The 115343-nt window shown below is 49.7% G+C and carries 96 protein-coding genes, 11 tRNA genes, 3 rRNA genes, 2 other RNA genes and 4 pseudogenes (2 of these 116 cut by a window edge); 100 read left to right on the forward strand and 16 right to left on the reverse strand.

What is annotated here, in order from left to right; all coding sequences use genetic code 11:
• The 3 genes from H70357_RS00555 to argS all read left to right on the forward strand — a co-directional run.
• On the forward strand, nt 1–306 hold the 3' end of the coding sequence (locus H70357_RS00555; protein ID WP_038584540.1) for a hypothetical protein. It extends 366 nt beyond the left edge of the window; the window shows 306 of its 672 coding nt (coding positions 367–672); its start codon lies beyond the left edge, outside the window; its stop codon occupies nt 304–306.
• Between the two features lie 116 nt (nt 307–422).
• Nucleotides 423–866: a YwiB family protein gene (locus H70357_RS00560; protein ID WP_038584542.1), complete on the forward strand. Its 444-nt coding sequence runs from the start codon at nt 423–425 to the stop codon at nt 864–866.
• Entirely contained in the window at nt 863–2548 is a 1686-nt protein-coding gene (gene argS, locus H70357_RS00565; protein ID WP_038584544.1) for an arginine--tRNA ligase, read from the forward strand. Before H70357_RS00560 ends, argS begins: the two co-directional genes overlap by 4 nt.
• A 232-nt stretch (nt 2549–2780) precedes the next feature.
• Here the strand turns inward: argS and H70357_RS00570 are convergent, their stop codons facing one another.
• Entirely contained in the window at nt 2781–3956 is a 1176-nt protein-coding gene (locus H70357_RS00570; protein WP_038584547.1) for a S8 family peptidase, read from the reverse strand.
• Between the two features lie 607 nt (nt 3957–4563).
• On the opposite strand from H70357_RS00570, the gene rpoE reads away from it, so the two are divergent.
• Together rpoE and H70357_RS00585 are read left to right on the forward strand one after the other, a co-directional pair.
• Nucleotides 4564–5124, forward strand: a complete 561-nt coding sequence (gene rpoE, locus H70357_RS00580) for a DNA-directed RNA polymerase subunit delta (protein WP_038584553.1) — start codon at nt 4564–4566, stop codon at nt 5122–5124.
• A 296-nt stretch (nt 5125–5420) separates the two neighbouring features.
• Entirely contained in the window at nt 5421–7028 is a 1608-nt protein-coding gene (locus tag H70357_RS00585) for a CTP synthase (protein WP_038584556.1), read from the forward strand.
• A 377-nt stretch (nt 7029–7405) separates the two neighbouring features.
• Here the strand turns inward: H70357_RS00585 and H70357_RS00590 are convergent, their stop codons facing one another.
• Nucleotides 7406–8779, reverse strand: coding sequence for an IS110 family RNA-guided transposase (locus H70357_RS00590; RefSeq protein ID WP_038584560.1), 1374 nt, complete (start codon nt 8777–8779; stop codon nt 7406–7408).
• Between the two features lie 447 nt (nt 8780–9226).
• Here H70357_RS00590 and H70357_RS00595 point away from each other — a divergent pair, with 447 nt between their 5' ends.
• The 33 genes from H70357_RS00595 (at nt 9227) to H70357_RS00750 (ending at nt 34054) form a co-directional block, all read left to right on the forward strand.
• Nucleotides 9227–9613 (forward strand): response regulator, encoded by a 387-nt coding sequence (locus H70357_RS00595; protein ID WP_038584563.1) that lies wholly within the window; start codon nt 9227–9229, stop codon nt 9611–9613.
• Between the two features lie 207 nt (nt 9614–9820).
• Complete coding sequence (gene fba, locus H70357_RS00600; protein WP_038584566.1) at nt 9821–10675, forward strand: class II fructose-1,6-bisphosphate aldolase; 855 nt, start codon at nt 9821–9823, stop codon at nt 10673–10675.
• Nucleotides 10676–10911: 236 nt separating this feature from the next.
• Nucleotides 10912–12165, forward strand: coding sequence for a UDP-N-acetylglucosamine 1-carboxyvinyltransferase (locus H70357_RS00605; RefSeq protein ID WP_038584569.1), 1254 nt, complete (start codon nt 10912–10914; stop codon nt 12163–12165).
• A gap of 150 nt (nt 12166–12315) precedes the next feature.
• Nucleotides 12316–13674 (forward strand): transcription termination factor Rho, encoded by a 1359-nt coding sequence (rho, locus tag H70357_RS00610; protein WP_038584572.1) that lies wholly within the window; start codon nt 12316–12318, stop codon nt 13672–13674.
• A 24-nt stretch (nt 13675–13698) separates the two neighbouring features.
• Nucleotides 13699–14976, forward strand: coding sequence for a radical SAM family protein (locus H70357_RS00615; RefSeq protein ID WP_038584575.1), 1278 nt, complete (start codon nt 13699–13701; stop codon nt 14974–14976).
• Nucleotides 14977–15093: 117 nt separating this feature from the next.
• Nucleotides 15094–15291 (forward strand): 50S ribosomal protein L31, encoded by a 198-nt coding sequence (rpmE, locus tag H70357_RS00620; protein WP_038598301.1) that lies wholly within the window; start codon nt 15094–15096, stop codon nt 15289–15291.
• Nucleotides 15292–15431: 140 nt separating this feature from the next.
• Nucleotides 15432–15700, forward strand: an RNA gene (gene ffs, locus H70357_RS34735) — signal recognition particle sRNA large type.
• A gap of 145 nt (nt 15701–15845) precedes the next feature.
• Nucleotides 15846–17621, forward strand: a complete 1776-nt coding sequence (gene dnaX, locus H70357_RS00625) for a DNA polymerase III subunit gamma/tau (protein ID WP_038584578.1) — start codon at nt 15846–15848, stop codon at nt 17619–17621.
• 49 nt (nt 17622–17670) lie between these two features.
• Nucleotides 17671–17982, forward strand: coding sequence for a YbaB/EbfC family nucleoid-associated protein (locus tag H70357_RS00630; RefSeq protein WP_038584581.1), 312 nt, complete (start codon nt 17671–17673; stop codon nt 17980–17982).
• Between the two features lie 36 nt (nt 17983–18018).
• The gene (recR, locus tag H70357_RS00635) at nt 18019–18615 is read left to right on the forward strand and encodes a recombination mediator RecR (RefSeq protein WP_038584584.1); all 597 of its coding nucleotides are present in this window, start codon (nt 18019–18021) and stop codon (nt 18613–18615) included.
• A gap of 235 nt (nt 18616–18850) precedes the next feature.
• The gene (locus H70357_RS00640) at nt 18851–19108 is read left to right on the forward strand and encodes a hypothetical protein (RefSeq protein WP_038584586.1); all 258 of its coding nucleotides are present in this window, start codon (nt 18851–18853) and stop codon (nt 19106–19108) included.
• A 31-nt stretch (nt 19109–19139) separates the two neighbouring features.
• Nucleotides 19140–19406, forward strand: coding sequence for a pro-sigmaK processing inhibitor BofA family protein (locus H70357_RS00645; protein WP_038584589.1), 267 nt, complete (start codon nt 19140–19142; stop codon nt 19404–19406).
• Nucleotides 19407–19751: 345 nt separating this feature from the next.
• A 16S ribosomal RNA gene (locus H70357_RS00650) occupies nt 19752–21307 on the forward strand.
• A gap of 105 nt (nt 21308–21412) precedes the next feature.
• A 5S ribosomal RNA gene (gene rrf, locus H70357_RS00655) occupies nt 21413–21529 on the forward strand.
• Nucleotides 21530–21569: 40 nt separating this feature from the next.
• Nucleotides 21570–21646: transfer RNA gene (locus H70357_RS00660), tRNA-Ile, on the forward strand.
• 29 nt (nt 21647–21675) lie between these two features.
• A tRNA-Ala gene (locus H70357_RS00665) sits at nt 21676–21751 on the forward strand.
• A gap of 152 nt (nt 21752–21903) precedes the next feature.
• Nucleotides 21904–24830: ribosomal RNA gene (locus tag H70357_RS00670) — 23S ribosomal RNA — on the forward strand.
• The 16S, 23S and 5S rRNA genes sit together here with 10 tRNA genes alongside, the layout of an rRNA operon.
• Nucleotides 24831–24910: 80 nt before the next feature.
• Nucleotides 24911–25002, forward strand: a tRNA-Ser gene (locus H70357_RS00675).
• A gap of 26 nt (nt 25003–25028) precedes the next feature.
• Nucleotides 25029–25105 (forward strand) — tRNA-Met (locus H70357_RS00680).
• Between the two features lie 8 nt (nt 25106–25113).
• Nucleotides 25114–25189 (forward strand) — tRNA-Val (locus tag H70357_RS00685).
• A gap of 50 nt (nt 25190–25239) precedes the next feature.
• A tRNA-Thr gene (locus tag H70357_RS00690) sits at nt 25240–25315 on the forward strand.
• A 16-nt stretch (nt 25316–25331) separates the two neighbouring features.
• Nucleotides 25332–25409: transfer RNA gene (locus H70357_RS00695), tRNA-Asp, on the forward strand.
• 28 nt (nt 25410–25437) lie between these two features.
• Nucleotides 25438–25513: transfer RNA gene (locus H70357_RS00700), tRNA-Phe, on the forward strand.
• A 5-nt stretch (nt 25514–25518) separates the two neighbouring features.
• Nucleotides 25519–25604, forward strand: a tRNA-Tyr gene (locus H70357_RS00705).
• A 7-nt stretch (nt 25605–25611) separates the two neighbouring features.
• Nucleotides 25612–25684: transfer RNA gene (locus tag H70357_RS00710), tRNA-Lys, on the forward strand.
• 41 nt (nt 25685–25725) lie between these two features.
• A complete protein-coding gene (locus H70357_RS00715; RefSeq protein WP_156130790.1) occupies nt 25726–26796 on the forward strand; it encodes an NAD(P)/FAD-dependent oxidoreductase in 1071 nt (356 codons plus the stop codon).
• A 109-nt stretch (nt 26797–26905) separates the two neighbouring features.
• Nucleotides 26906–28000, forward strand: a complete 1095-nt coding sequence (locus H70357_RS00720; RefSeq protein WP_038584592.1) for a PucR family transcriptional regulator — start codon at nt 26906–26908, stop codon at nt 27998–28000.
• A gap of 107 nt (nt 28001–28107) precedes the next feature.
• Nucleotides 28108–29229: an ABC transporter ATP-binding protein gene (locus H70357_RS00725; protein WP_038584594.1), complete on the forward strand. Its 1122-nt coding sequence runs from the start codon at nt 28108–28110 to the stop codon at nt 29227–29229.
• A 300-nt stretch (nt 29230–29529) separates the two neighbouring features.
• Entirely contained in the window at nt 29530–30468 is a 939-nt protein-coding gene (hprK, locus tag H70357_RS00730; protein ID WP_038584597.1) for an HPr(Ser) kinase/phosphatase, read from the forward strand.
• 12 nt (nt 30469–30480) lie between these two features.
• A complete protein-coding gene (gene lgt, locus H70357_RS00735) occupies nt 30481–31512 on the forward strand; it encodes a prolipoprotein diacylglyceryl transferase (protein ID WP_038584600.1) in 1032 nt (343 codons plus the stop codon).
• 7 nt (nt 31513–31519) lie between these two features.
• A complete protein-coding gene (gene ppaX, locus H70357_RS00740; RefSeq protein ID WP_038584603.1) occupies nt 31520–32173 on the forward strand; it encodes a pyrophosphatase PpaX in 654 nt (217 codons plus the stop codon).
• Nucleotides 32170–32688, forward strand: a complete 519-nt coding sequence (locus H70357_RS00745) for an acyltransferase (RefSeq protein WP_179091832.1) — start codon at nt 32170–32172, stop codon at nt 32686–32688. The genes ppaX and H70357_RS00745 overlap by 4 nt, the downstream gene beginning before the upstream one ends.
• Nucleotides 32689–32854: 166 nt before the next feature.
• A complete protein-coding gene (locus H70357_RS00750; RefSeq protein WP_038584606.1) occupies nt 32855–34054 on the forward strand; it encodes an acyltransferase in 1200 nt (399 codons plus the stop codon).
• 100 nt (nt 34055–34154) lie between these two features.
• On the opposite strand, the gene H70357_RS00755 is transcribed toward H70357_RS00750, so the two are convergent.
• From H70357_RS00755 to gntK, 3 genes are all read right to left on the reverse strand, one after another.
• Nucleotides 34155–35594 carry a stalk domain-containing protein gene (locus H70357_RS00755; protein WP_038584609.1) on the reverse strand — a complete coding sequence of 480 codons (1440 nt, stop codon included), beginning with the start codon at nt 35592–35594 and terminating at the stop codon, nt 34155–34157.
• Between the two features lie 37 nt (nt 35595–35631).
• The gene (locus tag H70357_RS00760; protein ID WP_038584612.1) at nt 35632–37020 is read right to left on the reverse strand and encodes an MBOAT family O-acyltransferase; all 1389 of its coding nucleotides are present in this window, start codon (nt 37018–37020) and stop codon (nt 35632–35634) included.
• A 275-nt stretch (nt 37021–37295) separates the two neighbouring features.
• On the reverse strand, nt 37296–38825 hold the full coding sequence (gene gntK, locus H70357_RS00765; RefSeq protein WP_442950465.1) for a gluconokinase: 1530 nt from the start codon (nt 38823–38825) through the stop codon (nt 37296–37298).
• Nucleotides 38826–39124: 299 nt separating this feature from the next.
• Here gntK and H70357_RS00770 point away from each other — a divergent pair, with 299 nt between their 5' ends.
• The 23 genes from H70357_RS00770 (at nt 39125) to H70357_RS00880 (ending at nt 60854) form a co-directional block, all read left to right on the forward strand.
• Nucleotides 39125–40342, forward strand: coding sequence for an ATP phosphoribosyltransferase regulatory subunit (locus H70357_RS00770; RefSeq protein ID WP_038598307.1), 1218 nt, complete (start codon nt 39125–39127; stop codon nt 40340–40342).
• 87 nt (nt 40343–40429) lie between these two features.
• Nucleotides 40430–41074, forward strand: coding sequence for an ATP phosphoribosyltransferase (hisG, locus tag H70357_RS00775; RefSeq protein WP_038598309.1), 645 nt, complete (start codon nt 40430–40432; stop codon nt 41072–41074).
• A gap of 33 nt (nt 41075–41107) precedes the next feature.
• The gene (gene hisD / locus H70357_RS00780; protein ID WP_038584617.1) at nt 41108–42415 is read left to right on the forward strand and encodes a histidinol dehydrogenase; all 1308 of its coding nucleotides are present in this window, start codon (nt 41108–41110) and stop codon (nt 42413–42415) included.
• Complete coding sequence (hisB, locus tag H70357_RS00785) at nt 42405–43016, forward strand: imidazoleglycerol-phosphate dehydratase HisB (protein WP_038584620.1); 612 nt, start codon at nt 42405–42407, stop codon at nt 43014–43016. The genes hisD and hisB overlap by 11 nt, the downstream gene beginning before the upstream one ends.
• Before the next feature lies 1 nt (nt 43017).
• Nucleotides 43018–43641, forward strand: a complete 624-nt coding sequence (hisH, locus tag H70357_RS00790) for an imidazole glycerol phosphate synthase subunit HisH (protein ID WP_038584623.1) — start codon at nt 43018–43020, stop codon at nt 43639–43641.
• Between the two features lie 41 nt (nt 43642–43682).
• Nucleotides 43683–44432 carry a 1-(5-phosphoribosyl)-5-[(5-phosphoribosylamino)methylideneamino]imidazole-4-carboxamide isomerase gene (hisA, locus tag H70357_RS00795; RefSeq protein WP_038584626.1) on the forward strand — a complete coding sequence of 250 codons (750 nt, stop codon included), beginning with the start codon at nt 43683–43685 and terminating at the stop codon, nt 44430–44432.
• A gap of 74 nt (nt 44433–44506) precedes the next feature.
• Nucleotides 44507–45265: an imidazole glycerol phosphate synthase subunit HisF gene (hisF, locus tag H70357_RS00800; protein ID WP_038584629.1), complete on the forward strand. Its 759-nt coding sequence runs from the start codon at nt 44507–44509 to the stop codon at nt 45263–45265.
• A complete protein-coding gene (gene hisIE, locus H70357_RS00805) occupies nt 45262–45993 on the forward strand; it encodes a bifunctional phosphoribosyl-AMP cyclohydrolase/phosphoribosyl-ATP diphosphatase HisIE (protein ID WP_038584631.1) in 732 nt (243 codons plus the stop codon). Before hisF ends, hisIE begins: the two co-directional genes overlap by 4 nt.
• Nucleotides 45994–46006: 13 nt before the next feature.
• The gene (gene hisJ / locus H70357_RS00810; protein ID WP_038584633.1) at nt 46007–46834 is read left to right on the forward strand and encodes a histidinol-phosphatase HisJ; all 828 of its coding nucleotides are present in this window, start codon (nt 46007–46009) and stop codon (nt 46832–46834) included.
• A 23-nt stretch (nt 46835–46857) separates the two neighbouring features.
• The gene (locus H70357_RS00815) at nt 46858–47808 is read left to right on the forward strand and encodes a ribose-phosphate diphosphokinase (RefSeq protein ID WP_038584636.1); all 951 of its coding nucleotides are present in this window, start codon (nt 46858–46860) and stop codon (nt 47806–47808) included.
• Between the two features lie 253 nt (nt 47809–48061).
• Nucleotides 48062–49804 (forward strand): tetratricopeptide repeat protein, encoded by a 1743-nt coding sequence (locus H70357_RS00820; RefSeq protein ID WP_038584639.1) that lies wholly within the window; start codon nt 48062–48064, stop codon nt 49802–49804.
• A 160-nt stretch (nt 49805–49964) separates the two neighbouring features.
• Nucleotides 49965–50918: a thioredoxin-disulfide reductase gene (gene trxB / locus H70357_RS00825; RefSeq protein WP_038584642.1), complete on the forward strand. Its 954-nt coding sequence runs from the start codon at nt 49965–49967 to the stop codon at nt 50916–50918.
• A gap of 204 nt (nt 50919–51122) precedes the next feature.
• A complete protein-coding gene (locus H70357_RS00830) occupies nt 51123–51350 on the forward strand; it encodes a DUF1858 domain-containing protein (RefSeq protein ID WP_038584645.1) in 228 nt (75 codons plus the stop codon).
• A 42-nt stretch (nt 51351–51392) separates the two neighbouring features.
• Nucleotides 51393–52652: a DUF438 domain-containing protein gene (locus tag H70357_RS00835; RefSeq protein WP_038584648.1), complete on the forward strand. Its 1260-nt coding sequence runs from the start codon at nt 51393–51395 to the stop codon at nt 52650–52652.
• Nucleotides 52653–52971: 319 nt separating this feature from the next.
• Complete coding sequence (locus H70357_RS00840; protein ID WP_038584650.1) at nt 52972–53922, forward strand: ROK family glucokinase; 951 nt, start codon at nt 52972–52974, stop codon at nt 53920–53922.
• Nucleotides 53923–53968: 46 nt separating this feature from the next.
• Nucleotides 53969–54868 (forward strand): RNase adapter RapZ, encoded by a 900-nt coding sequence (rapZ, locus tag H70357_RS00845; protein WP_038584653.1) that lies wholly within the window; start codon nt 53969–53971, stop codon nt 54866–54868.
• A gap of 57 nt (nt 54869–54925) precedes the next feature.
• Complete coding sequence (locus H70357_RS00850) at nt 54926–55861, forward strand: gluconeogenesis factor YvcK family protein (RefSeq protein ID WP_179091833.1); 936 nt, start codon at nt 54926–54928, stop codon at nt 55859–55861.
• Nucleotides 55862–55903: 42 nt separating this feature from the next.
• Nucleotides 55904–56833, forward strand: coding sequence for a DNA-binding protein WhiA (gene whiA, locus H70357_RS00855; protein WP_038584659.1), 930 nt, complete (start codon nt 55904–55906; stop codon nt 56831–56833).
• 97 nt (nt 56834–56930) lie between these two features.
• Nucleotides 56931–57200 (forward strand): HPr family phosphocarrier protein, encoded by a 270-nt coding sequence (locus H70357_RS00860; protein ID WP_019914358.1) that lies wholly within the window; start codon nt 56931–56933, stop codon nt 57198–57200.
• 147 nt (nt 57201–57347) lie between these two features.
• Nucleotides 57348–57872, forward strand: coding sequence for a GNAT family N-acetyltransferase (locus tag H70357_RS00865; RefSeq protein ID WP_038584663.1), 525 nt, complete (start codon nt 57348–57350; stop codon nt 57870–57872).
• A gap of 126 nt (nt 57873–57998) precedes the next feature.
• Complete coding sequence (locus H70357_RS00870) at nt 57999–58757, forward strand: SIMPL domain-containing protein (protein WP_038584665.1); 759 nt, start codon at nt 57999–58001, stop codon at nt 58755–58757.
• A 236-nt stretch (nt 58758–58993) separates the two neighbouring features.
• Nucleotides 58994–60094 (forward strand): PdaC/SigV domain-containing protein, encoded by a 1101-nt coding sequence (locus tag H70357_RS00875; protein ID WP_052091738.1) that lies wholly within the window; start codon nt 58994–58996, stop codon nt 60092–60094.
• A gap of 121 nt (nt 60095–60215) precedes the next feature.
• On the forward strand, nt 60216–60854 hold the full coding sequence (locus tag H70357_RS00880) for a GDSL-type esterase/lipase family protein (RefSeq protein WP_038584668.1): 639 nt from the start codon (nt 60216–60218) through the stop codon (nt 60852–60854).
• Between the two features lie 100 nt (nt 60855–60954).
• Here the strand turns inward: H70357_RS00880 and clpP are convergent, their stop codons facing one another.
• Together clpP and H70357_RS00890 are read right to left on the reverse strand one after the other, a co-directional pair.
• Nucleotides 60955–61551 carry an ATP-dependent Clp endopeptidase proteolytic subunit ClpP gene (clpP, locus tag H70357_RS00885; protein ID WP_038584671.1) on the reverse strand — a complete coding sequence of 199 codons (597 nt, stop codon included), beginning with the start codon at nt 61549–61551 and terminating at the stop codon, nt 60955–60957.
• A 192-nt stretch (nt 61552–61743) separates the two neighbouring features.
• Nucleotides 61744–61818: transfer RNA gene (locus tag H70357_RS00890), tRNA-Arg, on the reverse strand.
• 332 nt (nt 61819–62150) lie between these two features.
• On the opposite strand from H70357_RS00890, the gene H70357_RS00895 reads away from it, so the two are divergent.
• From H70357_RS00895 to H70357_RS36995, 15 genes and pseudogenes are all read left to right on the forward strand, one after another.
• Entirely contained in the window at nt 62151–63203 is a 1053-nt protein-coding gene (locus H70357_RS00895; protein ID WP_038584674.1) for a sugar-binding transcriptional regulator, read from the forward strand.
• A 116-nt stretch (nt 63204–63319) separates the two neighbouring features.
• A complete protein-coding gene (gene gap, locus H70357_RS00900) occupies nt 63320–64330 on the forward strand; it encodes a type I glyceraldehyde-3-phosphate dehydrogenase (RefSeq protein ID WP_038584677.1) in 1011 nt (336 codons plus the stop codon).
• A 110-nt stretch (nt 64331–64440) separates the two neighbouring features.
• Entirely contained in the window at nt 64441–65622 is a 1182-nt protein-coding gene (locus H70357_RS00905) for a phosphoglycerate kinase (RefSeq protein WP_038584680.1), read from the forward strand.
• A 33-nt stretch (nt 65623–65655) separates the two neighbouring features.
• The gene (gene tpiA / locus H70357_RS00910) at nt 65656–66411 is read left to right on the forward strand and encodes a triose-phosphate isomerase (protein WP_038584683.1); all 756 of its coding nucleotides are present in this window, start codon (nt 65656–65658) and stop codon (nt 66409–66411) included.
• Nucleotides 66412–66413: 2 nt separating this feature from the next.
• Complete coding sequence (gene gpmI, locus H70357_RS00915) at nt 66414–67958, forward strand: 2,3-bisphosphoglycerate-independent phosphoglycerate mutase (RefSeq protein ID WP_038584686.1); 1545 nt, start codon at nt 66414–66416, stop codon at nt 67956–67958.
• A 58-nt stretch (nt 67959–68016) separates the two neighbouring features.
• Nucleotides 68017–69303 carry a phosphopyruvate hydratase gene (gene eno, locus H70357_RS00920; RefSeq protein ID WP_038584689.1) on the forward strand — a complete coding sequence of 429 codons (1287 nt, stop codon included), beginning with the start codon at nt 68017–68019 and terminating at the stop codon, nt 69301–69303.
• A 125-nt stretch (nt 69304–69428) separates the two neighbouring features.
• Entirely contained in the window at nt 69429–69692 is a 264-nt protein-coding gene (locus tag H70357_RS00925; protein ID WP_038584692.1) for a YesK family protein, read from the forward strand.
• 148 nt (nt 69693–69840) lie between these two features.
• Nucleotides 69841–70074 (forward strand): preprotein translocase subunit SecG, encoded by a 234-nt coding sequence (secG, locus tag H70357_RS00930; RefSeq protein ID WP_038584695.1) that lies wholly within the window; start codon nt 69841–69843, stop codon nt 70072–70074.
• Nucleotides 70075–70318: 244 nt separating this feature from the next.
• Nucleotides 70319–73213 (forward strand): ribonuclease R, encoded by a 2895-nt coding sequence (rnr, locus tag H70357_RS00935; RefSeq protein WP_038598315.1) that lies wholly within the window; start codon nt 70319–70321, stop codon nt 73211–73213.
• Between the two features lie 397 nt (nt 73214–73610).
• A complete protein-coding gene (gene smpB, locus H70357_RS00940; protein ID WP_038584698.1) occupies nt 73611–74090 on the forward strand; it encodes an SsrA-binding protein SmpB in 480 nt (159 codons plus the stop codon).
• Between the two features lie 193 nt (nt 74091–74283).
• Nucleotides 74284–74648: a transfer-messenger RNA gene (gene ssrA / locus H70357_RS34740) on the forward strand.
• Nucleotides 74649–74902: 254 nt separating this feature from the next.
• On the forward strand, nt 74903–76456 hold the full coding sequence (locus H70357_RS00945) for a glycosyltransferase family 39 protein (protein WP_038584700.1): 1554 nt from the start codon (nt 74903–74905) through the stop codon (nt 76454–76456).
• An 887-nt stretch (nt 76457–77343) separates the two neighbouring features.
• The gene (locus tag H70357_RS00955) at nt 77344–77682 is read left to right on the forward strand and encodes a hypothetical protein (protein ID WP_038584705.1); all 339 of its coding nucleotides are present in this window, start codon (nt 77344–77346) and stop codon (nt 77680–77682) included.
• A 79-nt stretch (nt 77683–77761) separates the two neighbouring features.
• On the forward strand, nt 77762–77938 hold the full coding sequence (locus H70357_RS00960; protein ID WP_231578360.1) for a hypothetical protein: 177 nt from the start codon (nt 77762–77764) through the stop codon (nt 77936–77938).
• Nucleotides 77939–78072: 134 nt separating this feature from the next.
• A pseudogene (locus H70357_RS36995) lies at nt 78073–78485 on the forward strand (Rpn family recombination-promoting nuclease/putative transposase); the annotation flags it as partial.
• Nucleotides 78486–78575: 90 nt separating this feature from the next.
• On the opposite strand, the gene H70357_RS00970 reads toward H70357_RS36995, so the two are convergent.
• Complete coding sequence (locus H70357_RS00970; protein WP_038584711.1) at nt 78576–78800, reverse strand: helix-turn-helix domain-containing protein; 225 nt, start codon at nt 78798–78800, stop codon at nt 78576–78578.
• A 287-nt stretch (nt 78801–79087) separates the two neighbouring features.
• Between H70357_RS00970 and H70357_RS00975 the strand changes: the two genes are divergently transcribed.
• Nucleotides 79088–79357 carry a DUF6809 family protein gene (locus H70357_RS00975; protein ID WP_038584714.1) on the forward strand — a complete coding sequence of 90 codons (270 nt, stop codon included), beginning with the start codon at nt 79088–79090 and terminating at the stop codon, nt 79355–79357.
• An 80-nt stretch (nt 79358–79437) separates the two neighbouring features.
• Nucleotides 79438–79943, forward strand: a pseudogene (locus H70357_RS00980) (Rpn family recombination-promoting nuclease/putative transposase); the annotation flags it as partial.
• A 431-nt stretch (nt 79944–80374) separates the two neighbouring features.
• On the opposite strand, the gene H70357_RS00985 reads toward H70357_RS00980, so the two are convergent.
• The gene (locus H70357_RS00985; RefSeq protein WP_038584717.1) at nt 80375–82756 is read right to left on the reverse strand and encodes a glycoside hydrolase family 94 protein; all 2382 of its coding nucleotides are present in this window, start codon (nt 82754–82756) and stop codon (nt 80375–80377) included.
• Nucleotides 82757–83178: 422 nt separating this feature from the next.
• On the opposite strand from H70357_RS00985, the gene H70357_RS00990 reads away from it, so the two are divergent.
• The 15 genes and pseudogenes from H70357_RS00990 to H70357_RS01060 form a co-directional block, all read left to right on the forward strand.
• Entirely contained in the window at nt 83179–83508 is a 330-nt protein-coding gene (locus H70357_RS00990; RefSeq protein WP_038584720.1) for a hypothetical protein, read from the forward strand.
• A gap of 24 nt (nt 83509–83532) precedes the next feature.
• Nucleotides 83533–84714 (forward strand): hypothetical protein, encoded by a 1182-nt coding sequence (locus H70357_RS00995; protein ID WP_038584723.1) that lies wholly within the window; start codon nt 83533–83535, stop codon nt 84712–84714.
• 9 nt (nt 84715–84723) lie between these two features.
• Entirely contained in the window at nt 84724–85497 is a 774-nt protein-coding gene (locus tag H70357_RS01000) for a hypothetical protein (protein WP_038584726.1), read from the forward strand.
• On the forward strand, nt 85494–85943 hold the full coding sequence (locus H70357_RS01005) for a DUF5085 family protein (protein WP_038584729.1): 450 nt from the start codon (nt 85494–85496) through the stop codon (nt 85941–85943). The genes H70357_RS01000 and H70357_RS01005 overlap by 4 nt, the downstream gene beginning before the upstream one ends.
• A 1-nt stretch (nt 85944) precedes the next feature.
• Complete coding sequence (locus H70357_RS01010) at nt 85945–86409, forward strand: DUF5085 family protein (protein ID WP_038584731.1); 465 nt, start codon at nt 85945–85947, stop codon at nt 86407–86409.
• Between the two features lie 58 nt (nt 86410–86467).
• A complete protein-coding gene (locus H70357_RS36210; RefSeq protein ID WP_052091740.1) occupies nt 86468–88354 on the forward strand; it encodes a hypothetical protein in 1887 nt (628 codons plus the stop codon).
• Between the two features lie 38 nt (nt 88355–88392).
• Entirely contained in the window at nt 88393–89139 is a 747-nt protein-coding gene (locus tag H70357_RS01020) for a hypothetical protein (protein ID WP_038584732.1), read from the forward strand.
• 61 nt (nt 89140–89200) lie between these two features.
• On the forward strand, nt 89201–93826 hold the full coding sequence (essC, locus tag H70357_RS01025) for a type VII secretion protein EssC (RefSeq protein ID WP_038584735.1): 4626 nt from the start codon (nt 89201–89203) through the stop codon (nt 93824–93826).
• Nucleotides 93819–94070, forward strand: a complete 252-nt coding sequence (locus H70357_RS01030) for a hypothetical protein (RefSeq protein ID WP_038584738.1) — start codon at nt 93819–93821, stop codon at nt 94068–94070. The genes essC and H70357_RS01030 overlap by 8 nt, the downstream gene beginning before the upstream one ends.
• A gap of 36 nt (nt 94071–94106) precedes the next feature.
• Entirely contained in the window at nt 94107–94406 is a 300-nt protein-coding gene (locus H70357_RS01035; RefSeq protein WP_038584741.1) for a WXG100 family type VII secretion target, read from the forward strand.
• 17 nt (nt 94407–94423) lie between these two features.
• The gene (locus H70357_RS01040; protein WP_038584744.1) at nt 94424–94726 is read left to right on the forward strand and encodes a pore-forming ESAT-6 family protein; all 303 of its coding nucleotides are present in this window, start codon (nt 94424–94426) and stop codon (nt 94724–94726) included.
• A gap of 74 nt (nt 94727–94800) precedes the next feature.
• Nucleotides 94801–95556 (forward strand): annotated as a pseudogene (locus H70357_RS36435) (serine/threonine protein kinase); the annotation flags it as partial.
• A gap of 99 nt (nt 95557–95655) precedes the next feature.
• On the forward strand, nt 95656–96444 hold the full coding sequence (locus H70357_RS36440) for a vWA domain-containing protein (protein ID WP_052092410.1): 789 nt from the start codon (nt 95656–95658) through the stop codon (nt 96442–96444).
• A 133-nt stretch (nt 96445–96577) separates the two neighbouring features.
• The gene (locus H70357_RS01055) at nt 96578–97264 is read left to right on the forward strand and encodes a PP2C family serine/threonine-protein phosphatase (protein ID WP_038584747.1); all 687 of its coding nucleotides are present in this window, start codon (nt 96578–96580) and stop codon (nt 97262–97264) included.
• Between the two features lie 267 nt (nt 97265–97531).
• Nucleotides 97532–97822 (forward strand): annotated as a pseudogene (locus H70357_RS01060) (glycoside hydrolase family 88 protein); the annotation flags it as partial.
• Nucleotides 97823–98453: 631 nt separating this feature from the next.
• On the opposite strand, the gene H70357_RS01070 reads toward H70357_RS01060, so the two are convergent.
• Together H70357_RS01070 and H70357_RS01075 are read right to left on the reverse strand one after the other, a co-directional pair.
• Nucleotides 98454–99338: a TIGR03915 family putative DNA repair protein gene (locus H70357_RS01070; protein WP_081965640.1), complete on the reverse strand. Its 885-nt coding sequence runs from the start codon at nt 99336–99338 to the stop codon at nt 98454–98456.
• The gene (locus tag H70357_RS01075) at nt 99338–100648 is read right to left on the reverse strand and encodes a putative DNA modification/repair radical SAM protein (protein WP_063848062.1); all 1311 of its coding nucleotides are present in this window, start codon (nt 100646–100648) and stop codon (nt 99338–99340) included. Before H70357_RS01075 ends, H70357_RS01070 begins: the two co-directional genes overlap by 1 nt.
• A 231-nt stretch (nt 100649–100879) precedes the next feature.
• Between H70357_RS01075 and H70357_RS01080 the strand changes: the two genes are divergently transcribed.
• From H70357_RS01080 to H70357_RS35600, 5 genes are all read left to right on the forward strand, one after another.
• Nucleotides 100880–101329, forward strand: a complete 450-nt coding sequence (locus H70357_RS01080; protein WP_038584758.1) for a LytTR family DNA-binding domain-containing protein — start codon at nt 100880–100882, stop codon at nt 101327–101329.
• Nucleotides 101322–101732 carry a hypothetical protein gene (locus H70357_RS01085; RefSeq protein ID WP_038584761.1) on the forward strand — a complete coding sequence of 137 codons (411 nt, stop codon included), beginning with the start codon at nt 101322–101324 and terminating at the stop codon, nt 101730–101732. Before H70357_RS01080 ends, H70357_RS01085 begins: the two co-directional genes overlap by 8 nt.
• 187 nt (nt 101733–101919) lie before the next feature.
• Nucleotides 101920–102111, forward strand: coding sequence for a hypothetical protein (locus H70357_RS01090; RefSeq protein WP_038584764.1), 192 nt, complete (start codon nt 101920–101922; stop codon nt 102109–102111).
• A 205-nt stretch (nt 102112–102316) separates the two neighbouring features.
• Complete coding sequence (locus H70357_RS01095) at nt 102317–105103, forward strand: glycoside hydrolase family 3 C-terminal domain-containing protein (protein ID WP_038584767.1); 2787 nt, start codon at nt 102317–102319, stop codon at nt 105101–105103.
• The gene (locus tag H70357_RS35600) at nt 105103–105243 is read left to right on the forward strand and encodes a hypothetical protein (RefSeq protein ID WP_156130792.1); all 141 of its coding nucleotides are present in this window, start codon (nt 105103–105105) and stop codon (nt 105241–105243) included. Before H70357_RS01095 ends, H70357_RS35600 begins: the two co-directional genes overlap by 1 nt.
• A gap of 89 nt (nt 105244–105332) precedes the next feature.
• On the opposite strand, the gene H70357_RS01100 is transcribed toward H70357_RS35600, so the two are convergent.
• The 4 genes from H70357_RS01100 to H70357_RS01115 all read right to left on the reverse strand — a co-directional run bounded on the left by H70357_RS01100 (nt 105333) and on the right by H70357_RS01115 (nt 110627).
• Nucleotides 105333–108014: an ABC transporter permease gene (locus tag H70357_RS01100; protein ID WP_038584770.1), complete on the reverse strand. Its 2682-nt coding sequence runs from the start codon at nt 108012–108014 to the stop codon at nt 105333–105335.
• The gene (locus tag H70357_RS01105; protein ID WP_038584773.1) at nt 108011–108694 is read right to left on the reverse strand and encodes an ABC transporter ATP-binding protein; all 684 of its coding nucleotides are present in this window, start codon (nt 108692–108694) and stop codon (nt 108011–108013) included. The genes H70357_RS01100 and H70357_RS01105 overlap by 4 nt, the downstream gene beginning before the upstream one ends.
• A gap of 66 nt (nt 108695–108760) precedes the next feature.
• On the reverse strand, nt 108761–109951 hold the full coding sequence (locus H70357_RS01110; RefSeq protein ID WP_052091741.1) for a sensor histidine kinase: 1191 nt from the start codon (nt 109949–109951) through the stop codon (nt 108761–108763).
• The gene (locus H70357_RS01115) at nt 109944–110627 is read right to left on the reverse strand and encodes a response regulator transcription factor (protein WP_038584775.1); all 684 of its coding nucleotides are present in this window, start codon (nt 110625–110627) and stop codon (nt 109944–109946) included. Before H70357_RS01115 ends, H70357_RS01110 begins: the two co-directional genes overlap by 8 nt.
• A gap of 166 nt (nt 110628–110793) precedes the next feature.
• On the opposite strand from H70357_RS01115, the gene H70357_RS34035 reads away from it, so the two are divergent.
• Nucleotides 110794–111396: a lysozyme inhibitor LprI family protein gene (locus tag H70357_RS34035; RefSeq protein WP_081965642.1), complete on the forward strand. Its 603-nt coding sequence runs from the start codon at nt 110794–110796 to the stop codon at nt 111394–111396.
• A 130-nt stretch (nt 111397–111526) separates the two neighbouring features.
• On the opposite strand, the gene H70357_RS01125 is transcribed toward H70357_RS34035, so the two are convergent.
• Nucleotides 111527–111952 carry an LSm family protein gene (locus H70357_RS01125; RefSeq protein ID WP_038584778.1) on the reverse strand — a complete coding sequence of 142 codons (426 nt, stop codon included), beginning with the start codon at nt 111950–111952 and terminating at the stop codon, nt 111527–111529.
• 189 nt (nt 111953–112141) lie between these two features.
• Here H70357_RS01125 and H70357_RS01130 point away from each other — a divergent pair, with 189 nt between their 5' ends.
• On the forward strand, nt 112142–115343 hold the 5' portion of the coding sequence (locus H70357_RS01130; protein ID WP_038584781.1) for an alpha-L-arabinofuranosidase C-terminal domain-containing protein. It continues 539 nt past the right edge of the window; only the first 3202 of its 3741 coding nucleotides appear in the window; it begins with the start codon at nt 112142–112144; its stop codon lies off the right edge, out of view.

The raw sequence follows: 115343 nt of genomic DNA on the forward strand, positions 1-115343 counted from the left end.
CATCATGAGTTTGGAGGCGTTAAGCCGATGGATCCGTTTGTACGCCGTGAGGTGCTGTCGCACTTAGGCTATAAACGTCTTGATTTTCCTTATGTACATCCCTCGTGGATGGGCGACGGGGAGGCGGTAACCGGACTGGATCTTTGTTTCATGCCCGCAGATGAGGAGCAGGACCGGCTGGATGCATCTTTGGTTGCCGATTTCCTGACCCGCTATTATGCTGTGCTGGAGGATAAGCCTGAGGCCTGGCTGTCCATGGTGGAAGGTCTGCGTGCCCAGGATAAGCTTGAACTGCTGCCGCTTTAATTATTCCTCATGGCGAATTAGCCATTGAATTGCTCTCTTGAACTGGATATAGTGTACAATGGGAAAGCGAATATGACTTTGATTAAATATAAGAAAGAATAAGCGAGGAACACGTGATGGCTGAAGTACAGTCCGACAAATACGGTGTTTCCGTGACACTGGAAAGCCTGCAGGACGGGCAGCGAAATGTTGTAAAAGCAGCCGGAGAAGTTACTGCCAGAGGGCCGCAGCTATATATCCGTTATGAAGAATCCAGTCAGGGCCCGCAGGGCGAGGCTGTTTCCGTCCGCACTACCATAAAGATTTCAGACAGCGAGCTGAAGCTGATCCGTCACGGCGGAATCCAGTCCGAGCAGTCTTTTGCGCCGGGGCGCCGCCTGCCGGGATTCTACCGTTCCCCTTACACACAGTTCAATCTCTCTACAGAAACGCGGAAGCTGGACATGGTCCGGAACGGGCGGTCGCTGACGGTTTCATGGGAATATGACCTGTACGTTTACGAGGAGTTATCAGGACAGTTCGCGATCAGTTTGCATATACAGGAGGAACCACAATCATGACACAAAGTTCAAATCCGCTTCAGCTTGCCAATGAACGGGTGAAAGAAGCCATCGCCGATGCAGTTGTTGCCGCAGGCCTGGTGACCAGAGAAGAGCTTCCCGCTATCGTGCTGGAAGTGCCGAAGGACAAAGCGCATGGCGATCTGGCAACCAACGCCGCAATGCAGCTTACCAAGATTGCGAAGCGCAATCCGCGGCAGATCGCTGAGGCGATCATTGAGCACCTGGACACAGGTCGTGCTTCTATTGAAAAAGCAGAAATTGCCGGACCGGGATTCATCAACTTTACTTTGTCCAAGAGCTACCTTTATCCGGTAATCGCTCTTGCCCACGAGCAGGGTGACAACTACGGCCGCATAGATATTGGCCATGGGCAGAAGGTTGAAGTGGAATTCGTCAGCGCGAATCCTACCGGCAGCCTGCACCTGGGGCATGCCCGCGGTGCTGCTGTCGGCGACGCGCTCTGCAACGTGCTGGATTATGCCGGCTACAAAGTAACCCGTGAGTACTATATCAACGACGCCGGCAACCAGGTGGCCAATCTGTGCAAGTCGATTGAGACCCGCTACCTGCAGGAGCTGGGCCAGCCGGCCGAAATGCCGGAGGACGGCTACCATGGCGAAGACATCAAGGGATTTGCCAAAGAGCTTGTGGCTGAGAAGGGGGATTCCCTGCTTGCGATGACTCCGGGGGACCGTGCCGCTTTCTTCCGCACTTACGGCCTGACCAAGGAGCTGGACAAAATCAAACGCGACCTCGGCCGCTTCCGCGTCAACTTCGACATCTGGTTCAGCGAAACCTCGCTGTATGAGAATGGACAGGTGCTGCGTTCACTCGATGAGCTGCGCGACCGCGGAGAGGTATATGAGCTGGACGGGGCAACCTGGCTGCAGACGACCAAATATGGCGACGACAAGGACCGCGTATTGATCAAGAACGACGGAACCTATACCTATCTCACGCCTGATATTGCTTACCACAGCGATAAATATAGCCGCGGCTACGATAAAATGATCAATATCTGGGGCGCTGACCATCACGGCTACATTCCGCGGATGAAGGCGGCGATGTCGGCCCTTGGCAACGATTCGGAGAAGCTTGTGGTGCTGATTGCCCAAATGGTCAGTCTGTTCCAGAACGGCGAAAAGGTCAAAATGTCGAAACGTACCGGCAAAGCGGTTACGATGGAAGACTTGATGGAAGAAGTTGGACTCGACGCGATCCGTTATTTCTTCACGATGCGCAGTATGGATTCGCATCTGGACTTCGATATGGACCTGGCAATTTCCACGTCCAATGAAAATCCTGTATTCTACGTTCAATACGCGCATGCGCGGATCTGCAGCATTTTCCGCCAGGCGGAAGAGCAGGGCATCACATTGCCGGATTACGCCGATATCGATTATACGAAGCTGACGGCAGCTCATGAATATGACCTGCTCCGCAAAATCGGCGAATTACCGGCGGAGATTGCCATTGCTGCCGAAGGCTATGCGCCGCACCGCCTGATCCGCTACGTCTACGATCTGGCTGCGCTGTTCCACAGCTATTACAAAGCCGAGCGCGTGATTACCGAGGATGCCGCACAGACCGTGGCCCGTCTCGCCCTGCTGGGCGCTGCGCGCACGACGATTGCCAACGTGCTGCGCCTTGTCGGTGTCACTGCGCCTGACCGCATGTAGCTGCAGCTTGCGCCAGCAAACTTAAAAGCTCCGTCTTCCGGTGAAAGGAAGGCGGAGCTTTTTGCGTGAGGCAGTACCGGCGCCGCCGGGTCCTGCCTTGAATAACACCGGACCGGGAACCGCCCGCAATCTGGGCGGCCCCCGGTCCGGGCTGGTTGCAGGCCCCCGTGCCGGAGGGGCCTGCTGCTGCGTGCCGCCGCAGAGCGCAGCGGCGGCATTTGCCGCCCGTTGCCTACGCCTTTGCGGCGGCGGCAACGGGCTTAGCCCGTGCGCCCGCCCGCAGCAGGCGCAGGGCATCGGCCGCGCCGCCGCCCAGGGAAGCGCGGCGCTGGCCCTTGCGCAGCCGCACCGGCGAAGCCGTGCGGCGCAGCAGCAGCTTCAGCTCGCGCGGCGTAAGCGACGGCCGCAGCGCGAGCAGCAGTGCAGCGGCACCGGTGACATGCGAGGTCGCCATGGAGGTGCCGCTCATCTCTTTGTAGCCCTCCCTCAGCCAGCAGGAGGGCACGCTTTCGCCTGGTCCGTACACATCGATGTACGGACCGCGGTTGCTGAAGGCCGCTACGCGGTGCCTTCTGTCCAGGGCGCCGACGGCGATCGTCTCGGGGTAGCGGGCGGGATAGTCCCCGCCCCGTTTGCCGTCATTGCCGGAGGAGGCGATGATAGCGATCCCGGCCCGATAGGCCTTGATCACCACATCATGAAGTGCTTTGCTTCTTGTTTTCATCCCGAAGCTCATATTGATAATGTCGATCTTGTTCTGTACACACCAGTCGATTCCAAGGACAATATCCGACACATAGGCCGAGCCGCTGTGGTCAAAGGCTTTGACCGGATACACCAGTGCCCGCGGGGCTACGCCCATCATTCCGCGCGTGCCGCCCGCTGCGGCCAGTGTACCGGCAATATGAGTGCCATGCCCGTTATCATCGAGCGGCAGCATGCCGCGGTGCAGCAGATTCACACCGGAGGCCAGGGAATGCTTCAAATCGGGATGGCGGTAATCGGCCCCCGTGTCAATGACGCCTATTTTCACATGCACTCCGGTTGATTTGGACCAGGCCTGGGGAGCATGTATCGCCTTCACCCCCCATGGCATGACGGCGGTTCCGCTCTTGTCCGGGGACGCGGAGTGGACCTGTATCCGCAGGTCATCTTCAATACGCAGCAAATCGGAGAATTTATCCATCAGTCTTTCTGCACCCGCAGCAGGCAGAAAGAAGGCCCGAATCAGCGGGGAAACCTGAACCTGCCGCAGCCCGGGCCGCTTTTTCTTCAGCGCCTTCCACTGTGACAGCGCTCCGGCATACTGGCGGGCATCGTTAAAGGTAACAATACGCCGCTCAGTAGTATTTTTGGGGGCAGCCGATATCTCATCAAGCAGCATCTGCCAAAATCCGTAATAGTCCATAAGTTATACGCCGTCCCCTCCTCGGTGCCGTGCTGCCATATTGTATGAAAGAAGGCGGACGTCCGAATGGGAACTTGCCCTTTTTTAGCGAAATGGGCTGCCCATCGTGTCAAAAGGCGGCGCTTCACATAAAATAAACGGAAGAGATCTAAACCTCTCTTTGCAACATCCCGTAAGGAGCCGATCCTTGGCGTGGATACAGTCATGCGCGGAGGAATTTCCTCCGCCTTTTTTAGCAAATAAGGAGTATGAGCTTGGCGCTATACTTTCTTCATATCTTTTGTACAGAACCGGCTGTGTGTCTCTTTCAAAAAAGAAGGTTTATCACAGATTTCCTGGCGCTGGGACAGCCGGGTACATATGATCAGATCGAACTGCTTTGTTCGTGCCCGTGCAAGCAGTGGCTGCAACATCCGAAAGCGCTTCAAACCTTCCGGAACGCCAGAAACAAATCTCCATACCAGGACCGCAAAGCGAATCTTCCGGCCTCTCACCGCAATTGACTTGCAATTTGCTGGCAAATAGGTTTTACTTAGGTTTGTTAATGGATATGATAAATTAAGTATGATTTGTAAAGTGAACAATGCGTGAGAGGAAGTGTCCTTTAGTGAGTACGCCACTCAATTTAAAGCTGGACCCTGAGAAAGTTAAAGAAATACCGATGGTGGACCTGGCTTTCCTGGTGCTTAAAGCAGCCAACACACCTTTTTATTACCGTGACCTGATGGTTGAAGTAGCCAAGCTGCGCGGTATGACCGAGCAAGAAAGCCAAGATACTATTGCCCAGTTATATACCGAGATTAACATTGACGGGCGTTTTGCCTGTGTCGGAACCAACCTGTGGGGGCTGAAACGCTGGTACCCTCTGGAACGCTCCGATGATCCTGTCGGCAACACCAAACGCGTTCGTATCATCAACGATGAAGACGACGATTTGGAAGATGATGATTTTGCCGAAGAAGAAGAGAACTATGCTGCTGAGGAAGAGGACTTCGACGTTATCGACGAAGATCGCGACGACCTCTATTCAGACGACGACAGCGAAGAAGAAGTTGACGAGGATGTTGTCATTGATGAAGATGACATTGACGAAGACGAAGTGGATGAAGATGACTCCGAAGACGGCGAAGGCGAAGATGCCGACGAGGACGAGAACGACGAATTTTAGAATAGTGCGCTAGGGCAGAATTCCTCCCTTGACATGGGTAGGACCGTCAGAGTAAACTATTGCATGGGCTTATAATGAACGTTAATATTATTTTCTAAAATAAAAAGTGCCCCGGCTCTACGGGTGTCACTTTTTTGTTTTTTTAGATGGTTTTTCCGTGATTGGATGAACGCATCCCTGGTTTTTTGGGATGGCAGAAGTAACTTTTAAGTTCCCCGTTTTGATGATGGAAAAAAGGGTTACGATAAACAAATGCGTCGCCTGAATTTCTGGACTTTATTTAGGAGGGTTTTACAGTGACAAAGTATATTTTTGTAACGGGTGGCGTTGTGTCTTCCCTGGGCAAGGGCATCACCGCTGCTTCGCTGGGCAGGCTGCTCAAGAACAGAGGTCTGAAGGTGACGATCCAGAAATTTGATCCTTATATCAATGTAGACCCTGGAACTATGAGTCCTTATCAGCACGGGGAAGTATTTGTCACCGATGATGGTGCGGAGACTGACCTCGATCTTGGACACTATGAACGGTTTATTGATATCAATCTGTCAAAGAACAGCAATGTGACGACAGGTAAAATTTATTCCTCCGTAATCAGCAAAGAACGGCGCGGGGAATATTTGGGCGGCACGGTTCAGGTTATTCCTCACATCACGAATGAAATCAAGGAACGGGTATACCGCGCCGGCCGCGAGACTGGTTCTGATGTAGTTATTACCGAGATCGGTGGTACTGTGGGCGACATTGAGAGCCTTCCGTTCCTGGAAGCTATCCGTCAGATTAAGGGTGATATTGGCCGGGAAAATGTAATGTATATCCACGTAACCTTGATTCCTTATATTAAGGCTGCGGGTGAAGTAAAGACAAAGCCGACACAACATAGTGTCAAGGAGCTGCGCAGCATTGGGATTCAGCCGAATGTGATCGTATGCCGTACGGAATATCCGCTTTCTGAAGACATGAAGGCCAAAATTGCCTTGTTCTGTGACATCGACGCCAATGCAGTAGTTGAGTGCCGTGATGCTTCCACGCTGTATGAGGTTCCGCTTAACCTGCGTGATGAAGGTCTGGATGAGATTGTGGTTAATCATTTGAAGCTGACTACACCTGCGCCGGATATGCGTGAATGGGAAAGCATGCTGGAGCGGATCCAGAAGCTGGAACACACCGTGGAGATCGCTATTGTCGGCAAGTACGTTGCTTTGCATGATGCATATCTGAGTGTGGTGGAGTCGCTTTCGCATGCAGGTTTCGCAGCCAATGCGGAAGTGAAGCTCCGCTGGGTGGACGCCGAGATGGTGACCGACGAGAATGTGGACGAACTGCTTGGCGGAGTAGGCGGCATTCTGGTGCCAGGCGGCTTTGGTGACCGGGGGATTGAAGGTAAAATCTCCGCAATCCGTTATGCCCGTAAGCAATTGATCCCGTTCTTCGGGATTTGCCTGGGAATGCAGGTTTCCGTTATCGAATACGGCCGTTCCGTGTTGGGACTGGCAGGGGCGAACAGTTCGGAGATTGATCCGACTACATCGCATCCGCTGATTGATCTGCTCCCTGAGCAGAAGGATATCGAAGATATGGGCGGCACCATGCGTCTTGGATTGTATCCTTGCAAGCTTTTGCCGGATTCACTGGCTATGTCCTGCTATGATGATGAACTGGTCTATGAACGCCACCGTCATCGGTATGAGTTCAATAACGCCTACCGCGACGAAATTGAAAAAGCGGGTCTCGTGATCTCCGGGACTTCACCTGATGGACGTCTGGTGGAAATTGTGGAGCTTCCGGGTCATCCTTGGTTCCTGTCGGTACAATTCCATCCGGAATTCACTTCCCGTCCGAACCGTCCGCAGCCGCTCTTCCGTGAATTTGTCAAAGCTTCGCTGACTCATTCCGAACAACTGTAATTCATATGTCAAACCGGCCTTCACGGGCCTTTGAAAGCCTCCATCTGGAGGCTTTCTTCAAAATATAAGCGTACTATGTCAACAAGCTAAAACTGACTATAAAAGCAACTCAAACACACCTAACTCTTTGTTTTCCAAAAAATAGTTAGCAACTGACGAAGAGCGATGGACAGAACCGGAAGGTCTCGAACTTGAAAGGAAATAGCCTCGTGTTCAATCCTGTTATGCAATCTGGCTGAGTGCAGATCGAGATCTAACGTACAATTCGCATTAACAGGACGAGGTGGATAAGGCTTATTTACGAGGTCTGGGCCTCTAGAATTTAATCCGATCTTCCCTCAGTCCCAGACCCACCGGTTCAGTCATTTCAGGCTTGTTCAGGCAACATCCAGCGTAATGAAACAGCTAAAACGGAGCTTCTTATTGATCTCCTTGGCAAACGGACAAGAGGGCTTGGTGGAGAGAAAGGGCTTCTTGTCACGTAGCATCGCAAATGCAATTTTCAGCATCTTATTCCCCATAGCTACAAAAATGGAGCGAGGATGCTTCCCGCGGCTCTTTAACCGCTCGTAAAACGGTTTGAGATCCGGGTTATGCAGGCAGAGGCTTCGACCGGCTAAGTAGGCAACATAGCGCAAATGAGAGTTCCCTTGCTTGGAAATTTTTCCATAAGATCCGGCACTTCCGCCCGTTTGCTTAACGACGGGATTCGTTCCTGCTTTCTTAATCAACTGTCCGGCATGAGTGTAATGGGACACATCGCCAATCTCAGCGTAGAGCTCGGCTGCAGTGGAAACGCCAAGGCCTGGAACGGTAAGTAAAACCCGCCCGTCGGTCTGAAGCAAAAGGGCTTCGATCTCCTGCTCAAGCGTATCGATCTTAGCGTCAAAGGCGCGAAGATCCTGCAGCTTCATTCGCAGCAGAAGGAGTTCGGGACGAAGCGTTTGTTCGTCAGATGAGAGCGACTCCGCAGCCACCAGAAGGAGCTTGCGAATCGCAGCGACTCGAAGCTTCAGGTTATGCTGGATGGACAACCTCCGGAGTCCCGTTTCCCCCAGCTTACAAATCGCAGCAGGATGTGGATAGTGCTCCATGAAGAAAAGGGAGGCCTTTCCCCAAAAGTTGCTAAACACCTTGATTTTCCGAGCCCGCCCATTCTGATGGTCGGCATAGCCCTGAAATTCGCGCCAAACGATGTCCATGAGTGTTCGGATTTCCATCCGCAGAGTGGAGCGTTTGCGGATCTCCGAGCGTCTGGCCCGGGTGAGAACATGCAACTGCCGTTGAAGGCCCTCGGCCAAACGAAACTCGGTGGCTTTATTGCTCTTCAGCGCATGAGCGATAGCGACTAGATCGAGGTCATCGGTTTTACACCAGTTCAGCGCACTTGCCCGCTCTTCGAAAGTCGTATACGCGTTGAGAATCTGGACGAGGTAGCCTTGCTTGGCCATTTCTCTAACGATATCTTCATAGTAATGGCCAGTAGCTTCAATTCCTAAAAACAGGCGTACGGCCCCAGTGGAGGCCACCGCTTGTTCGATGGCATGGTATAGAGTCTGCATGCCGGATTGATTGACGGAAAAGAAAAAGGGTTTTGCAAGGATGTCGCCGAAATAATTGCAGATCAGGGCTTTTTGGTGGAGTTTGGCCGCATCGATAGCAACGATGAGGACCTGCTCCAGGTTAACACCCCGTAGTTGTTGACTGAACTTGGTTCCCTTTAAGCCTTGAATGTGTAGGGATTTCCCCATGCGACTTCAACCTCCTGTGGTAGGGTAGGTACGATTGAAGCTCTTTGTCAGGTGCTTCTTTCTTCGATAGTCGCTGGGGATTTTCCTTTTCTACAAGGATTATATATTACGCCAGAATTTATATGCTACACGCTATAAATTATCCTTCTATTTCTCGCTGAAACGGATACCGTCCTTTTGAGGACGGCAAAGCCGTTTTTTTTAGTTATAAGGGTTTGAATACCTTTTCTGCTGTTGAGAAATTTAATTTTTATAGTTTTGAATTTACCATTCCCGGGTAGTCAGTGTTTAACCATTATATGGATTGTATTTACCCATTTTATCCAATTAGCAGGATTTTGGCTGTAAAGCACGAATTATAGGTTTCGTATAGACTAAGTTGTAGTGGGCCGTTAGCTGTGCGGAGCGCGGTATAGTCAATCTGCCTTAAATCTGGGAGGGTATGATATGGAAAAGAAGAAAGTATTAATTGTCGACGATCAGAACGGAATCCGGATTCTTCTCATGGAAGTCTTTAATAGCGAAGGGTATACCACTTTTCAAGCAGCTAACGGAAAATTGGCACTGGACATTGTTCGTAGTGAATCCCCAGACTTGGTTCTGCTTGATATGAAGATTCCGGGAATGGACGGACTCGAAATCCTGAAGCATTTGAAGGAAATCAATCCGGCCATAAAGGTGATTATGATGACTGCCTACGGAGAGCTGGATATGATTAAGGAAGCGACGAAACTCGGAGCACTGATGCACTTTACCAAACCTTTTGACATTGATGAGATGCGGGTAGCCGTGAACATGCATCTTAACAGCAAGTCGATAGACCAGTGCAGCTAGTGTTGGAATAGGCCGTTTGGGATACTCCTGAAATGGACAATCTAAAAAGGATGAGTTCCGCTGGGATATGGGCTGGATGAATATCGTCCCACCGGGACATTTTTTTGTGTACCCTATTTAGTATTTAACACAGGATGTGCTATAATAAGCCTGTATGTGATGTCGGCTTATATATAAGCAACCAACATTCTTAGGAGGATTGAAACCATGCCATTAGTATCTATGACAGACATGTTAAACAAAGCACTTGAAGGAAAATATGCAGTAGGCCAGTTCAACATCAACAACCTTGAGTGGACTCAAGCGATTCTTGGTGCCGCAGAAGAAGAGAAATCACCGGTTATCCTTGGTGTATCCGAAGGCGCAGCTCGTCACATGGGCGGGTTCTACACTGTTGTAAAGATGGTTGAAGGTCTTGTTCATGACATGAAAATCACCGTTCCTGTAGCGATTCACCTGGATCACGGTTCTAGCTTTGACAAATGTAAGGAAGCCATTGATGCCGGATTTACTTCCGTAATGATCGACGGTTCCCACCACCCAATCAGCGAAAACATTGAAATGACTAAAAAAGTCGTTGACTATGCACACGCTAAAGGTGTTTCGGTAGAAGCCGAAGTAGGTACAGTTGGCGGACAAGAAGATGACGTTATCGGCGGCATTCAATATGCTGACCTGAACGAATGCGTAAGCATCGTTAAAGAAACCGGCATCGACACTTTGGCTCCGGCACTTGGTTCCGTACACGGTCCTTACCATGGCGAGCCTAACCTCGGATTCAAAGAAATGGAAGAAATCCGCAACGCGGTTAAACTTCCACTGGTTCTGCACGGTGGTACAGGTATCCCTGAGCACGATATCAAGAAATCGATCTCCCTGGGTACTTCCAAAATCAACGTAAACACTGAGAACCAAATCGCATTTGCTAAAGTAGTTCGCGAAGTTCTTGCTGCTAAACCTGATGCTTACGATCCACGTACATTTATCGCACCAGGCCGCGATGCCATCAAACAAACCGTTATTGGTAAAATCCGCGAGTTCGGATCCAGCAACAAAGCGTAATTTATTTCCGCCCTTAGCGGACGAGCTACCCTTGTTAAGAGTGCTCTTTCCTTTGTGCATCTGCACAGATTAATATCTTTATGCACCGGGACAGGTTATTTAACGCTGTCCAGTTGAATAGTTTGATATGGAAAGCACACCGCTTAGCCGGTGTCTTTCCATTTTATTCACCAAAAATGCCACAGCAGGTATTGCCGGATAAGTTGCAATACACGTAGGGGGAACCAGATAAATCTATGGAAAAATTAATGATTGGCGGTGGACGTCCGCTAGAGGGCGTTGTAACCATCAGCGGAGCGAAGAATAGCGCAATTGCGCTTATTCCTGCGGCGATTTTAGCCGAATCTGAAGTTGTTCTGGATAATTTGCCCTCCCTTAGTGATGTGGCTGTTTACTCTGAAATTCTGGAAGAGCTTGGTGCGACTGTGTCGTGGTCAGGCAACCAGATGAGAATTGATCCCTCCCGTATCGTCTCCATTCCAATGCCTAACGGCCCCGTTAAGAAATTGCGGGCTTCATATTATATGATGGGAGCGCTTCTTGGAAGATTCAAAGAAGCGACAATTGGTCTTCCCGGCGGCTGTAATTTTGAACCCCGCCCAATTGACCAGCACATTAAAGGTTTTGAGGCGCTGGGAGCGACCGTGACCAATGATCATGGTTCGATTCATCTTTATGCCAAGGAACTGCGCGGTGCGAAAATTTATCTGGATGTATCCAGCGTTGGAGCGACCATTAACATTATGCTTGCGGCTTCACGGGCCAAAGGCTCTACAATTATTGAAAATGCGGCTAAAGAGCCTGAGATTATAGATGTAGCTACCCTATTAAACTCTATGGGCGCAGTTATTAAAGGCGCCGGTACCGAAACCATCCGGATCGAAGGCGTTACGGAGATGCATGGCTGCCGTCATTCCATCATTCCCGACCGGATTCAAGCTGGGACATATATGATTGCTGCTGCAGCAACGCGCGGCAACGTGTTAATAGATAACGTTATCCCCAAGCATTTGGAGGCATTAACCGCCAAACTGCTGGAGATGGGCGTAGAAATTGAAGAACTGGACGAAAGCATTCGTGTGATCGGCAGAGCCCGATATGAGCATGTCGATGTTAAGGCTTTGGTATACCCCGGTTTTGCCACCGATCTTCAATCCCCGATGACAAGTATATTGACCCAGGCTGAGGGAGTTAGCGTCCTTAGCGATTTTGTCTACAGCAACCGGTTTAAGCATGTGCCGGAACTCGTGCGGATGGGCGCAAAGATCCGCGTAGAAGGGCGATCAGCCATTATTGAAGGCGGCAAGCTTAACGCTGCTAAAGTAAAGGCTGCCGATTTGCGCGCGGGTGCGGCGCTGGTCATTGCCGGACTGACTGTTCAGGAAGGCATTACCGAGGTCACGGGTGTGGAATATATTGACCGCGGATATGATAATCTTGTTAGCAATCTGCGCAATTTGGGTGCCGAGGTCTGGCGCGAGAACGAATAGAAATTGAGGTTGCCCGAGGAATTGGGAGGAGTAATATTTGCCTCTAAACTGCATATCTCCTTCCAATTTGGGTAATCCTATCCTAATGAGCAATTTAATAGACTCATATTTTGCCCGAACTCATACAAAAATTGAATAGGTGGTTATTACATGGATCTTCAAATTTCCGATCTGGAAGAAATGAAGCTGACCGATCTGTATAAGCTGGCTAAGAAATACCAGATTCCCTACTACGGAACGCTGAAGAAACGGGAACTGATCTTTGCGATTCTTCGTGCACAAGCGGAGCAAAGCGGGCTCATGTTCATGGAAGGCGTACTGGAGATTTTGCCTGAAGGCTATGGTTTCCTGAGGCCGATTAACTATTTGCCCAGCGCGGAAGATATTTATATCTCGGCTTCGCAAATTCGCAAATTTGATTTAAGAAGCGGCGATCTTGTTTCCGGGAAATGCCGCACACCGAAAGAAAATGAACGTTACTTTGGATTGCTTCAAGTAAATGCCGTGAATGGCGAGAATCCTGCCAGTGCAGCGGAGCGCTTGCATTTCCCGGCGCTGACACCTCTTTATCCGCAAGACAAGCTGCCGCTCGAAACATCCCCTACTCATTTATCTACCCGAATAATGGATTTACTTGCTCCTGTAGGTCTGGGGCAGCGCGGTTTGATTGTAGCACCTCCCAAAGCAGGAAAAACGCTCCTTCTGAAAGAAATAGCCAACAGTATCTCCACTAATAATCCCGAGATTGAACTGTTTGTACTGCTGATTGATGAACGTCCCGAAGAAGTAACTGATATGCAGCGCTCTGTAAAAGGCGAAGTGGTTGCATCCACATTTGATGAGCTTCCGGAGAATCATATTAAGGTAGCTGAGCTTGTCCTGCAGCGGGCACTGCGTTTGGTTGAGCATAAAAAGGATGTTGTTATTCTGCTGGATAGCATTACCCGGTTGGCACGCGCCTATAACCTTGTGGTTCCTCCATCCGGCCGGACACTTAGCGGGGGGATAGATCCTGCGGCGTTCCACCGTCCGAAGCGTTTCTTTGGTTCTGCGCGGAATGTAGAAGAAGGCGGAAGCCTGACGATCCTTGCAACAGCATTGATTGATACCGGATCGCGTATGGATGATATCATTTATGAAGAATTTAAAGGTACGGGCAACATGGAGCTGCATTTGGACCGCAAGCTGGCGGAACGACGTATCTTCCCGGCAATCGACATCCGCCGTTCAGGCACACGCCGCGAAGAGGTGCTGCTGAGCAAGGAAGAACTCGACACCATTTGGGCGATCCGCAAAAATATGAACGAGTCGTACGATTTTGTAGAGGGATTCATCAAAAAGCTGCGTGACACCAAGACCAATGCCGAATTCCTGGCGTCTTTTGATGTGGCCGGAAGCAAAGAGGGTTCATCGGCAAGCGGTACTGCCAGCAATGGCGGAACTTCTAATAGCGGTTCGTCGGCGCGCCGGACAACACGGCCCAAGACACCTACTGTCCCTACAACCTGAGAATTGATATAAGAGGAGACTAACATGTATTTGGTATATGCCGACGGGCAAGGAAACGTATATGATCATCCCGAGCTGTACGGGCTTGCCCGCAGCGGAGATATGATTGTTGAGATGCTGGAGGAAGAATTGATTCCGCTGCCGGAAGGCGCGACGCTGGTAGGACTGCCTAATACGCGGGCAGTAGGCATGAACCCCGAGACAGGGGAAATGCTGCCGTTGCCGGAAGGTTCGCAGGCTGTAGGCGCACTGTTGCCGCAGGGTTTTACAAGACTTTGTCTTCCTGGTTATGTCAAGACAGACAAGTCATATAAGCTTCCGCTGTTCGGATATTCCGCTGTAGTGTGGAAGGATGGCGGCTTCTACGTAGCTGCTGAACTTACGGATGATCCCGAACAATGGAACCCTTTGAATTGTGACCGGGAGAATGTGGAAGCCGGAGTCGGTGATTTGACCGCCAAGTATCCGGAGAACCGTCTATATGATCATCTTTCCAACTGCGCGCTGGGCTATGAATGCCTGACTTCCTCAAATACCTTTTTAGGTCGTTGGGAAGGTGCGGTTCCGGTCTCCTATTCTTGCAATGCCGGGTGCTTTGGCTGTATTTCCGAACAGCCTGATGACAGCGGGTTTGTATCGCCGCAGACCCGTATGAACTTCCGGCCTACGGTGGATGAAATTTCTCAAGTCATGCTGGAGCATCTGAAGACGCCTCAGTCCATCATCAGCTTCGGTCAGGGTTGTGAAGGCGAGCCTTCCACACAGGCCAAATTAATTATTGAGTCTATTCGTGAAGTGCGTTCGGTTACTGATATGGGCTACATCAATATCAACACCAACGCCGGGCTGAGCGACCATATCCGCGGGATTGTTGATGCAGGGCTTGATTTGATGCGGGTGAGTACGATCAGTGCCTTGGATGACCATTACAACGCTTATTACAAGCCTCGCGGCTACACTTTGGCAAATGTGGAGAAGTCGTTGAAATACGCTGCGGCGCAGGGTGTATATACTTCTATCAATTATCTGATTTTCCCCGGGGTCACGGATCGCGAGGAAGAAATTGAGGCGATGGTGGAGTTTGTAAGACGTACAGATCTGAAACTGATTCAGATGCGTAATCTGAACATTGATCCCGAGAGCTATTTAGAACTCATTCCTCCGGCGCAAGGCGAAATTCTGGGGATGAAGACCATGCTTGAGATTTTCCGCGAGGAACTTCCGGGTGTGGTTATAGGCTCCTTCACTCATGTCCCTCCAGCGGATTTGGCCCGTGCCAAACAGCGCAGAGTCCATATGTAGCACGGAAATATGGGCTTCAAACATATTGCAGACTTCTACCTTTCATGCTAAAATACCGTTGTATGTTTAATAACTCTGGGTCCGCATGAGTCCTAGGGCATGAGAGGTGAAATTCAAATGCAACAAGCAATCCAACCCAAGTACAACCTTACTAAGGTAACCTGCGCATGTGGCAACACATTCGAATCCGGTTCTGTTAAACAAGAGCTGCGCGTCGAAATTTGCTCTAACTGCCATCCGTTCTTCACTGGCAAGCAGAAATTCCTTGATGCCGGTGGTCGCGTTGATAAATTCAAGAAGAAATACGGTATCTAATCAGCCTTGCCTTTCAGTGGCATAAGATTGGACTGCCCCTTGGCTTTTTAGCCAGGGGGTTTTTATATACCAGAGGAAAATAATGCCATTTCCGCTTGCCGGGTTGATTTTTACCGGGCGGTGAGCTATACTTATCTTCGCCGTGCTAGACGGGGAGGTAGCGGTGCCCTGTAACTCGCAATCCGCTGTAGCGAGGTTGAATTCCTGTTAGAGGTGCTGTCGATGTGAGGCCTTGGTCCCTATGGACTGTGTTGACGGTTGGGTCCTCCGCAATGAGTGCTTGTGAACCTGGTCAGGTCCGGAAGGAAGCAGCCATAAGCAAGTTTACTCTTGTGCCGGAGGGTAGCCTAGCCCGAGCAGTCTTGTAGGGTTGCCGCTTGGATCGCAGCCATCAATAACAGGTGCACGGTTTTATATTATGAACATATCGTTAATGATAGCGTCTTTGCCACAAGCAAAGATGCTTTTTGTTTTTGGTCAAAGTCTGGGGAATATAGTATAATAAATTAGCGACAAATGCCGGAAAGCGGCAGCCTAAGAAAGGGTAATGCATAGTGGAACATATCGCGCTGTACCGTGCTTGGCGGCCGCAGTCGTTTCAAGACATGGTAGGACAACAGCACATTATCCAGACGCTGCAGAATGCGATTCGTGAACAGCGGGTTTCGCATGCCTACCTGTTCAGCGGCCCGCGGGGAACTGGCAAGACGAGTGCTGCCAAAGTGCTCGCCAAAGCGGTCAATTGCGAGCGCGGTCCGGGTCCGGAGCCATGCAATGAATGTCCATCCTGTGTGCGGATTTCCGCTGGCAACGTAATGGATGTGCAGGAAATTGATGCGGCCTCCAACCGGGGTGTTGAAGAGATTCGCGATCTGCGGGATAAGGTGAAATATGCGCCTACCGAAGTACGCCGTAAAGTGTATATTATTGATGAAGTGCATATGCTGACAACAGAAGCGTTCAACGCTCTGCTAAAGACGCTGGAGGAGCCGCCGCCCCATGTCATGTTCATTTTGGCGACGACAGAACCTCACAAATTGCCGGCAACGATTATTTCCCGCTGCCAGCGTTTTGACTTTCGCAGAGTATCGCTCGAAGAGCAGAGTGGCCGACTAACTGAAATCTGTGAGAAGGAAGGCATTACTGCAGATGCGGATGCATTGCAGTACATTGCCCGTCTTTCCGATGGGGGGATGCGCGATGCTCTCAGCATACTGGACCAGATTTCTTCCTTTACAGACGGCAATGTGACTTACCAGCAAGTGCTGGGGATGACGGGGGGGATTCCTTCCGAGCAGTTTGCCCGCCTTGCAACAGCCATTCTGGAAGGTGATATGGGTCTGCTTCTGGAACTTGTCGAGCAGCTTATGCACGAAGGCAAAAGCGCCGACAAATGTCTGGAGAACCTGCTGTATTATTTCCGTGATCTGCTGATGATCAAGATGGTGCCGGGCGCGGATCAGCTAACAGACCGGGTTCTCAATCCTGCTGAATTCCGCGACATGGCAGCAGCGTTCTCCCGGGAGCGGCTGTTTGAAATTGTCGAGACCCTGAACCGCTATCTGGGAGAAATGAAATATGCCACTCATCCGCAGACTTTGTTTGAAGTGGCGCTGATGAAGTTATGCAGCTTGCAGCAGGGCGGAGGAGCTCCGATTCTGGCGGCTGCCCCTGGCTCAGTAGCCTCCCTGCAGCCTTCAAGCGGCAGCCCCTCCGTGGATTCGGGGGAACTAGAGCTTCTTAAGCGTCAGATTGCCGCATTGGAGAAGAAGCTCGAGCAGGCTATGCAGTCCGGTGGGATATCCGGTAACGGCTCAAGAGATCAGGCTTCCGCCCAGAAGCCAGCCCAAAGCTCGGCTCCACGAATCTCCTCGCCCTCCAAGCTGCCTCCGCAGCTGGATAAATTCATCGCCGGTAAAGACAGTGCTGATTTCGCTTCGGTGTTTAAACAATGGAGCGTCGTCTTGCAAGGGGTGAAGGAGGAGAAGGTAACCGTGCATGCCTGGTTTGTTGACGGTGAGCCTGTGTCTGTAATGGAAGATGCCGTGCTTGTGGCCTTTAAGAACACAATTCACCGGGACACCACAGAGAAACCGGCCAACAGACAGGTGATTGAGAATGTGTTAGCTGCACGGCTGGGTAAACCCTACCGTCTGGTTACGATACTTCTGCGCGACTGGAATGAAGCGGCGCAGAAGTCTGCTGCACAACCGGGCAAGGAGGAGCTTCGTCTCGAGCATGAGCATGAAACTGCGGAGACAAAGACTGAACCATGGATTGACGAGGCTATCCAGCTCTTTGGAGAAGACCTTGTTGTCATAAAAGAGTAGCATTTAAGCCTATGAGCGCAAAAAGCGCATTCCAAAGGAGAGACGACTTATGAATAATATGAACCAAATGATGAAACAGGTTAAAAAAATGCAGGAGCAAATGCTCAAAGCCCAAGAAGAGCTGGGAAGCAAGACGATCGAAGGTTCTTCCGGCGGCGGCGTGGTTACTGTTCAAGTGAATGGCCATAAGAAGCTGCTGTCCATGCAAATCAAACCAGAGGCTGTTGATCCGGAAGATATCGAAATGCTGCAGGATCTTGTCATCACCGCTGTAAACGACGCCCTTACCCAGGCTGAAGAGCTGGCTAACAACGACATGGGTAAATTCACCGGCGGAATGAAGATCCCTGGCTTATTCTAGGCCTACTCCACTCCAGACCAAAGGAGAACCATCAATTTGTATTATCCAGAACCGCTAGCCAAGCTGATTGAAGCTTTTACACGTTTGCCCGGGATCGGCCCGAAGACAGCAGCCCGGCTGGCTTTTCATGTACTCAACATGAAAGAGGATGAAGTTATTGATTTTGCCAAAGCGCTTGTCAGTGTCAAACGCAATCTTCATTACTGCTCGGTCTGCTGCAACATTACGGACACCGATCCATGCCGTATATGTCAGGACAAAACCCGAGATACCTCAGTGATCTGTGTGGTACAAGACTCCAAGGATCTTGTAGCCATAGAGAGAACCAAGGAGTTCGACGGCTACTATCATGTGCTTCAGGGTGCAATTTCACCGATGGAGGGCATAGGTCCTGATGATATAAGACTCAAGGAACTGTTGACCCGGCTGAGCGACGAGAGAGTGAAAGAGCTTATTATGGCCACTAACCCCAATATTGAGGGTGAAGCTACGGCCATGTATATCTCCCGTCTGGTCCGTCCGTTCGATATTAAAATCACCAGAATAGCCCATGGCTTGCCCGTGGGGGGCGATCTGGAGTATGCGGACGAGGTTACCTTATCCAAAGCTTTGGAAGGCCGTCGTGAGCTCTAAACAGTTCTGACATCATAATCAGCGAAGGAAGCCCGTGAGGGCTTCTTTTTTGTATATACGAGGGCGCATACGTCCTGAACGATACATTACATACAAGATAAGCTATGAACCGCCGTCTTGCTTTGTGGGACTTTTTTAGTTCTAAGTTTGTCCCCATCTTTATATGAATGAGAATATGCAAGACGCGGAAGCCGCGTTATCAAAGCATAGAATTATTCTTGAGGGGGAATCGCAAATGGGTTGGTGGGGCTCCAGAAAGCAGGGAAACGATGCAAAAGATGTTCAGGTGTCAGACTTGGATGAGCATTGGAATGTATACCTTGAGGTGTGCAAGGCACAAGCGGAGTGGCAAAGAGCCTATTTGATGTTTGATGAGGCGCTGGGTCAGGATCAAATTGATTACGCGATATATATTCTGGAGGCAGCTGAACGCAAATATCAGATTCATCTTAAGCATGCTAAAAGCTTGGGGCTTAACCGCAGTCTATTATAAGTTTGGACAAGACATGTAAAGGGGGAGCACAATGCTAAGATTGGCTGCAATGGGCGTATTGATATTATCCGGGTTATTATTGATATTAATAGTTTTTCGTAAAAAATTGGGCTGGGCCTGGCTTAGTTTGTTTGGAACTCATCTTATTCTTGCTGCACTGGGCATTTATATAGTGAATTTCTCCGGATTGCTTACGGAAGTTTATCTTCCTTTAAACCCGGCAACCATAGGCGCAGTAACGATTCTTGGACTTCCGGGAGTCCTGATGCTGCTCGGTTTAAAAATAACTTTGTTTTAATGGTTGACGCATGTTATTAATTTATGATACATTAAGTCTCGGCCCTTTGGACAAGATATCACTTGATAACTTGCCAATAAGGAAAGCGAAAAAAGAAATTAAAAAAACGCTTGACTGAAGTGAGGGTGCTGTGATATATTATAAAGGTCGCTGCTGACAAGCGACGACGACGAAAAAAGAGGCATTGATCTTTGAAAACTGAACAACGAGTGAGTGGGAAATCACGCAAGTGAGATCCAAAACTGATGAGTTTCACAGCGTATTTATACGCTTTAGAAATTTCATCTTGAGAATGTAAATTCTCGTCAGATGTTTCAAATTGAGCAATCGCTCTTTCTAAATACCAATTTGGAGAGTTTGATCCTGGCTCAGGACGAACGCTGGCGGCGTGCCTAATACATGCAAGTCGAGCGGAGTTATGATGGAGCTTGCTCCGGATTAACTTAGCGGCGGACGGGTGAGTAACACGTAGGCAACCTACCTCTTTGACTGGGATAACTACCGGAAACGGTAGCTAATACCGGATAATTCCTTTGTTCACATGGACGAAGGATGAAAGGCGGAGCAATCTGCTACAAGGAGATGGGCCTGCGGCGCATTAGCTAGTTGGTGGGGTAACGGCTCACCAAGGCGACGATGCGTAGCCGACCTGAGAGGGTGAACGGCCACACTGGGACTGAGACACGGCCCAGACTCCTACGGGAGGCAGCAGTAGGGAATCTTCCGCAATGGGCGAAAGCCTGACGGAGCAACGCCGCGTGAGTGATGAAGGTTTTCGGATCGTAAAGCTCTGTTGCCAGGGAAGAACGTCCGGTAGAGTAACTGCTACCGGAGTGACGGTACCTGAGAAGAAAGCCCCGGCTAACTACGTGCCAGCAGCCGCGGTAATACGTAGGGGGCAAGCGTTGTCCGGAATTATTGGGCGTAAAGCGCGCGCAGGCGGCTATTTAAGTCTGGTGTTTAAACCTTGGGCTCAACCTGAGGTCGCACTGGAAACTGGGTGGCTTGAGTACAGAAGAGGAAAGTGGAATTCCACGTGTAGCGGTGAAATGCGTAGATATGTGGAGGAACACCAGTGGCGAAGGCGACTTTCTGGGCTGTAACTGACGCTGAGGCGCGAAAGCGTGGGGAGCAAACAGGATTAGATACCCTGGTAGTCCACGCCGTAAACGATGAGTGCTAGGTGTTAGGGGTTTCGATACCCTTGGTGCCGAAGTTAACACAGTAAGCACTCCGCCTGGGGAGTACGGTCGCAAGACTGAAACTCAAAGGAATTGACGGGGACCCGCACAAGCAGTGGAGTATGTGGTTTAATTCGAAGCAACGCGAAGAACCTTACCAGGTCTTGACATCCCTCTGAATCCATTAGAGATAGTGGCGGCCTTCGGGACAGAGGAGACAGGTGGTGCATGGTTGTCGTCAGCTCGTGTCGTGAGATGTTGGGTTAAGTCCCGCAACGAGCGCAACCCTTGACTTTAGTTGCCAGCAGGTAAGGCTGGGCACTCTAGAGTGACTGCCGGTGACAAACCGGAGGAAGGTGGGGATGACGTCAAATCATCATGCCCCTTATGACCTGGGCTACACACGTACTACAATGGCCGGTACAACGGGAAGCGAAGCCGCGAGGTGGAGCCAATCCCAGCAAAGCCGGTCTCAGTTCGGATTGCAGGCTGCAACTCGCCTGCATGAAGTCGGAATTGCTAGTAATCGCGGATCAGCATGCCGCGGTGAATACGTTCCCGGGTCTTGTACACACCGCCCGTCACACCACGAGAGTTTACAACACCCGAAGTCGGTGGGGTAACCCGCAAGGGAGCCAGCCGCCGAAGGTGGGGTAGATGATTGGGGTGAAGTCGTAACAAGGTAGCCGTATCGGAAGGTGCGGCTGGATCACCTCCTTTCTATGGAGAATCGTCACCTGCAACGGTGACATTCAAATCGGAAGTTCAGCTTCCAAAACACTCACTCGTGTTCAGTTTTGAAAGAGCAAGTCTCTTTCGTATGCGTTTGGTGGCGATAGCGGAGGGGTTCCACACGTACCCATCCCGAACACGACCGTTAAGTCCTCCAGCGCCAATGGTACTTGGACCGAAGGGTCCTGGGAGAGTAGGACGCTGCCAAGCGGACAACCAATTCGTTGGTTGATTCAATGTTATGTTATATGGGCTTTTAGCTCAGTTGGTTAGAGCGCACCTCTGATAAGGGTGAGGTCGGTGGTTCGAGTCCACCAAGGCCCACCATATAACATTTAACAGGATAGTACTTTTATGGGGCCATAGCTCAGCTGGGAGAGCGCCTGCCTTGCAAGCAGGAGGTCAGCGGTTCGATCCCGCTTGGCTCCACCAAAATGATTTAAACTCAATACTTCTTTAAACTTGATCCTTGAAAACTGGATACCGAAACGAATTTGCGTTTTAGAACATTCCTTTAAGCTGAACTTGTGTAAACAAGTTTGTATTATAGCGATGCTAGCGATTTTCCTAACGGAAAACGCATTGGTTAAGCTAATAAGAGCACACGGAGGATGCCTAGGCACCAGGAGCCGACGAAGGACGTGGCGAACAACGAAACTGCCTCGGGGAGCTGTAAGCAAGCTTTGATCCGGGGGTGTCCGAATGGGGAAACCCAGCTGTGGTAATTCGCAGTTACTTCTCTCTGAATACATAGGGGAGATAGAGGCAGACCAGGGGAACTGAAACATCTAAGTACCCTGAGGAAGAGAAAACAATAGTGATTCCGTCAGTAGCGGCGAGCGAACGCGGAACAGCCTAAACCAAGGGGCTTGCCCCTTGGGGTTGTGGGACGTCTCACATGGAGTTACAAAGGAATATGGTAGGCGAAGAGGTCTGGAAAGGCCCGCGATAGAGGTAAAAGCCCTGTAGCCTAAACCGTGTTCTCTCCGAGACGGATCCCGAGTAGTGCGGGGCACGTGAAACCCCGTATGAATCCAGCAGGACCATCTGCTAAGGCTAAATACTACCTGGCGACCGATAGTGAAACAGTACCGTGAGGGAAAGGTGAAAAGCACCCCGGAAGGGGAGTGAAATAGAACCTGAAACCGTGTGCTTACAAAAAGTCAGAGCCCAATCTATGGGTGATGGCGTGCCTTTTGTAGAATGAACCGGCGAGTTACGTTTAACATGCAAGGTTAAGGTGAGAAGCCGGAGCCGCAGCGAAAGCGAGTCTGAATAGGGCGATTTAGTATGTGGACGTAGACCCGAAACCGTGTGATCTACCCCTGTCCAGGGTGAAGGTGCGGTAACACGCACTGGAGGCCCGAACCCACGTATGTTGAAAAATGCGGGGATGAGGTGGGGGTAGCGGAGAAATTCCAATCGAACTCGGAGATAGCTGGTTCTCCCCGAAATAGCTTTAGGGCTAGCCTCGGTGAATGGAGTGGTGGAGGTAGAGCACTGATTGGGTGCGGGGCCCGCAAGGGTTACCAAGCTCAGTCAAACTCCGAATGCCATTAACTTCTTGCCGGGAGTCAGACAGTGAGTGCTAAGATCCATTGTCAAAAGGGAAACAGCCCAGACCATCAGCTAAGGTCCCCAAGTGTGTGTTAAGTGGGAAAGGATGTGGAGTTGCACAGACAACCAGGATGTTGGCTTAGAAGCAGCCACCATTGAAAGAGTGCGTAATAGCTCACTGGTCGAGTGACTCTGCGCCGAAAATGTAACGGGGCTAAACACACCACCGAAGCTATGGCTAGATGCTTTGCATCTGGGGTAGGGGAGCGTTGTATGCAGGTTGAAGGTGTACCGTAAGGAGCGCTGGACAGCATACAAGTGAGAATGCCGGTATGAGTAACGAAAAGATCAGTGAGAATCTGATCCGCCGAAAGCCCAAGGTTTCCTGAGGAAGGCTCGTCCGCTCAGGGTAAGTCGGGACCTAAGGCGAGGCCGAAAGGCGTAGTCGAAGGACAACAGTTTGAAATTACTGTACCACCGTAATCCGCTATGAGCGATGGGGTGACGCAGGAGGGTAGTGACGCGGACTGATGGATGTCCGTCTAAGCAGTGAGGCTGGTGTGTAGGCAAATCCGCACACCGTTAAGGCTGGGCTGTGATGGGGAGCGAAAATTATAGTAGCGAAGGTCATGATCTCACACTGCCAAGAAAAGCCTCTAGCCAGGAGAAGGTGCCCGTACCGCAAACCGACACAGGTAGGCGAGAAGAGAATTCTAAGGCGCGCGGAAGAACTCTCGTTAAGGAACTCGGCAAAATGACCCCGTAACTTCGGGAGAAGGGGTGCCTCGGTAGGGTGAATAGCCCGAGGGGGCCGCAGTGAAAAGGCCCAAGCGACTGTTTAGCAAAAACACAGGTCTGTGCGAAGCCGCAAGGCGAAGTATACGGGCTGACGCCTGCCCGGTGCTGGAAGGTTAAGGGGAGCGGTTAGGAGCAATCCGAAGCTGTGAACCGAAGCCCCAGTAAACGGCGGCCGTAACTATAACGGTCCTAAGGTAGCGAAATTCCTTGTCAGGTAAATTCTGACCCGCACGAATGGCGTAACGACTTGGGCGCTGTCTCAACGAGAGATCCGGTGAAATTTTAATACCTGTGAAGATGCAGGTTACCCGCGACAAGACGGAAAGACCCCATGGAGCTTTACTGCAGCTTGATATTGAATTTGGGTACGATCTGTACAGGATAGGTGGGAGCCGTAGAGGCAGGAGCGCAAGCTTCTGCGGAGGCGCCGTTGGGATACCACCCTGATCGTATCTAGGTTCTAACCTGGTACCCTAATCGGGTACGGGGACCGTGTCAGGCGGGCAGTTTGACTGGGGCGGTCGCCTCCTAAAGAGTAACGGAGGCGTTCAAAGGTTCCCTCAGAATGGTTGGAAATCATTCGAAGAGTGCAAAGGCATAAGGGAGCTTGACTGCGAGACCAACAAGTCGAGCAGGGACGAAAGTCGGACTTAGTGATCCGGTGGTACCGCATGGAAGGGCCATCGCTCAACGGATAAAAGCTACCCTGGGGATAACAGGCTTATCTCCCCCAAGAGTCCACATCGACGGGGAGGTTTGGCACCTCGATGTCGGCTCATCGCATCCTGGGGCTGAAGTAGGTCCCAAGGGTTGGGCTGTTCGCCCATTAAAGCGGTACGCGAGCTGGGTTCAGAACGTCGTGAGACAGTTCGGTCCCTATCTGTCGTGGGCGCAGGAAATTTGAGAGGAGCTGTCCTTAGTACGAGAGGACCGGGATGGACGTACCGCTGGTGCATCAGTTGTTCCGCCAGGAGCATGGCTGAGTAGCTACGTACGGACGGGATAAGCGCTGAAAGCATCTAAGCGTGAAGCCCCCCTCAAGATGAGATTTCCCAATTAGTAAGACCCCTTGAAGACGACGAGGTAGATAGGTTGGAGGTGGAAGTGCAGCAATGCATGGAGCTGACCAATACTAATCGGTCGAGGGCTTATCCAACAGTAAGACGCAGATTCGTTTCGGATTCAGTTTTCAGGAATCAAGGTTCCTGAATGAATTTACATGGCACCAACTTGTTTGGAGAGATACCCAAGTGGCTATAAGGGGACCCTCTGCTAAGGGGTTAGACTGCGTAAGCGGTGCGAGGGTTCGAATCCCTCTCTCTCCGCCATTTCAAATTCATAATATTGTTAGTGTGGCGGCGTAGCTCAGCTGGCTAGAGCGTACGGTTCATACCCGTGAGGTCGGGGGTTCGATCCCCTCTGCCGCTACCATACAACCCGGAGGCTTAGCTCAGCTGGGAGAGCATCTGCCTTACAAGCAGAGGGTCGGGGGTTCGATCCCCTCAGCCTCCACCATTTTCACAATTCAACACTGTTTCAACACTGTTTCAACACTTTTACACCGTGCCGGTGTAGCTCAACTGGTAGAGCAACTGACTTGTAATCAGTAGGTTGGGGGTTCAAGTCCTCTCGCCGGCACCATTATTTTTACAAATGCGGAACCGTGGTGTAGTTGGCCTAACATGCCTGCCTGTCACGCAGGAGATCGCGGGTTCGAATCCCGTCGGTTCCGCCATTTTTTTATGTTTTATGGCTTTTTTTATGGCTCGGTAGCTCAGTCGGTAGAGCAAAGGACTGAAAATCCTTGTGTCGGGGGTTCGATTCCCTCCCGCGCCACCATATATGGAGGCTTAGCGAAGTGGCCAAACGCATCAGACTGTAAATCTGCTCACGTACGTGTTCGGTGGTTCGAATCCATCAGCCTCCACCAGTTTTATGAGCCATTAGCTCAGTTGGTAGAGCACCTGACTTTTAATCAGGGTGTCGAAGGTTCGAGTCCTTCATGGCTCATCCCAATCAGAAAGTCATCACCTTCGGGTGGTGGCTTTTTTGTGTTATCGTCATACCGCATGAAAATGAAATTGCTGACAGCGAGTTTAAAATTCCTGTCTCCGTTTAATTATAAGTTTATAACACTGAGCAGAAATGAGGGGATTCCTGTTATATATGATGCAATTATTGTTGGAGGCGGTTTTGCCGGCCTGCAGGCAGCGATTCAATTGGGGCGTTACTCTACCCACCATGTGCTTGTGATAGACGCGGGAGGGGGAAGATCTAACATTTGCCGCAATTATCATAATATATTGGGCTGGCCAGAGGGAATATCCGGTGAAGAGCTTAGGGCAAGGGGCAGGAGGCAGGCTGAAGTTGCCGGTGTGGAGTTTGCTACGGATAGGATTACTAAGGCAGAGAAGCAGAATGGTTTGTTTCAGCTGAACGGTTCCAAGAATCAGTGCTATAGTTCCAAGACATTGCTGCTTGCAACAGGTGTAATGGACCGCTTTCCTAAGCTGCCGGGGCTTGCAGCTACACTAGGGAAGACGGTATATGTATGCCCGGATTGTGATGGCTACGAAATTCAGGACCGGCAGACCCTATTGCTGGGCTCAGGTGACGTAGGGGCAAACATGGCTTTTATTTTGCGTGAGCGTACGGGTGATTTGACTTATATCAATCATGAGTGCCAGCCGGTATCGGCAGAAAACCGCCAACGTCTTGAAGAGCAAGGGATCTTATATGTAGAGGAAGCAGTTGCTCGAATCGATGAGGAGAACGATGGAATCATTAAAGCGGTAATCCTGGAGAGCAGAATTACTTTGCTTGCGGAGCGTGGGTTCATCGCCTTTGGGAACAATGCGGTACATTCGGAACTTGCGGCAGAGCTTGGGGTGAAGCTTCATAAGAACAGGCATATCGAAGCGGATAACCGTTCATTAATGACCAATGTGGAGCATTTATGGGTGGCTGGTGATGTGGCTGTTCATGCAGAGCAAGCTACAGTTGCAATGGGCGAGGGAGCGATAGCCGGTATTTGGATGCATAAAGAGTTAAAGAAGATATCTCCGGTAAGCTTGCCGCCGTCTAAGCAAAATCATAGTGAAATGGTAAAACAAAATAAATGATTCCTCAAATTGTCGATTGTGTCTTAGTAATCGGAGGGACCAGGCCGCATAATGTTGGGAATTATGATAAAATAGGCGAAAAGAGCAAAAGTGGTGGAGTATGGTGACGATGGATAGTGAGGCATTGCGTCAAAAATTGGAGCAGCTCACCGGAAAGAGAACCGGAATCAAACAACTCGGGAGGCAGCATTCAGCTTCTCTTTTTGGCATAGGCAAAGAAGAGTTGGATCAGCCGGTCACTCATGAAGGTCATCTCTGGGTACCATTGTATGAGAACGAGGGAAGAATAACTGCGATTTGGGTAGAGATGGATGGCCTTTCAGCTCTGGAATTGCAATTGGTCAATTATGCGGCACGGAATTTTGCTGTCGCGCTCAAGGCCACAGGGTTAAAGGAAGAAGGAGAAGTAGAGGCACGGCAGCTGAGCAACTGGCTGAATTCGCAGCTCGAGCAAGAGAAGAATGATGCAGAGATTCCTGACGAAATTACTCTGAAGGGACGTTTGTTCGGCGAGATGATTCCTTTTCTGCTGGTGAGTGAGAATGTCCACAATCCGCAGATCTCTTACCGTTCGCTTATGAAGCTGCTGCGCAATTATTTTGAGAACGAAATATTGCTGATCCCCCTGCAGGAGAAGGAATGGTTAATTTTAGCCCGCAAGGAATTGCTGACCGGCGGGGATGATAAGGACGATGAGGAAGAGAGTGTAGATGAGCTTCTGTCACAGACCTGTATGGGGCTGCATGAGCTGATTGCCAGTGAGTGGGTAGGTGTATTCCATCTGGCGGTTGCACCGGCGATCATCCCGGTAAAAGGTTTGACAGGCTCGGTTGCGCTGCTGCGGGAAACGATTGTTTTGGGACGGATTTTTCAGGTTGGCGACTATATTCATCTCCCGTGGGAGCTGCATATGGAGCGGCTGGTGAACAGTATCCCTGATGAGCGGCGCAGGCAGCTGCTAGGACAGATCGGTGACTATACTTCGGTGCTGGCGGATAAGGAAATGCTGCTGACGCTGGAAACTTTCTTCGAGATGGACTGCAATGTCAGTGAGACCGCGAAAAAATTGTACATCCACCGCAACACGCTCCTATACCGGTTGGACAAGATCAAACAGGAGACCGGAGCCGATGTACGGAGCTTTGGCGACGCAGCAATTGTAAAGTTAACCATGTTATTGTATAAAGTGACGAAAAGAAAATAGGATTTTTGTGAACGTTGCAAATAGCCAGCGAGGCACGTCTGGGGTAAGATAAATGTACAAGAAAGCGATTTATTTATAATCTACTAATAACTCGAGGGGGAAATACAATGGCAGGCGTACGTTTAGAGCATATTTTCAAAAAATACCCGGGTTCCGATAAAGCAACAGTAATCGACATCAATCTTGATATTAAAGATAAGGAATTCCTCGTACTGGTTGGACCTTCCGGTTGTGGTAAATCCACTACCCTGCGTATGATCGCTGGTCTGGAAGAAATCTCCGAAGGTAAAATGTACATTGGCGACCGTGTAGTCAATGACGTTGCTCCTAAAGACCGCGATATCGCGATGGTATTCCAATCCTACGCCCTGTACCCGCATATGAGCGTGTACCAAAACATGGCTTTCGGTTTGAAACTGCGTAAAGTGAAGAAAGAAGAAATCGACAAGAAAGTTCGCGAAGCTGCGAAAATTCTCGATATCGAGCACTTGCTTGAGCGTAAACCTAAAGCACTGTCCGGTGGTCAACGCCAACGTGTCGCTCTAGGCCGCGCTATCGTCCGTGATCCGCAAGTCTTCTTGATGGATGAGCCACTTTCCAACTTGGATGCTAAACTTCGTGGTCAAATGCGTGCTGAAATCACTAAACTGGTTAAACGCCTTGAAACCACTTGTATCTACGTAACGCATGACCAGACAGAAGCTATGACGATGGGTGACCGTATCGTAGTTATGTATGATGGTATCATTCAACAGGCAGCTTCTCCTGAAGAACTGTACAATGAGCCTACCAACCTGTTCGTAGCCGGATTTATTGGTTCCCCAACTATGAACTTTATCAATGGTACTCTGTCCGATGTTGGCGGCGCTGTTCGCTTCCGCGCTGAGAACCTTGACGTTGAAGTTCCAGGAGGCAAAGCTACAATCCTGCGCAGCAAAGGCTACATCGGCAAAGAAGTGATCATGGGCGTTCGTCCAGAAGATATCCATGAAGAACCAGTATTCCTGGAAGCTTCCCCGAACACAATCTTCACTTCGCTGGTAGATGTTACGGAAAACCTTGGTCATGAAATGCTCCTTTACTTGAGTGGTCTGGGCAGCAACACTGTAATTGCCCGTGTAGATGGACGTTCCACTACCCGTGAAGGCAGCAAGCCTAAATTGGCAATTGACATGAACAAAATCCACATCTTTGATAAAGAATCCGAACTTAACGTATTGTTGGGCTAAGATAGAAATATCTTCCCTTTTAAAGAAAGCCGCCTGAAAGGGCGGCTTTTTTGTCTTCTTGGAGCCTTCCGCTAATGACCTCCTAAGCTATAGGAATAGATGGGTAGAATATAAGCAGGTTTGGGTTCAACTCCTTATATATCAATGGATCTAAGGGCAAGGTAGCAGGTATTAAGATTGCATTAAAGGGGATTATCAATTAAGATAGCAGGAGAATTACCTACGGATGGAATGGAAAGAGTTGTTAACCAAATGTAGGAAAGCGGACATAACCGTTAGGTGACGAAAGGACGGACATACATGGCTAAGAAGGTAAAAGTATCGGAATTGGTACAGCATTTTCAATTAGAGGTTGTTTCCGGGCATGAAGGTCTGAAGAGACCGATTACAGTGGATGACTTGAATCGGCCCGGGCTGGAAATAGCAGGTTATTTCGAATATTATCCGGAAGAACGGGTACAGCTGCTGGGCAAGACAGAGCTGGCCTTCTTTTCTATGCTTTCGGAGGAAGAGCGCAAGAGCCGGATTCGCGGGATCTGTAAGGATAACACACCCTGCATTGTCATTACAAGAGCATTGGATGTGCCGCAGGAGCTAATTGACATAAGCAATGAAAAAGGGCTTCCGGTATTGCGCAGCTCGATGGCTACAACGATTTTTTCCAGTAGACTGACCAGCTTCCTTGAAGGCAGACTTGCACCTACAGCAACCATTCATGGCGTTCTCTGCGATGTATACGGTGTAGGCATGCTGATTACAGGCAGCAGCGGCATTGGTAAAAGTGAAACGGCACTTGAGCTCGTTAAACGCGGACATCGCTTGATCGCGGACGATGCCGTGGAAATCCGCCAGACCTCCGACAACCAGCTGCATGGTACGGCACCGGAGCTGATCCGCCATTTGCTCGAAATCCGCGGCGTCGGAATTATAAATGTAATGACACTCTTTGGTGCAGGCGCAATCCGCAATCATAAGCGTATTACGCTGGTGGTTCGGCTGGAAGCCTGGCAGCAGGACAAGCAATATGACCGGCTTGGTCTGGATGAAGAAACAACACGGATTATCGATACGGACGTTCCCCTCGTAACGATTCCGGTACGGCCAGGACGAAATCTTGCCGTTATTATTGAGGTTGCGGCCATGAACTACCGCTTGAAGCAAATGGGCTTTAACGCGGCTCTGCAGTTTACCAATAAACTTACAGCTACCATATCTGAAGACATGGATGATCTGGACTAGGAGTGTGAGAGCATGTTTTTTTCATTAGCGATTAATCCCATTGTATTCTCCATCGGTTCACTACCCGTTCACTGGTATGGTTTGATCCTGGGATTCGGCGCACTTGCCGGATTATTCCTCGCGATTCAGGAAGGCAAACGGTTTAATATTTCCCAGGAATTCTTTATGGATATGCTGCTGCTTGGAGTGCCGTCGGCGATCATTGGCGCACGGATATATTTTGTAGCTTTTAAATGGGAGGACTATAAGGATAACTTTATAGATGTCTTCAAAATATGGAACGGCGGAATTGCCATCTATGGAGCCTTGATCGGAGCCATTATTTGCGCCATTATCTATTTCCGCTATAAAGGGTACCCATTCTGGCGTGTTGTGGATATTTGCGCGCCTGGACTACTGGCCGGACAAATGATTGGCCGATGGGGAAACTTTATCAATCAGGAGGCTTATGGTGGGGTTGTAGAGGAGTCGTTCCTGCGTGATAAGCTGCATTTGCCTGACTTTATCGTCAATCAAATGTACATAGAAAATGCGTTCCATCATCCAACCTTCCTGTACGAATCTCTGTGGAGCCTGCTGGGTATTCTACTCCTTATGGTGCTGCGCCGCCAGAGGTTTGTCCGTGCGGGTGAAATCTTCTTATCCTACTTTATCTGGTATTCAATCGGCCGCTTCTTCATTGAAGCCTTGCGTACCGACAGCTTGGGCTTTAACGGCAGCAGCGGTGTAGCTTCATTCGTCAACGGCCTGTGGAGCCCGATGAAATGGCTGGGCTTTGAACAAGGGTACTTTGATCCTGCCTATGGAAATATCCGTATCTCGCAGCTGCTCGCTTTGCTGATTATCGTAGCTGCCGTAGTACTTATTATTGTGCGCCGGGTAACCGGTCAATCTAAGGCTCATTATTCCGATCCTATTGTCAGCACCAAGCCGGTCGCTGCAGATTCTGTGGTCCCGGAGAATGCAGTCAACACACCGCAAAAAGCCCCGCAGGCGGCACCGCCTGACAAGGTCAAGTCTGAGGATGCGGAACCGAAGGAGTAGTAACCCGATGATAGAATGCGTTCTTTTTGATCTGGACGGAACGATTGTGAATACCAATGAACTGATTATTGGCTCTTTCATGCATGCGCTGAAGGAGAACAATCTTCCGTCTTTGACCCGGGAGCAGATTATCCCCCATATGGGAACAACACTTCATCAGCAGCTGAGCGCGTTCTCCGGCCTTGAGGATACCAGTGTATTGGAGAAGTCCTACCGTTCTTACAACTACGCGCATCACGACGAGCTGATTGGTTCTTTTCCGCGTGTGAATGAAACGATGGAAGAGCTGTCGCGGCGCGGGATTAGAATGGGAATTGTAACGACGAAGATTCGTCCGACTACGCTCAAGGCACTGGAAATGTTCGATCTGCTGAAGTATATGGAAACTATAGTAACGGTTACTGATGTGACACAGCCTAAACCGCATCCGGAGCCGGTGCTGACAGCTATCCGCAACTTAGAGGTTGACCCGCAGCATACCTTAATGGTAGGCGACAGCATTGTAGATATCCAATCGGCCAAAGCGGCAGGTGTGCCTGTAGCAGCTGTAGCCTGGTCACTTAAAGGGGAAGAGACGCTGCGTAAATATGAGCCGGATTATATTATCCACGACATGACGGATTTATATGAGATAGTCCGGCAAGGGACGAAGGAATCGTGAGAAACCTAACCCGCTATCCGGTGGAGGGGCATAATTCACTCTGGTACATTTACCGTACAGTTAGCCCATGGAAGGGCGTCCGTAATTTTATATTTATCCAAATTGCCCGGTATTGCCCCATTCTTCCGCTCAAGAACTGGATTTATCGCCGGATCCTTGGCATGAAGGTGGGTAAACATACGGCATTTGGACTGATGGCAATGGTGGATGTATTTTTTCCGGAGAAAATTACAGTCGGCGAAAACTCCATCATCGGCTATAACACCACCATTTTGGCTCATGAGTACCTGATTAAAGAGTATCGGCTCGGTGAAGTCATTATTGGTGAAAATGTTCTAATTGGCGCTAATACAACCATTCTCCCCGGTGTAACGATCGGAGATGGCGCGGTTGTGGCGGCCGGTTCGGTTGTGCACAAGCATGTGGCGGCCGGGTCGTTTGTCGGAGGCAATCCGCTGCGGGAGCTGCGCCCGGGGGACTCGTCAGACCGGTTAGACCGTACAGAAGACCTATAGTTAGAAACAAACCGCTTACGTATTTTACTTGTCCAGGATGCATTATGATGTCTTTTGGGTATAGTTACGTAAGGCGGTTTTTTTCGTTATAGAGGAGCAGCGACAGATAAGTTACAGGCATCGTATCTCTTTGCATAGTCAATCTGAAGGAGATGAGAGATTTAAAGTGAATTCCATCAAAAAGGAAAGGCTGCCCCAGTTGGATATTTTCCGGGCTTTGGCCATACTTGGTGTACTGCATGTACATGCCACATCGTTCGCAGCAGGAGAGCAGGCACTTCAATCGCCTTATTATGTTTGGATCAACGGGGTCAATATTTTTTTTAGATTCGGGACTCCCTGTTTTATTTTTCTTAGCAGTTTTGTACTGTTCTATAATTACTACGGCCGTCCGGTTACCCGCGGGCTGATGCTTAACTTTTACCGCCGGAGACTAACGTATATCCTTTTGCCTTATCTGCTGGCCTCCATCGGATATCATCTAATGGTTCTCTACATAAACGGTCAATTGCTTGATGATCCGTTAACGAATCTATCCTCCTTTATGTACGCCCTCATTACAGGCTCTGCCTATACTCATTTGTACTTCGTATTTATCAGCATTCAGTTCTATTTGGTCTTTCCGCTGATCCTGCAACTGATGCAGAAATCAAAAAAAATGGTCACCTGGGCTATACTGATCGGTCTCATCATTCAGTGGGCTTTTGTATTCCTGAATAAATATCAGCTGCAACTTGTGGATAAGGCCAGCTATGCTCCAACGTATATGGCTTATTACATGATGGGGGCTTATCTTGCGATTCATTTTGACAAAATCAAGCCTTGGCTGGAACGCCCCTTCAAAGAGTGGTCCAACACACAAACAGGAGAGACAATTGTGCTCTGGGGCAGTTGGCTCGCTGCGGCCTTCATTCAGATTCATCTATGGTATCAAGGCCGGCATTTTGGCCATTGGGTCAACTCGCTGTGGTACGAGCTGCTCTGGAATGTTCACTCCATGCTTTCGGCGCTTGTACTGCTTCATGCCACCTTCCTGATATACCGCACAGCTTCCCGCGGGGTTAATGCCTTTATGACGAGGCTAGGAGAAATCTCCTTTGCTGTGTATCTGCTCCATCCGCTCATTCTGGTGCTGTACCGCCGGTTCCGGTATAACATTCCATTGGATTCCTTGGCCTATGTATTATTCGTTCATGGAGGGCTTATAGTGGCTCTGGGGGTAAGCTGGATGGTCGTTCAGATCTCGTTCCGCCGAACCCGTTGGTCCTGGATCGCATTCGGAAGTGTTCCCCGCTCGCTTGCACCTCAACCTAAGCGGGAGCCGGATGCAGTGCTCACTTTGGATAATAGCCACGGAAAGGCTTAGCGAGTTTTTAAACAGCAAAAAGCCATCGGCATGAAGAATGCCAATGGCTTGATGTTCCCGGTTATGAGGCACTAAGATCGAACAGTTACGGATGTATACTTTATTCCCCAAAGGTGATATCAACTTCAAGCAGCTTGTCTTTCTCCTGCCCCAAAGTGACTGAACCTCCGAACAAGGCTGGAATGGACTCCAGTGGAGCGGCCATGATCCCGATCTTGTTCTCAACGGGGGCAGCCAGCTTGACGGTTTGTCCATCGAGCAGGGCTTCGTCCGAACCTACAGTCAGTTCCGCAACGCTGTCTCCCTTGGCGAGAGTAATCAATTTCTTATCGATATCATAATCGAAGGCAATCCCCAGCATCTGCGCATAGAGCTTGAGAGGAGCCATAATGACGTCTCCTGTCGTTGGCGGAAGGAAACCGAAGCTCTGCGGCTCACCGTTCAGAGAGAGATCTATGGAATAGACTGTGCCCTCCTCTGTATTGACGATTACATTCTCGGCCTGCCGCTTCAGCAGTTGGATCCCCTGTTCCAGGTTATCTGCTGTGACCAGATGGGTCCCTTTAGAGATTCCATCCACAATTATAGAATTAACAGCGCCGGAGTGATGGGACAGATCCTTGTAAAGATCAAGGTTATAGGTGATGTCGCTGTCTGTCTGGAATTCATAAATACTAACATTGGAATAAGAATTAAGCTTATCGAACATATAACGTTTCATTTCCAGCTGGTTGCCGTAGCGTTCCGGGTTGGTCTTATACCAGACCTGCTGCCGCAGAATCGAATATGGCGGATAGTAGAAATAAAACTTCGTTTCCGGATGAGCTTTGACTATGCTGACCACATTCTCATCAAAGGTTTGCTTAACAGAATCCAGCGGATCCTCATTATTTCCATACGCGACCTCCTTGTTCCGTGCTGACTGCCAGTTCTTAATAACTAAGTCGCGTCCATAGGTAACTGACTTGTCCCAGTTGTACAGTAGTTCAAGCGATGACAGCTTCAGGTTGGCTCGTCCTTCTGACTTACTCAAAGCTGTAAGCGCCGACTTAATATTAGTTTCATTGAAGACATATTTGTAATCGTTAAGCGGATTGCTATCGTACAGATATGCGGGGAATTCTTCATTCCCGGTTGCATTGTTAGTGCGGAAGGCGAAATAATCGATTCCCCATAATACTTGTCTGACCTGGCCTGTTTTGAAGGCTACTTTTGCAGTCTGATACTGCTCTCCGATGGTTGAGCCTTCAATAGACAATTTAAGAACGTCGCCCTTCAACTTCTCGCCTACATCAGAGGGGAGAAAATTCTCCGTCATGGAGCTGCCGAGAACGATGGTATCATATTTGTAGTTACGGGCAAGACCGGGATTCTGGTATCGTTCCTGCCAGGACAGTTTAGGAGTATAGAAGCTGGCCTTGCGGTAGAACTGCAAGGGATCGACAATATAACTAAAGGTACCAATCAGAACAGCGAACGCGATAACCATAGTTATAAATTGAAATATAAATTTTTTGTATTTCGTTTTTTTATGCCTCAATTCAATAAATCTCCTTTATCAGTTGAAATGGCCGGGATCAGAAGCTGAAATAGAGAAACTCGCTGATTTTGTTGAAATAGACGACAGCAATACAGAACAAAGCGGCGGCAAAAACGGCGGTTTTCCAGCCCGGCTTGAATCCTTCCAGCATCTGCATGGAGTTGCGGCATAGCACAGCCACAATCATGAAGACAGCCAGTCCCAATACAATCGTCTTGTCCAATGAAGCGATGCCGATTCCGTTAAGGCCGACCATTCCTTTCAACACCTTGATGGCATTGTCCCAACTGGTTGCCCGGAAGAAAACCCAGGTCAGATTAATAAATTGGAAAGTGATAAACCAAGCTACCCATTTCGGCAGTTTGATGTTGGCTTTTTGCCAAATCCGGTGGATAAACTGGGCAAATCCATGCATGAATCCCCAGAAGACAAAGGTCCAGCCCGCCCCGTGCCAGAGACCGCCGATGAGCATGGTCAGCATGGAGTTGATATGGGTGCGGGTAGTTCCTTTACGGCTGCCGCCCAGAGGGAAATAGATATACTCCCGCAGGAAGCGGCTTAAGGTCATATGCCAGCGGCGCCAAAAATCCTGAATGTTCAAGGATTTGTATGGTGAATTAAAGTTGATGGGCAAAATGATATTAAACAGCAGGGCAACACCAATCGCCATGTCCGAATACCCGCTGAAATCATAATAGAGCTGAAGGGTGTAGGAAAGTGAGGTTGTCCAGGCTTGAATAAAATTCAACTGGGACAACACATCAAATCCATTGCTGGCTACGGGTGCAAATGAATCGGCGATAACCACTTTCTTGAATAACCCAATGCTCAGCAGAAAAAGGCCTTTGGCCACGTTGCTGTAATCAAACCGTTTGCCCCGTAAACGGTCGAACTGCGGCATCATCTCCTTATGATGGAGAATCGGGCCTGCAATCAGATGCGGATAAAAGGTTACAAACAATACATAGCTGATCACATTATATTCTTTTGCCTTACCGCGATAAGCGTCGACCAGGTAAGCGATCTGTGTAAAGGTGAAAAAGCTGATTCCGAGCGGAAGCACGATCTTGAGCAATGGAACATCTGTATCGAACAGAGCGTTGACATTGCCGATAAAGAAATCGGCATATTTATAATAGATAAGCAGCAGCAGATTCATGATGATGGCGAAAGCCAAAGCTAGTTTGCGCTTTCGTTCCGTGGCATTCTGCATATGGGAGATGGTTCTGCCCATAAAATAGTTGAAGGCGATGGAACCGAGCAGCAGTGGAAGGTAGCGCACATCCCACCAGCAGTAGAAGAACAGGGAACTAAGCGCTAGCCAGAGCTTGCTGGCGTAGATCAAACGAAAGCGATTTAATAGAAAATAAACTATCACAGTAACCGGCATGAAAATAAATATAAATTCGTAAGAGTTAAACAGCACTTCTTCAAACACCTCTTCATAATTTTCGACTTCAAATAGCTGGTCTATGGCCCTAAGTTTCAATATACTAAAAAAACGTCTAACGGGTAAGTCCTTACACGGCAAATAATAAGAAATAATCCTGAAAATTGACAAAAAACGATGTGCGGCAAACATTCCATATTTTAGTTTTTTTGTCAAGTGCCATGCAGCGAGCCGATATCAGGAAGATGTATTCAAAGATATGGGATTGCCGAATATATAACATCTTGCCGGTATCATCAGCCAGTACTCCTTTATTCGCCCGACTGTTCACGCTGAAACCCGGCGATGGCCTCATATTGACTTTCCAGACTCCGGAAGACGGAAATATAGATAGGCAGCAGCTGCTTGTACACTGTGGCATGCTCCTGGATCGGCTGATGCTGATGAGTGGAGCCGATCATTCCGAATACATGATCAAGGGAGTCGATGCGCCGGATAGCATAAAGACCAAGCACAACTGCGCCAAGGCAGGAACTCTCGAAGCTCTCCGGAACGACAACCTCCTGATCGAAAATATCGGCCATCATCTGCCGCCACAGGGCAGAGCGGGCGAAACCGCCGGTGGCGAGAATCTTGCTCGGGCGGCCAATGCGCTCCTCCATGGCCAGCAGCACGGTGTACATATTGAAAATGACCCCTTCCAGCACTGAACGGATCATATGCTCCTTGTGGTGATTCATCGTCAGGCCAAAGAAGGAGCCCCTGGCATCCGGATTCCATAGCGGTGCGCGTTCTCCAGTCAGGTAGGGATGAAAGAGCAATCCGCCGCTGCCGGGAGGCACCTGCTCGGCAATGCGTGTCAGCACTTCATAGGGATCAATGCCGAGGCGTTTGGCAGTCTCCACCTCGGAGGCGGCAAATTCATCACGTACCCAGCGGAACAGCATGCCGCCGTTATTCACCGGACCGCCGATGACCCAGTGTTTCTCTGTCAGGGCATAGCAGAAGATTCGCCCTTTGGGATCGGTAAGCGGACGGTCCACTACGGTGCGGATCGCTCCGCTGGTTCCGATCGTGGCAGCGATAACGCCAGGCTGTATGGCACCAACCCCAAGATTGGAGAGGACCCCGTCGCTGGCGCCGACAATAAATGGAGTAGAGGAGAGCAGGCCCAGTTCTGCTGCCAGCCCCGGGAGTAGTCCCTGCATAATATGGGTGGTAGGGACAGGGCTCGACAGGCGCTCCCTGGTAATGCCGGCAATGCTCAGCGCCTCTTCATCCCAGTCCAGCTTCTCCAGGTTGAACATGCCTGTAGAGGAAGCGATGGAATGGTCGATCACATATTCTCCGAATAGTTTGGCGAAGATGTATTCTTTAATGGAAATGAATTTATAAGCCTGGCGAAAAAGCTCCGGCTGCTCTTCGCCAAGCCACATCAGCTTGGTGATCGGGGACATCGGATGAATAGGGGTTCCTGTACGCAAATATAATTCATGCCCCCCGAGCTCGTTCTTAAGACGGGCAGCACAAGCAGCGCTGCGGTTATCCGCCCATGTGATGCAGGCGGTAAGGGGCTTGCCCGTATTGTCTACGGCAATGACACTATGCATGGCTGAACTGAAAGAGACAAACAGCACCGCTTCAGCGGGGACAGCACTGTCCCGCATCACCGCCGCAATGGTTTGGGTTACTGCATTCATAATTTGTTCCGGATCCTGCTCAGCCACAGATGGGGAGGGCTGGTGCAGCGGGTAACCCTGATTGGACTGTGCCGCGATTCGGCCATTTTCTTCGAAGAGGACTGCCTTAGTGCTGGTGGTTCCAATATCAACGCCGATCATATAGGATGTATTCAACGGATAGTCCTTCTTTCTATTGGAAAATAGATACTTGGAGCACTGGAAGCAGGGAATAAAGTACAATTATATAAGGTTATTATATTATCCGGTAAACGCTGAGGCAAAATTCAGGTAAACCTCAGGCTGGTGGTTAAGATATTATGTCTATGGTGTAAGGTTTTATTGACGCAAAAGGATGGATCATGATACGATGTTGCAAATGCTTTACTTTGCTACCACTTTACCATAGTAAAGTGAACGATATATAACTTGCATGATATCTGATGAGGTGACTAATGAAGATGTCCAAACCTAAGGGATTCGAGAAGCCGGCTGGTGTGCGCGACTATCTCCCGCGTGCAGTAACGAAGTTGCGCAAGATTGAGAACGACGTGCTCCACTGCATGAGCCGCTGGGGATACCAGCAGATGATTACACCCACACTTGAATATTACGATACGGTCGGCGTGGCTAGTTCCACATCAGACCAGAAGCTTTATAAATTGCTTAACAACCGTGGTCAGGCCCTGGTGCTGCGGTCCGAAATGACTGCGCCGGTTGCGCGCGTGGTTTCATCGTTACTGAAGGATGAGCCACTTCCGCTCCGCCTTTCTTATCATGCCAATGTGTTCCGGGCAATCGAAGAGGAAGCCGGCCGGGAAGCGGAGTTTTTCCAGACCGGTGTGGAGCTTGTAGGCGATGATTCGCCTGAGGCGGATGCCGAGGTCGTGGCGCTGGCCATTTCGTCGCTGCAGGCAGCGGGCGTCAAGTCTTTCAAAATCGCGATGGGACATGTCGGATTCCTGGACGGACTCTTCCAAGAGGCGGTCGCCGGACTGCCGGAAGCCCAGGAGGAGCTGAAAAGCCATCTGCTGAACCGCGATTATGTCGCTTTCCGGGAAACCCTCCGGCGGCTGGACCTGACGGAGGCCCAGAAGCGGGAGCTGGACGGGCTGCTGCGGCTGCGCGGCGGCAAAGAAATCTGCGGGCAGGCACTGGAGCTCAGCAGCCATCCGCTGGCCCGGACCTCTATTGAGCATCTGTGCAAGGTGTGGGAGGTGCTTGTCTCTTATGGGGTTTCACAGCATGTGCTGATTGATCTGACGATGATCGGAGATTTCTCTTATTATACAGGGATGACCTTTGAGGGATATGCCTCCGAGCTGGGGTTCCCGGTATGCAGCGGCGGTCGGTATGATAATCTGCTTCAGCAGTTTGGGCGCCCGATTCCTTCGACCGGGTTCTCACTCAAAACGAACCGGATTCTGGACGGAGTATCCGGCATGCCGGAAGAGGCGGAGCTGCCGGTATTGATCCAGTACGATGCGCTGCGGCGGACCGAAGGGCTGGAAGAAGCCGCGCGGCTGCGCGCACAAGGCCGGATTGTTGTAACCAAGCTGGCAGCGGGGCCGGAAGAGCTGAAGACGGTGAAGCGGCTTGACACAGAGACGGTGGAAGCCGACGGCGAGCAGTATGGTGAAATCTATACATTTGTGTCTTTTGTCAGCGAACACGGCTAAGCGGAGAGCCTGCGGCTAGTGATCGGTATAGTGAGAGAACAGAAATGAACAATTTGCAGAGGGAAATGGAAACGGAGGCTAATGATGATGGCGCAGATACTGAAGGTAGCTATGCCGAAAGGCCGAATATACAATAAAGCGGCAGAGTTGTTCCGCCAAGCGGGGCTGCCGATTCCGCCGGATGGCGAAGAGTCGCGCAAGCTGGTGATCTCACTGCCTGAGGCGGGCATGGAGTTTATTCTGGCCAAGCCGGTTGATGTGCCTACCTATGTTGAATATGGTGTGGCGGATATTGGCATCGTGGGCAAGGATGTGCTGCTGGAGGAAGAACGCGACGTGTACGAGCTGCTTGATCTGGGCATCGCACGTTGCCGGATGTCCATTATCGGGCTGCCGAACTGGCAGCCAGGGATTCAGCAGCGGGTAGCGACGAAATACCCGAATGTAGCTTCGCGGTATTTCCGTGAGCAGGGCCAGCAGGTGGAGGTCGTTAAGCTGAACGGCTCGATTGAGCTTGCTCCGCTGATTGGCCTTGCCGACCGTATTGTCGATATGGTGGAGACCGGGCAAACCCTTAAGGATAACGGACTGGTGGAAATGAAGAGCATCTTCGAAATTACAAGCCGGCTGGTTGCGAACCGTGTAAGCTACCGGATGAAGAATGAGCAGATCCAGCAGCTGTGCGACCGTCTGCAGGCAGTTATCGCAGAACCGGGGCTTCAGTTAAAATAAAATGAGTATGGATGTTCAAAGGGGGAACGAGCGGTGAAGGTCCAATCGAGCAGGGAATTTAATCTGCAGCGTGAAGTGGAATACGGAACGCCGGAGCAGAACAAGGCCGTGAAGCAAATCGTAGCCGACATCAAACAGGAGGGCGACGCTGCGCTGCTCCGCTATACGGAGCGGTTTGACGGGGCAGCGCTGACACCGGCGCAGCTGCGGGTAACCGCAGCAGAGCTCCAGGCGGCTTATAGCCGGGTTGAGGAATCGTTCGTAACCGCGATTCGTGCGGCTGCGGTCAATATCCGGGCGTTTCACGCCCGTCAGAAACGCAGTTCATGGATGGATCTGCAGCCGGACGGTACGATCCTCGGCCAGATCATCCGCCCGCTGAAGCGGGTGGGCGTATATGTTCCCGGCGGCAAGGCGGCGTATCCGTCCTCGGTGCTGATGAACGTGATTCCGGCCCAGATTGCCGGAGTGCCGGAGATCGTGATGGTCACACCGCCGTCGACCGGCGGCAAGGACGGCATCGATCCTTACATCCTCGTTGCTGCGGCAGAAGCCGGTGTGAGCGAGGTCTACCGCGTGGGCGGCGCGCAGGCGATCGCCGCGCTCGCCTTCGGCACGGAATCCATCGCGCCGGTCGATAAAATCTGCGGCCCCGGCAACATCTACGTTGCCTTGGCCAAGCGCGAGGTCTACGGCGCGGTCGATATCGACAGCATCGCCGGGCCCAGCGAAATCGTCGTGCTCGCCGACGAAACCGCAGAGCCGGCTTACATTGCGGCTGATCTGCTCTCACAGGCAGAGCATGACGAGATGGCCTCGGCCATCCTTGTGACGCCGTCGCAGAGCCTCGGAGAGGCCGTAGCGGCCGAGGTGGAGCGGCAGCTTCAGGAGCTGCCGCGCGAGGCCATCGCCCGCGCCTCGGTGGAGAACTACGGCGCAATCATCGTCGTAGACTCGATAAAGGAAGGCATCTCCGTAGTGAACCGGCTGGCGCCGGAGCATCTGGAGATTGTCGTCGAATATCCCATGGGCCTGCTCGGCAGCATCGAGAATGCCGGAGCGATTTTCCTGGGACCGTACAGCTCGGAACCGGTCGGCGATTATTTCGCCGGACCGAATCATATTATACCGACCAATGGCACTGCGCGGTTCTCTTCGCCGGTTGATGTGGATGATTTCATCAAGAAATCAAGCCTGATTTATTACAGCAAGGAAGCGCTGCTGCGTGATGGAGCAACCATCATCGAGTTGGCCAGACGCGAAGGGCTGGAAGGTCATGCACGGGCGATAGAGATCAGGCTGGAGAATGAAGCGAAGGGCGGAGAAGAAAATGGAGAATAACAATAACGAACAGGCTGTACGCAAAGCAGGCCTTAGCCGTAAAACAAACGAAACGGATATCACGCTGTCCCTGGCTGTGGATGGAAGCGGCATTGCCGAGCTGGAGACCGATGTGCCTTTTCTGAACCATATGCTCGATTTATTCGCGAAGCATGGCCAATTTGACCTTTCTCTGGAGGGCCGGGGGGATATTGATATTGACGACCACCACACGGTGGAGGATATCGGCATCTGTCTGGGACAGGCGCTCCGCGAGGCACTGGGTGACAAAAAAGGCATCAAGCGTTATGCGAGTGTGTTCATTCCCATGGATGAAGCGCTGGCCCAGGTGGTCATCGACATCAGCAACCGGCCGCATTTTGAATACCGGGCGGCTTATCCGTCACAGCAGGTAGGCAGCTTCTCTACGGAGCTGGTTCATGAGTTCCTCTGGAAATTCGCGCTGGAGGCCCGGATTACACTGCACGTGATAGTACACTACGGCTCCAATACTCATCATATGATTGAGGCGATATTCAAAGCGCTGGGACGGGCGCTGGACGAAGCAACGCAGATTGATCCGCGTGTGAAGGGTGTGCCATCTACGAAGGGAGTGCTGTAGCATGACCGTTGCTATCGTCGATTACGGCATGGGCAATCTGCACAGTGTCAGCAAGGCGGTGGAACGTCTCGGCTACGAGAGTCTTGTGACAGGCGATGCCGGGGAAATTCTTGCGGCAAGCAGTGTCATTCTGCCGGGCGTCGGTGCCTTTGGCGATGCGGTGGAACAGCTGCGGAGCAGCGGGCTCGATCTTGTGGTTAAGGAGGCCGCAGCCGGGGAACAGCCGGTGCTTGGCATTTGTCTGGGCATGCAGCTGCTGTTCAGCAGCAGCGTGGAACACGGCGAGCACGAAGGGCTGGACATCCTGCCGGGATCGGTGGTGCGGTTCGCGCCCCGTGACGGCTATAAGGTGCCGCATATGGGCTGGAACAAGCTGAGCTTCCGGCAGCCGCAGAGCCCGCTGCTTGAGGGACTGGAAGAGGGGCATGTGTATTTTGTCCATTCCTATCATGCAGTGGTTGGACAGGAGAACGATTTGCTTGCCGTAACCGATTACGGGCATCCGGTCACGGCGGTGGTCGGGCGGGACAATGTCTTCGGCATGCAGTTCCATCCGGAGAAGAGCGGAGAGCTTGGCATGAAGCTGCTGGGGAATTTTCTAAAGCTTAAGGGAGAGCGGGCGTAAGCCCGCTATAAATATATTGTAATGAAAGCGGGGAGTGCCACATGTCTTCTTTTATCGTGTATCCGGCGATTGATATCCGGGATGGAAAGTGTGTAAGACTGCAGCAGGGTGATTACGCTCAGGAAACGATCTATAATGACAGTCCGGTACAGGTCGCTAAATCATGGGAAGAGCAGGGAGGCCGGTTCATTCATCTCGTGGATCTGGACGGCGCGAAGGCCGGACATCCGGTCAATGATACCATCATCGGCGCCATTGCCAAAAACGCAGGTGTGCCCGTCCAGGTGGGCGGCGGACTCCGCAGTCTTGCTGATGTGGAGAAGCTGCTCGGTCTTGGAGTCAGCCGGGTTATTATCGGGACGGCGGCCATCAATGACCATGCCTTTACGGAGGCTGTGCTCGCCAAATATGGCGATAAGGTAGCTATCGGCATTGATGCCCGGAATGGCTACGTAGCTACGCATGGCTGGCTGAACACCTCCGAGGTGCGCGCCGAGGATCTGGCTAAGGAGCTGGCAGCTAAAGGTGCGGAGACGTTTATCTACACGGATATCTCCCGTGACGGGATGATGCAGGGCCCGAATATCGAGGGAATCGTGGCCATGGCTGCTGCCAGCGGCAAAACCGTCATAGCCTCCGGCGGCGTTACGAGCCTTGACGATCTGCTGCGCCTGAGCGTACATAGCGGCAGCGGAATCGGCGGAGCGATTGTAGGCAAAGCGTTGTACACCGGCAACATCAAGCTTCCCGAGGCGCTGCAGGCGCTGGGACGTCCAGCAGGACAGCTGTAATATAGGGCGGAAAATTGGATCGAAGAGAATTCGAGGCGGATGCCCTCAGAACCCTTTGAAGGAGGGACTTCATAATGTTAGCCAAACGTATCATTCCCTGTCTGGATGTGAAAGACGGGCGGGTAGTCAAAGGCGTTAATTTTGTCAATCTGCGCGATGCCGGAGACCCGGTGGAGCTGGCGGCGCTGTATGACCGTGAAGGTGCGGATGAACTGGTGTTCCTGGACATTTCCGCCTCGGTGGAAGGACGGGCGACTATGGTTGAAGTGGTCCGGCAGACGGCTGGCGAGATTGCCATTCCCTTCACCGTTGGCGGGGGAATTTCCACTCCCGACGATATGAAGCGGATTCTGCGCGCGGGCGCGGATAAAATCGGCATCAACACGGCGGCGGTCAACAATCCGCAGCTTATTCTGGAAGGGGCCCGCCGCTTTGGCTCCCAGTGTATTGTGGTGGCGATGGATGCCAAATATAATGAGGCTTGGGGCGAATGGGAAGTGTACACGCATGGCGGGCGCAAGCCTACCGGCATCCGTGCGCTGGCCTGGGCCAAGGAGGCCGAGAAGCTGGGCGCCGGCGAAATACTGCTCACGAGCATGGATGCGGACGGGACCAAGGACGGTTTTGATTTGAAGCTGACCGCAGCGGTCTGCGATCTGCTCAGCATCCCCGTAATTGCCTCAGGCGGTGCGGGCAAGATTGAGCACTTTTATGATGTATTTACCGAAGGCAAAGCCGATGCGGGACTTGCGGCGACCATTTTTCATTATAAAGAGATTGCGATTCACGATTTGAAGACAGAACTGAAGCAAAAAGGGGTAGAGATCCGATGAGCCAAGAACAAGAGAATAGAACCCTGAACCAACAAGAAGCGATCGAGGGCATCCGCTGGAATGAATCCGGTCTGCTCCCTGCTGTGGTGCAGGATGCCGGCACTTTGGAAGTATTGATGTTTGCCTATATGAATCCGGAGTCGCTGCGGCTCTCGCTGGAGAGCGGCCAGACCTGGTTCTGGAGCCGTTCACGCAGTGAATTGTGGCATAAAGGGGGAACCTCGGGCAATACCCAGGCCATTACCTCGATCCATTATGATTGCGACAGCGATACGCTGCTCGTAAAGGTTGTACCGGAGGGACCCGCCTGTCATACCGGTGAAACCTCCTGCTTCTTCCGTGAGATTCCACTGAATGCTTCGGCAGCAGCAGCGGCACCAGTCGCTAAGGCAGCTGAGACAGAGCCTTCTGCAAACCTTGCAGGGAGCGGGCGTTTTGCTGTACTGGGTGAACTGGAGCGGGTCATTGCCGAGCGGGAAGCCGAACGTCCGGAGGGTGCTTATACGACCTATCTGTTTGACAAAGGCGTCGACAAGATTCTGAAAAAAGTAGGCGAAGAGGCTTCGGAAACGATCATCGCCGCCAAAAATAAAGACAACGCCGAGCTGCGCCTTGAGGTCAGCGACCTGATCTACCACCTGCTGGTGCTGCTCCAGGAGCGCAAGCTTCCGCTCGATGAGATTCTGGAGGAACTGAGCGCCCGCCACGAACGGCCGCGCCGGGACTAAGGGGGCTTTCCGCATGCATATTGATTACCATACCCATCACGTACGCTGCGGCCATGCGGTTGGGAAGCTGGAGGAGTACGTGCAGCGCGGCATAGCGTTGGGGCTTGAGCAGCTTGGGTTATCCGACCATTTGCCGCTCATTCATGTCAATCCGGAGACCTATTATCCTGAAATGGCCATGCCGCTTGCCGAGCTTCCGCGTTATGTGGAGGAATGCCTGACGCTGAAGGAGCGCTACCGAGGTGAAATTGAGCTGCGGGTGGGGCTGGAAGCCGATTATATCGAAGGCTATGAAGAACAGATTCGTGAGCTTTTGTCGCCCTATCCTTGGGATTATCTGATTGGTTCGGTTCATTTTCTCGGGGAGTGGGATATTACGGATCACCGGCAGACCCATGGCTGGGAAGGCAAAGATGTAATGGAGGTATACCGCAGGTATTATGATGCTGTGCGGAAGTCGGCGTTATCAGGATTATATGATATTATAGGACATATGGATGTAATCAAACGATTCGGTTATGGTCCGCAGACACCGGAAGGCAAAGCTGAGGTCAGGGAGCTGGAGCTGGATGCGCTGAAAGCAATTGCAAGCAGCGGCATAGCCATGGAGCTGAATGCTTCCGGGCTGAGCAAGCCCTGCGCGGAGATGTTCCCGGCAGAGCATGTGCTGCAGCAAGCGCTGGCACTCGGTATTCCGCTTACCCTGGGCTCGGACGCCCATGATCCGGCAAAGCTGGGAGACGGCTTGCAGGAGGCGCGCAGTCTGCTGTGGCGCACTGGTTTCCGCGAGCTGGCGGTATTCGAAGGACGCCGCCGTACATCCGTTCAGTTTGAACTATAAATTATGATCCCCAGGAGGGTACTATGCATCATCATCAATTGCGTATTTTTTCCGGTTCGTCGAATCCGAAGCTGGCCGCAGATATTGCGGAGCGTCTGGGCGCCCCGCTGGGCCAGATTAAGCTGACCCGCTTCAAGAGCGGCGAGATTTATGTGCATTATGAAGAGAGCATCCGGAACTGTGACGTATTTTTGGTGCAATCCCTCGCACACCCGATCAATGAGCTGTTCGTTGAGCTGCTCGTTATGATTGATGCCGCCAAACGCGCATCGGCAAGAACTGTGAATATCATTGTGCCTTATTACGGATACGCCCGGCAGGAGCGTAAATCTGCTCCACGTGAGCCGATTTCGGCCAAGATGGTCGCGGATGTGCTTACGACTGCAGGAGCGACCCGTGTCATTACCATCGACCTGCATGCAGCGGCTATACAAGGATTCTTCAATATTCCGGTCGATCATCTGACAGCGCTTGATCTGATCAGCGGGTATCTGAAGGTGAAGGGACTTTCCGATCTTGTGGTAGTTTCGCCGGATGCCGGGCGCGCTTCCATGGCAGAGAAGCTGGCGAGCCGGCTGGATTCACCGTTCGCGATTATGATCAAGAAACGTCCGGCCCATAACGAATCGGTAATCACGCATGTTATCGGTGATGTTGAAGGACGAACGCCGATAATTATTGAGGATCTGATCGATACGGGCACGACGATTGTGAATGTGGTGGAAGGCCTGAAGGAGCGGGGAGCCAAGAACAGCATCATTTGCGCAACTCACGGTTTATTCTCCGGTGACGCGCTTGTACGCATGGACCATCCCAATATAGATGAAGTGGTAATCACGGATTCCATCGCGCTTCCGGATGACCATTCCAACCGCTTTAAAGTGTTGTCCGTTGCACCTATGCTGGCTGAGGCGACACGTATTATTATCGAAGGCGGTTCTATAGATAAGTTGTTCAGAGACGCGGGGATTTAATTTCCCGCGTTTTTTTTGTTGATGTTCTCATTTATTCCTGTGAACCTCTCACGGCTGCAAGCTTTTTCCCTCCAAATGGTTTCCCTTGCGCTTGAGAATCTCCCTGCCACATGTGGTATACTATTTGGAGACAGTCGGGACCATAAATGGAAACGAAAGAACGCTTAAGATGGGAGCTCAGGGTGCCGCAAGGCGCCGCTCTCCTATTTTTCGTGAGGATAAGGAAGCTTACAAAGGGAGGTGCCTTGCTTCCATGATTGAGAGAACTTCAGAGAATGTTGCGGAAGGCAGTAATGTTATTTCCGTCACTCTGGATGCCAATTTTTTCTTTGAAAGAGCCGTACGGTCGCTGGACCGCTTTCAATATGATAAGGCATTAAAGAATTTTCGCAAAGCTGTTGAATATGAACCGGAAAACCCTGTGAATCATTGCAACATGGCGGGTATATTATCTGAGATGGGCGATTATGAAGCATCGAATGATATTTTGATCCATGTGCTGGAGAAGATTGACCCTGCAATGACGGAATGTCATTTCTATATGGCCAATAATTTTGCCAATATGGAAAGTTTTGAAGAGGCCGAGCGGTCGCTGGTCACTTATCTTGAGGAGGATGCCAGCGGCGAATATCTGGCAGAGTCCGAGGAACTGATGGAGCTGCTGCAATACGAGCTGAACCGCCCTGCCCCGCTGATCCGGATCCGCAGCCGTGAAGGCGTGGTCGAGCATGACCGGGCCCGCACGCTGCTGGAAGAGGGGAAGTTCCCGCAGGCAGTTAAGATGCTAGAGGAGATCACTAAGAATACGCCGGACTTTCTGGCGGCTCATAACAATCTTGCTCTTGCCTACTTCTACATGGGCCGTTTTGCCAAAGCGAAGGAATGCCTGTCCGAGGTGCTGGAGCAGGATCCCGGCAACCTGCATGCGCTTTGCAATATGGCCATCTTCATGCAGTATGCAGGAGACAAGGAACAACTGGCAGTTTTGCTGCGTATGCTTGAGGCGACAGTGCCGTTTCATCAGGAGCATGTGTTCAAAATGGCCACAACGATGGGCATTCTGGGCAGACACAGAACAGCCTATGGCCATTTCCGCCGCCTGCTGAAGGATGAAGAGGTGGGCGGAGACGCCGGTCTCTATCATTATTGTGCAGCGGCCGCCAGCAACAGCAGTCTGTATAATGAAGCGCTGCGCTGCTGGAGACAGGCAGCCAAGCTGGATCCCGAATCGGCTGTGCCGGGCTTCTTCCTGTCACAGCTGCAGGGGGCGCAGGCCGAAGGCAGACCGATGCCTCTTGTCAGCTACAACTACCAGCTGCCATTTCAGGAGCAGCTCAAGCAGTGGCAGGGCAACACGGACAGCTTTACCGAGGAAATGCGGAACAATCCGCTGCTGCGCGCTTCGTTCTTCTGGGCGCTGCGTTATGGTGATGCCAACACGAGGCTGCAGGTGACCGAAGCGCTGCGCTGGATCGAGGACGAAGAGATGTCCGAGGTGCTGAACGGGCTTCTGGCGCAGGAGCCGCTGCAGGAAGATAAACTGCAGGAGGCGGCACTGCTCAGTCTGCAGCGGCTGATCGGCAGCAGCCCGGATGCGAATACTGCTCCCCAGGAGGAGCTCCCGCCGCTAAGCCATAAAGGGCCGCCGGAATGGAAAGAAGACTGGCAGCGGGTATTGGACCATACGGCATCAATGATGGACCGGCGGTATGATGCCATCCAGAAAAAGGACGCCGAGCTCCTATGGAAGCAGTTTGTTAGCGATTTGTATCCCGATGTGCCTTACTTCCGCCATACGGGAGGCTGGGCCGCAGCTCTGGAATATCTGACTGCCAAACTGCATGACCGGCCGATTACCTATCGCGAGGTGGCCCAGCATTATGGGGTTTCTGCCTCCATGGTAAGCCGGTATGCACGCCGTATCAGCAATGAATGTGATATTCCCGGGAGCTTGCCCGGGCAGGAGACCCTGCCCTCGTCAACGGAGAATATCTAGATACTTGCAACATGACTGCAAGGAAATATAAGCAAGGAAGTATAAAGTGAGTATTATACTGCATCCTTTATATTGTTCACCTGAAACGCATCTTGGCTTCCGAGAAGCCCTACAGCCGTTTCTTCCAAATAAATAACCCACTTGTAAGGAGGCCAAAGTGATGTACAAAACGATTGTAATCGGAACAGGCCCGGCCGGGCTGACTGCCGCGATTTATTTGGCGCGTGCCAACCTTAGCCCGCTCGTGATTGAAGGCTTGCAGCCGGGGGGACAACTGACAACGACGACAGAAGTGGAGAACTTTCCAGGCTTTCCTGAGGGAATCCTCGGTCCTGACCTGATGGATAACATGCGTAAGCAGGCGCAGCGCTTCGGTGCGGAATTCAAGAACGGCTGGGTGGAATCCGTGGATTTCTCGCAGCGCCCCTTTAAAGTAACTGTAGATGGACTAGGTGTGCTGGAGGCCGAAACAGTTATTATCTCGACGGGTGCCTCGGCCAGATATTTGGGCATCCCGGGTGAGCAGGAGAATGTAGGACGCGGGGTCAGCACTTGTGCAACCTGTGACGGCTTCTTTTTCCGCAACAAAAAGATTGTCGTGGTCGGCGGCGGCGATTCCGCAATGGAGGAAGCCAGCTTCCTAACCCGGTTTGCCTCCAGCGTAACCTTGGTTCACCGCCGTCCGGAGCTTCGTGCTTCGAAGATTATGCAGGACCGGGCGCGCGACAACAGCAAGGTAGCCTGGGCGCTTAACCGCACGCCGCTTGAAGTAACGGTCGGCGACGCCGGGGTTAAAGGGCTGACAGTGCGCAACAACGAGACAGGTCTTGAAGAACTGGTGGAAGCGGACGGTGTATTTGTAGCCATTGGACACACACCGAACACAGCGTTCCTGGGCGGTCAGATTACTACCGATACCAATGGGTACATTGTGGTGAATCCCGGTACGACGGAAACGAACATTCCGGGTGTATTCGCTTGCGGCGATGTGCAGGATACACGTTACCGGCAGGCAATCTCCGCAGCGGGAACCGGTTGTATGGCGGCGATGGATGCCGAGAAGTTCCTGGAGGGCACCATGGTGCATGACTGGAGCGAAACGCTGGATAAATAAGTACAGATTCTTCTAAAATATCTTTTGAATAGGCAAGCCGGCTGGTCCCTCAATCAGGGACCAGCCGGCTTTTTCTTTTATCTTCAGAGATGTGCGGACTTTCGGATTGAACTTTTTTTCACTTAGTGATTGCAATCACTATTGCCCCCTATCGGCTATGCTAAGCTGTTGTTGAGAAGGATTCTCAGTAGGGAGAAGATGCATATGAACAAAGTGCTGAAGATGGATGAATCCATATTCGAGCTGGTGAGCCGGCATCCCGAGGTTGTGGACATTATGACAGAGCTGGGTTTCCAGGATATTGCCAAGCCGGGAATGCTGCAGACCGCAGGCCGTTTCATGACCTTGTCCAAAGGAATCAAACTGAAGAAAATGAATCCGGACGCCGTAAAGCTGACGTTTCAGCGCCATGGCTTCGAGATTCTTGAATAGAGATTATCTGCAAGACGATATGATAAAAGGAGCGGAATCCCAATGAGTGAACTGATTAACAACCGCGAAGTAGATGTGCCTGAGCAGACACGCCGGCAGGCAATGCTCAAAGAAATCATAAAGGAACTTCATGCTGGAAAAAGTGTGGAAGAGGTCAAAGCACGCTTCGCAGAAGCGGTAGGCGATGTTACGGTGGCGGAGATTTCCGCAATGGAGCATTCACTGATGACGGAGGAGGGTATTCCTGTAGCGGAGGTCCAGCGACTGTGTTCGGTGCATACGGCCATTTTCAAAGGCTCCATTGAGCAGATTCACCGTTCCTCGAAGCCGGAGGAGCAGCCTGGTCATCCCGTGCATACCTTCAAGCTGGAGAACCGCGAAATCGAACGTCTGGTCAACTTCCGCCTGGAGCTGCATGCCGGCAAATTTTTGAAGAATGCCAGTGAAGAAATCATCTTCAAGCTGCTGGAGGATCTCAGCCTGCTGCTGGATCTCGACAAGCATTACAGCCGCAAAGAGAACCTGTTGTTCCCTTATCTTGAAAAATACGGAATTTATGGCCCGACCAAGGTCATGTGGGGTGTGGACGACGGCATCCGCGCGATGATAAAAGAGGCTAAAGCTGCACTCAGCCAGTATAACGGCCAAACCGAGGACATCGGAGTTATGCTTACGAACATCATCCAGGAAGTAAATGAGATGATCTTTAAGGAAGAAAATATTCTGCTGCCGATGGCGCTCGACAAGCTGACCGAAGATGAATGGGTCAAGATAGCCAGAGAAAGCGATGAGATCGGCTTCTGCCTGACTGCACCGGAGCAGGAGTGGATTCCTGAGCGTGCTGACGAACCGGAAGGAGCTGCAGTGCAGAGTGAAGCTATAGGCGAAAGTCCGCAGGGCTTTATCCGTTTTGAGACGGGCCTGCTATCGCTTCATCAACTGGAGACCGTACTGAACCATCTGCCGGTCGATATAACGTTCATTGATGAGAATGATGTAGTCCGCTATTTCTCACATGGCAAGGAACGGATTTTCGCCCGGACCAAAGCGGTTATAGGCCGCACGGTGCAGAACTGCCATCCGCCGCAAAGCGTTCATGTGGTCGAGAAATTACTGGAAGACTTTAAGGCAGGCCGCAAGGATGCTGAGGATTTCTGGATTGCGATTAAGGATAAATTTATCTACATCCGTTATTTCGCCGTCCGCGATGAAGCGGGCCGCTACATGGGTACGCTGGAGTTCACACAGAATATCGCACCGATTCGTGCGCTGGAGGGGCAAAAACGCATATTGTCAGAATAATGACAAGATTGATTTACTACACTTGTTCCTCGCCGGTTAACCCGGCAAATCTACCTGACTTCCCGCCCCTAAAGGCCGGGAAGTCTTTTTTGAATCCGCAAAAACCTGTTTTAGTTCTAATTAATCCCGGCTCTGCATTTCTTAACTATGCCATGTGCATTGTCCATGTGTCTTGCCTGGCCAATAAATTCATGTGCTCTGGATGGCTTAGCTTTCAAATTAGCCGGGTGTGCCGCCTTTCCTTGACCGCAGAGAAAGCTTCTATTATAGTGGGTACGTAGGATTAACTATTTTAGCATAGAAAAAGGTGGCTTGTTACATGTCTGAAAATATCTACGTTGGCGTGGATTTAGGTGGAACCACGATTAAGGTTGGAATCTGCAATGCCGAGGGGAATTTGCTGCACACTTATGAAGGTCCTACAGGGACTGCGGATGGCGTCGATGCCGTCATCGATAACATCGAGAAATATGTGCGCCAGATTGTGGAGGACTCTCCATACTCTTGGGATCAGCTTGCCGGTGTAGGAGCGGGCCTTGCCGGGTTTACGAACATTCGTGAAGGAATCATCATCCTTGCGCCTAACATAGGTTTTAGAGATGTGCCGATCCGCTCCATTCTGGAGAACCGATTGAACAAGCCTGTGAAAATAGACAATGACGCGAATGTGGCTGCACTGGGCGAAGCCTGGAGCGGTGCGGGACGCGGCATTGAGAATTGCGTCTGCTACACACTGGGAACGGGTGTTGGCGGCGGCATTATCATTAACGGCAAGGTGTATCAGGGATTTGCCGGTCTCGCCGGTGAACTGGGCCATATCTCTGTAGTGCCAGACCTGGAAGCGATCCAGTGCGGCTGCGGCAATATGGGTTGTTTGGAAACCGTTTCCTCTGCTACGGGAATTATCCGTATGGCCAATGATGCTGTAGCACGCGGGGACCGCACCTCTCTGTCATTGGTAGAGAAGATTGCGGCGAAGGAAGTATTTGATGCGGCAAAAGCGGGCGACGAAGTTGCAATTCGTATTGTTAACCGTGCAGCGTTCTATCTGGGCAAATCCATTGCGGCGGTAGCTGCGGTGCTTAACCCTGAAGTGTTTATCATTGGCGGCGGTGTCTCCAAGGCAGGAGATATACTGTTTGACGAGGTCCGTCGTGTATTCGCCAAGCTGACTCCCGAGCCATTGCAGAAAGGCGTTACCATCGTTCCTGCCGAGCTGGGTAATGACGCTGGTATTATCGGGGCCGCCGGCCTTTTGTTGCGTTCTTAATAAGCTGGAATTATTCATATACTAATTTTAGGGAGGGGACGCTTTAATGACCGAATTGGAGCAATCTCCGTCGGCTGGTGCCACCCTGATCATTATTACGGGTATGTCGGGTGCAGGCAAGACCATTGCTGTACAAAGTCTGGAGGACCTCGGGTTCTTCTGTGTCGATAATCTGCCGCCGGTGCTGATCCCGAAATTCGCCGAGCTGATTGAGCAGTCGAAGGGGAAAATTGCCAAAGTGGCGCTCGTAATTGATCTGCGGGGGCGGGAGTTTTTTACGGCTTTGTCGGAGTCGCTGGCCTACATCAAAGACGAGTCAACCATCGGCTGCGAGATTCTGTTTCTGGATGCAACGGATTCTGTGCTTGTCCAGCGCTATAAGGAGAGCCGGCGGCATCATCCGCTGGCTCCCAAAGGGATGCCGCTTGACGGCATCCGCCTGGAGCGCCAGATGCTGGAGGAGCTGAAGAATTCCGCCACACTGTGTCTGGACACCAGCAGCATGAAGCCGGTGCAGCTGAAGGAGAAGATCGTATCGCGGTTTTCGCATCTTGGAAAAAGCACACTCTCCGTTAACATTACCTCGTTCGGATTCAAGTATGGCATTCCGATCGATGCAGACCTCGTATTTGATGTCCGCTTCTTGCCTAACCCACACTATGTGGATCAACTGCGGCCCAAGACTGGCCAAGACAGCGATGTCTACGATTATGTAATGAAATGGCCTGAAACGCAGACGTTTCTGACCAAGCTGCTGGATATGCTTCATTTCCTAATTCCGCAATACCGCAAGGAGGGCAAATCCCAGATTATTATCGGCATCGGCTGCACGGGCGGAAAACACCGTTCGGTAGCGATCGCGGAATATTTGGGCAAAATGCTTGGAGTTAGCGAGACGGAATCCGTAGCGGTTAGCCATCGGGATTCCGAGCGTGATCGGCATTAACGAGAGAAGGGATCATTAGTGGCTGAAGAACAAGGGCAGCGTCCGCGTATCGTCGTGATGGGCGGCGGTACCGGTCTGTCTGTCATGCTTCGCGGTTTGAAGGAAAAGCCGCTTGATATTACGGCTATAGTTACTGTGGCGGATGACGGGGGCAGCTCCGGTATTCTGCGGAGCGAGCTGCAAATGCCGCCGCCAGGCGATATTCGCAATGTGCTCACGGCTATGGCTGATGTAGAGCCGCTGATGGCGGAGATTATGAAATACCGCTTCAGCAGCGGAGAAGGACTGGCCGGACACAGCCTTGGCAATCTTATTCTTGCAGCGCTTACGGATATCTCCGGTGACTTTGTCACCGCTGTCCGTGAGCTTAGCCGGTTGTTCGCCGTTCGCGGCAGGGTGCTGCCGGCTGCTGGGCACGCTGTGGTGCTGCATGCGGAGATGTCGGACGGCACGATTATTACCGGCGAGTCCAAAATCCCGGAGGCCGGCGGACGGATCAAACGCGTCTTTCTGGAGCCGGCTGATGTGGAACCGCTGCCGGAGGCGCTGGAAGCCATCCGTAATGCAGATGCCATCCTCTGCGGCCCCGGAAGCCTGTATACCAGCATTCTTCCCAACCTGCTGGTGCCGAAGCTGGCGGAGGCCATTGTGGAATCCGAAGCGATTAAGATCTTTGTCTGCAATGTGATGACCCAGCCTGGTGAAACGGATAATTACACGGTCAGTGATCATCTTCAAGCGGTATATGATCATGTCGGCCTGCACTTATTCGATTACGTTATTGTCAACGACGGGGAGATTCCAGAGCAGGTTCAGGTCAAATATGCGGAAAAAGGCGCCCGCCCGGTGCTGCTTGACCGGGATGTGCTGGACGGTAACGGTTATAAGGTCATTGCGGATAAGCTGGTCTTATTCAAGACTTATCTCCGGCATGACACGAATAAACTCAGTCACCATATTTACCAGTTAGTGAAGGACTGGAAATCCAGATAGTTCTGGTTTGATTTTTGGATGAACATGAAAGAGGTGAGCCCCTTGTCTTTTGCGGCCCTTACAAAAAAAGAGCTGACGATGGTGGAGAGCCAGCCTTGCTGCGAGAAAGCGGAAATGTCAGCGCTGATCCGAATGAATGGTTCGGTGCAGCTTTCGAGCAAAAAGGTAGTTCTCGACATTTCGACGGAAAACGCCGCGATTGCAAGGCGGGTATATTCTTTGCTTAAGAAATATTACCAGGTCCATATCGAGCTGCTCGTGCGTAAAAAAATGCGTTTGAAGAAGAATAACGTTTATATCGTAAGAATCCCAAACCGTGTTCAGGAGATCCTGAAGGATTTGCGGATTGTTTCCGAAGGTTTCATCTTTACCGATGGGATCGACAAGGAAATCGTCGGTAAGAACTGCTGTAAGCGCGCATATCTGCGTGGTGCATTTATGGCGGGGGGATCAGTCAACAACCCGGAAGGTTCTTCCTACCATCTGGAAATCGCTTCCATGTATGAGGAGCACTGCAAAGCGCTGGTGGATCTGGCTGGGGAATTTCACCTGAACGCCCGCTGCATAGAGCGCAAGAAAGGCTTTATCCTATATATCAAGGAAGGCGAGAAAATCATTGAGTTTCTCAGTCTGATTGGAGCGCATCAAGCGTTGTTTAAATTTGAGGATGTGCGGATTATGCGCGATATGCGCAACTCCGTGAACCGGATCGTCAACTGTGAAACGGCCAATTTGAACAAAACGATTGGCGCTGCGGTGCGGCAAATTGAGAACATCAAGCTGCTGCAGCGTGAAGTGGGGCTGGAAAGCCTGCCGGATAAGCTGCGCGAGGTCGCTGAAATCCGTTTGGCACACCCGGACATCAACCTCAAGGAAGTGGGCGAGATGCTGAAGGGAACGGTCAGTAAATCCGGTGTAAACCACCGTTTGCGCAAAATTGACGAGCTGGCTGATAAGGTTCGGGGAAGCTGATTATTTTTTTTCTAGTGTGGATGAGGTTATAATGATATAATATTATAAAATTAATGTGAAATTTTTGGGCAGATCTCAAATAGGGGGTAAGCGTTTCATGACAAAGCACCCGGTAGTTGTACGGTTGAAGACGGGGCTCCACGCTCGGCCGGCAGCATTGTTCGTGCAAGAAGCTAACAAGTTTTCGTCGGAGATTTTCGTGGAAAAAGACGATAAAAAGGTTAACGCCAAAAGCATCATGGGCATTATGAGCCTGGCGATCAGTTCCGGCACGGAGATTTATATTAGCGCGGATGGCGCCGATGCGGATCAAGCTGTAACCGCTTTGACTAGTCTTGTAAGCAAGGAAGAGCTTGAGAACCAATAATTTTGCAATCTCTTACTTATTCGTACACCAGAAACGTTGCTGCTCTCCCTCTCCGGGAGACAGCCAGTTTAAAAAGCCCCTTTGCGGGCTTTTTTTATTACCTTGATTAGGAAATTTGAATTTGATGAAATTACAAGGAGAATGAGCATGCACAATCAGGTAACTTTAGCAGAGCCGACAGTAGAGCTGGCGTCGCAGTACTTGGCATTTTACGAAGAATGGCTGGCAGGTGGAGAGATATTCGTCCCTTGGGTAATTGGCATTGATCCCGCCGACTTCGCGGCTATGGTCCGGTATTTGCAGGATAACGCGGATGGCGTAATTCTTAAAGAAGGCTGGGTACCTAGTTCTACATACTGGTTGGTGAATGCCGATTCCAAAGTGGTGGGTGCAGTAAATATAAGGCATCGCCTGACTGGAAAACTGCTTCAGAGCGGGGGACATATTGGATATGGGATACTTCGCTCTGAGCGGCGCAAGGGATTGGCAACTGAGCTTCTGAGACAGGCCTTGCTGAAGGCGGGCGGGCTTGGGATTACCAAAGCGCTTGTCGTTTGCGATGACAGCAATATTGCTTCCGAACGGACGATCCGCAGAAACGGCGGGGTGGAGGATAGTTCATACATCGAAGAGGACGGCAACGTGATCCGGAGGTTCTGGATCGAGACGTGAAATGCAGGCGGAATGTAACCTCTGCAAATTTTTTCTTCAAAAGCCTTGGGGGATATGCAACTTTTGCCAAGCAGTTCCGTCTAGAGGGTACCAACAATTTTTGGAGAATGAAAGGGGATGGCAAGGATGAAGAAATGGGGCAAAACAGTCGGTACCGTATTGCTGGCGGGAAGTTTATTGGTAGGGGGTACGGCGTTAAGCGGAGTGCTTCAGGCTCCTGAAAAGGCTTACGCTGCTGAGGACGTGCAGAGAAATGTCGTTAGTGTTGTAGGTAAAGGCGAGCTTTCGATCAAGCCGGATATCGTGTATCTGTCAATCGGCGTCAGCACCTCTGCTGCAACAGCTGAAGAAGCACAGAAGTCGAATGGAGCCAAAATCACCAAGCTAACCAACCTGCTGAAAAAAACCTGGGGTATTGCGGATAAGGACATTCAGAGCACCCAATTTTATGTGCAGCCTAATTACGCCTACACTGAAAAAGACGGTCAACAGGTTAAGGGTTATAACGCCCAGCACACGCTTCAAGTCTCTTACCGCGATCTGACTAAGGTCGGGGGACTGCTGGATGCCGCTTCTACAGCGGGAGCGAACAACATTGGAAGTGCACGGTTTGCCATCGAGGATCCTTCTGCATTCGAAGCACAGGTTATTGAGAAAGCAATGGCCAATGCAGATGTGAAGGCAGCCGCGATTGCCAAAGTGGCCAAACGCAGTCTGGGCCAGGTCGTTACGGTTATCCAGAACGATGACGGTAATAACCCGGTTGTCTATATGGAGAGCGCCCAAATGACCAAAGCATCGGCCGATATGGCTGCAGGCACTTCGGTTGAAGCGGGAGAAGTTAAAGTATCCACCCAGCTTAGTGTAATGTATGAGCTGAAATAAGAAAGCGACGGGTGAGGCGTTGCTTCCGCTGTGATTGCGGAGGCAACGCCTCTTTTTGCTTTTGAAGTACAGAAGCAGGTGTGAAATCTCTCAATTTGTTTAAAGTAATGTAATAAGACTCGTAATATTTGCAGGGAAACTTTAAGAAACTGTAAGGAGCGTTGTAACAACCACGGTTGCTGTTTATTCTATAATGGGAAGAGTCAATCATCGTACCAGCGGAAGGGGAAAAAAGTATGAAGTATATGTCTAAAGAACAGGCCCGTAAATGGGGCGCAGGATTAATGGCAGCAGGATTGCTGCTGGGTGGAGCTCTTCTGCCTGCAGAGACGAGCCAGGCCGCAGCGGCCAAGACACAGGCTAAGGTCAATTCATCACTTGTTGTATTAAAAACAAACGGAACGATTTCACAGCATACCGGGATTGTAAGCGCAGGGAAAGTATGGGTGCCGGTTGCTTTTATGCGTGATACTCTGGGTATGCCATTGACGTATGATAAAACGGAGAAAACTTATACGATCGGGAACGGAATTACACGAACCAAGCTGATGGTCTCCGATTACGGCACCTCCATCTCGGTCAATAATTATTACCTGGGAGAGTTTGACGGCAAGATTATAAATAACCGTCTGTATGTTCCCTTTGATCTGCTCAGCGATTATTTGGGCTATAAGGGGGATTGGAATGCTGCCTCCGGACGGTTAAATGTGATAAAGAAAACACAAAATCCGATTACGGTAACGACTGAAACTTACAGCAAGGACTACAAGGACGCACCGATCAAGCTGGATTACCCGCAAATCAGCGGTTTGGACAATGCCAAAGCGCAGGCAGCGATTAATAATACCCTTAAGCAGACGTTCCTAAAGTATGCGGAAGGGGCTGAGAAAGAAATTGCCATTAGAGCCAAAGATGACCGCCCCTATGAATACGAAGGAGGATACGTGGTTACGTACAATCAGGACGGGGTGCTCAGCCTTGTGACCAGCCAGTATGGGTATACCGGCGGCGCTCATGGAATGACCTACCGCAATGCCTTTACCTTCTCGCTCAAGGACGGAAAGCAGCTATTGCTTGGAGATTTATTCGGTGCCAACCCCAACTATAAAAAAGAGCTTAATGCAAAGCTGGCGAAGCTGCTGAAAGCAAATGGCGGGTATCTTGGCGGCTTCACGGGCCTGAATACGGAGAAGGATTTCTATTTGAAAGACGGCAAGGCGGTCCTTTTCTTCCAGCTGTATGAATACACTGCATATGCTGCCGGATTCCCTGAGTTTACTTTCACGTTCAAGGAGCTGCTCCCCGGCGGAAGCAGTCCATTTGCCGCATTGAAGTAAATACAGTGACCTGACTGCGAATCCGCCAATGCCGGATACGGACATTTCTCCGTTACCGGATCACCTAACCGTTCATAAGCTAAAGGAGAAACCAGCTTAGGAGCGGGGAGGGAAAGTAACGATGAGTATTCAGTATACGGCGATTGGCGATTCGTTAACGACAGGATTTGGAGCTCTGCCGGGCAATGGGTTTGTTCCGGTCTACCGCCGGATGGCCGAGGCGCGGCTGCGGGTGCCGATCGAATTATCCAATTTGGGAGTCAACGGTTTGACCACAGATGGATTGGAGCAGAGGCTGAAGAGGGATTACAACTATCGGCTTGCCATCAGTGAGGCCGAATTGATTACGATGTCCATTGGCGGCAACGATTTGATCAAGGCGGCCAAAGCGGCGGGCGGGCGGCCGGGCGATCTGGCTCCGGTACTGCAAAAAGCGCTCCGGGAATGCAAACGTAATTTGCATGACATTATGGGCACGCTTTCGCAGTTGAAGGCGGGTATGCGGAGACCCTATATTATCAGAATAGTAGGACTGTATAACCCCTATCCCCAGTTGACGGAAGCGACGGATTGGGTGCGGCAGTTTAACCACTATGCTGCGGGATATAGCAGCCCGGTATGCAGGTTCGCCTCTATATATAATGAATTTGCCGGCAACGAGCGGGGGCTGCTGTCAATAGATCATTTGCATCCTAACGGAAGAGGTTACCGTGTTATCGCCGGGAAGCTGGACACGTTGGGGTATGGGCGTCTGGGGTAATTCTTCATCAATAGAATAATGTACCTGAACTATAAAACAGCAAAAGAGGCTGGCGGGGATCACTTAGTGGTCCCAACCAGCCTCTTTGTTGTTGCTTGTATTAAACGCCGGCAGGCAGCGTCTTCTCGATAACTTTATCGACAATACCATATTCAGCTGCATCAGCTGCACTCATGAAATAGTCGCGGTCGGTATCCTTTTCGATCCGTTCCAGCGGCTGTCCTGTGCGCTCGGACAGAATGCGGTTCAGCTTGTCGCGCAGCTTGAGGATGCGGCGGGCGCGGATTTCGATGTCCGTTGCCTGACCTTGAGCACCGCCCAGAGGCTGGTGAATCATAATTTCGCTGTTAGGAAGTGCAAAACGTTTGCCTTTGGCACCGGCGTTCAGCAGGAAAGCTCCCATCGATGCGGCCATACCTACGCAAATCGTCGATACATCCGGTTTGATGTACTGCATTGTATCAAATATAGCCATACCCGCTGTAATGGAGCCACCAGGGCTGTTTACATACAGGTGAATATCCTTCTCCGGATCCTCGGCAGCCAGAAACAGCATTTGCGCGATGATGGAATTGGCTACCACGTCATTAACCTCCGTTCCAAGGAAAATGATGCGGTCCTTCAGCAGGCGGGAATAGATGTCATAAGCGCGCTCACCGCGGTTGCTCTGTTCTACTACCATAGGAATATAACTCACGTGGAAAACCTCCTTGAATTGGTTCTTCGAATGTGTTCATTTTTACTGTTACCGTATTAACCACATGATAAACAAATTCAAACAAAAAGTCAAAGAAAGTCAAACTTAGTTGTAAAAAAAAGAGCCATCACCTGGCTCTTTGGTTAATCATTAGTATGGGTGTTGCTAAATTATAGACAAATAAGAAAATAATGGCGCGCCCGCCAAGAATCGAACTTGGATCTCAGGCTTCGGAGGCCTACGTCATATCCATTGGACCACGGGCGCAACAGAAATTATTATAATACACTTATTATGCAAATGCAATGGATTCATCCTGTTGTTTGGAAAATATCTTTTCCCGGATGTCTGTGGCCTCATTTTCAGTGCGGCTGCAAGTATACAGTTTGGGCGTTTGTGCGGCCAGCACAAGACTTTCAGCCCCTTACATGGCTTGGCAGATGTATAAGATGAAAAGAGGTTGAGAATTATACTCTCGGAAGACTTGCACTCCGCGTAATATTTGGGTAGAATATGGGTGGGACTTAAAAAGTTAACCCGGGACATTTTGAGACCACGAACAAGGGAATAGAGAAAGACGAAGTTGCAGGAGTGAAAGCATGCGTAATTTATTAGAAATCCAAAAGCAGCTTCTGCCTGATCTCATGGAAACCCTTAAGAGACGGTACACGATTCTACATCAGATCATGCTGTCCGATATTATCGGACGCAGGACGCTCGCCGCTTCGCTTGATATGACTGAGCGGGTACTGCGCGCCGAGACGGATCTTCTGAAATCGCAAGGGCTCATTGAGATCGAGAGTGTCGGCATGCGCATCAGCGATGCCGGGCGCAGACTGCTTGACCTGCTGGAGCCGATCGCCAAGAGCTTGTTCGGCCTGGATGATCTGGAAGAGAAGATTCGCTCAACGTACGGTCTTAGTAAAGTCATAGTAGTGCCTGGCGATTGTGAGACATCGTTGTTTACCAAACGTGAGCTGGGCCGGGCAGGCGCCAAAGCGTTGCTGGGTGTGCTCCGTGCAGGCGATACGATTGCCGTCACCGGCGGCTCGACACTGGCCGAAATGGCCGATCAGCTGACACCGCCGTTATCCCATTCCTATAAGAACGCCTGGATTGTTCCGGCGCGCGGAGGACTTGGGGAAAGTATGGAGATTCAGGCCAATACCATTGCTTCGACGATGGCCAAACGGCTTGGAGCCAATTACCGGCTGCTGCATGTACCTGATCTGCTCAGCGGAGATGCTTATCAATCACTGGCGCTGGACTCCAATATTGGAGAAATCGTGCAAATCATCCGTAGATCGCGTATTATTGTTCATGGAATTGGCGATGCCATTGAAATGACCCACCGCCGTAAGCTTGATGAGACTACGGTCTCGGAAATACAGGAAGAAGGCGCGGTTGCCGAATCGTTCGGCTACTATTTCAATGAAGACGGCCAGGTTGTCCATACCATGCTGACGATGGGACTGCGACTGGAGGATATTATCCGGACGGAAGTTGTCATCGGAATCGCCGGAGGCAAACGCAAGGCGAAGGCCATTCATGCGATGCTGCGGTTTGGGCAAGAGGATATACTCGTCATAGACGAGGCAGCGGCTGTCGAAATCGGCAAAGAAATCGACGCACAAATACAGCAGGTCCTATAGCATCCAGTTTCTGGAGAGCATTCGCAGTTATTTTGCATTATACTTAACATTGTTGTCTTGACAAGCTTAACAGCCTGTCTTGAATAAATAAAACGAAATCTAGGAGGAACTATTCAATGAGTGTAAAAGTTGGTATTAACGGTTTTGGACGTATTGGACGCCTTGCATTCCGCCGTATTCAAAATGTAGAAGGTATCGAAGTGGTAGCAATCAATGACTTGACTGATGCTAAGATGCTTGCTCATTTGCTTAAATATGATACAACTCAAGGTAAATTCCAGGGTGAAGTTGAAGTTCACGACGGATTCTTCAAAGTAAATGGCAAAGAAGTTAAGGTTCTGGCTAACCGTAACCCTGAAGAACTTCCTTGGGGCGACCTCGGTGTTGACATCGTGCTGGAATGCACAGGTTTCTTCACAACTAAAGAAGCAGCTGAGAAACACTTGAAAGGCGGAGCTAAGAAAGTTGTTATTTCCGCTCCAGCTACAGGCGACATGAAAACTGTCGTTTACAACGTTAACCATGACATTCTGGATGGTACTGAAACAGTTATCTCCGGCGCATCTTGCACAACTAACTGCCTGGCTCCAATGGCAAAAGTGCTGAACGACAAGTTCGGTATCGTTGAAGGCTTGATGACAACTATCCACGCTTACACTGGTGACCAGAACACTCTTGATGCTCCACACGCTAAAGGCGACTTCAGACGCGCCCGTGCTGCGGCTGAGAACATCATCCCTAACACTACCGGTGCTGCTAAAGCCATCGGCCTGGTTATTCCAGATCTGAAAGGCAAACTTGACGGAGCTGCTCAACGTGTGCCTGTAGCTACAGGTTCCCTGACTGAGCTGGTTACTGTTCTTAACAAGAGCGTTACTGTTGAAGAGCTGAACGCAGCAATGAAAGAAGCTTCCGATCCAGAAACTTACGGCTACACTGAAGATGAAATCGTATCTTCCGACATCAAAGGCATGACTTTCGGTTCCCTGTTCGATGCAACACAAACTAAAGTCCTGACTGTTGGCGACAAACAACTGGTTAAAACTGTTGCTTGGTACGACAATGAAATGTCCTACACTGCACAACTCGTTCGCACTTTGGAACACTTCGCTAAACTTGCTCAATAAGATCGTTTTTATATAAGCAGCATCTATAGAGCGGAAACAGAAGTTCCTTGTTTCCGCTCTTTCTAAATGGATTCGTGAGTGAACCAATATGGGTGTGGAGGAAACTAATCATGAACAAAAAGAGCGTCCGTGATGTAGAAGTAGCAGGCAAACGCGTATTCGTACGCGTCGATTTCAATGTGCCAGTGGAAGACGGTAAAATCACTGATGATACACGTATCCGCGAAACACTTCCAACGATTAAATACCTGATCGAGAACGGTGCAAAGGTCATTCTGGCCAGCCATATGGGCCGTCCTAAGGGTCAATTCGTTGATTCCATGCGCCTTACCGGTGCTGCTGTACGTCTGTCCGAGCTGCTCGGCAAACCAGTTGCCAAAGCTGATGAAGCGATCGGCGATGCTGTTAAAGCACAAATTGCTGAACTGAACAACGGTGATGTGCTTGTGCTTGAGAATGTCCGTTTCTATCCGGGTGAAGAAAAGAACGATCCTGAACTGGCTAAGCAGTTCGCGGAACTGGCTGACCTGTTCGTCAACGACGCATTCGGCGCAGCTCACCGTGCACATGCATCGACTGAAGGCATCGCTCACTTCCTGCCGGCTGTATCCGGTCTTCTGATGGAGAAAGAATTGTCTGTTCTGGGCAAAGCTCTTTCGAACCCTGAGCGTCCTTTCACTGCCATCATCGGCGGTTCCAAGGTTAAAGACAAGATCGACGTTATCGACAACCTGCTGACTTTGGCTGACAATGTACTGATCGGCGGCGGCCTTTCCTATACATTCACTAAAGCTCAAGGCTTCGAAATCGGAAATTCCTTGGTAGACAACGACAAACTTGATGTCGCTCTTGGATTTATCGAGAAGGCTAAAGCACTGGGCAAAAATTTCGTGCTTCCGGTTGACGTAGTTGTAGCCGATAAGTTCGGCGCAGATGCCAATACCAAAATTGTTGATACAACTGACATTCCTGCGGATTGGGAAGGTCTGGACATCGGTCCTAAAACTCGTGAAATTTATGCCGATATCATCAAAAACTCCAAGCTGGTTGTATGGAACGGACCTATGGGTGTGTTCGAAATCGACATCTTTGCTGAAGGTACAAAGGCTGTAGCACAGGCTTGTGCAACAACCGAAGGTTACACTGTAATCGGTGGCGGTGACTCCGCAGCTGCAGCAGAGAAATTCCACCTGGCTGACCAAATGGATCATATCTCCACTGGCGGCGGCGCATCACTCGAGTTCATGGAAGGCAAGGCACTTCCTGGCGTAGAAGCACTGAACGACAAGTAAGACGTAGAAGGTAGAAGGAGGCAATCCATTACTATGAGTAGAACACCTATTATCGCCGGGAACTGGAAGATGTTCAAAACCGTTCCGGAAGCAGAAGGCTTCATCGCTGGAGTCAAAGGCCAAGCAGAAGTAGCAGGCGTAGAGACTGTTGTTTGCGCTCCATTTACTAACCTGCCAGCACTGGTAGCAGCAGTTAAAGGCACAAGCATCAAGATCGGTGCACAAAACCTGCACTTCGAAGATAACGGCGCTTATACAGGCGAAATCAGCGGTGTAATGCTGAAGGACCTTGGCGTAGAGTATGTTATCATCGGGCACTCCGAACGTCGCGCTTATTTTGGCGAAACGGACGAAATCGTGAACAAAAAGATGCATGCGGCATTCCGTCACGGCATCACTCCAATTGTTTGTGTAGGCGAAAAGCTTGAAGAGCGCGAAGCTAATCAAACAAAAGATGTGTGCAAAGTTCAAACCGAAGCTGCATTTGCCGGTCTCAGTGCCGAACAGGCTGCTCAGGTCGTTATCGCCTATGAGCCTATCTGGGCGATTGGCACAGGCAAATCCTCCACTTCCCAGGATGCCAACGAAGTTATTGCTTATATCCGTACCCTTGTAAAAGGTCTGTATGATGAAGCAACTGCTGAAGCTGTGCGTATTCAATACGGCGGCAGTGTGAAGCCTGAGAATGTAACGGAGTACATGAGTCAAAGCGACATCGACGGCGCTCTTGTCGGCGGTGCCAGCCTGCAGCCAGCTTCCTTTGTTTCACTCGTTGAGGGGGCGAAGTAAGAATGTCAGCACCCAAACCTGTAGCATTAATCATCATGGACGGTTTCGGTTTGCGCAATACGACTGAAGGCAACGCTGTTGCTCAAGCCAACAAGCCTAACTATGACCGTTACCTGAAACAATATCCGAATACCACACTGACTGCTTGCGGCGAAGCTGTAGGTCTGCCGGAAGGACAAATGGGTAACTCGGAAGTAGGACACCTTAACATCGGTGCCGGACGTATCGTATATCAGGATTTGACCCGGATTGACAAGTCTATCCGTGACGGAGAATTCTTTGATAACGAAACGCTGGTTGCTGCTGTAAGAAACGCCAAATCAACCGGCAAAAAGCTTCATCTGTATGCACTGGTCTCCGACGGAGGCGTACACAGTCATATCAGTCACCTCTTTGCCATGCTTGATCTGGCCAAGAAAGAAGATATGCACGAAGTGTATATTCACGCATTCATGGATGGCCGCGATGTACCTCCTGACAGCGGACAAAAGTTCGTTCAGGATCTCGTAGCCAAGATTGAAGAGGTTGGCGTAGGTAAGATTGCTACGGTATCCGGGCGTTACTTCGCAATGGACCGTGACAAACGCTGGGAGCGTGTAGAGAAAGCCTATCGTGCTATGGTATATGGCGAAGGTCCGAAATATACCGATGCCCTGCAGGCGATCACAGCCTCCTATCAGAATTCCGTGTATGATGAGTTCGTTGAGCCTAGTGTTATCGTAGACAGCAACGACAAGCCGGTTGCGGTAGTGGAAAGCGGCGATTCCGTTGTGTTCCTGAACTTCCGCCCTGACCGTGCGATTCAGCTGTCCCAAGTCTTTACCAACTCGGATTTCCGTGGTTTTGACCGGGGTCCTTTGTTCCCGCAAGGCCTGCACTTCGTATGTCTGACTACATTCAGCGAAACGGTGCAGGGCTTCGTGGCCTACTCACCGAAGAACCTGGATAATACCTTGGGTGAAGTGCTGGTACAGCAGAACAAGAAGCAATTGCGTATTGCGGAAACTGAAAAGTACCCGCATGTAACCTTCTTCTTCAGCGGCGGACGTGATGAAGAGCTTCCTGGGGAAACCCGCATCCTGATCAACTCTCCTAAAGTAGCAACTTATGATCTTCAGCCTGAGATGAGCGCATACGAAGTGGCGGCGGCCTGCGTAGCGGAAATCGAAGCGGATAGACAAGATGCTATTATCCTTAACTTTGCAAATCCTGATATGGTTGGACACTCCGGCATGCTGGAGCCAACAATCAAGGCTGTTGAAGTGACGGATGAATGTGTGGGTAAAGTTGTGGATGCCGTTGTAGCCAAAGGCGGCGTGGCAATCATCATTGCCGACCACGGCAATGCGGATATGGTATTTGACGAGAACGGACGTCCGTTCACGGCTCATACTACCAACCCGGTTCCTTTCATCGTAACTACTGAAAATGTTGTACTGCGCGAATCCGGTATCCTTGCCGATGTGGCACCGACGATTCTGGATCTGATGGGACTTCCGCAACCAGCGGAAATGACCGGACAATCCATGATCGCCAGCCGTAAATAAGCAGGATTTAAGCTTCACCATCACTACCAAAACCCATGATAAAAGGAGATTAACTTACATGACTATTATTTCTGATGTGTACGCTCGCGAAGTCCTCGACTCCCGCGGTAACCCTACTGTAGAGGTTGATGTTTATCTGGAATCCGGCGCTAAAGGCCGCGCTATCGTTCCTTCCGGCGCTTCCACTGGCGCTCATGAAGCTGTAGAGCTTCGTGACGAAGACAAAAACCGTTACCTGGGCAAAGGCGTTCTGAAAGCTGTTGAGAACGTAAATGAAATCATCGCTCCTGAAGTAATCGGTATGGACGCTCTTGACCAACTGGGCATCGACAAATTGATGATCACTTTGGACGGTACTCACAACAAAGGCAAACTCGGCGCTAACGCAATTCTGGCTGTATCCATGGCCGTAGCCCGCGCTGCAGCAGCAGCTCTGGATGTACCTTTGTATGTATACCTGGGCGGATTCAACGCTAAACAGCTTCCAGTACCAATGATGAACATCGTTAACGGCGGCGCACATGCCGACAACAACGTAGACGTTCAAGAGTTCATGGTTCTGCCAGTTGGCGCACCTAGCTTCAAAGAAGCTCTGCGTACAGGCGCTGAAATCTTCCACGCTCTGAAATCGGTACTGAAAGCTAAAGGCCTGAACACTGCAGTTGGCGACGAAGGCGGATTCGCTCCTAACTTCACTTCCAACGAAGATGCATTGTCCTCCATCATGGAAGCTATCGAAAAAGCCGGTTACAAACCAGGCGTTGACGTATTCCTTGGTATGGACGTTGCTTCCACTGAGTTCTTCAAAGATGGCAAATACCACCTGGAAGGCGAAGGCAAATCCTTCACACCAGCTGAATTTGTTGACCTGCTCGCTTCTTGGGCTGATAAATACCCAATCATCACCATCGAAGATGGCTGCTCCGAAGATGACTGGGAAGGCTGGAAATTGCTGTCCGAGAAACTCGGCAACAAAATCCAACTCGTTGGCGATGACTTGTTCGTAACCAACACTGAGCGTCTGGCTAAAGGTATCGAAGAAGGTATCGGTAACTCCATTCTGATCAAAGTTAACCAAATCGGTACTTTGACTGAAACTTTCGATGCTATCGAAATGGCTAAACGTGCAGGTTACACTGCAGTTATCTCTCACCGTTCCGGTGAATCCGAAGACAGCACCATCGCTGATATCGCTGTGGCAACCAATGCCGGCCAAATCAAAACAGGTGCTCCTTCCCGTACAGACCGTATCGCTAAATACAACCAATTGCTTCGTATCGAAGATGAACTGGGTGAATTGGCTCAATACAACGGCCTGAAATCCTTCTACAACCTCAAAAGATAATTATTTTTGAGTCAAGCTTTTCAAAGAGTCTGCCGGTTTCCGGCAGGCTCTTTTTTATTTGAAATTGCATCTGCCGCTCTGAATAGGTATTCTATAAATGTAGATAATTGGAAGGAGTGGATTGAATGAATGCTATTGTGGCAGGGATTGCGATTGGAATACTGATTGTAATCATAAGCTTAGTTTTTACACGAATCCGGGGACTGCATTCCGGGCTCACGTTTTATCCGGGGATTGTCGGCTTGGTTGGCGGTGCAATCTTGCTCGTGCTCAGTTTTTCAGTGATTGGGCGCTGGGAAGGAATTGCCTATGCCTTTATGTGTGTTCCTATCATTGTGATTTCTGCGCTGTTATTGCTGACTCTTACGTTTTTCAGGAGACAGGCTTAGGAGATTGACACCCGGTATCTCCAAACTAGATTCGTAGTCAGAAGGTTGTATTCATACGGTAGCTATGATAAAATAAAAATGCTGTTTATGAAACGTAAAACCTAATTTAGCATAGATAGTGATGCTTGGACGTAGGAGGTGGAAGTGAATGGATATCTTTTTGAAAGTAGTTCTCCTGATTTTTTCCGTCGGTCTGATTGCGGTCGTTCTTCTGCAAAAAGGGAAAAGCGCAGGTCTCTCCGGTGCCATCTCCGGCGGTGCTGAGCATCTTTTCGGTAAAACTAAAGCACGCGGTATGGAGCTTGTACTGCAGCGTGTAACGGTTGCACTGGCAGCTGGATTCTTCATTATGGCGATCGTTGTTGCCATTGTAGTTGATTAGGACGTCTACAATAAGCCTTCGCACTGTTCTGAATAGAATGGGGCGTGGGCTTTTTTGGTGCGATTTTTTGGACTGCGTTAACTTTGTGATAATCATTACAGGGATGCTCTGGATTGATTTCGTGTATACTAGGGTATGAAGTATATAAAGGTAAAATTTACTTGAATGATTTCGGGTGAAGCAGGACAAGACATACATATATGCCAGCAGCGCTTGAAGGCTGCGGAGGGCCGAGGTGACTAACTTGATAACACAGGAAATATTGCTTGATTTTATGCGGGAGACCGCTTATAAACCGCTCACTTATGACGAATTGGTAAGCCACTTCGAGTTGCAGGATAGCGCGTCGTTTAAAGCGTTCGAGGATTTGCTGCTGGAGCTTGAACAGGATGGGAGAGTCGTGCTGACCCGGAATGCCCGTTATGGCGTGCCGGAACGGATGGATTTATTGCGTGGACGGCTGCAGGCACATGCGAAGGGGTTTGCTTTTCTAATCCCGGACGACCGTGATCATCCCGATGTGTATGTACACGCCAACGATTTAAAGGGTGCGATGAACGGGGATATCGTACTGGTGCGTGTCACTTCGAAAAGTCCGTCCGGCGGGCGGATGGAAGGCGAAGTGGTGCGGATCGTGAAAAGAGGTGTGCTCCAGACTGTTGGGGTATTCCAAAGCCTGGAGACCTACGGTTTTGTGCTGCCGGATGACAAGCGGATTAACCGCGATATCTTTATTCCGAAGCAGTCCTTTATGGGAGCGGTCGACGGCGAGAAGGTTGTGGTCCGCATTGTAAATTACCCGGAAGGCCGCGCTGCGGCTGAAGGGGAAATCATTGAAATCCTGGGACATAAGGACGACCCGGGTGTTGATATTTTATCCGTAATCCGTAAGCACCAGCTGCCTGAGGCTTTCCCGTCTGAAGTGATGACCGAAGCGGAGCAGGCGCCGGATTCCATTACCGATGAAGAAATTATCCAGCAGGGACGCCGCGATTTGCGCGGGCTCAACATTGTCACCATCGACGGTGAGGATGCCAAGGATCTGGATGATGCGGTCAATGTGGAACGGCTGGAGAATGGGCATTACAAGCTGGGCGTTCATATCGCCGACGTCGGCTATTATGTGCGCGAAGGTTCGGAGCTCGACAAGGAAGCTTATGACCGCGGATGCAGCGTGTATCTGGTGGACCGGGTGATTCCGATGTTGCCGCACCGTCTCTCTAACGGGATTTGCAGTTTGAACCCGCAGGTGGACCGGTTGACGATGTCCTGTGAGATGGAATTTAATGAGCATATGAAGGTCGTGAAGCATGATGTCTTTACGAGTGTAATCCGTACCAAAGAAAGAATGACTTACTCCAATGTCCGCAAAATCGTCGAAGACGAAGATCCGGAGCTGCTGGAGCGGTACAGTCCGCTGATCGGGGATTTCCGTCTGATGAAGGAACTGGCCATGAAGCTGCGCGATGCGCGGATGCGGCGGGGAGCGGTTGATTTTGACTTTGAAGAAAGCAAGATCATTGTCGACGAGAACGGCAAAGCTGTTGATATCGTAAAACGTGAGCGTTCAGTAGCCGAGCAAATTATCGAAGAGTTCATGCTGGCGGCCAATGAGACGGTAGCCGAGCATTTCCACTGGCTAAAAGTGCCGTTCCTCTACCGGATTCATGAAGATCCGGATCCGGAGAAGCTGCAGAACTTTATGGCCTTTGCCGCCAATTTCGGCTACCACGTCAAGGGACGCGGCAATTCTGTCCACCCGCGCGCGCTGCAGAGCCTGCTGGAGGACATTCAAGGCACCAAGGAGCAGACAGTCATCAGCACGATGATGCTGCGCTCCATGAAGCAGGCTAAGTATGATGCGGAGAGCACGGGCCATTTTGGACTTGCGGCGGAATATTATTCCCACTTCACATCGCCGATCCGCCGGTACCCGGACCTTGTCATTCACCGCGTGATGCGTGAGGTGATCGAGAACGGCGGAGCCCTAAGCCAGAAGCGTCATGATTACCTGTCCAGCCGGATGCCTGACATCGCGCAGCAGTCCTCTGAACGCGAACGCGTAGCAGTGGAAGCAGAGCGTGATACGGAGCAGCTGAAGAAAGCGGAATATATGCAGGATAAGGTCGGCGAGGAATTCGAGGCGATGATCAGCAGTGTAACCAGCTTCGGCATGTTCATCGAGCTGGAAAATACCGTCGAAGGTTTAATCCGTATCAGCGCGCTTAGCGATGATTACTACCACTTCGACGAAGCTCATATGGCGCTCATTGGCGAGCGCACCTCCAAGGTGTTCCGCATTGGCGATGAGGTGAAGATCCGCGTCGCCAAGGTCAACATGGACGACCACACGATCGACTTCGAGCTGGTCGACATGAAGCCGCGTGCGGCGGGCGAGCACCGCAGCTATAGCGGACGCGGCGGTAAAGGCGGCCGTCCTGGCACCGGCGGCTTCAGCAAGCCGTCCGGTGGAAAAGCCGGCGGCAAGGGCCGCACCGGCGGTAAAGGCAAGCCCGGCGCTGTCGGAGCGGGCAAGGGCAAACCCGGCGGCGCACTGAACGCCGGCAGAGGCAAGTCCGGCGCGGTGGGAACCGGCGCCTGGGAAGCGCCGCGCACAGACGCGGCGGCCGGTAGCGGCGCGCCTGCAGGCGGACGCGCCAAGCGTGGCAGCGGCGGCCCTGCAGAGGCCGCACGCCGGGCTTACGCCGCCCTGAACGGCGAAGCGGGCGGCAGCAGTGCGCCGCGCGAGCGCAGCGGCGGGGGACGTGGCCGCGGCGGAGAGGCCGGAGGCGGTGCCGGGGGACGCGGCATCAGCTTCGGCTTCGGCTCAGGCAAGGGCGGCTACGGCGCGCCAGCCGGCGGCGCAGGCGAGCAAGGTGCCGGCGAGCTGCGCGGCGTTGACGCGAACACCCGGTTCAGCAGCCGGGAGGATCGCGGGTTCGAGAGCCGCAGCGGAAGCACAGAAGGCAAGAATAAAGGCCGCCGCAAGAAGAACAAGAGCGGCGTGTTCATTGGCCCTTCCGTGACTCCAGGCAACGTGGAGACCTCCGACAAAGTAGCCGCTAAGCGCAGCGACAAAGGCAGCAATGCGGAAGGCGCAGTACGCCGAAAGAAAAAGAAGAAAAAACCTCAGGAGTAAGCTGAGATGATGAAGGCGCTGTTCCCCTTGAAGGGAGCAGCGCTTTTTTGCTAATAAAGAATTTTATGTTCGGGGTTCCCCGCAAAAGGAATGCATAAACTTCCAATTCAAAATCTCCCTACACTGGGATTAACGTCATCCCATTTATATCCTACATGGTGTTGGGCCAGGCTGTATTTTCTATTTATCCATCATATTGTATATAAATTATCTCCAAGGCGGGACTTACTGACATACATATGTCAAAATGCCTGGTGGAGAATGGGCGCTACTTCCTTGCGTTCCCCGGAGCGCTTTTGATACAATAAAGATCTGACGTTTGGATAATCAAACTTACCTGCTTGTTAAGGCGATCTGATTATCTCTGCCTAGGAATACGATTCAAGGAGTGACTCTCATGGGTAAAAAAGCAGACGGGAAAGTGCTCGCCCAGAACAAAAAAGCTTCCCATGATTATTACATCGAGGACACTTACGAAGCTGGCTTGGTGCTGACCGGCACAGAAATCAAGTCGCTGCGTAATGGACGCGCGAATATTGGCGATGCTTTTGCGACGATTCGAAACGGTGAGATTTTCGTGCACAACATGCATATCAGCCCTTTTGAACAAGGGAACCGCTCCAATCCTACCGACCCGACGCGTACGCGCAAGCTGCTGATGCATAAAGAGCAGATTCACAAGCTGCTGGGACAGTCCAAGCGTGAGGGATTCACTATCGTGCCGCTGAAGGTGTACGTCCGCAACGGATACGCCAAGCTGCTGATCGGCCTCGGTAAAGGGAAGAAAGAGTACGACAAACGCGATTCCGCCGCAAAACGTGATGCTCAGCGCGATATCCAGCGTGTGCTGCGCGACAAGCAAAAGATCGCAAGATAAGCCCGGGCAGGAGAATGCCCAATGTTCCAGATTCCACCTTCAATTCCTTTAACCTTCGTGTTAAAGTGTTGATAAATGTGCTATACTGTGTAAGTAAAGCTTAATGCTTCTTTGCAGTCTTCTTGAAGAAGAGACTGTGGATCGGATCACTTTTGCTCGCTGGTCCGCTTAATCCGAAGCGCCCTTTTAATGAGGGGCCGTTCTTGGATTCGACGGGGGTAGTTCGAGCATGAGTAGCGAGTAGTGGGGACGCGTCCGCTTCATCAACGCTAAAGCCTATTAAACGGCAAACAACAAACAAACTACGCTTTCGCAGCCTAAGAAACTGTGTGCGTGCTTCTACCCTGCATCGCCCATGTGACAGGGATAGGGGCTAACAAGTAGTGGGATACGCTGTCTCATCTCCGCCTGCGGTGAGCTGAAGAAGACAATCAGGCTGACCCGAAGGGGACCCGGTTACGGGGGGCTTCTAGGGTGACATCAAATCCGTGACTACACTCGTAGAAGCTTATGTGCCGTTATCTTCGGACAGGGGTTCGAATCCCCTCGGCTCCATATGGAGTATCAGTGAAGACACCTTTAGGGGTGTCTTTTTTGTATGCCAACCTATTTAGTTCTTTTGCTCCTCCCAAGAGTTTGTCCAAACCGGGGGAGCAAATGATGGGGAGTCAATTCATTTTAAGCAGATTTTGGTTTTATGACGTAAATAGATAATTTTAATTAATTTAGCTTTATTAAACATATGACTATCGTGATATTTTGTTTTATGTTAATATTTTGATGTTATCAAGCTGAGACAAAGGGGTATTTTTATGCTAAGAGGGCTTCATAAAACTTTATATATTCTTCTTACTTTATTTATTGGATTGTTAATTGTTTCATCTTTCTTTATCAGAGCAGAGTATAATTATGTGGCATACGGTGATGTTCCCATTTTACAAGCACAACGATTAATTCCATTTCTTTTTCTAGTTATTGTGCTTGCTATTATAGGTGTTCTACTTTATAAACTATGTTTGAAGCTTAATACATACAGTGCAAAAATAATTATTCCTGTCGTGTTATCATTATCTTTTATTTTGCAATTATCAATTGTTCTTTTATTCCCAAGAATGCCGACAGATGACTCACAAATGGTAATTGAACTTGCTTTATGGATACAAACACATAATGACTATTCATCTTTTCAAGACACTGGGTATTTGCATATGTACCCTTTTAACTTTTCAACAGTAATGTATTTAAAAACTTTGTTGGAGCTATTTCCAAATCTAAATTATGTTTTGGTTTTTAAAATCTTTAATATTTTATTTACTCTCGTAACTACATTAATGACTTATTTAATATACAAACAATTGAATAACAAGCAGCATAACAACGAGTATGGAATTCTAATATTTGCAGCTACCTTTATACCGGCATTGTTTACTAATAACCTCATTTATAATGATATTATTTCTACTGCCTTTCTAACTAGCGCACTTTATTTTTCTATTAGGTTTATAAAAGGTAAAGAAATAAAACACATAATATTTGCAGCCGTTCTTTTAGCTATAGGAAATTATTTTAGAAGTATAGGTGTTATATTTCTCATCGCCATTATAATATGTATTTTGTTGAGTGTTCAAAAAATTGGATTTAAAAAATTATTACTTTCATTTTTTATACTGGGAATACTATTTAATAGTCCAAATTGGATACAGGCTATAGCATTAAAATCGACAGGTCAAGTAACTGAATCTGTAAATAAGAATTCTGCTCCTGTACATATGTGGTTGAATATGGGGATTAATTTAGAGAGTTTTGGATTTTATGATAATGGAGAAAGTTTTAATATTTACCAAAATCAAGCTAACAGGGACAAAGCAGAAAGCACCAAAATATTCAAGGAGTCTATTGAAAAAAAGTTGCGTGATTACAAATTTACGGATCTTGCTAAAATGTATTATAAAAAGGTTTTATGGACATGGACAGAAGGTACTTATCAACTTGAACGATACGGTATCAGTAACAGCGGCACTTCCGATACGGGACAAAGTATAATTGGCGGGTATAGTTACAAAACTTTTGCAACTGATTTATTCGATGGACAATCTAATTTTAGAAGTAAAACTTTATGGATTGTATACGTTATGAATTTTATTATGTATATATTTATTTTTATTAAATTAATAGGAAGTATAAAAAACAAGCAATTTAATGAGGTTTCATTAGTCTTAATAATTTTAGGATTTGTTGGTTTTTATATTTTGTGGGAAATTAAATCACGATATATTTATCCGATCTACCCTATACTAATTATTTTATCTTATATGGGATTAAGTGGTTTCCATAAATGGCTAATTTCGATCTTTCCATCGAAGTAACTTGTGATTTCAAATCATTTTATTAATTCTGTTCATTCGTGCGCAAGAAGACGGCGGTGGGCGAGTATGGCGAGCAGGAGATTACTATTCCCCGGGATCGAAACACCCTCAGTTTGTAGAACCCCTTTCCCAGCAAGGATTTTTTGGGGAAAGGGGTTCTACACGTCTTTTCCATTGTATTAAAACGTTACAGCTCCGCTCCCTTATATCCCATCTTCCGATAACCTTTCACTCTTTTCTTGAACATCGCCATTAACATAGGGACCTGAAGTCGATATAATCATATATTTTTACTTCTTCTTTATTCACATGACTTCGGTGCAAGCGGCCCGCGTATTGCTGCAAGGTGCCTGACCAAGAGATAGGATGGACAAGGAACAAGGTATCCAGTCTGGCATCATCGAAGCCTTCGCCTATCAATTTTCCGGTAGCGATAACCACACGTTCTTGATCATCTGGAATAGAGGAAATTTGGGCCCGTAGAGCCTCTCTCTGTTTTTTTTCATTCTGCCTCTAAGCACAATTTTGTTTTTCGCAAAAGACTGCAATCTCTCTGCAAAATATTCAGCATGAGCGGTTCGTTCAACCAGCAGCAGCGGAGAGCGGCCTTCATCCAGGCAGGTAAGCAAATCGTCAAAAATAAGAGTATTACGTTCCTCAACCGGAAGGAGATCATCATAATGCTGAAACTAAAAAACTCAACCATTAAAAAACATTAGAACAATCTTACGAGGGAAGAACTTGAAGCTGAAATCTTGAATATGGCCAAGAAATACCCGATCATTCAGGAGCATTATTTTTCAGTGTTATTTCCTGATCAAGGGGAGGTCTTAGCCAAGTACAAGAAAATTATTTAGAAGGAATTCGGCCATCATAAGGGGGAGATTTTGCGGTACCCGATTATGAAGAAAGCAATAAAGGACTTTAGTAATGTTTCAAACAATAAGGAGCAAATTGCTGAAATCATGGTTTTTACAGTGGAATGTGGAGTGGACTTCAAGCTTTCATTTGGAGACATTGATCAAAAATTTTACCATACTATAGCAAGCATATATGAACAAGCCTTAAAGCACATTGTAGACAATCAATTAGAAGACAAGTTTGTAGGTCGATGCAACCGATTAATGCTGAGCAGTCAGGATATTGGCTGGGGTTTTGGATTTGATATGATGGATTCGTATAATGACTATTTAGGACATTTGGATGAAGAAGAAGACTTTGAGTAGCTTATACGGACGAATTATTTAACCGTAAAAATCGAAATCCGAGTGAGCTGTTATCCTAATGCTTCCCCAGAGGAAAGAATTGCAACGGTTATTGAAAAGGGCCAATCAGCATGCAGTCGCAGAAGCCAAAAAGGCTGGAGCATCCATTTATTATATAAAAGATGGCAAGCGGATACGTGAAGACGCCACCGGGCAAAAATTCGAGATTACTTACGATGTAGCCGGAAATCGCACTGAGCTTGTTAGTCATGACTAAAACGGAGTCTGTAATGATGATTTTTGCTGGCACTAATAGACCCGGGGAAAGTATGAAGATATCAAGGAATGAGGTACAATTAACAAATTCTAGAATCCCTATACAGATAAAGATGATCCACTAGATAAACAATCCATTCGTTCCTGAAGAACGAGCAGTATCATAATGTGTTTCACCTGCGGGAAGACCGGACTGGGATATCTTTGATTGATGGCATTGAGGTCCATTTCTTGGAGCTGCCGAAACTGGATGAGTTTAGCGTTCCATCTGAGGGCGGATTGATCATTTGGCTGTTGTTTATGAGTGGTATTGGGAGGTGCTAAAAATGAATGAGCCGGGTTTGGAGAAGGCGATGGAAATCTTGCAATATTTGCAGGATTCAGACGCCAGACGGTTGTATGAGGCCAGACAGTAGTATTTGCATGATGAGGCATCTATGCTTGGAAGTGCAAAAATGGCAGGTATAAAGAAGGTAGCAAAGAACATGCTGACCTTGAATCTGGACATAGCGACCATTGCAAAAGCCACTGGACTAACGGAGCAGTAAATTAATAGTTTGAGGAAATAGATAATTAGGGAGCATCCAATTGAGCGGGTGCTCCTTTCTTATTGAAGAAATATCAAGCGTTGTTATGTCTCAATCTTTTTCAGTATCAACCAAGTCAATAATCTCACGAATATCCTCGATATTTAAAGCCTCTGCAATTTTAACTATATGACTGAAGCTAATACTTTCTCTCTTCCCGTTAGCTAACTCACTCAATGCTGCATGTCGAACATCGGATATTCTGGACAATTGCCGCAGCGAAATCTTATGCTTATTGGTCAATTCAGATATTTTTACTACAACTCTTTTCCCCACCTTAATCCCCTCACTTGTTCCGAGTTTTACCTTGACTATACGTATAAGCGTACCGTATAATGATTTTGTACTTGGTACGTATATGCGTACCGAATTGAAGTTTATTATTCTTTTTTTCACAACATGGAGTAGAGAATGCCTCTAAATTTGCACTAAAATGAGCAGGTAAATCTATTTCTACAAAAATGTATTATATTCATTGGGTAAGTTGTCTTAAATATCAAAACGTAACTGTTGACAGTAATGTATAAATGAAACTGATTCAGTGCCCCAAAAAGGAGGCCTCCATGCCAAGCATTCTCGAATCCCTATACCACGGTAGTTTGTTCCCTAACGAACACGTTATCCCCAAAGATTCTAATTATCGTCCGTTAAACAAACAGATCATCGAGTCTATAGAAACTTGGAAAAGCAAGCTGTCCGAAGGAGATTTTGAGGAACTGGAGTCTTTATTGGAGCTGTATTCGCAAGTGCAGGGGATGGATATGACGGCTGCGTTTGTGTGCGGACTCAAGACCGGAGCGGCGATGATGATTGAAATTCTAGTCGATGATTAAGAATGGCGAAAGCCCTCTTCGATTCTTCTCTAAAACCCTCAATGCTTCAAAACAGAAACCTGATTCAATCTGAGCAGTAGCTGAAGAAGTGCGTAGCGATTAATATTTTGAACTATTCGTTTTTGAAGAATGACCGGTATCATAATGTGTTCACCTGAGGGAAGACCGGACTGGGATATCTTTGATTGATGATATTGAGGTCCATTTTCTAGAGCTGCCTAAGTTGGATGAACATAGTGTTCCGACTGAAGGCGGATTGATCAATTGGTTGTTGTTTCTCAAAGGTGTTGATACATCATATTGGGAGGTGCTGAAGATGAATGAGCCAGGGCTGGAGAAGGCGATGGATACCCTGCAATATTTGAGTCGGGATTCTGAGGTCAGACGGTTGTATGAGGCCAGACAGAAGTATTTGCATGATGAGGCATCTATGGTTGAAGGGGCAAAGTCAGCGGGGATTGCAGAAGGTGTAAATAAAGGAAAAAGAGAAGTAGCTAAGAACTTGTTAGCGATGGGTATGGACCATGCTGCTGTCGCTAAAGCAACTGGTCTGAGTGAAGATGAAATCATGTCTATAATGTTTTAACGCCCGTATGGTTTGAGTTATTAATAATAAAAACAAGGACTATGGAGGGCAGGTCCAAGTCCTTGTTTTTTGTTTATAGCAAGCTCTCCGAAAATCTAGTACACATGTGAGTTCATATCTTTGAGAAGTCGTTCGCATTGATTTCTAATGTGAGCCAACCTTGTATTAAGTTGATCCAGGCCAAGGTTCATTACTTTAGAGTAAGGGACTCTAAACACATTTGCTAAACAGCGTTTGCGTTTGCATAGAGTACTAACATCGGCTCGCGCTGAATTGTGGCTCTACACCTCCACCTCTCGACTCCATAAAAAGTATCAGTGAAGACACATTAAATGGTGTCTTTTTTCATTTAAACAGCTATTCAGGGTTGTACATAGTGATTGAAAGGATTTATATGACACGAGTTCAGCTTCTGATTTTCGTTCCATGCTTTATCCCATAATGACTAGCACGTTGTTTTCAGCTTTCATTTTAGCGATTGGGATTAGGTCCCCTTGAATTTCTTCGCCGTTAATGACGATATGGGTAACCCCTTTTTGGACGCCGTTCTTGTTTTCTACCTGAATGTTCAGCTTCTTACCGCGGAATTCCCGCGCCATGGAGAAGTCATTCCAGCTGGAAGGAACACATGGGTTGATGCGAAGGCCATCCATCTGCGGCTGAACGCCCATGATGCCCTCCACCAGAGAGACCATCACGGTCGAGGCGGTGCCGGTGAGCCAGTGGACATGGGCCCGGCCTTGATACGGGCTGTCTTTGGACTCGACGAACTGACCATGCACGTAAGGCTCCAGTTTACGGATTTCGGCCTTATCGTTCATGCTGGCCGGACTACAATTCAGGAAATATTCGAACGCGCGTTCACCGTTGCCAATCATGGTTTCCGCTAAGATGAGCCATCCCTGCGGCTGGCTGAAGATGCCGGCGTTTTCCTTGGTGGAGGCGTTGAAAAGAGCCATCAGAGCCACTGGCAAACCGTACTCCCGGAACGGCGGGTAGAATAACATGGTGCCGTAATCGGTCCGCAGATTCTCGTACACTTTATCCATGGAGACCTTTGCCTGTTCCGGGCGGGCGGCGCCGCTTAATACGGCCCAGCTTTGCGGATTCAGCCAGATTTTTGCTTCATCATTCTCCCAGGAGCCAATTGTATAGTTATCTTCGGTGAATCCGCGGACGAACTGATCGTTCTCCCAAGCATGCTTCTGAATGTTCCCGTCGAGCTCATCAAGCAGGCCCTGTGCCCACTTTACGTCGTCCGGCTTGTTCTTATTTTGCGCGATTTCCATGAACACTTTGAAGGCCATGTACAGCTGGAAGGCGACGAATAGCGACTCACCCTTGGCTCCGAGACGCAGACAATCGTTCCAGTCTGCATGAAGCCCGACCGGCATGCCATGTGCACCCATACGATCCAGACTGAATTGAAGGGCCTGGCGCAGATGCTCGTACACCGTGCCTTCACCCTTATCTGAATAAGGTATCACTTCATCTGTAAAGCCCCAGTTGCCACTTTCATTTAAGTATTTAATTACGGTTGGGAACAGCCACAAGGCGTCATCGGCGCGATAGTGGGGATGACCGGTTTCCCGCACGTATTCCGGGTCGTCTGGTGTGCCCTCGTGACCAGGGTTATGATCAAACTTCACGAGTGGAAGTCCACCGCCGTTCGAGACCTGGGCGGAAATCATTAGTCTCAGACGCTCGAGAGCCATCTCATGATCCAGATGAATGATACCTTGAATATCCTGTACGGTATCCCGATAGCCAAGTCCGTTACGAAGACCGGAGTATTGGAAGGAGGCTGCACGAGACCAGATGAAAGTGATGAAGCATTGATATGCGTTCCAGGTGTTGATCATGTTGTTCAGATTATCGCTTGGTGTCTGGACCTGGAAGCGGTTAAGTTTGCTGTGCCAGAATGCCTTCAGTTCTTCGAGTTCCTTGTCCACGACAGACAAATCTTTGTAGTGGCTAAGAATTTCGGACGCGCCTTTCTCGTCATATTGTCCCAGAAGGAATGCGATTTCTTTCTCTTCTCCTGGCTGCAGCTCCACGTTGATCTGCAGAGCGCCGCAGGAGTTGGTGTTGTAGTTTAATGAATTGCTACATTGGCCGTTTGCAACGGAGGCCGGATTGCCGTAGCTGCGGTAATCGCCGAGGAACGTATCCCGGTCGCCGTCGTAAGCGGTTACCTCTGCGCCTGCAGCACCGAAGAATCTCCAGCTCCGATCCTCGGGAACGTTTTCATTGATGGATTGAAGGATCATATTGTTTTTGTAGTAGGTCCGTGAGATGAACAGCGTGTACTGAAGGTTGACAGTATCCTGCTCGTAATTGTTATTGTTGGTTAATTCGACAAATCCGAAGAGAGCCAGCTTCCGCGCTTTAGAGTCATTATTGCGGACCTTCATGCGCCACACCTCGTAGGTTTTGTTCAGCGGCACATAATATAATGATTCTGTATGGATATTGTCGTAATCCGAGACGATGTTCGTGTATCCGGTTCCATGATGGCATACCGACTTGTACTGATCCAGATCTTTACCCACGGGCTGCCAAGAACCGGACCAATAATCCCCGTTCTCCAAATCTCTCACGTAAATGTAGCGTCCAGGCTCGTCCTTTGAATTAAAATGGTAGCGGACATGCCGCCCGTTGGCTCCAGACTTTACAAAACTGTAGCCCCCTGCGTTTCCTGAGATAATGGCGCCGTATTCCGGCGAGCCCAGGTAGTTCGCCCAAGAGGCAGGCGTATTCGGTTTCGTAATGAGATACTCTTTGTTTTTTTCGTCAAAGTGACCGTATTGCATAACCATTCCTCCTATAAAGTGGATGATGGGCAGGGCAATAAACGCGCGTTCACAAACGGGTGAAGTTTCCCGGCCCAATTTCATTATAAGATAGTTTTAATCAACCTATAACCCCATATTTGTGAAAAATCAACAAAGAATATCAAACTAAGGATTTTTCAAGTTCTTCTAATAAAGGCGGGAAAACGGAAGGGTTTTATCGCCTTATTGATGTGTCGAAGGACTTTTTTTTCGTAATACGCAAAATTTAGTTTAACATGTCGTTTTTGATGGTAATGTATGTATATTGTGTGGTTATATAATGAATCAACCAAGTTTTTATGTATTCTGTATATGCATTAGGTCCACGGAAGCTTGTACATAGATCACATTTAGTGTTTATTTGGGTTGGGAGTTAATCTACCCTGCGAAAGGATGATTTTATGAAAATTGATGTCCAAAGGGAGAGCGGAATTGCCCGGGAGATCGGCCAGCATGAAGTTTCTCTGGGCGCAATCAAAGAAAATCTCGAGTTGTACAAGGAAAGTTTGAGAAAAAGCTGGGATGCAGATGAAACTATACATATGACACATGCCATGGAACTGATTCAAACGAGTATTGGAAGGGTCGCATCAAGTCTTAGAGGAATTGAGTCGGATATTATATCTACGGCAAATGCGATAAGACAAGAAGAAGATGCGAAGGAGGCAGCAGAAATCGCAGCTAGAGAGGCAGCAATGAAGCAGCTCAAGAATAGTCCGCATACTAAATAAAGTCTGTGCCGGGAGGACACTGTATTGAATACCATTTTCCTAGATGAGAATCTTATTCAAATTGCATCAACCCATCTTTCTAAGTACACCTCTGACTTATCTGACGCAGTGAGCAGACTTTCCCGGTTGCTTGGTCAAATTGACAATAGAGTTCTATCGCGAAGTGATGTAGGCAGCCGGTTAGGCAACCTGTGTAAAGAGCTGGGGGATTTACAGGAAAAGCTGGGGAATTTCAAGAGGTTTGTGGAGAACGAAAGTGGAAAATATTTTGATATTGAAGATTATTTGGTTAAAGTCGGATTGTCATTCAGCTCAAACCCCATAGACCAGTATGAATCTCAATTGGCTGGCGATCCTTTCTTTCTGCTGGCCTTCCGCAATGCCGTGAATGATGTATTCTCTGGCATTACAAACTCGGATACATTACTCCGGTATAAAGATTTGCAGTTTAAAACCGTTAAAAAAGACGGGAAGATTCTCATTCAGCTCGTCAATGCGGAAATGGTTACGGGCAGACACTATATGGAGTATAGAGACGGGTTGGTCCGGCTCTTGGGCGGGGAAAGTGGAACCTTCAAGAAGCGATACGTGAACCGGTTAATTAACGGGGATGGAATACCTCTGTATGTTGATGGCCATGGAGTTATCCAAGATAATATGGACCGTTTTAATAGACTGGCTCCTGTAGAACAATTCATCAATGGAAGAAGCAACAGATTACAAAATATGAAGGATGTATTCAAATCTTCTTATAAAGACGGGATGACGCTCTGGGATGATTTTAACTGGAAAAACACGACGGTCTTGTCTAAGGGCGGAAAGTTTCTAGGTGCAGCCGGGACGGTTCTGGCGGTAGGAGATAACTTTGTGGAGACATTCAGAGACGGCGGGAAATGGGATTTCAACTTGAAGAACACCGGTACTTTTGCTGTGAACACCACGGTGGATGTTGCCGCCGGTGCGGGTGCAGCAGCAACTGGTGCCGTTATCGGCTCGTTTGTGGTGCCACCCTTGGGAACTGTAGTGGGGCTCGCCACAGGCGTAGCTATAAACTTTGCCCTGAATGCCAAGTTCGGAGGTCCGCCGCCGAAAAGTGTAGTCGATCATACGAAAGATTTGGTTAACGATGCAGTGGATGCTACTTGCGACGCTATCAGTGGTGCTGTATCAAACATCGGAAAGGGCTTGAATAAATTGATATGGTAGGAGGCTCACATGTTAAAGCAATATAACGAGGAGTACTTCGCTAAAATAAAGGAAGCCGCGCGTGAACGCTTGCGTCCTGATAGTGTATCTGTATTTTTTATAGCTACCTTAGTGTTCAGTGCTGTAATGATCGCGGTTTCGCTTAATGCGGTTCTCTATGGTGATAACACCGATTCGAGATGGATGATTTATTTAATTGTAGACATAGTCCTCTGGGCATTCCATTTGCTGGCTGCGCTTTTATTTTATAATGAGAAATTGGCCTACAAATATCAAAAAATTCAGGCCTATATACTATGTTTCATTTCCCTGAAATTTTCACTTGAGATCTATTTGGTTTATTTTCTCATGTGTGAAGACAGGGGAGCGGAGCCGTTCATGACATCACTCGGTCTGCTGATGTTGTTAGGCGGAATTCTTTTTCTGATCCTCTCCACCTGGCGGGCAGTACATCGGGTAAAACAGGGTCATTTACGAAGAGGCGAAAAAGGATTATATAATTTTGGGGGGTCCAAGTCGTACATAAGTTTCCCTGTTATTTATCTCGGAGCCGTTATTGCCGGATTTGTGCCTAGGATGTTCGCGGATAGCAGCAGTTATACATCTTTTGAGCCTGTTATTGCCTTGGTGCTTAGTGTACTTATTCAGTATCTCACCGCAATGTTCTTGCCTGAATTCATCCTGCTGGCATACTGCAAAGGGCGGTTCCAATCTTTTCATATCCAACCACCCAACCAGCGTAAATCGAAGCAGCAGAAGCCACGGGGGGGACACAAGGCATGAAAATAAAGCGGACTCCGATTATATTCCATAACGTCATCAGTTGTACCAAAACCTGCAAAATAGAGGAATGGCATCAGCTGGCCAGAGAGCTTCGTAATTCCGTTGTAAGCAGTGGCTTATATGGCACAGGTCCGATCATTTATCAAGTTTCCAATCTGAATTTGGACGTAGGGGAGGCTGACTATTCCTTCTACATTCCTGTTAATGCACCTGTAGAGATGGAGAAAAATGAGGATTATCACTTTACGGAAACTTTGAACTTTACAGACGGGCTGCTGCTCAGACACGCTGATCTCGACGAGGATATCGAAGAATCATACGCTGTTCTGCGGTCATGCGCCGAATCCTATCAGCTAACGCTTGAGGAACCCTTTTACAATATCTATCTGGATGTCTACGGGGATGGAATTATTGATATCTTTGCTCCGGTCATTAAGGAGGGATAGTGTGGTAAATCCAAAGGATTCGATAAAGTACACCAGTGTTGTCTCCAGAAAGTATTATTTCTACTATAAGGATCTGGAGCAGCATCTATCCGATTTTATGAGTGATGTATTCAAGCTTAAGGCTACGATTAAAGGTCCCTTATTCTATTCTATAAACAATATTCCATTGGATGAAAAAATGCATGCTGAATTTTTTATTCCTATCCAAGAGGATTATCTGGACGTGACAGAAGATATGCATTTCCACAGTTATTTCTGCATCGACCGGATGATTTCTACTTGTGATCTTGCCGATTATGAAGCAAGCACGGAGACCTCTTATGGAGAGCTGCTTCACTATATGGAGAGCAATTATTTGCGCCAGACGACTCCCATTTTTCATATCGTTTCCGGGGACCGGACATTACCCTATTTGTTTATCAAAATCGGAGTCAGCGCTCAAAGTGCTGAGGAAATTTGGCTGTGAACGGCGGTACAGGACGGTTATCAGCGAATTGAACCGCATGTAGAAAGGATGCAAGGAGATGGCATTCAATCCAGAAACCAATGAAGAATTAGTGATTGATGGGAAGGTTTATGTTGTTCAGGGGCATCCGCTCATGAGTGAGATCCCCTACGGCCAAGAGGGCAGGCAAGGTACGGTGTATAAACTCACCAGCATTCAAGATGGCATTTCCAAAGCGCTGAAAGTATTCAAACCCGTCTTCCGGCAGCCTTCTAATGTATATTTGTCAGAGCAGCTTGCGGCCTTTTCAAAGATTGATGGACTTCAGGTCTGTGAACGGGATGTATTGATTCCTCAGCGGGACGTGCAACTGTTGGGAAGTCACCCGGAGCTGCTGTATGCTGTTCTTATGCCATGGATCAATGGTCCGACCTGGATGGATATCATACTGGAAAAGAAAGATATTCCCCAAGAAACGGCGCTTCATACCGCCAGATCCTTGGCTGAAGTGTTATCTTTCATGGAGCAGCGCGGGTTGGCGCATGGGGATTTATCAGGCTCTAACGTTATGATTCCCGGACTCCTGCATGAGATTATGCCCTTAGTCAAATCATGCATTCAGCTGATCGACATAGAGCACATGTATGCGGTCCACCTCGACAGACCTGAATATATGACGATGGGATCACCCGGATACTCTTCCGGGAGAAGTGATTATCAGCATCTTTGGAACAAGTATGCAGATCGTTATTCCGGCAGCATCCTGCTCGCGGAGATGCTGGCATGGTTCCATCCCGAGATTCGGGAAGCGGCATGGGGTGAAAGTTATTTTGACCCCGGGTTGATGGAAAATGATCAGGATAGAGTAGCCTTAATTAATAGAGTGTTGACTGAAAATTACGGCGGCGAGGTTGCGGGTCTTTTCCGTAAAGCATGGGAAAGCGACGCGCTATATCAATGTCCAGCATTCGGAGAATGGTATATTGCCTTATCATCGGTCAGCCTTGGCTACACGGACTCCTCCGAAGAGGACCGGGCGGAAGGAACAATGACTTCAACGGCCCTCCCATCCGTTCTTCGTCCGACTCCAATGGAAGAGTTGTCAGAATGGGATGAAGCGCCGCTGGGTAGAGCAAGAATGCTGGAAAGTTCAGGGGATTTACAGGGAGCCTTGGCGGCTTACACAGCATTGCTTGCCGGTCCCGTTGCTGATTCCTCTGTGCGCCATGAAATCGAAGTTTCCATACAGGTGATTCAGTCTCTGCTGGCTGAACAGCATTCGAAAGAAACTGCGCCGGAACAGGAAGAACCGCGCCAGCCGGCAGGCAAGAAATGGCGGCTCGGAATGCTGATTGCCTTGGCGGCAGCTATTGTGCTCGGCGGCAGTCTGACTGTAAGGGGAATGATGGGCGAATCGGAGCCCTCTAATGAGGCTACTGACGTTGCCGCTCAAGCAACGGTGCAGCCAACGGCAACAGCCCATCCAACGGTTGCCGCCAGCCCGTCAGCGGCTGCTCTGGCGCCCGTAACTACGGAAAAGCCGACGCCAAAGCCGACAGCTCAGCCGACGGTTAAACCAACGCCGAAGCCGACAGCCCATCCGACGGTTAAACCAACGCCAAAGCCGACAGCTCAGCCAACGGTTAAACCAACACCGAAGCCGACAGCCCATCCAATGGTTAAACCAACGCCAAAGCCGACAGCCCAGCCAATGGTTAAACCAACACCGAAGCCGACAGCTAAACCAACAGCCAAACCAACGTCGAAGCCGACAACTAAACCGGCGGCAACCGCCAAATCAGTAGCGAAGAAGCAAAAAATCAAAGCGCTGGAGGATAGCATTCTTTATGCCTACAACGTTGAAGATGATACGGAAAAGGTTATTCGTCTGGCTAAACAACTAAAAGCACTGGATAGCAATAACAAGCTGGCACGAAGCATGCTAAAAGAGCTTACAGGAGAGTAGTTATACAAAAGTACATATAACATTTAGGAGGAATAGATATGAAGAAGTTTATCTCAGGCTTTATCTGCGGTGGATTATTATTCGGAGGTGTTACCGTATTTGCGGCAGATTTAAAGGGAGCCCTATTCAATATTAATAGTGTTGAGGTGGATGGCGCGAAGATTACGGTGAATAGTAAAAATAAACCTTTTACATTCCAAGGCTACGCTTATTTTCCCAGCTATATGCTGCCTGAGCTGGGTTATGAACCTTCGCGTTCCCGTGACGGGAAGACTGTAATCTTAAATTCAACGGGCAAGAAGGTTTACGCAACCACCGGCACGATTGAGGCAGGCAATGATTTCCTGATCGGAGCCCCTGAAGTGGTTAATACGAACGCAGAGAGCAGCATTATGTACGACGGCAGCACTGTGATTAAAGAGCAGAACGGGACCACCCATTTGAATTATATCTATACGATGCTTGGAGACTATACTCCGGATAGCAAGGGACAAGCAAAGATTACCTATCAACTGGATGAAAAGTACAGACAGTTTAATGCGAAAGCGGCTCTAATTCAGCATAAGCTAGGAAGCGTCAGCACGCAGCCGGTCACGGTAGATGTTTATCTTACAAATAAAGGCGGGCAAACGACCTTATACGGATCATACACATACACGTCCACTCAAGAACCCCAAAATTTGATTGTGCCGCTTCGTTATGTGGATAAGATTACATTTGCGATAAGCAGTCTCGGTGCTTCTAAAGTGGAATTTGCCATGTTTGATCCAGTATTCATTAAATAGTAATCCTGCAGGAAGTTAGTGCCGGATATTTGGTGGATTTGAATAGGGAGTGAAGATACGCATGCAGCTATCACTGCTTAAAGACACGGTCATCTATACTTGTGTTCTTCCCGAGAAACAGAAGGGACAATACTGGATCACCCAGAGAAATGAACAGAATTATGAGGAGAACGTTATCAGCATTGAAGGCATTGAGGGGAAATGGATTCTAAAGTCCAATAAACAGGCCGTTATTCTGGACAGCAACAAGTCCACTATTAAGGAAATTGCCATAGAACCCATGAACATGTACTCCATTCATCTTATCCGAACGAATGAGTATGTAGTGCTCTTCTCTGAGCCTGTCTCCCGTGACAGGAACACCTTTAAGAAGCTGAAGTTTCATGCAAACAGCAAAATAACGATTGGACGGGCAGAGAATTGTAATCTGCATTATGCCAATAAGTATACCTCATCCCTTCATGCTGAACTGTTGATCAATGGCTCTACCCTGACGATTCAAGACCAGAGCAGCGCAAACGGAACGTTTGTGAATGGGAAACGGGTCACCAGCAAAGTGCTGAAACTAGGAGATGTCGTCTATATTATCGGTCTCAAAATTATTATTGGCCCCGATTTTATCGCCGTGAACAATCCGGACGGTCAGCTAAAGATCAAAGGAGCTGCGTTTCAGCCGTATGTTAAGCAGACGGCAGCTGTGGTTGAGGAGGAGGAATTGGAGGAGATCGCCGTTTCCCCTGAATTCTTCTACCGTTCTCCACGGTTTAAGCGGGATATTCAGCAGGCGGAATTTGTAATTGATCCTCCACCTTCACTCGGTAATATGGAACAATTACCAATCATGCTGATGCTGGGTCCGTCCATCACCATGGGGATGGCCTCACTTTTCACAGGGTTGTTTGCCCTCCAGAATGCACTCAGTTCCGGGGGGAATGTCAGAAATGCAATGCCTACTCTAGTAATGTCTATGAGCATGCTGCTAGGTACAATATTATGGCCTATCTTGGCCAGAAGACATGAGAGCAAGCGGAGAAGCCGGCGCAATCAGGAGAGAAATGTGAAATACAAGGCATATTTGGAAGAGCTCCGGCAAAAAATTGCAGATGAGTGTGCCTATCAAAGCGATATTCTACATGAGAACCTAGTGACTGTAGAAGATTGCGTTGGCCGCATAGAACAAAGGAAGCGTAATTTATGGGAGCGAACCCGCAGGCATAATGACTTTTTATCGCTTAGACTGGGACTGGGAACCGTTAACCTGCAGGCAGAAATTAAGCATCCCGAAATAAGATTCAGCTTGGATGAAGATGAATTGCGGAAGGAATTAGAAGAGTTCATCAAAGAACCGAAGCTCCTGAAAAATGTGCCGTTGCCGCTGTTATTGACGGAGGATTGGATAGCGGGAATTATCGGCACCAGGGAAGCCGCCGTTATGCTTACGAAGCAGCTGATCCTGCAGCTTACCGCACTTCACAGCTATGATGAACTAAAGCTCGTCTTTCTCTATGATACAAAAGAACAAGATACTTGGGGATTTGTGAAATGGCTGCCGCATGTATGGAATGAAGAGGGCAGTTTGCGGTTTGTCGCAACGGAGCTAAATGAAGTGAAAGAGCTGTCCAGTTATCTGGAAAAAGAGCTGTCCGCCCGGGAAATGCTCTCATCTGATGAAGAAATACGGGAGTTGTCGCCATATTACGTGATTATAGCTGCGGACAAGCAACTGGCGGGCAAAGCTGAAATAATCAACGGATTATTAAAGCAGAAAAAGAACCTTGGATTCAGCATTTTGCATCTTTATGATCAGCTTATGCATCTTCCCAAAGAGTGCTCTCTGGTGATTGAGTGCGACGGTGAAGATTCGAATATTTTTGACAAAGATAATATTTCCGGGAAATCGGTATCTTTCCGCCCTGATCCTTATGAGATCCGTAACGAGCTTGCGCTTGCTGTCCGGCTGGCTAACATCAAGCTTGACACATCAGGGTCTAAATATAATCTGCCGGATATGCTAACCTTCCTCGATATGTTTGGCGTCGGAAAGATAGAGCATCTTAACGCCTTAACCCGCTGGAAGGATAACGATCCGGTATTGTCACTGGGAACTCCCATTGGAGTGGATACCACAGGAGCCTTATTTCAACTGGATCTGCATGAAAAATTCCATGGTCCTCATGGATTGATTGCCGGAATGACAGGTTCGGGTAAAAGTGAATTCATCATGACCTTTATATTATCACTGGCAGTGAATTATCATCCTCATGAAGTGGCCTTTATCCTTATCGATTATAAGGGGGGCGGGATGGCAAGCGCATTCTCTAGCCTTCCTCATCTTGCAGGAACGATTACCAATTTGGACGGCGCTGCGGTAAAACGTTCGCTGATTTCAATCCAAAGCGAGCTGAAACGGCGCCAGGCCATATTTCAGGATATTCATAGCCGGCTTGGTCTTAGCAACATTGATATCTATAAATACCAAAGGCTTTACCGGGAAGGGCAGGTATCCGAACCGCTTCAGCAATTGTTTATCATTTCTGACGAATTTGCCGAACTTAAAACCCAGCAGCCGGAGTTTATGGAACAGCTGGTAAGCGCTGCGCGAATCGGACGAAGTCTGGGCATCCACTTGATTCTGGCTACTCAGAAGCCTGCGGGTGTCGTAGACGACCAAATCTGGAGCAATAGCAAATTCCGAATTTCATTGAAGGTCCAGGAGAGGGCCGACAGTATGGATGTGATCAAAAGACCGGATGCCGCCGAATTGTCCGTTACTGGCAGATTTTATGTGCAGGTAGGCTTTAACGAGCTGTTTGAACTAGGGCAATCTGCATGGGCCGGCGCACCGTATGATCCATCGGACCGGATGGAACGTACACCGGATCACAACCTCACGATAATTGATACGCTGGGCCGTATTGTAAAGCAAACAGCTGTGAATAAACGAAAAATCAGACAGGCCAATCCGGAGAAGCAGATTAGCAAGATTAATGAGTATCTATCCCACATTGCTGCCGAAGAAGGCATCAAGATCCGGCCGCTGTGGTTGGAGCCGATTCCTGCTGTGATTTATCTGCATGAATTGAAGAAGAAGTACCCTAACTCCCCTTCTTTTTATGGTGAGATTAATCCTGTAATCGGCGAGGTCGATGATCCGGTGAATCAGAGACAGCTGCCCATGACCTTCCCGCTCTCCCGGGACGGCAATGCGATCGTTTATGGTACGGCCGGAAGTGGCAAAACAGTCTTTCTGACGACACTTATCTTCTCTTTGATAGAGCAGTATACTCCCGAAGAAATCAATATATATATTCTGGATTTCGGTTCGGAAACGCTGGGAGCCTTCTCAGAAGCACCGCATGTGGGTGATGTAGTCTTCTCTCATGACAGTGAAAGGGTTAATAAACTCTTCCAGATGCTTCAGCAAAAAATAGAACAAAGAAAGAAAATATTCTCACCGTATGGGGGTGACTTCGGTTCTTATAATCGTGTATCTGCGGAACAAGAACCATCTATATTAGTCGTCATTCATAACTATTCTGTATTTACCGAGCTTTTTGAGGGTAAGGAAGAGGTGATCTCGCTACTCAGCAGAGAAGGCCTGAAGTATGGGATTTATTTTATGCTGACTGCTCTTAATACGGGAGCTGTACGGTACAAAACCTTGCAGAATTTCAAGCAGCTCTACGTGCTCCAGCTGAATGATCCATCCGATTATTCCGGTGTGCTCGGCAATGTAGGGGGCGTGTACCCTTCCAAATTGAAGGGCAGAGGTATCTTCAAGAAAGACAACGTCTATGAATTTCAGCTGGCCCATATTCAGGCAAACGGCAACAATCTGCTGAATGAATTGCGTAGCAGCTGCAGCAGCTATGCGAAACAATGGAAGGGAACAACTGCTGAACAGATACCGATCTTACCGGACAAGGTGGATCTTGCCTTCCTCAAGAAGGATATTCATCGCTGGAGGGACGGATTGATTCCTGTAGGGGTGGAGAAAGACAGCCTGAAAGTATCCTATATGGACCTCAGCCAAGGCTATATTCAGTTGGTAGCTTCCCGCGATCATGATATGTCTACTTTCATGCAGGGCCTGGTCGAGGTACTCTCCGAGCAAGGCTCTTCTGATTCGGAGCTGTTGGTGCTAGATGCCAATAGACAGTTTACGGAAGACTTTCACGGGAGCTGCCGCTATATCAATGACCATAGTGATGCTGCCGAGCAGGCAGTTATTGAATTGTTCAATATGCTGGTGTTGCGGAATAACGCCTTTAAGGATGCACTCGCTGCCGGCCAGCCGGTTCCTGTATTCAATAAACTGACGGTAATTGTGCTGTCGGTATCGGCCTTGCTGTCCAGGCTATCCGTAGATGCCAAGGATAAGTGGAAAGTTCTGCTTGAGAAGGGGAGCGCCGCCTATCAGGTTCATTTTATATTGGCTGAACGGGCTGCTAATATCGCGGCATTCTCCTTTGAAGCTTGGTTTAAAGAGCATGTGGCTGGAGGTGAGGGGATATGGATTGGAGACGGTTTTACCGATCAGTACCACATGAAGCCGGCCAGATTCAGCCAAGAGATGTACCGCGAGATTGGGGACGGCTTCGGGTACGTGGTGCATCGCGGGAAGGCTGTTCTGGTGAAGCTGCTGTCTGCCAGTGCGCTCGTGGAGGAGGAGGTCCCCGTTGGATAAGATCATTATTGAGCTCTATATTCCGGCAATCAGCCAGACACACGATGTGATCATTCCTTTGGATCTTCGTCTGCATGAGATCGAAGGCCTGCTGGCAGCTGCAATCATGGAGCTGTCGGGAGGGGTCTATATCAGATCAGAAGATACCGTCATCTGCGATAAAGAGACTGCTACAGTGCTTGATATTAACCTATCGGCAAGGGAGCTGGGATTAAGTAACGGCTCCATGCTGATGTTAATATAAATTTTATGTTTTTTTAATCAGAAAGGAGTAGAAATAATGTCGAAAATTACTGTGGATCCTGCACGGCTGGAATCAGCAGCACAGAAGATGGATGGTCAAGCGTCTGAGTACGCCACGCAATACAAGAAGTTATTCACAGAGGTAAACGCTATGGGTGCCGCTTGGAAAGGGGCCGACAATACGGCATATGTTACCCAGATTCAAGGCTTTGAGGAGGATTTTAAGAACATGTACGATCTGCTGCTTAAATACTCCGAATTTCTAAAACTGAGCGCCAAGATGTACCGGGATACACAAAGTGAAATTATCAATTCTGCTAAAAAATTAACTAATTAAAGAAGGGGGCTGCATGTATGTCAACGGAAGGAATTCAAATTTCTTTACCTGAGGTAGCGAATACTGCCGGAACGATCCGATCCATTAATGAAAATCTTAGCGCCAGACTGGACGAAATTAAAATGGAGATGAACGCACTTGCCTCCACCTGGCAAAGTGATGCAAGCAATACCATTCGTGAGAAATTTAAAGGAATGGAACCCCGCTTTGAGGAATATAAGAACGTCATTATTTCCTATGCTACTTTTTTGGATACAACAGTAAAAGGATATGAAGATACGGAAAACGCGATAAAAAACAATGCGAGCCAATTCAAATAACAGCTTCTATAGGAAGGGTAATGGACAATGTCCGTTGCCCTTATTAGCACTGAACCAGGGATAGGAGAAGGAATATGTTGACTAACGGAGAGATTCTTGGAGGAAGATATCTGGTAGAAGAGCTTATTGCCAGAGGTGGCATGGGTGCTGTATACCGGGTACGGGATACCAGATTGAATCGTAAGATTTGGGCGGTTAAGGAAATCATTATCGATGCTGAAACCGATGGCAGCAGCTTTCTGGAAGAAATACGGATTCTCAGCAATCTGTCCCACCCGTACATCCTGAAGATAGCGGATTATTTTGAGCCGGATGATGAGGGAAGAAGTTATCTGGTGATGGAATATGTGAACGGGCACACGATTGAAGAGATATATGGGGATAACAAGACGCCGGTAACAGTGCAGCGTGCGCTTAAATATGCCGTGCAGCTATGCGAAATTCTGAACTATTTACATGAACAGCCTAAACCGGTGATTTTTCGTGACTTAAAGCCTTCAAATATTATGGTGGATGAACACGACAATTTGAAGCTGATCGACTTCGGAATTGCAAGGACCTTCAAGAAGGGGCAGTTAAAGGATACGGTAGCATTAGGTACAATGGTGTTTGCAGCACCGGAGCAATTGGAAAATGGGCAGACGGATTTCCGGACCGACTTGTATTCAATGGGTGCCACACTTTACTTCCTGCTCACCGGTGGGAAATATTATTCTTCCGTTCACTCTACCTTTGCGCTCATCTCTCCTGAGGTTCCATTGGAATATGTGAAGCTGATTAAAAAATTACTTGAAACGGACCCGGATCAAAGGGTTCAAAGCGCGCGTGAAGTGAAAAAACATTTAGAAAACATCGCTAAACTAATGATCGATAAAACACCGGTCGTTGAACCGACGGTTATGATCAATAATCACGACGGAGCTTCACCAATGACTGGAGATTTAACCGGGGGATTAGCCCCCAGGGAAAAATATACAGTACAGGCTACGCAAAGCACTCCGGCATTGATTATTTATCTCATTGATGTTAGTGCTTCAATGGGGTTGGAAATGAATAATGTCAGAAGAATAGATTTAGTGAAAAAAGCATTGGTTTCTACCATAAAGCAAATGGTCTACCGCTCCACTAAGGGGAGCCGGATTGCAGCACGTTATCGGATCGCTATTCTTCCTTACAGTGACGAGGTGGACGACTTGCTGGGAGGCATCAAGGCGATCGATCAAATTGCCAGGACGGCGACGCTGCCAGAGCTTACACCCATGCGATTTACGGATACAGCACTTGCGTTTCAAAGAGCGGAGGAATTGCTTCTGGAACAGTTGCCCCTTATGCAGAAGTGTCCGGCTCCATTGATTTGCCACATGACTGACGGCGTGCATACGGGAGAGGATCCCGAGCCGGTGGCCAAACGGATCATGGAGATGAGTGTGCCTGATGGGAATGTGCTTATTGAGAACATTTTTATAAATGATCATTTTCTCGAAGAGCCTGTTAACGACCCGCGGAACTGGAAGGGGATTCTGCCCGGAATGAATCTGAAGGATGACTATGCGCTTAAACTCAGAAACATGTCTTCTGCACTTCCGGAAAGCTACCGTAAGATGATGACTGAATTCTCTTATACTCTGCAGAGCGGAGCTCTGATGATGCTGCCTGGCAGCAGTCACGAAATGGTATCTTTAGGCTTCCAGATATCTGCGTCTACTCCGATACGATAGGACAGTGATGCTAGAGATGAGATTATTTCAGATTGACCAACGATTGGAATATCCTCTGTCGTCACTGCAAGCAGGGCCTTTTTCCATACGCTGCACCTATGCCCGTTCCAGAGAGACACGGCAGGGAGATGATATGGGGCAGGACTATATAACCTATAAAATAACGGATGACAGCATCCTGTTCTGTGTATGTGATGGGGTCAGCCAGTCCTTTTACGGAAATTTAGCAGCAAAATACCTAGGGGATTCTCTGCTGAAATTCATGTCTGAATCCGATTGTTTTAATTCTGCGGACAGCGAAGTTGTAAAGTACAAGTTATCTTCAGGCTTGCAGCAAATGACCGCCCCGGCTACAAATATGATCAACCATTATGAACTCCCTTCGCATATTGGCGGCCTCTTCCGTGAAGTACTGGAGGAGAAACGCTTGAAGGGCAGCGAGACTACATTTGTATGCGGGAAGATTAGCTACACGGCTGACAGCAACAAGGGTCAGATCACCGTAGCCTGGCTGGGAGATACAGCTATTCGTCTCTTCGATCATGGCACTGAGATTCCAGGCTTAGTAAGCGGGTTTTCCCAATGGAACCGTTGGTCGACTTGTCATGGTGTTATGGGAGAAGGACCTTCTATTCTGTCTATGGATCTTGCAAAAGGTTCCGGTGGACCGAATTGTATACAAATATTCACGGACGGACTAATGGGGTACAGGAATTGGAAAAGGTATCCGGAAAACGCGGAACTTCGACAGATGATTGAAACGTCGTATAACCATGTTGCCAGTGATGATGTTTCTTTTTTGGAAATTCGCTGGAATTAATTGTTGGTTAGTCCTAACCATTTGAGTAGGGCTGCCAAATAAGTTGAGAAAATAAACTATACATAAGTAAAACGGACATTGTGGTGATTGTCCTTTATTTAAGTATAATACAAAATATGGTAATCTGGATTCTGATAATATACTCTTAATCTTGGATGTGGTCCATGGAATGAAGCCCTAAGAGCAAGATGGCCCGCAATAAAGCACTGAATTGCATAAAATGGAGCACCCTTTAAAAGACATCCCATCCGGTGTCTTTTTTCTTTTTCCGCCTCTGCCATCGCCGCCTGCGGCCTGCTGGAGATAGCCGGACAGATGGATGCGGGCGATCCGGAGCGCCAGTTTTTCCTGGACGCTGCGGAGGCATCAGTGAAGTCACTGGCAGAGCATTACTCCACGCAGGGTGCCGAGGAAGCGGAAGGTCTGCTGAAGCATGGTTCGTACTCCGTTAGAGGTGGCGAGTCCCCGGATGACTACACCATCTGGGGCGATTATTACTATCTTGAAGCATTGATGCGGCTGGAGCGGGGCATTCCGGGATACTGGTACGAGCGGTAGCCCGGAAGCAAGCTTGTTCTTTCAAGCTGGAGAAGCATAAGCAAGAGCACCTGGATGGGTGCTCTTTGTGCTTCTAGAGCAGATGGCCTGCTGAAGCGGATTAAAATAGGCGAATGATCAGGGGACGCAGGTTCCAGCCGCAAGAACACTCCTCCAGAGTGTTTTTTTAAAGATAAGAATTTATATGCTAGAGCGTGACTTCAAACTGGAAGAGCACTGGGGAAGCAGGGATTTAGTATTGAAAGTAGGGTCCCTAAAAGCCCGCAGCGGGCTCGTTTACTCGGGAAGGACTCAGGAGACGCTAAGGAGAGTAAAACCTCTGTTTATTCTCCTTTGCGGACCCAGGCGACCCTATCAGCTCTGCATTCTATTTAAAAACGGCCATCAGGGAGAAATAACTGCGCTGGAGTCCATTTTCCTACTGTAACAGGCTAAGAGCCCCAAATAAGTGCAACTCGGTCCGTTCGTGCTCAGAGCCAGGAATACACTTTCCGGATGCACACACACGCCTTCGTAAGAAGAAAGAAGTCTCTGAAACACCGAAACGTAAACCTCTACCGAAAAAACTACCTGGTGGCGAAACGCCTTTCTCCGCGTGTGATGAGAAAATGTGTACTGTAAATTGTCCTTATCATTCTCGCTGAAACGGATCTCGTCCTTGTAAGGACGACGCAGCTGTTTCTACTTGGTGCAATTCACGCCGCTCCTTGCTCTTCAGTCGTGTAGTTTGCGCCTGTTTTGCTGTGAGCGCCGGTACCGCCGCAGTGCCCCCGTCCATTTCCGTAAGATGCTTCCAGTAACGTTTGGGCATCAGGGAGGAACGCAGCCGGTCGTTGCGGCGCTCCTGAATACCGATGGCAGTATAGAATTTCTTCCACAGGCGGCGATAGGCCTCCTCAGCCGCATCCGGCTCCGGGGGTATCCATTCTTGGAGTGGAATAATGGCTTCTTGCCCGGGCTGATGGATCAGCGCCATCCTATGGGTCTTGTCATAGATCATGAAGCTTTCGCCCTGAAACCGGTCGCAGAAATGCTCCTGAATGACAGGGAGCACGTAGTTGCGGGGTTCAATCACCGCTGCCATGACCGGACCGTAAACGGAAAACCGCACAAAACCGAGAAAGAGATGCCCTTCCCGCCGCAGATGCTGTACCGCCTTCTGCAAGGCGTTCACGGTATCATCGGCAAGCATGTCCATAACCTTGCGGCCATGCGTGAAGCCGAGATACAGAAAATTCAGCAGCAGCAGTTCCTTGTCTGGCGTACATGTCCAGAATCCTAAACGGACAAGCTCTTCGGCCTCAGGACAGATGCGCAGAGGTATGGAGCGCAGTACGCGGTCTGCTTTGACGTTGTCGGTCTCAATCCATTTGGATTCCAGCAGCAGGCCTTGCCCTTCACCCTCTGAATGTATGGTTAGCGGAGTTTCTTTCCATTGGTAGCTCTCAAACACGCAGCATAGCAGGCCCTCAAAGCTGCCGTCATAGGTATAGGCCAGAGCGGCCGTCTTGAACATCAGGAGGATTCTCCTTTCCTCAGTCCTGCCGCTCCCGCTGCAGGCAAGGCTGCCAAATACGTGTCATCGAACAGGGAAAGCTGCTCGTACTGCGGCTGTAGAAACGGGGACAGCTCTTGGCCGGACATGAGTGAACGAAGCAGGGTATGCTCGCCGACTTTTAACCCCTCCAGCATTTTCCCCTTACAGGTAATGAAAAATTGAGCGCGCTTCAGCACGACACCGAGCTTCTTAAGCGCGTAAAAATCCAATGTCCCCGCCCGCCGTGCTTTTACAATCCGCTGAGCACTCCTTACGCCGATGCCCGGTACACGCAACAGCGTTTCGTACGGCACACGGTTGATTTCAACCGGGAACTGCTCGCGGTGATTGATGGCCCAGCTGCATTTGGGATCAAGCAGCGGATTGAAATTGGGCGCCGCTTCATCCAGCAGCTCCTTGGCCTGAAAGCCATAGAAGCGCAGCAGCCAGTCAGCCTGATAGAGCCGGTGTTCCCGCAGGAGCGGCGGTTTGGTGTCCAGGGAAGGCAGCAGCGAATGCTCTACCACCGGGGTGTAGGCAGAGTAAAAGATACGCTTCAGCCCATACTTCCGGTACAACCCTTCCGTGAGGTTGAGAATCTGGTAATCGGTATCCGGTGTTGCCCCTACGATCATTTGTGTACTCTGCCCGGCCGGTGCGAAGCGGGGAGCATGGTTGTATTTGACAATGTCCGAAGAATTCTCGTTTATCTTCTCTTTAATAAGGGCCATCGGTTTCAGAATGGACTGTTTGCTCTTATCCGGAGCAAGCCGGCCCAGACTTTCCTTGGAGGGCAGCTCGATGTTGACGCTCATGCGGTCGGCGAGCAGGCCGAGTCTGGACAGTAATATATCATCTGCGCCGGGAATCGCCTTCACATGGATATAGCCCCCGAAGTGATGGACGTTCCGCAGCAGCTCTAGAGCGGCAATCAGCTGCTCGGTTGTATAATCGGGGTTACGCATAATGCCGGAGCTGAGAAACAGGCCTTCTATGTAATTGCGGCGGTAGAACTGCATGGTGAGGTCTGCGATTTCCTCCGGTGTAAATGCAGCCCGGCGCGTCTGATTCGATTTGCGGTTGACACAATAGGCGCAATCATAAACACAGCTGTTCGTCATGAGCACCTTTAGCAGTGAAATGCAGCGGCCGTCGGCCGCAAAGCTGTGGCAGATACCCATACTGACGGCATTGCCCATGCCTCCGGCCTGACTTTTGCGGTCCGACCCGCTTGAGGTACAGGCCACATCATATTTGGCCGAAGCCGTTAAAATTTCGAGTTTCTCCATGATATCCACGGTCAAATCCCCCTCACTTGGGAAAAGTATAACCCGAACAAATGTTCTTGTCAAAATCAAACAAATACATAAAAATACACACATAAGGGTGTCCCTTCGTGTCAGTGCATATGCGCCGCAGCGCGCCGTGCAACAAAGCCGCAGGATTTTGCAAGAAAACGCAATACTATAGTTTTAGCAAGGTTTTGCTTATAAGATTAGTTGTGAAAGGAGGATGCAGCATTGAACGTTATATTTGAAGCCGATTCAGCATTAGACCGGGGTGTCGCCAAAGTAAGTACCCATCCTGCGGAAAAGGAACATTGGGGGAATATTAAAGAGGCTATTCATACCGCAGAGAAAAAGCTTGTAGTGATCAACGCGAAAAATGACCGCCATGTTCAAATCGGGTGGAGTACGGTTGCTGTAATTGAAGCGGAAGACCGTATGTGCAGCGTACGTGTAATTACCGGAGAAAGGTATTTGCTCAATAAACGGTTGAAGGTTGTCGACGAAAGTCTGGATTCAGCCCTTTTTATGAAAATCAATAATCAAACCATCATCAATACGGGCTATATTAAAGAGTTTTCATCCACTGGCAACGCAAGGATTCAAGTGGTGCTCACGGATCATTCCAGTTACTTTGTCAGCCGCTATTACATTAAACAATTCAGGGGGAGATATCATGATTAGCCAGTTCAAGCATTCTTTTTTTCAAGTATTTACGGTGACATCCTTATGGGTAACGTTACTGTTAACGGTGTTTTATAGGGAACAACCGATCAGTATGGTATACCTGTGGCATGTTGCGGGGATTGCTGCAATATCGGCCGTATTATTTGGAATTATGTACGATGCCCTATGGAATCATTTCACCTTAAAGCCGTTCTGGAATATTCTGATTTCCTCCATTATTACAATAGCCGGCGGAATGCTGATTGTCTGGTTATTTTCACAAGATATGTTTCACGTTATTCTGCCCTGGTGGCCCGGAATGCTGTTATTGTCGGTTGTAATGCACACCATCGCTTTTTATTTCTACGCTAGAATAGACAGCCGAAAAAGAGTGGAAGAGCTGAACAAGATACTGAAGTAGGCTGCAGCGGGGCGGGGGGCTGAAAGTGTTATTCCCAAGCAATCAGTTACTCCTGGCTCTGCAATCTGGCCAAAATGTATGCGCATTCCTACTTATGCTATAATAGCATCTAATAGTAGATTAGATTGATGGTTTAGGCTGCGTGGGTTTGCCGATTTGTGAAAATTAGGTCAGGGGTGTTGCAGGGATGAGAGGATATAACATTTGGCGTCCGTTGATGCTGATATTGGTTGCGCTGCTTACGAGAAGTGTGGTTACGAACCTGTGCCTTCTGTTTGGCATGGGCAATGATTCAGCGACCAGCGTCGGCATGATCGGCGCGATTATAGCTGCGTTTGTGATGTATAACCGGATGACGAAACAACGGCGTAAAAAATAAAAATCAGGCCGCCGGGGACCGCGTCCCTTCGTGCTTTTCCTAAACACCCGCTCCTGGAGCGGGTGTTTAGGAATGTCTGGGTGGATGAACAAGCCGAATATTCACAATATTAACAGATGAAACTTTGCTTTTATAGAAGCTGAGCTTGTATATTAATATTAAGTTGTTGAAATAAGTATAGAGATGATAATAGGGAGAGAATACATTGAGCACACAAAGTTTTGGAGTTCCATTAGAAGGGTTTGCTGAATTCAGCAGAGTCGTCGCCGCAGAAGGTGCAGTGCTGTTAAAGAATGAAGGACAAGTTCTTCCGCTTCAGGCAAGTGACAACGTTGCCATTTTCGGCAGAACCCAGGTGAATTATTATCGCAGCGGAACCGGTTCGGGCGGCAGTGTCCATGTTTCGCATACAACCAATCTGCTGGATGGTCTTCGGAGTAAACAGAACATTTCCATTAACCAGCCATTGGCAGCTGTATATGAAACGTGGATCGAGAGCAACCCGTTTGATAATGGCGGCGGGGGCTGGGCTGCAGAGCCGTGGCACCAGAAGGAGATGCCTTTAACCGATGAACTGGTGTCAGAGGCAAGAGCCAAATCCAATAAAGCAATCGTAGTGATCGGACGTACGGCCGGAGAAGACCAGGATAATGCCGACGAACCGGGAAGCTACCAGTTAAATGATGAAGAAAAAGCGATGTTGAAGCAGGTGACGGCCTATTTTGAGCAAACCGTCGTTGTGCTGAATGTCTCCAATATTATCGATATGAGCTGGTTGAACGATGAAGGTTATGCGCACCCCATCCCTTGTGTGATTTATGCTTGGCAGGGCGGTATGGAGGGCGGCAATGCGATTGCCGACGTGCTGGCCGGAGAAGTGACACCAAGCGGTAAATTAACCGATACGATTGCTTATTCCATCGAGGATTATCCCTCGACCCGTAATTACGGCAATGAACTCAAGAACTTCTATCAGGAAGATATTTATGTGGGCTATCGTTATTTTGAGACGTTTTGCCCGGAGCGGGTTCAATTTGAATTTGGATACGGTCTATCGTATACCCGGTTTGAAGTGAAGCCGGAAGAAGCCAAAGTGATCACCAAAGATGGAGAAGCCTACATTGCTATTGAAGTAAACGTATCTAATACGGGAACTGCCTTTGCGGGAAAAGAGGTCGTTCAGGTCTATTATGAAGCGCCGCAAGGCAAGCTGGGCCAGCCGGCCAAAGCTTTGACTGCCTTCGTGAAGACCCAACTTCTCCAGCCGGGTGAATCGCAGCGTCTGACTGTAAGCTTCCCTGTTCATTCGATGGCCTCTTACGATGACGCCGGAGTGACCGGTCATGCTTCTGCTTATGTGCTGGAAGCCGGGACATACCGCCTTTACGTGGGAACCAGTGTTAAAGCGCTGGCTGAGGTTGGCGTGGAAGGACAGAGCGGTTACAGCGTGGAAGCTCTTCAGGTTGTGGAGCAGCTGCAAGAGGCGCTGGCGCCGACGGAGAGCTTTACAAGAATACACCCGGGAGCCCGCAAAGCAGATGGCTCTTATGAACTAACCTATGTAGAGGTGCCGAAACAAAAGGTTTCTATGGCCGATCGCATTCAGAGCAATCTCCCTGAAACCTTAGCGCAAACCGGCAATCAAGGATATAAATTAAGAGATGTCCATGAAGGCAAAGTCAGCATGGAGGCTTTCATCGCCCAGCTTAGCGACCAGGATCTGGCGGCGATTGTCAGAGGCGAAGGCATGAGCAGTCCGCTCGTTACACCGGGTACGGCTTCGGCTTTCGGTGGGGTAAGTGATCAGCTGTTCAGTTATGGAATTCCGGTTGGCTGTACCGCAGACGGCCCGTCGGGCATTCGCATGGACAGCGGGCAGAAGGCGACACAGGTTGCCATTGGAACCTTGCTGGCTGCAACCTGGAATGCTGAATTGGTGGAAGAGCTATATGTCATGGAAGGCCGGGAGCTGTTAAGCAACAGTGTAGATGCGTTGCTGGGACCGGGTCTGAATATCCGCCGCAGTCCATTGAACGGGCGCAATTTTGAGTATTTTTCAGAAGATCCGCTGATTTCAGGGATTTTTGCTGCAGCCTGCACCCGCGGGATTATGAAGGGCGGCTCCAACGCCACACTGAAGCATTTCGCCTGCAACAATCAGGAGAAGTACCGCAGTAAGGTGGATGCGATTGTGTCCGAACGGGCGCTCCGCGAGATTTATCTGAAAGGTTTTGAAATCGCGGTAAAACAGGGTGGAGCCAATTCGATTATGACCTCCTATAATCCGGTGAACGGGCATTGGGCGGCATCCAACTATGATTTGAATACTACGGTTCTTCGCGGAGAATGGGGCTTCAAGGGCATCGTGATGACTGACTGGTGGGCGATCATGAACGATGTCGTGGATGGAGGTCCTGCTGACCGGAGGAACACAAACTGGATGGTCCGTGCACAAAATGACTTGTATATGGTTGTCAGCAACTATGGTGCGGAAACCAATGTCTGGGGAGACAACACGATTGAATCCCTGGACAATGGCACCCTGACCCGTGGAGAGCTGCAGCGCAGCGCTATCAATATTTGTGAGTTCCTGATGCAGGCACCTGTATTCTCCAGAGAACAAGTGATTGCAGAAACGGTTGATGCCTTCAAGGCGAATCCGGCTCTTGCCGCTGGGCAAGCACAAACCGTAGCTGACAATGCAGTGGTCCAAACAGCTGCAGCCGGATCGACCTTCATAAAAGTTGATCAAGCGGGTGTATACCGGATCTTTGCAAGCGTCATGTCTCCGGATACAGAGCTGGCTCAGAGTGCAGCCAATATGACTCTAAACGATCAAGTGGTGACGACTATTCAAACCAATGGTACGGACGGCAGATGGATCACGCTGAAGCTCGTGAAGATTGAGCTGGAAGCAGGCCTCTATGAAATGAAGTTTGATTTCGTCAAACCAGGCATGCAGATTAACGCGATTGAATTCAAACAAGTGTAATGAAAACGGCCTTGGAGTTTGGCGACACCTGGAAACGGATCGATTATGCTACATCTGTCGGTGACTGGATCGCCTATTCCATTGACAAAGATATCTACGTTGTGAAGAAGGATAGCACCGGGCTCAAGAAGCTAAACTAGAAGCACCTCTGAAATAAGGATGGAAAAAGGTAATAAAAAGACACCTCCAGGGGTGTCTTTTGTTCTTTAAGGTAGTATATATTGTGCGATTACAAGTTCTCATCCTTGATGGCATCAATCACATTCTCCTGCCGTATCTTTGCGCCGGTGATTTGGTAGGCCAGTCCTACACTGCCTGCGGCAAGGATAAAACAGCCTGCTAATTGAAGCCAAGGGATCCCGGCCAGAAAGTCCTTCCACGTAGCGGCAATTGCGTAATGCAGCATAATACTGCAGACGCCGGCCAATATCGGTATAGACAGCAGGGAGGGCAACAATCCAAAGTATAGTCCTTCCAGCCGCAGCATACGTTTCATCCCCCGGGGAGACAAGCCCATACTGCGAAGGATCGCGAACTCGCGTCTTCGGGCTGAAAGGTTGCCGGATACGGTGGAAAAAGCACCTGTGATGCCTATGCAGCCGAGCAGGATGGCAAAGCCGCCGACCAGCAGCTCGATGGAGCGGAGGGCCTTCCGGTTGCTTTCCTCCCGGCTTAGCAGCGTGGTAATGCTCCAATCCTCGGGCGGCAGGTACTGGTTCAGGATCTCACCGGCCTGCTGCCGGGCCACAGCCAGCTGTTCCCGGGGAATGTCCATCTTATAGGTAATACTCTGGTAATCCAGCGACCGCTCCATGCTGAGTTTCTGAACAATACCTTCATACGTGTCCATCGGCACGATCACCACCAGATCCAAGGGATAGTGATATTCGTCGAGCGCGGGATATTGGCCGGTCACCGCACCAACTGCAAGCTTATACTCTCCACCCGTATGCGGCTGGTCAGAGAAATGATCTTCTTCAATAGTGATTGAATCACCGGCGGCAAGCTGAAGATACTCCGTTTCCGGGATGTTGTACTTTTCGATAAAAGAGGGAATATTGCCGCTGGTCCGGTTAACTATGATAGCCTTGGACTCACCCTGATCAGCAAATAGAGCTGCGTCTACCCCAATCTGGGCGCAGTAAGCGGCAAAAGAGGCACTGTCTAGTCCTTTCAGCTCCAGAAAAATTCGCGGCTGCCCCTCCTCTTGCAGCAGATCGGTAGGGAAGCTGCTGCCGGAATCACCGAGATAGTAGCTGTCCTGAAATCCACCGGCAGCGGCAAAGGCCGGATGGATTCGCTGCTTATCCCATTTAAAGGAGTGTTCAGCCTTCCGGTACACCACCTGCTGCTGAACACCGGACAAGCCGGACAGCTGCTTCATCATAGCCGGATCGGGCTGCTCCACGGTGGTCATAGACAGTTCGAAAGTGTATTGTTTCTGGGCCAGTGCCAGCTTCTGGTCGGCTATCCAGATGACCGCGAAGCTTTGAAAGCCTACGAGTAGCGTAATGAACAGCGTGAGCGAGATTATCGTCGTGCGATAGGCTTTTTTGTTGGCTGCAAAGGCGCTGAACGCAAGCCCGCCCTCAGGGCTTAGTCTGTTATGTATCCAGCGGTATTCGCGTGTCTTCCCCGCCTTCCTTGTAGCCGGGACATTTCGGATGGCTTCTATCGGCAGCAGTTTGGCCAGTTTCCGGGCAGGCGTCCATGCGGACAATAATACGGTGGCAAAGCTTGCTGCCCCTGCTATGCCTACGATGGGCCAAGAGAATGCAATGCGTAAATGGTTGTTCGCAGAATCGGCTAACAGGGCGTCGATCGCTTTGATAATAACGGCCATTCCGGCGTAACCAAGCAGCAGTCCCAGGGGGATGGCGATGCAGGCCAGTCCCAAGGCTTCATATAATACAATGCGGCGAATTTGCTTCGGTGTTGCGCCAACGCTTTTGAGAATACCCAGTTGCCTGATTTGGCTTGCTGTTGTAACTGTAAAGGCATTGTAGATCAATATGGTGAAGAGGAGCATCACCAGCCCCATCGTTAGAAGGGCAGAGAGTACATACCCGGAGGTTAGGGCAATTCCGCCATGGACACCAGGCCCCTTGAGCCCGTACAAGGCGAGAAGCGGTGTATTGTAAGTAATGGCGTAGCTTCCGGAAGCATTCGGCTTCTGGCCAATGTTCCCGGCCAGCTGCGGAGCCGTTTCATAAGCATCAGAGATGTTACGTAGCCGCACGGAGACGTTAAACAGCTCTTTCGGTGAAGCCGTCTGCATATCCGCGAAGCCATAGGCAGAGTAGCAGGGATAAGAAGATACGGAGGATTCATTGATCGTTCCCGTAATGATGAAGGCTTGTTCACCAGCAGGCTGAAAGGTTTCACCTTGGAGCCGTGGGGCATAGTCCGCCACCGGCCTTCCATCCAGCATACGTTGCCCTATGGGAAGCTGAAGGCTGTCTCCTATTTGGTATTGGGGATTCTCGGCAAAAAATAATTTGGATACGATGATCTCGCCCTTATTCTTTGGGATCCTGCCTTCCAGTAGTCTTCCTGTACGCGGGCTGTTCTCCCAAGCGGCATCGCTCAGCTGTACCAGATTCAGATAAGGCCGCTTTGTGCCCTCCAGCTGTAGCGACTGGTGCTGCGATTCCAGATAGACCTCATCCACCTGCGGATGGAGCTGAATATATTTCAGCTGTTCTGCCGGAACCGGTTGTTCTAAACGGGCATGCCAATTACCGCGGTCCTTGACGGTCGTATCCACCTCGTTAAGCCACTGGGAATAAAGTAGAAAACCAGAGGCGCAGAGTAAGGTGGCAGCGATCAGAATGGCCGTGAAGATGAACATTGTGCTGCGCTTGTTCGCCTTGAGATGGGAGCGGACGTAGTCTCCGATGATAGTATTCATTGCCGGATCACCTCGTCGGAAACAATGCGGCCGTCTTCCAGGGTGATAATCCGGTCCGCTTCCAGCGCAATCTTCTCGTTATGGGTAATGAGCAGAACGGTCTGATTGAATTGCCGATGGGACAATTTCAGCAGCCCGACCGTTTCCTCTGTATTTTTCCTGTCGAGATTTCCGGTCGGTTCGTCCGCCAGTAGGAGAGCAGGTCTGTAAATCAAGGAACGGGCGATAGCCACGCGCTGCTGCTGCCCGCCGGATAGCTGGCCCGGCAGGTGGTCGAGCCGCGATTCCAATCCCAGGCTGCGGATAATGTCCTGTAGCCGCTGTTCATCCGGCACCCTTCCATCCAGGAGCATTGGCAGTACAATATTTTTCCGGACACTTAAGGCAGGGATAAGATTATAGAACTGGTAGATCAGCCCGACCTTCCTTCTGCGGAATACCGCTAATTCTTCTTCGTTCAGCTGTGCAATGTTCCGGTCCTCAATCATGATCGTACCGCTGGTCGGGCGGTCTACGCCGCCCAGCAGATGCAGCAGAGTGGACTTGCCGGAACCGGAAGCGCCGATAATGGCGACGAATTCGCCTTTTTGTACCGACAGCTGAACGGAGTCAAGGGCGGTAACGAGCGAATGTTCCGAACCGTAGGCTTTCGTCAAGTTCTCACAACGTAATATTTCCATGGGTGGAGCCTCCTTTGTACGGTCCACTCTACCAGCCCACGGTGACATTCCGGTGACGGTGGAAGATTAATGGGCATACCACTTGATGACAAAACGGGCCCCGCCCTCCGGCCGGTTCTCCGCATGGATGCTGCCGTTCTGCCGCTGAATGATGGAATGGGCCAGCGCAAGACCGATACCAACGCTGTCCTTGCGGGCATTGCTCCCTTTGTAAAAGCGTTTGAATATATGCGGAAGTTCTTCCGCAGGAAATCCCGCCCCGGAATCCTCCACTATAATTTGCGTGTACACGGGGTTCAGCGCGTAAGATACAGTGATGTTGCCGCCAGTAGGGGTATGCTCCGAACAGTTCATCAGAACATTGAGCAGTGCTTCCGAGCTCCAATGGTAATCTCCGCGGTAGCTGATGGCGGGGCTGGATTGAAGGGTCAAGGTTTGCCTTCTGCCGGAGAGGATATTCTCCAGAGGTTCAGCGGCGCTGGCCAGCATCGTGTACACATCCACCGGAAGCTGCTGCAGTTCCAGCGTTCCCGCATCCAGCCTGGACAACGTCAGCAAGGACGATACCAGACGCTCCAGACGGGTTAGCTGGCTTTGGATTTTCTCCACATATAAGGCGTCTGCGCTGTTCTGCCTGCTGTCAGCCAGTAATTCAGCCATCAAAGAGACAGAAGTCAGCGGTGTCTTGATCTGATGGGCAATGTCGGACAGATTGTCGGCGAGCGATTGCCTTTCCAGCACGGCTGTCTCACGGGTATGCCGCAGCTCTACAACAGTCTTATATAATTCGTCTTCCAGGAAAGAGTATTCATCCTCACCAGTCCGGGGCAGAATATGGTGCTGTCCCTGATTAATGGAATAGAGATAGGCTGTCAGTCCGGCGATTCTTTCCTTTCTTTTGATTTGTAATCGATACTGAACTGCTGCAAACAGCAGAAACAGGAGCATCCACAGGCCCACACTTCCCGCGATGATCAGCAGGCGGTTCTTGTTATTAAAAGTGTGGAGGGTATACCCATAGCGGTGCAGAAGTTCGGTGCCGGTCTGCAAATCGGCGGCATTCTCGTCATGCAGTCCTTGTAGCAGGGCCTGTTCCAGCTCCGAGTGGCGGCTGTAGGATGTCCCGGTGAGCCGCGCCGTTTGGGTATATTCAGCCTGCGAGACGAGCCGGGATATGCCAATCCCCATAACCAGTCCGGCAAACAAGGCAGCGGCGAAGGCCAGAAGGAGAAGCCGGCTGTACCTGCGTCTATTCATCATCTGGCTCCAGGCGGTAGCCGATGCCGCGAATCGTCTTGATGCTGGAGGAAGGGCCTAATTTCTCCCGCAGCCGCTTTATCATCACGGTCAAAGTGTTATCGTTGACAAAATCCCCGTCCGCATCCCATAATTTCTCAAGCAGCACTCTGCGGGTCAGCGTCTGATTCTTGTTCTGCAGCAGCAGCAGCAGCAGGCGGTATTCACCGGCGGTCACCGGCACCTCTGTTCCGCTGCAGAATACCTGCGTTTTGACCGGATCGAGCAGAAGTGCTCCGCAGGTGAGGCGGGCTGACGCAGGGGCGGCGATTCCTGTCCGGCGCAGTACGGCCTGGATGCGGGAAAGTACCACACTAAGCTGAAACGGCTTAACGATATAATCATCAGCCCCCATATCCAGACCCTGCACGATATCATGCTCGTCATCCCGCACAGTCAGGAAGATTACCGGAATATCGGACATCTGTTTGACATAAGAGCAGAAATCATAGCCGTTGCCGTCAGGAAGATTCCAGTCCAGCAGGATCAGATCATGGGGGCTGGCGGTCAGCATATTTTTGGCGGTACTGACCCGATCGGCATGTTGAATACCAAAACCCTTTTGCAGCAGGAACACTTTAAGTCCAAAGGCAATAGTCGCGTCATCTTCAACGATCAGAATTTGTTGTTGTCTCATGTTTCTAGTATATCCATTTTAGTTTTTGGAAGGAAAGTATATCTTTAACTATACCTGCGATGATTACAATGCTGCCAATGCAGGTAATATATACAAATAAGCCTCTGCTAAAAGGTAAGCCAAACCACACGATATATACTATAAACCGATGATAGGGTGAGGAAGAATGAGAAAAACAATGATATTGACTCTATTGACCTGCAGTTTAGTATTTGCCGGTTGCAGTAATAATGCAGACAGCAAGGTAAATTCGGCAGAGCCGGATCAGACTGCTCAGCAAACAGTAACAGCAACGGCGCCGGCACCGGCAACAACACCAGAAGCAACCCCGGTAACAACCCCGGAAGCCACACCGGAGGAAACGTCGCCGGAAGCGTCGCCTGCAACCGGGCAGGAGCCTGCCGCCGGATCGATGAAGCAGGACTACTTGAAGAAGCTGGATAAGATTGAAGAGGGGCTTACGGATTTGCAGGCTTTATCTGATGAAGGGACAACGGCGGCGATGATCGAGGCTGCGGACAAGGAGTACGGACGGTGGGATGCGGCTCTAAATGAGATTTACCAGGTGCTCAAGCAGCAGCTCCCGAAAGATGAAATGGCCAAATTAAAAGAAAAGCAATTAAAATGGATCACAGAAAGAGATGAAACGGCGGCGAAGGCAGCGGCAGAATTTGAAGGCGGAACGATGGAGCCGCTGGAATATGCAGCGACCCAGTCAGGGGTCACGAAGGAAAGATGCTATGAGCTGGTTGAGCTGTATATGAAGTGAACAGGATACATCGCAAAAAAGACACCCCCGGGGTGTCTTTTTAATATTGTATGAAAATATATGAAGAAACGGATGTCGTTCTTTGTTAAAGAAGGCAAAGCTGGTTCTTCTTTATTCAGCCCCTAAGCTGCTAAACCCCACCGCCGCCCCCCATTAATCCCTTAAGCCCACTCATAAACGGTCTGATTGTCTTAATCATGCCGTAGCCCATCTTCATCACCGGCATAGCTTTCTGAATCATTCCGAAGAAGCGGAGTCCGCCGCCCATCAGTCCGCCCAGTCCGCCTAGCCCCCCGCCCAGTCCGGCAGCGCCGGCACCCGAGCCTCCGAGCAAGGATCCGAGCATCGGCAGAAATGCTGAGGTTGTGGCCTTTTGCGAACGGGAGGTGGAAGTTCTACGTGGTTTATGGCTACTGCGCTGTTTGGAGAGAATCAGCGCCCCCTGATCGAGTCCGGTTATCCATCCTACATAGGTACGCCCGTCATGCAGCGTAATGCAGACCTTTCGGCCTTTCAATCGTTTTGCCTGCTTGCGCACTCTTGCTGAATTGCCCATTTGCAGATCACCTCATTGTTCTATTTACTCCTATAGTACACAGAGGATTGGATACGGCTTGTGCTAGTTCCACGAGTATGGCAAAAAAAGTTGAGAAATAACCGCCTAATGAGGTAGTATAGCTATATGGTATTTATTTTTATAAATTGATTCATATTTATATTAAATAAAAGGTTAGGAGAGACCCTAATGACTAATTTCCGCGATCAAATCATTGCACATTACAAATTCGAGGATGCAGACCATATCGCTAAAGACAGCTCTGGACAAGGGCGGAACGGAGAGGCCTTCGGCAAGGTAGCACCGGTAATCTCCGAGGTGAGCGGCAGAGTGGCTGCAACATTTGCGGGTGGCGATGCAGGAACCTCGTATGTCCGGCTTCCGGCGGACTTGCTTCAAGATGTAAGCGACAACACGGGGATAACCGTTGCTGCATGGGTGAACTTTGCCAAGGGTGCTAACGTATGGGAGCGGATCTTTGACTTTGGCAAAGGGGAGAAAGGGCCTTATCTGTTCCTGACACGTAATTTGCGCGGTACTCTGTCTGCCCACGGCGATCTGGCCGTTGATCCGGGCAGAGGATTTGCCGGGGGCGAGTGGATGCACATTGCCATGTCTGTAACGGGTACGCAAGGCGGCACTTTAAGCAGTGCGGGTCCGGTGGTGTATGTGAACGGTGAAGCCGTGGCCGACGGCTCGATCAGCCAGACCTCCAGCGGCAACTATGCCCAGCTGCGCAGATGGTTCGCGACCTTTACGGATTCGGACAACTACAGCAGCAATTTTATCGGCCGTTCGCAGTTTGCTGCGGATGCAGACTTTGCCGGCTCGCTCTCGGATATGCGGATTTATAAAGCGGGTTTGTCGATGGACGAGGTCATTGAGGTGATGTGCGATTCTTTGAGTGATGAAGAGATCGTAAGGCTGGCCAGAGACAAGTATCTTGCCTTCCCCACGACCATAATCACTAAGGACTTGTCACTGCCGGCTTCGCTGATGGGCGGAAAAGTTGAAGTGAGCTGGAAATCTAGCCAGCCTGCGGCGCTTCTGGATAATGGACAGGTTCAGGAAATAAGCTCTGCTCAAGCGGCAACCCTTACCGCAGTTCTGACCCGGGGGCCTGTCTCTATGGAAAAAAGCTTCGACGTCTCAGTGCTGCCGCAGGATCTGCCTCCATATACACTGACCATCCATGGGAATAAGGAAATCCTCGATGTCAGCGAGGTGATGTACGGCTTGTTCTATGAAGACATTAACAACGCAGCGGACGGTGGAATTTATGCTGAGCTGGTGCAGAACCGCTCGTTCGAATCTTTTGCTTTTGATACCTATTCCCATACTTCCGGGGAATGCGGCTGCTCCACCGGCCGGAACCGCGAGCCCTTATTCGCGTGGTCCGGAGATACCGGTAAGATGCTCCCGCAGCACAGCGGCGGACTAAATGAACATTTTGGCGTAAAGGACCCGGAAGTAAATGCTTATTATGTGACGGTGGCGGATGGCGCCGTGATTCAGAACAAAGGGTTTGCTGATTCCAACGGAAATTGTGCCATGTCCATACTAACGGGCGCGAAGTACGATTTCACAATCTGGGCGAAGGCAGAGTCAGCCGGTACAATTACGCTGCAGCTTCAGGGGGCGGACGGGTCAGCGATCAGTGATTCCGTAATCGTGAAAGTGGAGGGCGGAAACACCTGGAAGAAGTATGGAGTGGATGCCAAGCTTGTGCTGACGGGTTCGGCCACGGCTCTTGGCCAGCTGGCGCTTGCTTTTGCGGGTGAAATTTCGATCGACATGGTGTCCCTGGTTCCGCAGGATGTATGGGGGGCAGGCGAGGAAAAGCACTCCCGGTCGGCTCACGCCAACTATACGGGCAACCCGAACTACCGGCTGAGAAAAGATCTGGTGAACGCGCTTGTCGGTATGCATCCGAAATTCCTGCGTTTCCCCGGCGGCTGCATCTCTGAAGGCTCCTTTATTTGGGAGAATGTGTATGACTGGAAGGATTCCATCGGAGCGGTTGAGCTGCGCAAAGAAAATTACAACGTATGGGGCTACATGATGACTATGGGCCTCGGCTATATGGAATATTTCCAGCTGGCAGAAGACCTTAATGCAACTCCGCTTCCGGTGATGGCTTGCGGCGTGCTGTGCCAGGCGCGTTCAGACTACGCCCATCCGGCCGGAGGCGAATTACGGGATTATTACATCAAGAACTTTACCGACCTGATCGACTTCGCCATCAGCATGGACTTCGAGAATAACGAATGGGCGGCCATGCGCAGCAAGATGGGCCATAAAGCTCCGTTTGATCTGCGCTATCTGGGCGTAGGCAACGAGAACTGGGGTACAGAGTTCTTCGCCAACTTTGAAGTGTTCAAGACATCAATAGATGCCTATATGGAGCAGAACTATCCGGGGCATGAGCTGCATATTATCTCCACGGTTGGCGCGCAAGCGGACGATGATGCGTATCAACAGGGCTGGAAGTTCCTGAGCGGCAATCTCAGCGGATCGGCTGAGGTGGCTTTTGCCGACGGGCATAAAGTAATTGAAGAAACGGTAACCTGGTACGGGCAGCAGAGCAATTACATGGACACGATTGCCGATGAGCATTACTACCGTTCCAATGACTATCTGCTTGCGAATGCCGACCGGTATAATTACTACTATAGAGCGTATAACGCTGACGGCAGCATCGACTGGAAGGAAACCTCCAAGGTATTTGTCGGGGAATATGCTTCTACGGACAAAAACACACTGGCCGGCGCAGTAGCAGAGGCAGCGGTTATGACCGGATTCGAAAACAATGCGGATGTCGTTCTGCTCGCCGCCTATGCACCGCTGTTCAACAAGGTGCTGACGGACGGGACCTACCGCTGGACACCGGACTGCATCTGGTTCGACGATGAGACAGTCTGGTACACCCCGAACTATTATGTGCAGCAGCTGTATGCCAAATATTTGGGCAATAAAGTACTGGCAACCTCCTTCTCCACGTATAGAAACGGCAAACCGGCAGCACTCCTTCCTCATGGCGGAATTGAAGTGGCGGCAGGCAATGCTGATATTCTGGTGAAGCGCGTGACCGTAACGTCGAATAAGGATGGCTGTGTGCTGCTTAATCAGGACTTTACACAGGCGCTGGATCCGGCTTGGCAGACCATCCCAGGCTCCGCAGGGTATACCGTTCAGGCGGATAAAGGGCTTGTACTTAAAGCCCAGGCCAGCGGGCTGAACGGCCTTTACATCCTGAATGACAGCTGGACCGATTACAAGGTGGAGGTTGTTGCTTCGCGAATCGCGGGGGAGGACGGTTTCTACGTGGGCGCAGGGCTGACTGACATTTCACCGGAGAACAAGGACGTCCTCGAATATGCTATCAGCTATG

Source organism: Paenibacillus sp. FSL H7-0357, from assembly GCF_000758525.1.
In the GTDB taxonomy this organism is placed as follows: Bacteria; Bacillota; Bacilli; order Paenibacillales; family Paenibacillaceae; genus Paenibacillus_AQ.

What these genes read in the sequence shown, in the direction of transcription:
- H70357_RS00560 (WP_038584542.1), top strand. Translation starts at nt 423, where the DNA reads ATGGCTGAAGTACAGTCCGACAAATACGGTGTTTCCGTGACACTGGAA.
- argS (WP_038584544.1), top strand. Translation starts at nt 863, where the DNA reads ATGACACAAAGTTCAAATCCGCTTCAGCTTGCCAATGAACGGGTGAAA.
- H70357_RS00570 (WP_038584547.1), bottom strand. Translation starts at nt 3,956, where the DNA reads ATGGACTATTACGGATTTTGGCAGATGCTGCTTGATGAGATATCGGCT.
- H70357_RS00590 (WP_038584560.1), bottom strand. Translation starts at nt 8,779, where the DNA reads ATGGGGAAATCCCTACACATTCAAGGCTTAAAGGGAACCAAGTTCAGT.
- H70357_RS00595 (WP_038584563.1), top strand. Translation starts at nt 9,227, where the DNA reads ATGGAAAAGAAGAAAGTATTAATTGTCGACGATCAGAACGGAATCCGG.
- fba (WP_038584566.1), top strand. Translation starts at nt 9,821, where the DNA reads ATGCCATTAGTATCTATGACAGACATGTTAAACAAAGCACTTGAAGGA.
- H70357_RS00605 (WP_038584569.1), top strand. Translation starts at nt 10,912, where the DNA reads ATGGAAAAATTAATGATTGGCGGTGGACGTCCGCTAGAGGGCGTTGTA.
- rho (WP_038584572.1), top strand. Translation starts at nt 12,316, where the DNA reads ATGGATCTTCAAATTTCCGATCTGGAAGAAATGAAGCTGACCGATCTG.
- H70357_RS00615 (WP_038584575.1), top strand. Translation starts at nt 13,699, where the DNA reads ATGTATTTGGTATATGCCGACGGGCAAGGAAACGTATATGATCATCCC.
- rpmE (WP_038598301.1), top strand. Translation starts at nt 15,094, where the DNA reads ATGCAACAAGCAATCCAACCCAAGTACAACCTTACTAAGGTAACCTGC.
- H70357_RS00630 (WP_038584581.1), top strand. Translation starts at nt 17,671, where the DNA reads ATGAATAATATGAACCAAATGATGAAACAGGTTAAAAAAATGCAGGAG.
- H70357_RS00640 (WP_038584586.1), top strand. Translation starts at nt 18,851, where the DNA reads ATGGGTTGGTGGGGCTCCAGAAAGCAGGGAAACGATGCAAAAGATGTT.
- H70357_RS00645 (WP_038584589.1), top strand. Translation starts at nt 19,140, where the DNA reads ATGCTAAGATTGGCTGCAATGGGCGTATTGATATTATCCGGGTTATTA.
- H70357_RS00720 (WP_038584592.1), top strand. Translation starts at nt 26,906, where the DNA reads ATGGATAGTGAGGCATTGCGTCAAAAATTGGAGCAGCTCACCGGAAAG.
- H70357_RS00725 (WP_038584594.1), top strand. Translation starts at nt 28,108, where the DNA reads ATGGCAGGCGTACGTTTAGAGCATATTTTCAAAAAATACCCGGGTTCC.
- hprK (WP_038584597.1), top strand. Translation starts at nt 29,530, where the DNA reads ATGGCTAAGAAGGTAAAAGTATCGGAATTGGTACAGCATTTTCAATTA.
- lgt (WP_038584600.1), top strand. Translation starts at nt 30,481, where the DNA reads ATGTTTTTTTCATTAGCGATTAATCCCATTGTATTCTCCATCGGTTCA.
- ppaX (WP_038584603.1), top strand. Translation starts at nt 31,520, where the DNA reads ATGATAGAATGCGTTCTTTTTGATCTGGACGGAACGATTGTGAATACC.
- gntK (WP_442950465.1), bottom strand. Translation starts at nt 38,825, where the DNA reads ATGATCGGCGTTGATATTGGAACCACCAGCACTAAGGCAGTCCTCTTC.
- H70357_RS00770 (WP_038598307.1), top strand. Translation starts at nt 39,125, where the DNA reads ATGTCCAAACCTAAGGGATTCGAGAAGCCGGCTGGTGTGCGCGACTAT.
- hisG (WP_038598309.1), top strand. Translation starts at nt 40,430, where the DNA reads ATGGCGCAGATACTGAAGGTAGCTATGCCGAAAGGCCGAATATACAAT.
- hisB (WP_038584620.1), top strand. Translation starts at nt 42,405, where the DNA reads ATGGAGAATAACAATAACGAACAGGCTGTACGCAAAGCAGGCCTTAGC.
- hisH (WP_038584623.1), top strand. Translation starts at nt 43,018, where the DNA reads ATGACCGTTGCTATCGTCGATTACGGCATGGGCAATCTGCACAGTGTC.
- hisA (WP_038584626.1), top strand. Translation starts at nt 43,683, where the DNA reads ATGTCTTCTTTTATCGTGTATCCGGCGATTGATATCCGGGATGGAAAG.
- hisF (WP_038584629.1), top strand. Translation starts at nt 44,507, where the DNA reads ATGTTAGCCAAACGTATCATTCCCTGTCTGGATGTGAAAGACGGGCGG.
- hisIE (WP_038584631.1), top strand. Translation starts at nt 45,262, where the DNA reads ATGAGCCAAGAACAAGAGAATAGAACCCTGAACCAACAAGAAGCGATC.
- hisJ (WP_038584633.1), top strand. Translation starts at nt 46,007, where the DNA reads ATGCATATTGATTACCATACCCATCACGTACGCTGCGGCCATGCGGTT.
- H70357_RS00815 (WP_038584636.1), top strand. Translation starts at nt 46,858, where the DNA reads ATGCATCATCATCAATTGCGTATTTTTTCCGGTTCGTCGAATCCGAAG.
- H70357_RS00820 (WP_038584639.1), top strand. Translation starts at nt 48,062, where the DNA reads ATGATTGAGAGAACTTCAGAGAATGTTGCGGAAGGCAGTAATGTTATT.
- trxB (WP_038584642.1), top strand. Translation starts at nt 49,965, where the DNA reads ATGTACAAAACGATTGTAATCGGAACAGGCCCGGCCGGGCTGACTGCC.
- H70357_RS00830 (WP_038584645.1), top strand. Translation starts at nt 51,123, where the DNA reads ATGAACAAAGTGCTGAAGATGGATGAATCCATATTCGAGCTGGTGAGC.
- H70357_RS00835 (WP_038584648.1), top strand. Translation starts at nt 51,393, where the DNA reads ATGAGTGAACTGATTAACAACCGCGAAGTAGATGTGCCTGAGCAGACA.
- H70357_RS00840 (WP_038584650.1), top strand. Translation starts at nt 52,972, where the DNA reads ATGTCTGAAAATATCTACGTTGGCGTGGATTTAGGTGGAACCACGATT.
- rapZ (WP_038584653.1), top strand. Translation starts at nt 53,969, where the DNA reads ATGACCGAATTGGAGCAATCTCCGTCGGCTGGTGCCACCCTGATCATT.
- H70357_RS00850 (WP_179091833.1), top strand. Translation starts at nt 54,926, where the DNA reads ATGGGCGGCGGTACCGGTCTGTCTGTCATGCTTCGCGGTTTGAAGGAA.
- H70357_RS00860 (WP_019914358.1), top strand. Translation starts at nt 56,931, where the DNA reads ATGACAAAGCACCCGGTAGTTGTACGGTTGAAGACGGGGCTCCACGCT.
- H70357_RS00865 (WP_038584663.1), top strand. Translation starts at nt 57,348, where the DNA reads ATGCACAATCAGGTAACTTTAGCAGAGCCGACAGTAGAGCTGGCGTCG.
- H70357_RS00870 (WP_038584665.1), top strand. Translation starts at nt 57,999, where the DNA reads ATGAAGAAATGGGGCAAAACAGTCGGTACCGTATTGCTGGCGGGAAGT.
- H70357_RS00875 (WP_052091738.1), top strand. Translation starts at nt 58,994, where the DNA reads ATGAAGTATATGTCTAAAGAACAGGCCCGTAAATGGGGCGCAGGATTA.
- H70357_RS00880 (WP_038584668.1), top strand. Translation starts at nt 60,216, where the DNA reads ATGAGTATTCAGTATACGGCGATTGGCGATTCGTTAACGACAGGATTT.
- H70357_RS00895 (WP_038584674.1), top strand. Translation starts at nt 62,151, where the DNA reads ATGCGTAATTTATTAGAAATCCAAAAGCAGCTTCTGCCTGATCTCATG.
- gap (WP_038584677.1), top strand. Translation starts at nt 63,320, where the DNA reads ATGAGTGTAAAAGTTGGTATTAACGGTTTTGGACGTATTGGACGCCTT.
- H70357_RS00905 (WP_038584680.1), top strand. Translation starts at nt 64,441, where the DNA reads ATGAACAAAAAGAGCGTCCGTGATGTAGAAGTAGCAGGCAAACGCGTA.
- tpiA (WP_038584683.1), top strand. Translation starts at nt 65,656, where the DNA reads ATGAGTAGAACACCTATTATCGCCGGGAACTGGAAGATGTTCAAAACC.
- gpmI (WP_038584686.1), top strand. Translation starts at nt 66,414, where the DNA reads ATGTCAGCACCCAAACCTGTAGCATTAATCATCATGGACGGTTTCGGT.
- eno (WP_038584689.1), top strand. Translation starts at nt 68,017, where the DNA reads ATGACTATTATTTCTGATGTGTACGCTCGCGAAGTCCTCGACTCCCGC.
- H70357_RS00925 (WP_038584692.1), top strand. Translation starts at nt 69,429, where the DNA reads ATGAATGCTATTGTGGCAGGGATTGCGATTGGAATACTGATTGTAATC.
- secG (WP_038584695.1), top strand. Translation starts at nt 69,841, where the DNA reads ATGGATATCTTTTTGAAAGTAGTTCTCCTGATTTTTTCCGTCGGTCTG.
- smpB (WP_038584698.1), top strand. Translation starts at nt 73,611, where the DNA reads ATGGGTAAAAAAGCAGACGGGAAAGTGCTCGCCCAGAACAAAAAAGCT.
- H70357_RS00945 (WP_038584700.1), top strand. Translation starts at nt 74,903, where the DNA reads ATGCTAAGAGGGCTTCATAAAACTTTATATATTCTTCTTACTTTATTT.
- H70357_RS00975 (WP_038584714.1), top strand. Translation starts at nt 79,088, where the DNA reads ATGCCAAGCATTCTCGAATCCCTATACCACGGTAGTTTGTTCCCTAAC.
- H70357_RS00985 (WP_038584717.1), bottom strand. Translation starts at nt 82,756, where the DNA reads ATGCAATACGGTCACTTTGACGAAAAAAACAAAGAGTATCTCATTACG.
- H70357_RS00990 (WP_038584720.1), top strand. Translation starts at nt 83,179, where the DNA reads ATGAAAATTGATGTCCAAAGGGAGAGCGGAATTGCCCGGGAGATCGGC.
- H70357_RS01000 (WP_038584726.1), top strand. Translation starts at nt 84,724, where the DNA reads ATGTTAAAGCAATATAACGAGGAGTACTTCGCTAAAATAAAGGAAGCC.
- H70357_RS01005 (WP_038584729.1), top strand. Translation starts at nt 85,494, where the DNA reads ATGAAAATAAAGCGGACTCCGATTATATTCCATAACGTCATCAGTTGT.
- H70357_RS36210 (WP_052091740.1), top strand. Translation starts at nt 86,468, where the DNA reads ATGGCATTCAATCCAGAAACCAATGAAGAATTAGTGATTGATGGGAAG.
- H70357_RS01020 (WP_038584732.1), top strand. Translation starts at nt 88,393, where the DNA reads ATGAAGAAGTTTATCTCAGGCTTTATCTGCGGTGGATTATTATTCGGA.
- essC (WP_038584735.1), top strand. Translation starts at nt 89,201, where the DNA reads ATGCAGCTATCACTGCTTAAAGACACGGTCATCTATACTTGTGTTCTT.
- H70357_RS01035 (WP_038584741.1), top strand. Translation starts at nt 94,107, where the DNA reads ATGTCGAAAATTACTGTGGATCCTGCACGGCTGGAATCAGCAGCACAG.
- H70357_RS01040 (WP_038584744.1), top strand. Translation starts at nt 94,424, where the DNA reads ATGTCAACGGAAGGAATTCAAATTTCTTTACCTGAGGTAGCGAATACT.
- H70357_RS36440 (WP_052092410.1), top strand. Translation starts at nt 95,656, where the DNA reads ATGACTGGAGATTTAACCGGGGGATTAGCCCCCAGGGAAAAATATACA.
- H70357_RS01055 (WP_038584747.1), top strand. Translation starts at nt 96,578, where the DNA reads ATGGGGCAGGACTATATAACCTATAAAATAACGGATGACAGCATCCTG.
- H70357_RS01070 (WP_081965640.1), bottom strand. Translation starts at nt 99,338, where the DNA reads ATGTTCAAGACGGCCGCTCTGGCCTATACCTATGACGGCAGCTTTGAG.
- H70357_RS01075 (WP_063848062.1), bottom strand. Translation starts at nt 100,648, where the DNA reads ATGGAGAAACTCGAAATTTTAACGGCTTCGGCCAAATATGATGTGGCC.
- H70357_RS01085 (WP_038584761.1), top strand. Translation starts at nt 101,322, where the DNA reads ATGATTAGCCAGTTCAAGCATTCTTTTTTTCAAGTATTTACGGTGACA.
- H70357_RS01090 (WP_038584764.1), top strand. Translation starts at nt 101,920, where the DNA reads ATGAGAGGATATAACATTTGGCGTCCGTTGATGCTGATATTGGTTGCG.
- H70357_RS35600 (WP_156130792.1), top strand. Translation starts at nt 105,103, where the DNA reads ATGAAAACGGCCTTGGAGTTTGGCGACACCTGGAAACGGATCGATTAT.
- H70357_RS01100 (WP_038584770.1), bottom strand. Translation starts at nt 108,014, where the DNA reads ATGAATACTATCATCGGAGACTACGTCCGCTCCCATCTCAAGGCGAAC.
- H70357_RS01105 (WP_038584773.1), bottom strand. Translation starts at nt 108,694, where the DNA reads ATGGAAATATTACGTTGTGAGAACTTGACGAAAGCCTACGGTTCGGAA.
- H70357_RS01110 (WP_052091741.1), bottom strand. Translation starts at nt 109,951, where the DNA reads ATGAATAGACGCAGGTACAGCCGGCTTCTCCTTCTGGCCTTCGCCGCT.
- H70357_RS01115 (WP_038584775.1), bottom strand. Translation starts at nt 110,627, where the DNA reads ATGAGACAACAACAAATTCTGATCGTTGAAGATGACGCGACTATTGCC.
- H70357_RS34035 (WP_081965642.1), top strand. Translation starts at nt 110,794, where the DNA reads ATGAGAAAAACAATGATATTGACTCTATTGACCTGCAGTTTAGTATTT.
- H70357_RS01125 (WP_038584778.1), bottom strand. Translation starts at nt 111,952, where the DNA reads ATGGGCAATTCAGCAAGAGTGCGCAAGCAGGCAAAACGATTGAAAGGC.